The sequence below is a fragment of the Streptomyces sp. NPDC058678 genome, assembly GCF_042714835.1.
Lineage (GTDB): Bacteria > Actinomycetota > Actinomycetes > Streptomycetales > Streptomycetaceae > Streptomyces.
This window is the reverse complement of record NZ_JBHXSG010000004.1, coordinates 168,612-274,117: the sequence shown is the minus strand read 5'-3', so window position 1 is coordinate 274,117 and position 105,506 is coordinate 168,612. Positions and strand designations below refer to the sequence as shown.

88 protein-coding genes and 9 pseudogenes (1 of these 97 only partly in view) are annotated in these 105,506 nt (G+C 71.2%); 42 read left to right on the top strand and 55 right to left on the bottom strand.

Features of this window, described 5'->3' with window-relative positions:
- Positions 1–77 precede the first annotated feature (77 nt).
- From ACFWWR_RS06970 to ACFWWR_RS06960, 3 genes are read right to left on the bottom strand one after another with little or no spacing between them, the layout of a single operon-like run.
- Complete coding sequence (locus ACFWWR_RS06970) at positions 78–845, bottom strand: ThuA domain-containing protein (protein ID WP_383865531.1); 768 nt, start codon at positions 843–845, stop codon at positions 78–80.
- Between the two features lie 3 nt (positions 846–848).
- Positions 849–1,613, bottom strand: a complete 765-nt coding sequence (locus ACFWWR_RS06965; protein ID WP_384302310.1) for an SDR family NAD(P)-dependent oxidoreductase — start codon at positions 1,611–1,613, stop codon at positions 849–851.
- Between the two features lie 52 nt (positions 1,614–1,665).
- Positions 1,666–2,907, bottom strand: coding sequence for an acyl-CoA dehydrogenase family protein (locus tag ACFWWR_RS06960; protein ID WP_383865527.1), 1,242 nt, complete (start codon positions 2,905–2,907; stop codon positions 1,666–1,668).
- Between the two features lie 248 nt (positions 2,908–3,155).
- On the opposite strand from ACFWWR_RS06960, the gene ACFWWR_RS06955 reads away from it, so the two are divergent.
- From ACFWWR_RS06955 to ACFWWR_RS06935, 5 genes are all read left to right on the top strand, one after another.
- Positions 3,156–4,694, top strand: coding sequence for an AMP-binding protein (locus tag ACFWWR_RS06955; protein WP_383865525.1), 1,539 nt, complete (start codon positions 3,156–3,158; stop codon positions 4,692–4,694).
- Positions 4,695–4,771: 77 nt separating this feature from the next.
- Positions 4,772–5,377 carry a histidine phosphatase family protein gene (locus ACFWWR_RS06950; RefSeq protein ID WP_383865523.1) on the top strand — a complete coding sequence of 202 codons (606 nt, stop codon included), beginning with the start codon at positions 4,772–4,774 and terminating at the stop codon, positions 5,375–5,377.
- Between the two features lie 53 nt (positions 5,378–5,430).
- Positions 5,431–6,618 (top strand): acetyl-CoA C-acyltransferase, encoded by a 1,188-nt coding sequence (locus ACFWWR_RS06945; RefSeq protein ID WP_383865521.1) that lies wholly within the window; start codon positions 5,431–5,433, stop codon positions 6,616–6,618.
- Positions 6,619–6,672: 54 nt separating this feature from the next.
- On the top strand, positions 6,673–7,680 hold the full coding sequence (locus ACFWWR_RS06940) for a PDR/VanB family oxidoreductase (protein WP_383865519.1): 1,008 nt from the start codon (positions 6,673–6,675) through the stop codon (positions 7,678–7,680).
- Between the two features lie 138 nt (positions 7,681–7,818).
- Positions 7,819–8,070 (top strand): hypothetical protein, encoded by a 252-nt coding sequence (locus tag ACFWWR_RS06935; protein WP_383865517.1) that lies wholly within the window; start codon positions 7,819–7,821, stop codon positions 8,068–8,070.
- On the opposite strand, the gene ACFWWR_RS06930 is transcribed toward ACFWWR_RS06935, so the two are convergent.
- On the bottom strand, positions 8,027–8,875 hold the full coding sequence (locus ACFWWR_RS06930; protein WP_384302308.1) for an LLM class flavin-dependent oxidoreductase: 849 nt from the start codon (positions 8,873–8,875) through the stop codon (positions 8,027–8,029). The two genes, ACFWWR_RS06935 and ACFWWR_RS06930, sit on opposite strands and share 44 nt — an antisense overlap.
- On the opposite strand from ACFWWR_RS06930, the pseudogene ACFWWR_RS06925 reads away from it, so the two are divergent.
- Positions 8,819–9,109 (top strand): annotated as a pseudogene (locus ACFWWR_RS06925) (TetR family transcriptional regulator); the annotation flags it as partial. The gene ACFWWR_RS06930 and the pseudogene ACFWWR_RS06925 sit on opposite strands and share 57 nt — an antisense overlap.
- A 77-nt stretch (positions 9,110–9,186) precedes the next feature.
- Here the strand turns inward: ACFWWR_RS06925 and ACFWWR_RS06920 are convergent.
- Complete coding sequence (locus ACFWWR_RS06920; protein ID WP_384302306.1) at positions 9,187–9,627, bottom strand: GNAT family N-acetyltransferase; 441 nt, start codon at positions 9,625–9,627, stop codon at positions 9,187–9,189.
- Positions 9,628–9,737: 110 nt separating this feature from the next.
- The gene (locus ACFWWR_RS06915) at positions 9,738–9,905 is read right to left on the bottom strand and encodes a hypothetical protein (protein ID WP_383865511.1); all 168 of its coding nucleotides are present in this window, start codon (positions 9,903–9,905) and stop codon (positions 9,738–9,740) included.
- Between the two features lie 577 nt (positions 9,906–10,482).
- Here ACFWWR_RS06915 and ACFWWR_RS06910 point away from each other — a divergent pair.
- Positions 10,483–11,343, top strand: a complete 861-nt coding sequence (locus tag ACFWWR_RS06910) for a hypothetical protein (RefSeq protein ID WP_383865509.1) — start codon at positions 10,483–10,485, stop codon at positions 11,341–11,343.
- 534 nt (positions 11,344–11,877) lie between these two features.
- Here the strand turns inward: ACFWWR_RS06910 and gap are convergent.
- Both gap and ACFWWR_RS06900 read right to left on the bottom strand, forming a co-directional pair.
- Positions 11,878–12,876, bottom strand: a complete 999-nt coding sequence (gene gap / locus ACFWWR_RS06905; protein ID WP_383865507.1) for a type I glyceraldehyde-3-phosphate dehydrogenase — start codon at positions 12,874–12,876, stop codon at positions 11,878–11,880.
- Between the two features lie 101 nt (positions 12,877–12,977).
- Positions 12,978–13,934, bottom strand: a complete 957-nt coding sequence (locus tag ACFWWR_RS06900; protein ID WP_383865505.1) for a GlxA family transcriptional regulator — start codon at positions 13,932–13,934, stop codon at positions 12,978–12,980.
- A 294-nt stretch (positions 13,935–14,228) separates the two neighbouring features.
- On the opposite strand from ACFWWR_RS06900, the gene ACFWWR_RS06895 reads away from it, so the two are divergent.
- Together ACFWWR_RS06895 and ACFWWR_RS06890 are read left to right on the top strand one after the other, a co-directional pair.
- Positions 14,229–14,369 carry a hypothetical protein gene (locus ACFWWR_RS06895; RefSeq protein ID WP_157857388.1) on the top strand — a complete coding sequence of 47 codons (141 nt, stop codon included), beginning with the start codon at positions 14,229–14,231 and terminating at the stop codon, positions 14,367–14,369.
- Between the two features lie 123 nt (positions 14,370–14,492).
- Positions 14,493–15,566: a TauD/TfdA family dioxygenase gene (locus ACFWWR_RS06890; RefSeq protein ID WP_383865503.1), complete on the top strand. Its 1,074-nt coding sequence runs from the start codon at positions 14,493–14,495 to the stop codon at positions 15,564–15,566.
- 762 nt (positions 15,567–16,328) lie between these two features.
- On the opposite strand, the gene ACFWWR_RS06885 is transcribed toward ACFWWR_RS06890, so the two are convergent.
- The 6 genes from ACFWWR_RS06885 to ACFWWR_RS06860 all read right to left on the bottom strand — a co-directional run bounded on the left by ACFWWR_RS06885 (position 16,329) and on the right by ACFWWR_RS06860 (position 22,140).
- Positions 16,329–16,976, bottom strand: a complete 648-nt coding sequence (locus tag ACFWWR_RS06885) for a CoA transferase subunit B (protein ID WP_383865501.1) — start codon at positions 16,974–16,976, stop codon at positions 16,329–16,331.
- Positions 16,976–17,746, bottom strand: coding sequence for a CoA transferase subunit A (locus ACFWWR_RS06880; RefSeq protein WP_383865499.1), 771 nt, complete (start codon positions 17,744–17,746; stop codon positions 16,976–16,978). Before ACFWWR_RS06880 ends, ACFWWR_RS06885 begins: the two co-directional genes overlap by 1 nt.
- A gap of 160 nt (positions 17,747–17,906) precedes the next feature.
- Positions 17,907–19,031: a hypothetical protein gene (locus ACFWWR_RS06875; RefSeq protein WP_383865497.1), complete on the bottom strand. Its 1,125-nt coding sequence runs from the start codon at positions 19,029–19,031 to the stop codon at positions 17,907–17,909.
- 35 nt (positions 19,032–19,066) lie between these two features.
- On the bottom strand, positions 19,067–20,278 hold the full coding sequence (locus tag ACFWWR_RS06870; RefSeq protein ID WP_383865495.1) for a Dabb family protein: 1,212 nt from the start codon (positions 20,276–20,278) through the stop codon (positions 19,067–19,069).
- 21 nt (positions 20,279–20,299) lie between these two features.
- Complete coding sequence (locus ACFWWR_RS06865) at positions 20,300–20,824, bottom strand: aromatic-ring-hydroxylating dioxygenase subunit beta (protein WP_383865493.1); 525 nt, start codon at positions 20,822–20,824, stop codon at positions 20,300–20,302.
- Positions 20,821–22,140, bottom strand: coding sequence for an aromatic ring-hydroxylating dioxygenase subunit alpha (locus tag ACFWWR_RS06860; RefSeq protein ID WP_383865491.1), 1,320 nt, complete (start codon positions 22,138–22,140; stop codon positions 20,821–20,823). Before ACFWWR_RS06860 ends, ACFWWR_RS06865 begins: the two co-directional genes overlap by 4 nt.
- Before the next feature lie 193 nt (positions 22,141–22,333).
- On the opposite strand from ACFWWR_RS06860, the gene fdxA reads away from it, so the two are divergent.
- The 3 genes from fdxA (at position 22,334) to ACFWWR_RS06845 (ending at position 24,651) form a co-directional block, all read left to right on the top strand.
- Positions 22,334–22,702 carry a ferredoxin gene (gene fdxA / locus ACFWWR_RS06855; RefSeq protein WP_383865489.1) on the top strand — a complete coding sequence of 123 codons (369 nt, stop codon included), beginning with the start codon at positions 22,334–22,336 and terminating at the stop codon, positions 22,700–22,702.
- Positions 22,699–23,700 (top strand): NAD(P)/FAD-dependent oxidoreductase, encoded by a 1,002-nt coding sequence (locus tag ACFWWR_RS06850; protein ID WP_383865487.1) that lies wholly within the window; start codon positions 22,699–22,701, stop codon positions 23,698–23,700. Before fdxA ends, ACFWWR_RS06850 begins: the two co-directional genes overlap by 4 nt.
- Positions 23,701–23,853: 153 nt before the next feature.
- Positions 23,854–24,651 (top strand): IclR family transcriptional regulator, encoded by a 798-nt coding sequence (locus ACFWWR_RS06845; RefSeq protein ID WP_383865485.1) that lies wholly within the window; start codon positions 23,854–23,856, stop codon positions 24,649–24,651.
- Positions 24,652–24,715: 64 nt separating this feature from the next.
- Here the strand turns inward: ACFWWR_RS06845 and ACFWWR_RS06840 are convergent.
- From ACFWWR_RS06840 to ACFWWR_RS06805, 8 genes and pseudogenes are all read right to left on the bottom strand, one after another.
- Positions 24,716–25,011 (bottom strand): annotated as a pseudogene (locus ACFWWR_RS06840) (XdhC family protein); the annotation flags it as partial.
- Positions 25,004–26,140 (bottom strand): annotated as a pseudogene (locus ACFWWR_RS06835) (xanthine dehydrogenase family protein molybdopterin-binding subunit); the annotation flags it as partial. The pseudogenes ACFWWR_RS06840 and ACFWWR_RS06835, both read right to left, overlap by 8 nt.
- Positions 26,122–26,229: pseudogene (locus ACFWWR_RS06830) on the bottom strand (hypothetical protein); the annotation flags it as partial. The pseudogenes ACFWWR_RS06835 and ACFWWR_RS06830, both read right to left, overlap by 19 nt.
- Positions 26,230–26,366: 137 nt before the next feature.
- A complete protein-coding gene (locus ACFWWR_RS06825; protein WP_383865483.1) occupies positions 26,367–27,140 on the bottom strand; it encodes an HpcH/HpaI aldolase/citrate lyase family protein in 774 nt (257 codons plus the stop codon).
- A gap of 27 nt (positions 27,141–27,167) precedes the next feature.
- A complete protein-coding gene (locus ACFWWR_RS06820) occupies positions 27,168–28,331 on the bottom strand; it encodes an amidohydrolase family protein (protein WP_383865481.1) in 1,164 nt (387 codons plus the stop codon).
- A gap of 26 nt (positions 28,332–28,357) precedes the next feature.
- Positions 28,358–29,218: a fumarylacetoacetate hydrolase family protein gene (locus ACFWWR_RS06815; RefSeq protein WP_383865479.1), complete on the bottom strand. Its 861-nt coding sequence runs from the start codon at positions 29,216–29,218 to the stop codon at positions 28,358–28,360.
- A gap of 160 nt (positions 29,219–29,378) precedes the next feature.
- On the bottom strand, positions 29,379–29,774 hold the full coding sequence (locus ACFWWR_RS06810; protein WP_383865477.1) for a nuclear transport factor 2 family protein: 396 nt from the start codon (positions 29,772–29,774) through the stop codon (positions 29,379–29,381).
- Positions 29,759–30,211 (bottom strand): VOC family protein, encoded by a 453-nt coding sequence (locus ACFWWR_RS06805; RefSeq protein WP_383865475.1) that lies wholly within the window; start codon positions 30,209–30,211, stop codon positions 29,759–29,761. Before ACFWWR_RS06805 ends, ACFWWR_RS06810 begins: the two co-directional genes overlap by 16 nt.
- Positions 30,212–30,400: 189 nt before the next feature.
- On the opposite strand from ACFWWR_RS06805, the gene ACFWWR_RS06800 reads away from it, so the two are divergent.
- Positions 30,401–31,435, top strand: a complete 1,035-nt coding sequence (locus ACFWWR_RS06800; RefSeq protein WP_384302304.1) for an aldo/keto reductase — start codon at positions 30,401–30,403, stop codon at positions 31,433–31,435.
- An 80-nt stretch (positions 31,436–31,515) separates the two neighbouring features.
- Here the strand turns inward: ACFWWR_RS06800 and ACFWWR_RS06795 are convergent, their stop codons facing one another.
- From ACFWWR_RS06795 to ACFWWR_RS06755, 9 genes are all read right to left on the bottom strand, one after another.
- Positions 31,516–32,430, bottom strand: a complete 915-nt coding sequence (locus ACFWWR_RS06795) for an ABC transporter permease (RefSeq protein WP_383865471.1) — start codon at positions 32,428–32,430, stop codon at positions 31,516–31,518.
- The gene (locus ACFWWR_RS06790) at positions 32,427–33,608 is read right to left on the bottom strand and encodes an ABC transporter permease (protein WP_383865469.1); all 1,182 of its coding nucleotides are present in this window, start codon (positions 33,606–33,608) and stop codon (positions 32,427–32,429) included. Before ACFWWR_RS06790 ends, ACFWWR_RS06795 begins: the two co-directional genes overlap by 4 nt.
- Positions 33,605–35,161, bottom strand: a complete 1,557-nt coding sequence (locus ACFWWR_RS06785; RefSeq protein WP_384302302.1) for an ABC transporter ATP-binding protein — start codon at positions 35,159–35,161, stop codon at positions 33,605–33,607. The genes ACFWWR_RS06790 and ACFWWR_RS06785 overlap by 4 nt, the downstream gene beginning before the upstream one ends.
- 34 nt (positions 35,162–35,195) lie before the next feature.
- Positions 35,196–36,290, bottom strand: coding sequence for a BMP family ABC transporter substrate-binding protein (locus tag ACFWWR_RS06780; RefSeq protein ID WP_383865465.1), 1,095 nt, complete (start codon positions 36,288–36,290; stop codon positions 35,196–35,198).
- 62 nt (positions 36,291–36,352) lie between these two features.
- Positions 36,353–37,021, bottom strand: coding sequence for a flavin reductase family protein (locus ACFWWR_RS06775; RefSeq protein ID WP_383865463.1), 669 nt, complete (start codon positions 37,019–37,021; stop codon positions 36,353–36,355).
- Positions 37,018–38,412, bottom strand: a complete 1,395-nt coding sequence (locus ACFWWR_RS06770; RefSeq protein ID WP_384302300.1) for an amidohydrolase family protein — start codon at positions 38,410–38,412, stop codon at positions 37,018–37,020. Before ACFWWR_RS06770 ends, ACFWWR_RS06775 begins: the two co-directional genes overlap by 4 nt.
- On the bottom strand, positions 38,409–39,431 hold the full coding sequence (locus tag ACFWWR_RS06765; protein ID WP_383865459.1) for an alcohol dehydrogenase catalytic domain-containing protein: 1,023 nt from the start codon (positions 39,429–39,431) through the stop codon (positions 38,409–38,411). Before ACFWWR_RS06765 ends, ACFWWR_RS06770 begins: the two co-directional genes overlap by 4 nt.
- Positions 39,432–39,654: 223 nt before the next feature.
- Positions 39,655–40,857 carry a PucR family transcriptional regulator gene (locus ACFWWR_RS06760; protein ID WP_383865458.1) on the bottom strand — a complete coding sequence of 401 codons (1,203 nt, stop codon included), beginning with the start codon at positions 40,855–40,857 and terminating at the stop codon, positions 39,655–39,657.
- A gap of 11 nt (positions 40,858–40,868) precedes the next feature.
- Complete coding sequence (locus tag ACFWWR_RS06755) at positions 40,869–42,314, bottom strand: aldehyde dehydrogenase family protein (RefSeq protein ID WP_384302298.1); 1,446 nt, start codon at positions 42,312–42,314, stop codon at positions 40,869–40,871.
- Positions 42,315–42,386: 72 nt separating this feature from the next.
- Between ACFWWR_RS06755 and ACFWWR_RS06750 the strand changes: the two genes are divergently transcribed.
- Positions 42,387–43,469, top strand: a complete 1,083-nt coding sequence (locus ACFWWR_RS06750) for an NAD(P)-dependent alcohol dehydrogenase (RefSeq protein ID WP_383865454.1) — start codon at positions 42,387–42,389, stop codon at positions 43,467–43,469.
- Positions 43,470–43,601: 132 nt separating this feature from the next.
- The gene (locus ACFWWR_RS06745; RefSeq protein ID WP_384302296.1) at positions 43,602–45,803 is read left to right on the top strand and encodes a cytochrome P450; all 2,202 of its coding nucleotides are present in this window, start codon (positions 43,602–43,604) and stop codon (positions 45,801–45,803) included.
- A 306-nt stretch (positions 45,804–46,109) separates the two neighbouring features.
- On the opposite strand, the gene ACFWWR_RS06740 is transcribed toward ACFWWR_RS06745, so the two are convergent.
- A complete protein-coding gene (locus ACFWWR_RS06740; RefSeq protein ID WP_384302294.1) occupies positions 46,110–46,856 on the bottom strand; it encodes a sulfite exporter TauE/SafE family protein in 747 nt (248 codons plus the stop codon).
- A 143-nt stretch (positions 46,857–46,999) separates the two neighbouring features.
- Here ACFWWR_RS06740 and ACFWWR_RS06735 point away from each other — a divergent pair, with 143 nt between their 5' ends.
- Positions 47,000–48,142 carry an acetamidase/formamidase family protein gene (locus tag ACFWWR_RS06735; protein ID WP_384302292.1) on the top strand — a complete coding sequence of 381 codons (1,143 nt, stop codon included), beginning with the start codon at positions 47,000–47,002 and terminating at the stop codon, positions 48,140–48,142.
- Positions 48,143–48,197: 55 nt separating this feature from the next.
- Here ACFWWR_RS06735 and ACFWWR_RS06730 read toward each other — a convergent pair whose 3' ends face one another.
- Positions 48,198–48,908 (bottom strand): GPP34 family phosphoprotein, encoded by a 711-nt coding sequence (locus ACFWWR_RS06730; protein WP_384302290.1) that lies wholly within the window; start codon positions 48,906–48,908, stop codon positions 48,198–48,200.
- Positions 48,909–49,219: 311 nt separating this feature from the next.
- On the opposite strand from ACFWWR_RS06730, the gene ACFWWR_RS06725 reads away from it, so the two are divergent.
- From ACFWWR_RS06725 to ACFWWR_RS06715, 3 genes and pseudogenes are all read left to right on the top strand, one after another.
- Positions 49,220–49,879: an NADPH-dependent F420 reductase gene (locus ACFWWR_RS06725; protein WP_384302288.1), complete on the top strand. Its 660-nt coding sequence runs from the start codon at positions 49,220–49,222 to the stop codon at positions 49,877–49,879.
- Positions 49,880–50,046: 167 nt separating this feature from the next.
- Positions 50,047–50,259 (top strand): annotated as a pseudogene (locus tag ACFWWR_RS06720) (ATP-binding cassette domain-containing protein); the annotation flags it as partial.
- Positions 50,260–50,602: pseudogene (locus ACFWWR_RS06715) on the top strand (response regulator transcription factor); the annotation flags it as partial.
- Positions 50,603–50,666: 64 nt separating this feature from the next.
- Here the strand turns inward: ACFWWR_RS06715 and ACFWWR_RS06710 are convergent.
- The 4 genes from ACFWWR_RS06710 to ACFWWR_RS06695 form a co-directional block, all read right to left on the bottom strand.
- Positions 50,667–51,260 (bottom strand): ALF repeat-containing protein, encoded by a 594-nt coding sequence (locus ACFWWR_RS06710; protein WP_383865442.1) that lies wholly within the window; start codon positions 51,258–51,260, stop codon positions 50,667–50,669.
- Positions 51,261–51,639: 379 nt separating this feature from the next.
- On the bottom strand, positions 51,640–52,155 hold the full coding sequence (locus ACFWWR_RS06705; protein WP_384302286.1) for a class I SAM-dependent methyltransferase: 516 nt from the start codon (positions 52,153–52,155) through the stop codon (positions 51,640–51,642).
- A gap of 239 nt (positions 52,156–52,394) precedes the next feature.
- On the bottom strand, positions 52,395–54,377 hold the full coding sequence (locus ACFWWR_RS06700) for an amino acid transporter (RefSeq protein ID WP_384302316.1): 1,983 nt from the start codon (positions 54,375–54,377) through the stop codon (positions 52,395–52,397).
- A 304-nt stretch (positions 54,378–54,681) separates the two neighbouring features.
- Positions 54,682–55,107: a VOC family protein gene (locus ACFWWR_RS06695; protein WP_383865438.1), complete on the bottom strand. Its 426-nt coding sequence runs from the start codon at positions 55,105–55,107 to the stop codon at positions 54,682–54,684.
- A gap of 194 nt (positions 55,108–55,301) precedes the next feature.
- Between ACFWWR_RS06695 and ACFWWR_RS06690 the strand changes: the two genes are divergently transcribed.
- Positions 55,302–56,498 carry a glycoside hydrolase family 64 protein gene (locus ACFWWR_RS06690; RefSeq protein ID WP_383865436.1) on the top strand — a complete coding sequence of 399 codons (1,197 nt, stop codon included), beginning with the start codon at positions 55,302–55,304 and terminating at the stop codon, positions 56,496–56,498.
- A 53-nt stretch (positions 56,499–56,551) separates the two neighbouring features.
- Here the strand turns inward: ACFWWR_RS06690 and ACFWWR_RS06685 are convergent, their stop codons facing one another.
- Positions 56,552–57,757, bottom strand: a complete 1,206-nt coding sequence (locus ACFWWR_RS06685; protein WP_384302283.1) for an MFS transporter — start codon at positions 57,755–57,757, stop codon at positions 56,552–56,554.
- Positions 57,758–58,125: 368 nt separating this feature from the next.
- On the opposite strand from ACFWWR_RS06685, the gene ACFWWR_RS06680 reads away from it, so the two are divergent.
- The 4 genes from ACFWWR_RS06680 (at position 58,126) to ACFWWR_RS06665 (ending at position 63,296) form a co-directional block, all read left to right on the top strand.
- Entirely contained in the window at positions 58,126–59,334 is a 1,209-nt protein-coding gene (locus tag ACFWWR_RS06680; protein ID WP_383865432.1) for a T4 RnlA family RNA ligase, read from the top strand.
- Positions 59,335–59,336: 2 nt separating this feature from the next.
- Positions 59,337–60,251 carry an AAA family ATPase gene (locus tag ACFWWR_RS06675; protein ID WP_383865430.1) on the top strand — a complete coding sequence of 305 codons (915 nt, stop codon included), beginning with the start codon at positions 59,337–59,339 and terminating at the stop codon, positions 60,249–60,251.
- Between the two features lie 210 nt (positions 60,252–60,461).
- On the top strand, positions 60,462–61,871 hold the full coding sequence (locus ACFWWR_RS06670; protein WP_383865428.1) for a DEAD/DEAH box helicase: 1,410 nt from the start codon (positions 60,462–60,464) through the stop codon (positions 61,869–61,871).
- Positions 61,872–62,462: 591 nt separating this feature from the next.
- On the top strand, positions 62,463–63,296 hold the full coding sequence (locus ACFWWR_RS06665; protein ID WP_384302281.1) for a class II glutamine amidotransferase: 834 nt from the start codon (positions 62,463–62,465) through the stop codon (positions 63,294–63,296).
- 186 nt (positions 63,297–63,482) lie between these two features.
- Here ACFWWR_RS06665 and ACFWWR_RS06660 read toward each other — a convergent pair.
- A pseudogene (locus tag ACFWWR_RS06660) lies at positions 63,483–64,137 on the bottom strand (maleylpyruvate isomerase N-terminal domain-containing protein).
- A gap of 202 nt (positions 64,138–64,339) precedes the next feature.
- Between ACFWWR_RS06660 and ACFWWR_RS06655 the strand changes: the two are divergent.
- Positions 64,340–64,927, top strand: a complete 588-nt coding sequence (locus ACFWWR_RS06655) for a DUF4291 domain-containing protein (RefSeq protein WP_384302279.1) — start codon at positions 64,340–64,342, stop codon at positions 64,925–64,927.
- Between the two features lie 31 nt (positions 64,928–64,958).
- Here the strand turns inward: ACFWWR_RS06655 and ACFWWR_RS06650 are convergent, their stop codons facing one another.
- Positions 64,959–65,495, bottom strand: coding sequence for a DinB family protein (locus ACFWWR_RS06650; RefSeq protein ID WP_384302277.1), 537 nt, complete (start codon positions 65,493–65,495; stop codon positions 64,959–64,961).
- A 378-nt stretch (positions 65,496–65,873) separates the two neighbouring features.
- Here ACFWWR_RS06650 and ACFWWR_RS06645 point away from each other — a divergent pair, with 378 nt between their 5' ends.
- Complete coding sequence (locus tag ACFWWR_RS06645) at positions 65,874–67,574, top strand: NAD-dependent malic enzyme (protein ID WP_384302275.1); 1,701 nt, start codon at positions 65,874–65,876, stop codon at positions 67,572–67,574.
- 186 nt (positions 67,575–67,760) lie between these two features.
- On the opposite strand, the gene ACFWWR_RS06640 is transcribed toward ACFWWR_RS06645, so the two are convergent.
- The 3 genes from ACFWWR_RS06640 to ACFWWR_RS06630 form a co-directional block, all read right to left on the bottom strand.
- Positions 67,761–68,732, bottom strand: a complete 972-nt coding sequence (locus ACFWWR_RS06640) for an ABC transporter substrate-binding protein (RefSeq protein WP_383865416.1) — start codon at positions 68,730–68,732, stop codon at positions 67,761–67,763.
- Between the two features lie 305 nt (positions 68,733–69,037).
- Positions 69,038–70,246 carry a PP2C family protein-serine/threonine phosphatase gene (locus ACFWWR_RS06635; RefSeq protein WP_384302273.1) on the bottom strand — a complete coding sequence of 403 codons (1,209 nt, stop codon included), beginning with the start codon at positions 70,244–70,246 and terminating at the stop codon, positions 69,038–69,040.
- Positions 70,247–70,344: 98 nt separating this feature from the next.
- Positions 70,345–71,103 carry an IclR family transcriptional regulator gene (locus tag ACFWWR_RS06630; protein WP_383865412.1) on the bottom strand — a complete coding sequence of 253 codons (759 nt, stop codon included), beginning with the start codon at positions 71,101–71,103 and terminating at the stop codon, positions 70,345–70,347.
- 158 nt (positions 71,104–71,261) lie between these two features.
- Here ACFWWR_RS06630 and ACFWWR_RS06625 point away from each other — a divergent pair, with 158 nt between their 5' ends.
- The 3 genes from ACFWWR_RS06625 to ACFWWR_RS06615 all read left to right on the top strand — a co-directional run bounded on the left by ACFWWR_RS06625 (position 71,262) and on the right by ACFWWR_RS06615 (position 73,890).
- A complete protein-coding gene (locus ACFWWR_RS06625) occupies positions 71,262–72,035 on the top strand; it encodes an Nramp family divalent metal transporter (RefSeq protein ID WP_384302271.1) in 774 nt (257 codons plus the stop codon).
- Positions 72,036–72,221: 186 nt separating this feature from the next.
- Positions 72,222–73,232, top strand: coding sequence for a DMT family transporter (locus tag ACFWWR_RS06620; RefSeq protein ID WP_384302269.1), 1,011 nt, complete (start codon positions 72,222–72,224; stop codon positions 73,230–73,232).
- Between the two features lie 16 nt (positions 73,233–73,248).
- The gene (locus ACFWWR_RS06615) at positions 73,249–73,890 is read left to right on the top strand and encodes a hypothetical protein (RefSeq protein ID WP_384302267.1); all 642 of its coding nucleotides are present in this window, start codon (positions 73,249–73,251) and stop codon (positions 73,888–73,890) included.
- 221 nt (positions 73,891–74,111) lie between these two features.
- Here ACFWWR_RS06615 and ACFWWR_RS06610 read toward each other — a convergent pair whose 3' ends face one another.
- Positions 74,112–75,074, bottom strand: a complete 963-nt coding sequence (locus ACFWWR_RS06610; RefSeq protein ID WP_383865404.1) for a helix-turn-helix domain-containing protein — start codon at positions 75,072–75,074, stop codon at positions 74,112–74,114.
- A 103-nt stretch (positions 75,075–75,177) separates the two neighbouring features.
- Here ACFWWR_RS06610 and ACFWWR_RS06605 point away from each other — a divergent pair, with 103 nt between their 5' ends.
- A complete protein-coding gene (locus ACFWWR_RS06605; RefSeq protein ID WP_384302265.1) occupies positions 75,178–76,209 on the top strand; it encodes a saccharopine dehydrogenase family protein in 1,032 nt (343 codons plus the stop codon).
- Between the two features lie 98 nt (positions 76,210–76,307).
- Here the strand turns inward: ACFWWR_RS06605 and ACFWWR_RS06600 are convergent.
- The 4 genes and pseudogenes from ACFWWR_RS06600 to ACFWWR_RS06585 form a co-directional block, all read right to left on the bottom strand.
- Positions 76,308–76,776: pseudogene (locus tag ACFWWR_RS06600) on the bottom strand (GNAT family N-acetyltransferase).
- 297 nt (positions 76,777–77,073) lie between these two features.
- The gene (locus ACFWWR_RS06595) at positions 77,074–77,673 is read right to left on the bottom strand and encodes a TetR/AcrR family transcriptional regulator (protein ID WP_383865400.1); all 600 of its coding nucleotides are present in this window, start codon (positions 77,671–77,673) and stop codon (positions 77,074–77,076) included.
- 38 nt (positions 77,674–77,711) lie between these two features.
- The gene (locus tag ACFWWR_RS06590) at positions 77,712–79,769 is read right to left on the bottom strand and encodes a discoidin domain-containing protein (protein ID WP_384302263.1); all 2,058 of its coding nucleotides are present in this window, start codon (positions 79,767–79,769) and stop codon (positions 77,712–77,714) included.
- A 229-nt stretch (positions 79,770–79,998) separates the two neighbouring features.
- On the bottom strand, positions 79,999–80,766 hold the full coding sequence (locus ACFWWR_RS06585; protein ID WP_384302261.1) for a TioE family transcriptional regulator: 768 nt from the start codon (positions 80,764–80,766) through the stop codon (positions 79,999–80,001).
- 69 nt (positions 80,767–80,835) lie between these two features.
- Between ACFWWR_RS06585 and ACFWWR_RS06580 the strand changes: the two genes are divergently transcribed.
- The gene (locus tag ACFWWR_RS06580; protein ID WP_383865394.1) at positions 80,836–82,038 is read left to right on the top strand and encodes an erythromycin esterase family protein; all 1,203 of its coding nucleotides are present in this window, start codon (positions 80,836–80,838) and stop codon (positions 82,036–82,038) included.
- Between the two features lie 217 nt (positions 82,039–82,255).
- On the opposite strand, the gene ACFWWR_RS06575 is transcribed toward ACFWWR_RS06580, so the two are convergent.
- Positions 82,256–83,755: a HEAT repeat domain-containing protein gene (locus ACFWWR_RS06575; RefSeq protein WP_383865392.1), complete on the bottom strand. Its 1,500-nt coding sequence runs from the start codon at positions 83,753–83,755 to the stop codon at positions 82,256–82,258.
- Between the two features lie 136 nt (positions 83,756–83,891).
- On the opposite strand from ACFWWR_RS06575, the pseudogene ACFWWR_RS06570 reads away from it, so the two are divergent.
- Positions 83,892–84,053: pseudogene (locus tag ACFWWR_RS06570) on the top strand (biotin/lipoyl-containing protein); the annotation flags it as partial.
- 208 nt (positions 84,054–84,261) lie between these two features.
- Here the strand turns inward: ACFWWR_RS06570 and ACFWWR_RS06565 are convergent.
- Together ACFWWR_RS06565 and ACFWWR_RS06560 are read right to left on the bottom strand one after the other, a co-directional pair.
- Positions 84,262–84,837, bottom strand: a complete 576-nt coding sequence (locus tag ACFWWR_RS06565) for a phosphatase PAP2 family protein (protein WP_383865390.1) — start codon at positions 84,835–84,837, stop codon at positions 84,262–84,264.
- A complete protein-coding gene (locus ACFWWR_RS06560) occupies positions 84,830–86,209 on the bottom strand; it encodes a diacylglycerol/lipid kinase family protein (RefSeq protein WP_384302259.1) in 1,380 nt (459 codons plus the stop codon). Before ACFWWR_RS06560 ends, ACFWWR_RS06565 begins: the two co-directional genes overlap by 8 nt.
- A 350-nt stretch (positions 86,210–86,559) precedes the next feature.
- Here ACFWWR_RS06560 and ACFWWR_RS06555 point away from each other — a divergent pair, with 350 nt between their 5' ends.
- Positions 86,560–87,675 (top strand): SGNH/GDSL hydrolase family protein, encoded by a 1,116-nt coding sequence (locus ACFWWR_RS06555; RefSeq protein ID WP_383865386.1) that lies wholly within the window; start codon positions 86,560–86,562, stop codon positions 87,673–87,675.
- 13 nt (positions 87,676–87,688) lie between these two features.
- Here ACFWWR_RS06555 and ACFWWR_RS06550 read toward each other — a convergent pair whose 3' ends face one another.
- The 3 genes from ACFWWR_RS06550 to ACFWWR_RS06540 form a co-directional block, all read right to left on the bottom strand.
- The gene (locus ACFWWR_RS06550) at positions 87,689–88,348 is read right to left on the bottom strand and encodes a YceI family protein (RefSeq protein ID WP_383865384.1); all 660 of its coding nucleotides are present in this window, start codon (positions 88,346–88,348) and stop codon (positions 87,689–87,691) included.
- Between the two features lie 267 nt (positions 88,349–88,615).
- Positions 88,616–88,975, bottom strand: coding sequence for a DUF485 domain-containing protein (locus ACFWWR_RS06545; protein WP_384302257.1), 360 nt, complete (start codon positions 88,973–88,975; stop codon positions 88,616–88,618).
- 540 nt (positions 88,976–89,515) lie between these two features.
- Positions 89,516–91,054 carry an MFS transporter gene (locus ACFWWR_RS06540; RefSeq protein WP_384302255.1) on the bottom strand — a complete coding sequence of 513 codons (1,539 nt, stop codon included), beginning with the start codon at positions 91,052–91,054 and terminating at the stop codon, positions 89,516–89,518.
- A 245-nt stretch (positions 91,055–91,299) separates the two neighbouring features.
- On the opposite strand from ACFWWR_RS06540, the gene ACFWWR_RS06535 reads away from it, so the two are divergent.
- The 9 genes from ACFWWR_RS06535 (at position 91,300) to ACFWWR_RS06495 (ending at position 105,042) form a co-directional block, all read left to right on the top strand.
- Positions 91,300–92,079, top strand: coding sequence for a carbonic anhydrase (locus ACFWWR_RS06535; protein ID WP_383865379.1), 780 nt, complete (start codon positions 91,300–91,302; stop codon positions 92,077–92,079).
- 274 nt (positions 92,080–92,353) lie between these two features.
- Entirely contained in the window at positions 92,354–93,280 is a 927-nt protein-coding gene (locus ACFWWR_RS06530; RefSeq protein WP_383865377.1) for a GNAT family N-acetyltransferase, read from the top strand.
- A 152-nt stretch (positions 93,281–93,432) separates the two neighbouring features.
- Complete coding sequence (locus ACFWWR_RS06525; RefSeq protein WP_383865375.1) at positions 93,433–94,008, top strand: hypothetical protein; 576 nt, start codon at positions 93,433–93,435, stop codon at positions 94,006–94,008.
- A gap of 409 nt (positions 94,009–94,417) precedes the next feature.
- A complete protein-coding gene (locus tag ACFWWR_RS06520) occupies positions 94,418–95,989 on the top strand; it encodes an acyl-CoA carboxylase subunit beta (RefSeq protein ID WP_383865373.1) in 1,572 nt (523 codons plus the stop codon).
- Between the two features lie 74 nt (positions 95,990–96,063).
- Positions 96,064–97,821, top strand: a complete 1,758-nt coding sequence (locus tag ACFWWR_RS06515) for a fatty acyl-AMP ligase (RefSeq protein WP_384302253.1) — start codon at positions 96,064–96,066, stop codon at positions 97,819–97,821.
- Complete coding sequence (locus ACFWWR_RS06510) at positions 97,818–101,933, top strand: acyltransferase domain-containing protein (RefSeq protein WP_384302251.1); 4,116 nt, start codon at positions 97,818–97,820, stop codon at positions 101,931–101,933. Before ACFWWR_RS06515 ends, ACFWWR_RS06510 begins: the two co-directional genes overlap by 4 nt.
- A gap of 21 nt (positions 101,934–101,954) precedes the next feature.
- The gene (locus tag ACFWWR_RS06505; RefSeq protein ID WP_384302249.1) at positions 101,955–102,899 is read left to right on the top strand and encodes an alpha/beta hydrolase; all 945 of its coding nucleotides are present in this window, start codon (positions 101,955–101,957) and stop codon (positions 102,897–102,899) included.
- A gap of 122 nt (positions 102,900–103,021) precedes the next feature.
- Positions 103,022–104,251 (top strand): PucR family transcriptional regulator, encoded by a 1,230-nt coding sequence (locus ACFWWR_RS06500; protein WP_384302247.1) that lies wholly within the window; start codon positions 103,022–103,024, stop codon positions 104,249–104,251.
- Between the two features lie 149 nt (positions 104,252–104,400).
- Complete coding sequence (locus ACFWWR_RS06495) at positions 104,401–105,042, top strand: cutinase family protein (protein ID WP_383865363.1); 642 nt, start codon at positions 104,401–104,403, stop codon at positions 105,040–105,042.
- Positions 105,043–105,118: 76 nt separating this feature from the next.
- On the opposite strand, the gene ACFWWR_RS06490 is transcribed toward ACFWWR_RS06495, so the two are convergent.
- Positions 105,119–105,506: the end of a hypothetical protein gene (locus ACFWWR_RS06490; protein ID WP_383865361.1), read on the bottom strand. Its footprint extends 1,337 nt past the window's final position; 388 of the gene's 1,725 nt are visible here — the last part of the coding sequence; the start codon falls outside the window, past its right edge — the gene reads right to left on this strand; the stop codon is at positions 105,119–105,121.

Here is a 105,506-nt window from a genome sequence, read left to right as displayed (position 1 = left end):
ACCCCCCCTCCTCAAACGCCGGAGGGGCTGAAATAACAGCCCCCCCGGCGCATGACGACGAGCGAGAGGCGCGACACTCACGCGCCCACCGTCCGCTCCACGCACCGTCGCAGTACCGTCATGAACTCCGGCGTCCCCCAGGGCCCCCGGTCCACCCGCCCCGTGTCGTCCACACCGAGGTCCTGCATGTCATGGCGCCCCCGGCAGTGGCCGAGGGTGAAGTAACAGACCTCTCCGAGACCGTGCCGCTTCAGGTACAGGACGGGACGGGGCGCCTCGTCGAGCGCCGCCGTGTCGCCCTCGGCGAACCCGCGGCACGGACCCGTGTACTCGGCGTGCAGCAGCACCTCCAGCTCCCCGTGCAGCTCGCACACGTACAGCTCGTCAGTCACCGTGAACGGCTCGATCCCGGCGACGAGCGGATGATCCGGCCGGGTCACCCGGACCTCGTACGGCTCGATCGGCGGGTGGGCCAGAAACTGGCTGCCGAGCACCCCGGCCAGTTCCCCGAGGAGCCGCGGTGTCGTGAAGACCCTCGGCCCACCGTCGGCCGACGCCTCGATCACCGAGTTGGTGCCGTGCAGGGCGAGCCAGCGCCCGCCCCGCTGCACGAACCGTGCCAGCGCGGCCCGTTGGGACGGGCGGGGTCGCACATCGCAGGTGTAGGTGACCAGCAGGTCGGCCTGCTCCAGTGCCGGTACGCAGTCGTAGTCCTGATGGACGGTGGTGCGCACCTGGGGGTGATCACCCAGCATCTGGAGCAGCCTCAGCCGCGCGTAGTCGAAGTCGTGCCACCTCCCGCCGCAGACCAGTACGGCGTCCAGGCGGCCGGCCGGGCCCGCCACGGCTCAGTACTGGACGCGGGTGAGCAGCCCGCCGTCCACCACGAGGTTGACTCCGACGCAGAAGGAGCCGGTGCGGCCCAGCAGGAAGGCCACCGCCGCGGCCACGTCCTCCGCGGTGCCGTAACGGCCGATCGGCAGCTTGGCGAGGACCTCTTCGTAAACCTCCGGGCGGCTGGTGCGGATGGTCTCCCAGGCGCCGCCGGGGAAGTCGATGGGGCCGGGAGAGACGGTGTTGACCCGGATGCCCTTGGGGGCGAGGGCGTGGGCGAGGGCGGAGGCGTGCTGGACGACGGCTGCCTTCAGGGCGGAGTACGAGTTGGCTCCGGCCGGGCGGGCGGTGTCGGAGGCGTTGGTGGTGCCGATGGCCACGACGGCGGCCCGGTCGGAGGCCTCCAGATACGGCAGGGCCGCCTCGACGAGTCCCGCGAACGGGATCAGGTCGCCGCGAAGGCTGGCCTCCCAGGACTCGGGGCCCTTGACGTTGCCCGCCGAGACGTTGGACACCAGCAGGTCCAGGCCGCCGAGTTCACCGGCCGCGCGCTCCACGAAGTCCGCGAGCGCGGCCGGGTCGGTCACGTCGACCGGCTCGGCGAACACGGTCGCCCCCTCGCCGCGCAGTTCGGCGGCCGCCTTGGCCAGCGCCTCCTCGCCACGGGCGCACAGCGCCAGTGCGCAGCCCTCGGCGGCGAGGGTTCCCGCAATGGCCCGGCCGATACCCCGGCTCGCACCGGTCACCAGCGCGTTCGCACCTGTCAGTCCCAGATCCATCGATGTCACTCCTCAGTGCAGTGTTGTTGCGTCAGTGCCAGTGGTGGCGCGTTCAGTTGCCGGACAGTTCGGAGAACGGCACCCGGTCCACCCGCGGCTCGCCCGGCAGCTTCAGCACCCGTTCGCCGATCAGGTTGCGCTGGATCTGGTCGGTGCCGCCGGCCAGCCGGTAGCCGGGGGCGCCGAGCAGGTGTTCGGTCCAGGCGAAGGTGCCGGGCTCGCCGGTGTCGGCGCCGATGCGGGCGCCCATGAGTTCGGCGGCCACCTGTCCGGTGCGGGTGAGCAGGTCGGAGGCCATGAGCTTGGTCAGTGAGGCCTCGGGGCCCGGCCGCCCGCCGGCCGCGCTCGCCCTGGCGACGCGGTCCACGGTGGCGGCGCGCAGCGCGCTGCGCACGTACAGGTCGGCGAGCTGTTGGCGTACCAACGGGTCGCCGGTCCGGTGCAGCGAGCGGGCGAGGGCGAGTACGTCGTCGAAGGTGCCGCCCTTGCGCCGGTTTCCGGAGCCGGAGGCGGTGCGCTCGAAGGCGAGCGTGGCGTTGGCCACCTCCCAGCCCTGGCCGGGGCGGCCGATCCGCAGTCCGTCGGGGACGCGTACACCGCTGAGGAAGACCTCGTTGAAGGAGGCGCCACCGCTCATCTGACGGATCGGGCGGATCTCCACGCCCGGGCTGTCCATGGGAACCAGGAAGGCGGTGATGCCGGCCTGCTTGACGACGTCCGGGTCGGTACGGGCGAGCAGCAGTCCGTACTCGGCGAACTGGGCCCCCGAGGTCCACACCTTCTGCCCGTCGATCACCCACTCCTCGCCGTCCGGGCGGGCGCGGGTGCGCAGGGCGGCCAGGTCGGAGCCGGCGCCGGGTTCGCTGAAGAGCTGGCAGGCCAGCAGGTCCGTACGGAGGAAGGCGCGTGCGTATTTCTCGCGCTGCTCGGGCGTTCCGAACAGGGAGACGGACATGGCGACCAGCCGCACGGTGACGCTGATCAGCTCGGTGGAAGGCGGTACGTCGAACGCCGACTCCTCCTGTGCGAAGAGCGCCGCGTGGGCGGCGGTCAGGCCCTGGCCGCCGTTCTCCTTGGGGAGGGTGAGGGCCTGGTAGCCGGCCTCGTGCCGGGCGCGTTGATAGGCGCGGCAGCGGTCGAGCAGCTGTCGCTCCTCTTCGTCCGTGAGGTTGTGGAAGACAGCGAGATCGGCGGCGGTGTGACCGGTGGTCTCGGCGGTCCGCCGGGGTGGGAGCGTCGTGGCCAGCCACTGCCGGACCTCACCCCGCCACTCGTCCACGTTCGGTTGGGGCATGGTGACCTCCTCGGCACACGGGTCCAGACGGCACTTACCAGATGGCTGCTTCAGTAACGGCGACTCGGAGCGGAGCCGCACACCTGCCCAACGAGGGTGGGTGCCTCCGTCTCGGGTCAGAGTGTTCCGTACTTTCTTGATAAACGCTACAGTCTTGGCGTCGCCTCTCCCGCTGCCCGGCCGCTGGGCAGACGGGGTGCACCCGGTGGAGCGAGGGAGAGGACGAATCCAGGAGCGCCGGAGGATCCATGTCCCTACAGCCACTCGACCTGCGTGCCCGCGAACTGCCGAACGCGACCGCACTGGCCGACGACGCGGAGAGCCTGTCCTGGTCCCGGCTTGCCGACCAGGTGGCACGCCTGACCGGGCGCTTCCTGGAGGTCGCGCCCGAGCCGGACGACCGGGTCGCCGTCCTGGGCGACAACGCCGTGGCCACGCTGGTGGCCCATCTCGCCGGTCTGCGGGCCGGTGTCGGGACGGTGGCCGCCTCCCGGCAGCTGACCGCCCGGGAACTGGTCGACCTGCTCACCGACGCGGGTGCGAAGGCGGTGATCAGCGGCCCGGCGGGTGAGTCGGCCGCCCGGCAGGCGGGCGCGGAGCTCGGCCTCCCCGTCGTCGTGCACGGGACGCCCGCCAAGGACGACGCCCTCGACTGGACCCGGTGGCTGGCCGAGGCGGAACCGGTGCCGGCGCCCGTCGGCCGCCCCGCCCGCCCGCCGTTGGTCTACACGTCGGGCACCACGGGACGGGCCCGCGGCACCGAGGTGCGCTGGGTGCAGGGCCCGGTGCCGGACAGCGCCGCCTATCTGGAGGCGGTGGCCGCCCGCCCCGGCTTCCCCCCGGGACCGCACCTGGTGTGCGGCCCGCTCCAGCACAACGGGCCGCTCACCTCACTGCGCCATCTCGCGGCCGGCCGGCCCGTGGTGATCCTCGGCCGATTCGACGCGGAGTCGTTCCTGGACCGGGTGGAGCGCTTGCGGGTCACCTCCTCGGTGATGGTGCCGACCCACTTCACCCGCCTGCTCGCCCTGCCGGAGGCGGTGCGCGCACGCTACGACGTCTCCAGCCTGATACAGATCGCGCACACCGGCTCCGCATGCCCGCCGGAGGTGAAGCGGGCCATGATCGACTGGTTCGGTCCGGTGCTGACCGAGTCGTACGGAGCCAGCGAGGCCGGCACCGTCGCCCGCATCAACAGCACCGAGTGGCTGGAGCACCCCGGTTCGGTGGGGCGCGTCCAGTCGCCCTTCGACGTCCTGGTGACCGGCGACGACGGCCGCCCCCTGCCCGCCGGGGAGCTCGGGCTGCTCGCCTTCCGGGCGCCGGAGGGCCGCGGCGTGCGCTACCACGCGGACGAGGAGAAGACCAAGGCCGCCTACGTCGCCCCCGGCGTCTTCACCCTCGGCGACATCGGCTATGTCGACCCGGACGGCTACATCTTCATCACCGACCGGGCCTCGGACGTCGTGGTCTCCGGCGGGGTGAACCTTTATCCGGCGGAGAGCGAGGCGGTGCTGCGCGAGCATCCGAAGGTCGCCGAGGTCGCGGTCATCGGCGTACCCGACCCCGACTTCGGTGAGTCGCTGCGGGCTCTGGTCGTCGTGACCGACGCAGACGGGCCGGCGGACGGCGAACTGCACGCGTTCTGCCGCGAGCGGCTGGCCGCGTACAAGTGCCCGAAGTCCTACGAGGTCGTCCCGGAACTCCTCCGCAACGCCATGGGCAAGCTCGACAAGCGGGCGATGCGACGCCCCTACTGGGACTCCGACCGGACGATCGCCGGCTGAGCACCGCTGCCCCTGACACCGCACACGAACTCACCCCTCTCACAACCCCTCCATATAGGTATGACGAAGGACCCTTCATGACGGAACTCCTGCTCGTCCGGCACGGCCTCCCCCGCGCCGGCGTGTTCGACCCGGGCCTGTCGCCGGAAGGCATCGCCCAGGCCGAGCGGCTCGCCCCCTGGCTGGCGGACGAGGGCATCGACGCCCTCTACGTCAGCCCGTACCGGCGGGCCCGCGAGACGGCGGCGCCCCTCGAACGGCTGACGGGCATGACCGCCGCCGTACTGGATGACCTGCGCGAGTGGGACACCGACGTGTCGCACCCCTACACGCCGCCGGAGCAGATCAACGCGGACGACCCCCGTTCGGTGGCGCTGGCCGAGGGACGGTACGAGGACTTCGTACCGGACCTGGACTGGGACGCCTTCCGGGCCAGGGCGGTGGGGGCCATGAACACCATGCTGGACGCCCACCCCGGACAACGGATCGCGGCCGTGTGCCACGGCGGGATCACCAACACGTACCTGGCGACCGTGCTCGACATACCTCGGATGTTCTGGTTCCACCCCGGCTACACCTCGGTCAGCAGGGTGCGTCGCATGCCCGGTGGGCGGGTCGTGCTGCACTCCGTGAACGAGACGGCCCATCTGGTCGCGGCGCGCGCCGTCGATTCGGTCGGCTGACACCCCGGTCACGCCGTCCCCTCACCTTCGACCCCCTTCAGGAGGCACCGGACATGCCCGGATCCGTCATCGTCGCCGGAGCGAGAACGCCCATCGGCAAGCTCATGGGCGGGCTGAGCAGCCTGTCCGCCGCCGAACTCGGCGCCCATGCCATACGCGCCGCGCTGTCCGCGGCGCTGCTGGACCCGGCCGACGTGGAGGCCGTCGTGATGGGCCATGTCGTCCAGGCCGGGGCGGGCCCCAACACCGCCCGGCAGGCAGCGGTGGCCGCCGGCATCCCGTTCGCCGTCCCGGCGAGCACCGTCAACAAGCTGTGCCTGTCCGGGCTGCACGCCATAGCCCTGGCCGACCTGATGGTCGCCTCGGGGCGCCACGAGGTGGTCGTGGCGGGCGGCATGGAGTCCATGTCCGGCGCCCCGCATCTACTGCGCGGGTCCCGCACGGGGTGGAAGTACGGGGCGGCGACCGTCGAGGACGCGCTCGACCGCGACGCGCTGACCTGTGCCTTCGACGGGGTCTCCATGGGCGCGGCCACCGAGCGCTACCAGGAGCCCCTCGCGCTCACTCGCGAGGAGCAGGACGAGTACAGCGCGCTGTCGCACGAGCGGGCCCACCGCGCCCAGGAGTCGGGCGCGTTCGCCGCGGAGATCGCCCCGGTCACGGTGGCCGGGCGCCGCGGCGAGACGGTCGTGACGGCCGACGAGGGAATCCGGCCGCAGAGCACCGCGGAGAGCCTGGGGCGCCTGAGGCCGGCCTTCTCCCCCTCGGGCACGATCACCGCGGGCAACGCCTCACAGCTGTCCGACGGAGCCGCGGCCGTCGTCGTGATGAGCGCGGACCGTGCCCGCCGGGAGGGCCTGACACCACTCGCCGAGATCGGCGCCTACGGCACCGTGGCGGGCCCCGACCCCTCGCTGCTCGTGCAGCCGGCCGGGGCGGTCCGCGACGCCCTGGAACGCGACGGCCGGCTGAAGGCCGCAGACCTCGACCTCTTCGAGATCAACGAGGCGTTCGCCGGGGTCGCCCTGGCCTCCGTACGCGAACTCGGCGTCCCCCTCGAGAGGGTGAACGTCAACGGCGGAGCCATCGCCCTCGGTCATCCGGTCGGCATGACCGGCGCCCGGCTCGTCCTGACCCTCGCCCGGGAACTCCTGCGACGCGGCGGCGGCACCGGGGCCGCCGCACTGTGCGGAGGCGGCGGCCAGGGCGACGCACTGCTGCTGCACGTACCGGGCGTCTGAGCTTCCGGCCTCCCGCCCCCGTCCCCCACCCGCACGAGACTCAGGTTGACGCACATGACCAACCAACCGCTCCAGGTCCTCCGGGGCACCGAGGCACCGCAGTCCCAGGCGGACCACGGCGAGACAACCCTCGTCGTGGACGCCCGCATCGATGCCGCCGACGGTGTCGTCTCCCTCGTCCTGCGGGACCCGGACGGCGATCCGCTCCCCGCCTGGGCGCCGGGCGCCCACATCGACGTGCTCCTGGACAACGGCCTCGTCCGTCAGTACTCGCTGTGCGGCGACCCCGCCGACGAGGCGGCCTGGCAGATCGCGGTGCTGCGCGAACCGGACGGCCGCGGCGGTTCGTCCTACGTCCACGACCATCTCGGCGAGGGCTCGGCCGTGCGGGTGCGCGGGCCACGGAACAACTTCCCGCTGCGCGCGGCCGAGCACCACCTCTTCATCGCGGGAGGGGTCGGGATCACCGCCATCCTGCCGATGGTGGAGGCCGCCGAGGCGGCGGGGACCGACTGGCACCTGCTGTACGGCGGCCGTACCCGCGCGTCCATGGCGTTCGTGGACCGCCTGGCGCGCTACGGGGACCGGGTGCTGATCCGGCCTCAGGACACCTACGGCCTGCTGGACCTGGCCACCTTCATCGGCTCGCCCCGCGCGGGCACGCTGGTGCACGCCTGCGGTCCGGAGCCGCTGCTTCGGGCCGCGCAGGAGCAGTGCGCCGACTGGCCCTCCGGCACCCTGGGCATCGAGCGGTTCGCCCCGGTCCGCCCGTCGGCGGACGAGGTGGCTCCGGCCGACGCGTTCGAGGTGGTGCTCACCCGCTCGGGCCGCACGCTCACCGTCCCGCCGGACCGCTCGGTGCTCGAAGTGGTGGAGGAGGCGGGCGTCCCGGTGCTGTTCTCCTGCCGGGAAGGCACCTGCGGCACCTGTGAGACGGACGTGCTGGAGGGCACGCCGGACCACCGGGACTCCCTGCTCGACGAGGACGAGCGCGCCGCGGGTGAGACCATGCTGATCTGCGTCTCGCGTTCGTGCGGCCCCCGGCTCGTGCTCGACCTCTGATCACGGACCGGATCCTGGGAATCGGAGACTCTCGGTCCGGTACGGCGGTCGGATCCGGGAAGGCGGCGACCGCCTGACTGTCGCGCACCGCGCCGACGATGCCCGACTCCGGCCCCGGCCATCGTCCTAGATGCCCTGATGCAGCCACACTTCACCGGAACCTCCCTGCTCACCGACGATGTCCCGGGCCTCGCCGCCTTCTACGCCGCCCTCCTCGACTCGGAGGTCCGGGGCGGGGATCCGTTCGCTCGGGTGGCGGTACCCGGTGCCGTCCTGTCGTTCTTCTCCGTTCAGGGCATGGAGTCGATGGTGCCCGGGTCGACGGCATCCGCAGCGAGCGGGGGCTTCACCCTGGAGTTCCGGGCAGAGGTGTTCGGGCCGACGTGCTGATGAGCTCGTCGGTGACCCACCGTGCGACGTCGGCGGGGTAGGGCGCCGGGAGTCCGAGGACGATGTGTCGGAATCCGGCGTCGATGGCTTCGCCGATCGCGTCCTGCGTGGCGCCGGGCCGGTCGTAGGAGACGGGCAGGTGGATCGAGCGGGTGATCGAGGCCGGGTCACGGCCGATCTCGGTGCAGTAGCGGTCCAGCAGTGCGCTGCGACGGACGACGTCGTCGATGTCGCCGCCGGGGACGTTCCACAGGTCGGCGTGCTCGGCGACCACGCGCAGCGTCGCGGACGAGCGACCGCCGATCAGGATCGGCGGGTGCGGACGCTGGACGGGTCTGGGGTTGCCGAACGCACCGGTGAGCTGGTGGTAGGTGCCGTGGTGGTCGAACGGTGCCTCCTCGGTCCACAACCGCCTGATCACCGTGCAGGCTTCGGCGAGGCTCCCCACGGCGTGCGCGGAGTCGTGGAAGGGCAGGCCATGTGCAGCGTACTCACGCCGGGCCAGGGGATGGCCGGGGCGGGAACCGACGCCGATGCCGAAGTCGAGCCGTCCGCCGGAGACGACGTCGACGGTCGTGGCGATCTTGGCCAGCATCGCGGGCGGCCGGAACCGGTTACTGGTCACCAGCACGCCGAGCCGCAGTCGCCGGGTGTGGGCGGCGAGGGCGGAGAGCAGCGTCCAGCCTTCGTAGGCCGGTCCGTGCGGGTCGCCGGCGATCGGCATGAGGTGATCGAACAGCCAGGCGTGCTCGATCTTTTCGTCGACTTCCTGGTCACCAAACACGGACTCGCCGCCGTGCTGCACTCCGACGACGCCGGCTTCGACACCCTGCACGCCTACTTCCTCGACCGCCTCGTGCCCGTGTGCGCCCAACTGCTCGACGCCGCAGCCGAATCCGGCGAGATCCACTCCGACCTGCGGGCCTACGAACTCATGCGCGGCGTCGGGAACCTCTGCATCGGCGCGGACAGCGATCCCCGCTACGAACCACGCCGCCTGGTCGACCTGCTCATCGCGGGACTACGCCGACCGCAGTGACTTGGCCGGCGTGAGGCCGGTCAACTCCCACCGGGCGTGGGACAGTTCGCCGGGAAACCGGCGAGGAGAACGCTCCTTCATGCCGGCTTGCGCACCATGAACACGTCGACCCGATCCTCGGACTCGACGTCGAACCCGTACCGCTCGTACAACCTTCGGGCCGGACTGCCCTGCAGTACGTTCAGCCGAACAAGGACGCGGTCGCGGTCGCACGACTCCAGCAGCTCGCGCAGCACACCCGATCCGATACCGCTGCCCTGCAGATGTGGGGCCAGGTAGAAGTGCTCCAGCCAGTGAGCGTCCCCGGCCGGTCGCAGCGCCACGCAGCCGGCGAACACGCCGCCCACCTCGATCACCCAGGTGCACGAGGGGTCGAATCCGTCGCGCAGCCGTTGCCGCACGCGGTGTTCGTCGTACCGACCGAGCCGTTCCAGGTCCGCCCGTAACACCACGGCGCGCAACTCGGCCACCGCCTCGACGTCCGCCACCGACGCCGGCCGGATATCCCAGTCCACCATGATCGCCACGCTACTGGCCGAGGCCCCCGCCTGGCGTCCCGGTCTTCAGCGGCTGCGGGCGTACGTGAGTGCTTCCTCGGGTGAGGTTCGCCCGACCGGATCCGACTCGCTCAGAACGCGGACTCCGGCTGTACCGCGTCATGCCAGTTCAGTGCTTGCGACACCTGGTGCTGCGCTTCTTCGGCTACCTGACGCGCTTCGGCCACGGCATCCCCGCGTTCACGCACCAAGCTCTCGTAGACCGGCAGGTGATCGTTCTCGGCTGACTCGGGTGTCATAGGGCTGATCCTCGATTGCTCACGTTTTTTCCATCCGACGCATGATCGTGCAAGCCGGAGTAAAGCGATTTCTCTGTGCCCCCGGACGCGACTCGTCGCACGGGTCCGTTTACTTCTGCGTCAGACATCGGCTGCCGCGTTACACGATCCCGAGACATTCGGAATTTGGGCACATGTGCCGCGACTTTCCCACTGAATGTGCAAGCGGGGTGTTCTTCCGGTGTCGACGGTAAGTCGATCGCGTTGCCCGGAACACGCACCCTGCCGACCAGGCGCCCTGCGGAACCGATGTGACGGTGCGCCGGCCGGGGCCTGTCCGGTCGTCGTTCAACGCGTGTCCGCTCCCGGCGACTCAGGTGACCGGATCCGAGCGCCTCACGAACCGACCGCTTCGCCGGCCCAACCCCCACCGGACCCACGCGTACGACGCGAGAATCCCTGCACGAGCCTCACGCCGTCTGCACATTGCCTTTCGAAGGCGTCGTTAGTGTTACTGAGCGCTCGATTCCACGTACGAACGTGACCGGGCCGTGCCCCCTTGTCGGATCGACGGCATGTCAACTCAGGAAGACCGCAGATGGACTACTGCTCCACGTGCCGCAGGCATCTCAATGGCGCCCTGGTGTGCCCCGGGTGCGGCGCCTACGCACCGGACATCGCTCCGGCCACCGCCGACGGTCGCATCGGCGCGGCCCCGTTCGTGACGGGTACGGCGGGTGCATCGCAGTCCGCGGCCTGGGACACGTGGCAAGACGGCCGACTTCGTGGCGCGGTGGACGAGGTGGCGGTCGGCGGCATCGCCGAGAGCGTCCCGCAGACCGACGAGTCCGGTGATCTCGAAGGCGTACCGGCCGTGCCGCAGGGGCGGGCGGCACGACGTCGCCAGCGTGCCCGCTGGAAGAAGAACCAACGCCGGGCCGTGGTCGCGACCGCGGTCGCGCTCGTCGGTGGCGGCCTGACCGTGGCCTCGACACACCGGCAGTCCGGCGACCGGACGCAGACGGCCACAGCGGCGACGGACCAGGGAGCGGGCGCCGTCGAGAAGCAGGCGGCACAGGACGCGCGATCGACGTCGACACAGCCGGACGCACACCGCTCCTCGCCCACACCGCCCGCACAGTCGCCCGCGCCCGACCTTCCGCACCCGGCGTACGCCACCGACTCGCTGCACACCACGCCGTCCCACGTTCAGCCGGACGCCGCTGCCCCTCCTCGTACGGCGACGGTGGCGCTCCCGCAGCCACAGTCCGCCGCGACGTCCTCCGCCGCGACGGTGACCGACCGCACCGACACCGCGGACACGACGGCAACGACGCCCGCGCAGACGCCCGCACCCGCCGCGACCGACGGCACGGACCCAGGGTCGTCACCGGCGAGCCCCGAGCCGGCCGCGACCTCGCCGTCGCAGATCTGCCTGCTCGTACTGTGCCTGGGCTGACCACGCTCGGCCGCGGCATGCGGAACCGGACAGCTCGCGCCTGACATCCGGCGACGGTCACGGTCGGTTCTTCGCCCTGGACCACGCCGGCCGGGTGGGTGGCTGCCTCTCGAGCAGGGGGCTCGTCGCATCGTCCAACAGGTGACTGGACTTCGTATCCGGGACGGAGTGGATCAGACGCGTCAGCGTCACGGATGCGAGTTCGCGCCTCGGTGACGCCGAGGGTGTACCGCACCACCGTCGCCCGGCTGCAGGACGTATTCGTGGATCCGGCGCGATCGCCCTGCGCACAGTTACGGCAGCCCCATCGGCGGCGGGTCCGGCTCGCGTTCGAGCGCGTCGACGATCACCTGCCGGTCCCGGATCAGGAGTGGGGCGGGCTGACCGCAGTCGGCCCACGCAGCGCCCGGTGGCGCGGCCAGTCGCTTCCCGACTCCGCTACCGGGCCCGCCTACCCGGGCAGAGCCTGATGAAATCGCCGACGACAGACACGACTCGGTGCCGAACAGGCCGGGAGCAAGCCGGAGTTCTCGGTCAGCGGGCCGCGAGGAGTTCGAGCGTGTCGATCACGCGGTTCGAGAAGCCCCACTCGTTGTCGTACCAGGCGACCACCTTCACGTGGCGGCCCTCGACGCGGGTGAGGGCCGAGTCGAAGATCGCCGACGCCGGGTTGCCGGTGATGTCGGAGGAGACGAGCGGGAAGTCCGAGTACTCGAGGACGCCGGCGAGCGGCCCCTCCGCTGCGGAGCGGTATGCCTCCAGCACATCGTCACGCGTCACGTCGCGGGCGACGGTCGTGTTGAGCTCGACGATGGAGCCCACCGGAACCGGCACCCGGATCGAGTCGCCCGACAGCTTGCCGTCCAGGTTCGGCAGCACCAGGCCGATCGCCTTGGCGGCGCCCGTCGTGGTCGGCACGATGTTGACACCCGCGGCCCGGGCGCGGCGCGGATCCCGGTGCGGGCCGTCCTGCAGGTTCTGTTCCTGCGTGTAGGCGTGCACCGTCGTCATGAAGCCGTGCTCGATACCGGCGAGTTCGTCGAGCACCGCGGCCAGTGGTGCGAGTGCGTTGGTCGTGCACGAGGCGTTCGAGACGATCGTGTGCACGGCCGGGTCGTACGCGTCCGTGTTCACCCCGAAGGCCAGCGTGACGTCGGCGCCGTCCGACGGCGCGCTGACGAGCACCTTCTTGGCACCCGCGTCGAGGTGGGCACCGGCGGCCTTGGCCGACGTGAAGCGGCCGGTCGCCTCCAGGACGATGTCGACACCGAGTTCGGCCCACGGCAGCCGCGCCGGTTCGCGCTCGGCCAGCACCGTGATGCGCCGGCCGTCGACGACGAGGGCGTCCCCGTCGACGGTCACCGGACGGCCGAGCCGGCCGGCCGTCGTGTCGTAGGCGAGCAGCCGCGCGAGGGTGGCGGGCTCCGTGAGGTCGTTCACGGCGACGACCTCGAGGTCGCTGTCGCGTTCGAGCAGTGCGCGCAGCACGTTGCGTCCGATGCGGCCGAATCCGTTGACGGCGATGCGAGTCATCAGTGGTGTCCCTTCCGTTTGCCACCAGACTCGCTCGCGGCCGCCGCCGCTGACAGTGACGTGATCGCCACGGTTCAAAAGGATCGCGCCACGTGGTCGGACTACTCGCCCTGGGCGAAGGTGCGCCGGTACTCACTCGGTGTGGTGCCGAGGATGCGCTGGAAGTGCAGCCGCAGATTCGCACCGGTGCCGAGGCCGACGTCGGCGGCGATCTGCTCGACGCCGCGCTGCGAACGCTCGAGCAGTTCGCGGGCCATGTCGATACGGGCGCGCATGACCCACTGCATCGGCGTGTAGCCGGTCTCCTCCACGAAGCGCCGCGAGAACGTGCGCGGCGAGACCGCGGCCTGCCGCGCCAGGGCCTCGAGGGTGAGGGGCTCGCCGAGCCGGTGCAGTGCCCACTCGCGGGTGGCGGCGAAGCGCTCGCCGAGCGGCTCGGGCACGCTGCGCGGCACATACTGCGCCTGACCGCCGCTGCGGTAGGGGGCCGCGACCAGGCGCCGCGCCGCGTGGTTCGACGCGGCCACCCCGAGGTCGCCGCGCAGAATGTGCAGGCACAGGTCGATGCCCGAGGCGGCGCCGGCCGACGTGAGCACACTGCCCTCGTCGACGAACAGGACGTTCTCGTCGACCTGAACGAGCGGATGCCTCACCATCAATGGGCGCGTGTAGTGCCAGTGCGTCGTGGCGCGCCTGCCGTCCAGCAGGCCGGTCGCGGCGAGTGCGAAGGCGCCCGTCGAGATGGCGGCGAGCCGGGTGCCCCGCCCGTGGGCGGTGACCAGCGCATCGACGACGGCCCGCGGCGGATCGTCGCGGTCCGGGAACCGGTAGCCGGGGATGAACACGATGTCTGCCCACGCAAGCGCGTCGAGGCCATGGGCGACGTGGTACGAAAGGCCGTCGCCGCCGGTCACGAGACCGGGTGCCGCGCCGCACAACCGCACCTCGTACGGCATGCTCGCGCGCGTCGTGAACACCTGCGCGGGAATGCCGACATCGAGCGGCTTCGCGCCCTCGAGCACAAGAACGGCGACGCGGCGCAGGCGGGAGGCTGACACGGGGACAGGGTACGCAGGGGTGCGGGGCCGGTTCCTGTTCGGCTGGGAGCCGACGCGGCCCGGTCTCATCGACGACACCGGCCCCGACCGCTGCTTCGCCCCCACGGCGAGCTGGTGGTGACTCGCTGATCGAGCCCTGGGCCGAAGACGGGCGGGCATCGTTGCCGGCGCAAGCTCCACCGTGCCGTCTCACGGCCACCCTGACGTACTGCATCACGAGACAGCATCTCGCACATTGACGACGACCCGGAGGCGTCCTATGGTTGAGGAACTTCTCGAAAGGACGGGACCAGCATGAGGCCAGTCGCTCTGATCGGCGTCCTGCTCGTGTCGTGCGCCGGCCGTCGGACCTACGACGAGCCGCTCAGCTACTTCCCGCCCCGGGAGGGGCTGCGCCCCGGCACGGCTGTCGGCGAACCTCAGACTCCCTTCTGAGTGCGGTTCGTCGCAACGCGACGATCCCCCGCCACACCGAAACGTTCGTCGTCCGTCGACGCTCGTCGCCCGTTGTGTCTTCGCCGACGGGCTTTCCCTCACCTTTTCTAGGAGTGCATCATCGTGAGCACCACCGTCGGCCTTCAGCCGATCTCCGGTCCGTCCGCCTGGCGCGGCGACGAGCTGTCTAAGTCCACCGAATGGATCTACGAACTCAGCGACGCCGAGCGCACCGAGCTGGAAGACCTGGGACGGCGCTTCGTCGCCGAGGACCCCGACCTGCGCACCGTCACCGCCGCCGACTACCCGTTCGACGCCTGTCGCGCCCTCAACGACGAATGCGCCCACCAGATGGACGCCGGCCGGGGCTTCATCCTGGTGCGTGGCCTGCGCACCGAGGAGTACGGCGACTCCGTGGCCGCGGCCATCTTCTTCATCATGGGCCTGCACCTCGGCCTGCCGATCGGCCAGAGCCAGCGGGGCGACCTGCTCGACCACGTGATCGCCACGTCGAACAAGACGATGTCCGACGAGGGCGCGCTGCCCTCCCGCATTCGGGACCGGCTGCCGTTCCACTCCGACAGCTCCGACGTCGTCGCCCTCATGTGCCTGCGCGGTGCCAAGGAGGGCGGAGCCTCCAGCCTGGTCAGCGGCACCACGATCTACAACGAGATGCTGCGCCGCCGGCCGGACCTCGCCGCGCGGCTCTTCGACACCTACCACTGGGACTGGCGGCGCCAGGACCCCGACTCCCCGGAACTCACGTACACCTCGCCGATCATCAGCCACGTCGACGGCATCTTCAGTACCTACGCCGGCAACTCGATGATCTTCAGTGCCCAGGAGTACCCCGGGGTTCCCGCGCTGACGCCCGACCAGGCCGCGGCCATCACCCTCTTCGACGAGATCTCGCAGGAACCCGGTCTGCCGATCGACATGGATTTCCAGCCGGGGGACGTGCAGTGGCTGCTCAACTACGCCGCACTGCACTCGCGCACCAGCTACAACGACCACCCGGAACCGGAGCGCCGCCGGCACCTGCTGCGTCTGTGGCTCAAGCGCGACGTCGGCCGACCGCTGGCCCCCCGGTTCGGCAAGCACGTCGTCGTGATGGGTGAGCCCACCACGCCCCTGGTGCCCGGCGGCCGGTTCCGCATCACCGACGCCGTCACCGTCAACGACGACTGGGGCGTGTGACGCCGGGCCCCCTCGGTGACGGCACGTCCGTGAACGCCGACGCGACGGCGCCGCCCCTGGCGCCCCTCGGACACCGGTCGCTCGACGAGCGCCGCTGACCGTCGTGGAGCCGCCGGGGACAACCCTCGACCGCCGCAGCCAGAGTTCACTCTGGCTGCGGCGGTCGTCTGTCACAGCGAAGAAGTCCGCGAGCACCCGCGGGCAGCGGAGTAGCGCACGTCGAACGGCCCGTCGGCTCACAGTCCGACGGGCCGGTGATCTCCACGCGCCCAGACCGGGCGCGAGCGGGGCGATACGCACATCACCGACGGACACGAGCCGCGCGCCGGAAGAAGTACAGCGTCCTCCGGGCACCGAGCGGCCGCTGCGCGCGAGAGGTTTCCGGCCGGCACGATCAGGCCGTCCCGGTCGGAACACGGGCTTGAGCCCGGCCGACGACGCCAGCGGGGTGTTGTCGCTGATGATCTCGTACCAGGCATGCTCGACTCGTCGACTCGTCGACTCGTCGACACGGATGACCTCGGCGTCGTACAGGCCGCCCTCTCGTGGCCGGCCGGGGGGACGCGTCCTGCTGCTCGCCGGCGATGCTGCGCCATGAGACGACTTCTGGACTCGGCGCCGTCGGCGACCGAGACCGATGCCTCGCCGACGGCGCCGGCGCGTCCGACCAGGATCACAGTCTCCAGCCCTGACGCGCACCGCCGCATGACAGTCACGCCCCGGGAGGGTGAAGCTGCCATGCGGGCCACGCGGCACGGAGGGCTATACGCGGGTTCCTTCGGCGATGAGCACCTTCGCCGCCGTCTTCGCGGTGATCTCCTCGACGGTGACGCCGGGAGCGGTCTCGACGAGGAGAAGGCCGTCGTCGGTGACGTCGAGAACGCCGAGGTCGGTGATGATCCGCTCCACGCAGCCCTTGCCGGTGAGCGGCAGGTCGCACTCCCGCACGATCTTCGGGGCGCCGTCCTTGGCGGTGTGGGTCATGGTGACGATCACCCGGCGGGCACCGTGCACGAGGTCCATGGCTCCGCCGATACCGGTCACCATCCTGCCCGGGATCGCCCAGTTGGCGAGGTCGCCCCGTTCGGAGACCTGCATGGCGCCGAGCACGGCCGCGTCGATGTGGCCGCCGCGGATCATGCCGAACGACAGGGCGGAGTCGAAGAAGGCCGCGCCTGGCAGAACGGTGACGGTCTCCTTGCCCGCGTTGATCAGGTCCGGGTCGACCTCGTCCTCGTACGGGAAACGGCCGGTGCCGAGGATGCCGTTCTCCGACTCCAGCACGACGTGGACACCCTCGGGCAGGTGGTTGGGGATCAGCGTGGGCAGCCCGATGCCGAGGTTGACGTACTCGCCGTCGCGCAGTTCGCGGGCCGCGCGGGCGGCCATCTCGTCCCGTGTCCAGGCCATCAGACCCGCACCTCCCTACGCGTCACCGTGCGGTTCTCGATCTTCTTGTCGGCGGCCTGCTCGGAGCTGAGGGCCACCACGCGCTGGACGAAGATGCCCGGCAGGTGGACCTGGTCGGGGTCGATCGCGCCCGGTTCGACCAGTTCCTCCACCTCGGCGACCGTGATGCGGCCCGCCATCGCGGCGAGGGGGTTGAAGTTGCGGGCCGACTTGTTGAACACGAGGTTGCCGTGCCGGTCGCCCTTCGCCGCCCGCACCAGGGCGAAGTCCGTGGTGATCCCGTGTTCCAGGACGTACGCGACGCCGGCGAAGTCGCGTACCTCCTTGGCCGGTGAGGCGACGGCGATGCCGCCCCCGCCGTCGTAACGCCAGGGCAGTCCGCCGTCGGCGACCTGGGTGCCGACCCCGGCCGGGGTGTAGAAGGCCGGGATGCCGCAGCCCCCGGCCCGCAGTCGCTCCGCGAGGGTGCCCTGCGGGATCAGCTCCAGCTCGATCTCGCCGCCCAGGTACTGGCGGGCGAACTCCTTGTTGCCGCCGATGTAGCTGCCGGTGACCCGGGATATCCGGCCCGCGGCGAGCAGCACGGCGAGGCCGGATTCCATCGCCCCGCAGTTGTTGGAGACGACGTCGAGTCCCGTGACGCCGGTGTCGTACAGGGCCTGGATCAGAGCCCCCGGAATTCCGCTGAGACCGAAGCCGCCGACGGCGAGGGACGCCCCGTCGGGGATGTCCGCCACCGCCTCGGCCACGGAAGCGACCACTTTGTCCATCCGCCTGCCCACTTTTCTGCAGGGCGCTTGCGCCTTGCGCTGGTTGAACTCGAGTTCACAATGGTTCGTCAGGGGCTGCGTCGGCACCGGAGCCGGGACGGCTCGGAGTGCGCGCCCGCCGTCATCGGCGCGGGCGCGGGCAGCACCGGGATCTGCGGCGCTACGCCGTCAGCTCGGTCAACAGCCGGCGGTAGATGCGCGCGTACGCGGTCAACTGTCCCAACGACAGGGCGTCGCGCCGTGGATCGTCGAGGGCCGGTTTGGCCTGCGGGCCCAGGCGCACGGTGTCGACGCCGCGGGCGCGCAGCACGACACCGTCGGTCGATCCCGTCCAGCCGGTGATCGGCGGCGGCTGGACGCCGAACTCGTCGCGCCAGGCCGCCCGGGCCGCCGTCACCACCGGGGCGTCGGCGTCCGTCGCCGCGGCCGGCGCGACCGGCTCGGCCTCCACCTCGACCGTGCAGTTGCGCAGCACCGACTTCGCGCACCGTGCCCGCAGCCGGTCGGCCAGGTCGGCCGCCAGCACTGCCGGCTCCACCGGGTCACCGGCGACGACGTACAGATCGATGCGCAGTTGGGCCGGCAGCAGGTCCGGCTTGGCGGCCCACCCTCCGCTGATCGCGCCGATGCCGCACGCCCGGCCGGTCTGCCCGGCCCGCGGGTCGGCGGCCAGGTAGGCCGTGCGCCAGCGGGCCAGCTCCTCCAGGACGACGCCGGCCCGGGCTACGACTCCCCCGGGCGGTGTGGCCGACCGGGCCATCATCGCGGCCCCGGAGCGGCCGGTCACCCGGACGCTCAGGTAGAGCGCGCCCGGCTCGTGCCAGAGCAGCGTGGGCGGGCCGCACTTGGCGACGATCGCCGACCGCGGCAGTTGAAACGCGTCGGCATAGGCCTCCAGGCCGGTGGTCCCGCCGGAGCGGCGGTGCGTACCGGAGCCGGCGAGCAGCAGCCGCCCGGCGCCCGCCTCGGCGAACGCGACGAGCGCGGCGGCCGCCGGGCCTCGGGCGACCCCGAGACCGAAGCCGGCCACCACGTCGCCGTCCACGCCGAGCGGAGCGATGGGCGCGGAGTTGCCGGTGACGAGGTGGTTGTGCGCACCGCCGTCGTCCAGCGAGGTGTCGAGATGGGAATACAGGAGGGGTCCGGCCCCGTGCGCGGCGATCAGGCTGCCGCCCGCGGGACCGTGCTCCAGTACCTGCCACTCGACGTGCGGCCACCGGTCCGCGCACCAGGCACGCAACCGGTGGGCCGCCGTCCGCTCCTGCCCACGGGGAGCGGGAGTCACGTCGAGCAGGCTCAGGACGTCAAGCAACTGCTGTCTCAAAAACGTCCCCAGTCGTCGGACGCCGGACGCCACACGTCGATGTTGCGCGGGTCGGCCGGCATCCTGCGGGCCCGGTGCGTCTCGTGCTCCTCCGGCGTGAACACCCGGTGCCGGTCGCACAGTTCGAACCGCGGGCCGAAGCGCGTGTCGTGCAGGTAGAACGCGATCGACGTCGACGCCGAGTGGTTGACGATGTCGGAGGCGATCGGCGCGCCCTTGTAGAGCGCGCGGGCGCGCATCCGCATGACGTGGTCGAGGCTCTTCATCGCGAAGCACAGGTGCGCGACGTAGTGCTCCTTGTTGTTCTGGACCGCGAGGCTGTGGTGGTAGCGGTTCTCGCCGCGGTAGAACGTGGTCGAGCCGACGACGTAGTCCGAGGGGACGAACCGCAGGACGTTCTGGTAGAACTCCTGCGTCTCCTGGTACTTCGCGGTGGCGATGAACGGGTGCACCAGGTCGAGCGGCCGGATCTCGATATGCGGCGGCTCGGCGTACTCCTGGAACTCGGTGAACAGCTCGATGATCAGGCCGTTGGGGTCCTTGACCGCGAAGCCGTTCTCGCACAGCGCCTGCTGTCGCTCCTGCAGCTCGAGGACTTCGAGGCCGGCGTCGAGGACGCTCTTGTGCAGCTGCTCGAGGACCTCCTCGCTCGCCACGCTGTAGCCGACCGCGGTCGTCCACCCGTCGGTGCGCTCGGGCGCGTGGATCAGCTCGATCGCGTGGTGCTCGATGTCGGCGCGCAGATAGGCGTACTCGTCCGTACGCTGCTCCAGCTGGAGGCCGACGTGGTACTCGAGGAAGTCGATCGTGGCCTGCATGTCCGGAACCTCGATCCGGGCGTACTCCATGCCGTACGGGCCGTGCGGGCGGGTGCTCACGGGCGCTGTCCTTCCTGGGGTGAGCGACGGGCGCTCGGCGTACTCGAACGAGGTGATGGCCTGCCGGTCGATGACCGGTCGCCAGCGCGTGTGCACGAAGTTCTCGTGGGACTCGCTGCCGAGATAGGCGAGCAGGTCGTCCTGACTGTCGAAGTCGACGGCCATGGTGTGGGTGAAGGTCCGGTCGCGGGTGCTGACGTTCTCGCCGAGGACGAAGCCGCGCATGGCCGGGTACCGGTGCGGGAAGGTACGCAGCTCGGCCAGCACGGACTCGCGTGTGGCCTGGTCGACCGCGTCGCCGAAGCGGAAGGACAGGGTGTGTCGGATCATCGGGTCACCGTCCGTCGCCGTCTAGAGGATGAAGCTGAGTCGGGCGCCCGCCGTCAGCGACTCGTGGCCGAGGATCGAGCGCCGCAAGCGGAAACGGAGTCCGTCCTCGGTCGGCACCAGTACGTGCTCGTACCAGCCGACGTAGGCGTCGAAGTGGCCGTCGCGGGCGCGGTGCACCACGAAGGAGGCCGCCACCCGGAGGGAGTCCTCCGTGTGCTCGGACAGTCGCACGTTGGACACCAGCCGGTGCGTGCGCGAGTGCGGGTTCTCGGCGTGCGCCTTGCGGGACTTCAGGCGCTTGACCCGGGCGAGGATCAGGTCCCAGTCGTCGTCGACGAAGGATCCGGTCTCGTGCGGCGACCAGCCGGGGCGGTAGTCGGTGGTGGGGATCTCGTAGCGGGCGCCGGGCTCGAAGAGGGCCAGCCAGCCGTCGTAGTCCCAGTGATCGAGGATGTCCGCCTCGGCGTAGAGGAAGTCCTCCACCTCCGGCCGGGTGATGGTGCGTCCCTGGCACTGCACGGAGTGGGTGTTGGTGATCGCGGTCATCGTACGTCCCTCCCCGCGAGGAAGGACGCCGGGCGCTCGCCGTGGACCTCGAGGCCGTCATCGAGCCCTACGGCGTCGACCCAGTGCCGCCAGAAGCCCCGCATCGCACCCTCGTCGGTCGACCTGCCCTGCACGCCCTTGACCTCGTCGGCCATGCCGCGCGACATGTCGCTGTAGTCCAGCTCGGGCGAAGCGGTGTCCGCCGTGGCCTGGATGCCGCGCTGGACCGCCTCGTACGCCTCGATGTCGTCCGGCGTGGCGAGCCCGCCCGGGCCGACGAAGCTGACGACCGTCTTCATGCGCAGGGCGCGCGCGGCCGGGTCCTCGTTGCGCGGGACCAGTTGCCAGGCGCGTACGTCGGTCTGGTCGGGCGCCACCGGCTCCAGCTGCCGGATCGACAGCCCCTCGATGTCGAACAGGAGCAGGTTGGGGAACACGAACAGGATGTGGCTCTCGTCGGCCACGTGGTGTGCCCGCTTCTCCCCCAGCCGCTGCGTCATCTCGGCCCGGTGCTGCTCGGTGCGCACCCGCTCGTCCTCGCCGAAGCGCGGTTCCCAGATCATGCTGATCCGCCCGCCGTGCCCGGTCAGGACCAGGAGGCCGTGGCCGTTGCCGAGGTTGTACGCGAACTGGTTGTCGTCACTGACGGCGAAGCCGCTCTCGCGCAGGTAACCCACGAACGTGTTGTGGGTGGGCGCGAAGTGGTAGCCGTCCATCGCGTTCTCGACGGCGAGTTTCCAGTTGCCCCGTACGCTGTACTGCTGCGTGCCGGGCAGCGTGGTCATGCCGCCGACGTGCTGCTGCTCGATCATCGTCATGTAGTCGGCCGCGTCGCCGAGGTGCTCGAGCAGTGGGGGGACGTCGGGGTCGAAGGCGACGAAGACGTACCCCTCGTGGATCTCCAGGCGTGGCACGCTGCGCAGTCCCATGGACGCCTTGAACTCGTCGCCCGACTCGTACGCGTCGGCGTCGGGGATCGCGGCGAGCTCACCGTTGTTGCGGAATGTCCAGGCATGGTAGAAGCACTGGAAGAGCCTGGCCGAGCCCTCGTTCTCGCGGCACAGCACGGTGCCGCGGTGCGGACAGGAGTTCAGGAACGCGTGTACCTCGCCGGCACTGTCCCGGCAGAAGATCAGCGGTCGGCCGCCGAGGGTGCGGACCTTGAAGTCGTTGGGGTTGGGGATCTCGGTCTCGTGGCCGAGGTAGAGCCAGGTGTGTGTCCATACCCAGCCGCGTTCCCGGGTGAAGATCTCCGCGCTGCGGTAGGCCTCGCGGTTGACCCGGAAGGTGAGCTGGTCCCAGTTCTCGACGACCATCGGTGCTGGGACGGTCCGGGGGTTGCTTCCCATTACGGCGTATGCCTCTCACAAGTCCCGACCCGAGTGGCGCGCTGTGAGACGCCATCTCGTATGTCGCATCAGCTTCTCCTAGCACACGCGACAGTGTCAAGCAATCGACGAGGGTTGACACCCCGGGCCGACGCCGTCATCATCCATTCCGTAATAGAAGATGCCATCTCGCATTCTGTGCGATCGTGTGAAGGGCAAGAAGCCCGTGCCGTACGTCATCACCCAGGCATGTCTCGACGTCATGGACAAGTCGTGCATGGAGGAGTGCCCGGCCGACTGCATCTACGAGGGCGACCGGATGCTCTACATCCAGCCCGACGAATGCGTCGAGTGCGGGCGCTGCGAACCCGTCTGCCCGCAGATCTCGATCTTCCACCACGAGGACCTGCCGGCCGAGGCCCAGCAGTCCGAGCGCATCAACGCCGAATTCTTCACCCTCCAAATCGTCGGAGCCGAGCCGCTCGGGTCGCCCGGCGGCGCACGCAAGGTCGGCCGGGTCGGCCACGACCACCCCGAGGTGGGAGCGTGAGCGGCTTCCAGGCGACCACCGGCGCCGGCCCCGAGGTGTCCGTCGACCTGCTCGTCATCGGCGCCGGCCCGACCGGGCTGTACGGCGCGTACTACGCCGGCTTCCGCGGCATGAGCGTCGCTGTCGCCGACGCCCTGCCCGAGGTGGGCGGCCAGATCACCGCCCTGTACCCCGAGAAGCTCGTCTACGACGTGGCCGGCTTCCCCGCCGTCCGCGGTCAGGACCTGGTGGACCGGCTGGCCGAGCAGGCCGGGCGGTGGAACCCGACCTACCTGCTCGGGCACGGGGTCACCCGCCTCGACGACGCGGGCGAGGGCATCGTCGCCACCACCGACGCCGGCGCGCGGATCACCGCGGGCGCGGTGCTCGTCTGCGGCGGCATCGGCAACTTCGTCCCCCGCGAGCTCCCCGTGGGCTCCGACTACCTGGGCCGGGGCCTGCGGTACTTCGTGCCGCGGCTGGCCGAACTCGCCGGACAGGACGTCGTGGTGGTCGGTGGTGGGGACTCCGCGCTGGACTGGGCGCTGTCGCTGGAGCCGATCGCCTCGTCGGTGACGGTGGTGCACCGGCGTACGCGGTTCCGGGCCCACGAACGCACCGTCGAGCAGGTGCACGCATCCTCCGTGCGGGTCCTGACGCCCTACGAGGTCGAGAAGATCTCCGGCGACGGGTCGGTGTCGGAGGTCGTGGTCGCGGGCCCGGACGGCGACCGGATCAGCCTGTCCGCCCAGTCCGTCGTCGCCGCGCTCGGCTTCATCGCCGATCTCGGCCCGATCGAGCAGTGGGGACTGGAGCTGCGTCGCCGTCGCATCCTCGTCGACCGCACGATGCGCACCAGCAGACAGCGCGTCTTCGCGGCCGGCGACATCGCCGACCACGACGGCAAGGTCAGCCTCATCTCGATCGGCTTCGGCGAGGCGGCCCTCGCCGTCAACCACATCGCCTCCCTGCTCGACCCGGCACGCTCCCTCACGCCGGGGCACTCCTCCGATGCGTGAGTGCCTGACTCCCGTCCACCACCGCATCTCGCCGGGGAGAAGCGCCTCAGCACTTCCCGCACATTCACCCGGCCCTCACCGTTACGCTATCCAATACGACGTTCCATTCAACGTCTTACCACTTTACTAAGTACGGGACAGGAGCAAATCTTCATGGCCACGAAGGCGCAGCCCGGCACCGGCGAGCGAAACGGTCCCGACACGACCGCGCCGACCATCCAGACGGTGCAGCGTGCGGCGCTGATCCTCGGCTCGTTCACGGTCGGCAAGCCGCACATGAGTCTCAACGAGATCACCGCGCGTCTCGGGGCGAGCAAGGCGACCGCGCACCGCTACACGAAGGCACTGCGGGCGGCGAACCTGCTGCGGTACGACGAGCGCACCTCGCTCTACTCCCTCGGCCCCCAGGTGCTCACGCTCGCCACGGCCGCGCGGGCCGGCCTGCCGATCGTCGCCGCCGCGGAGCCGTACATGGAGGATCTGGTCCGGCGCATCGACGAGACGATCGTGCTGTCGGTCTGGGACGGCGAGTCGCCGACCGTGGTGCGCTCGGTGGACAACACCGACCACATGGTGCGCATCAGCGTCCGGGTCGGCTCGCGTCTCGACCTCACGTCCTCGGCACAGGGACGGATCTTCCTCACGTTCCTGCCCCCGGAACAGGTACCGGTGCTGCCGCGCTCGGTCCGCAAGTCGCCCGAGCTCACCGAGGAGCTCGAGGCCATCCGGCTGCACGGGCTGTCGGTCAACTCCCCCGCCGTCAACGGGGTCCGCACCATCGCGGCGCCGATCTTCGAGGGTGACGAGATCAGCGGAACGCTCGCTGTCGTCGGCACGACGGCGACCGTTCCCGATGACGTCACCTCGCCGATGGCCCAGGCACTGCTGGAGACCGCCCGCGCGCTGTCGCAGCGGCTGGGCACCTCGGACGGCGCACCCAACGGGGGCTGACCCACTTACCGGAACGACAGCCGGCCCGCCGCGGAGGGCGGCGGGCCGACTGTCGTGACCTGCACACCGGCATGATCAGGACGTCGATGACTCCGCCGCAGGTCAGGCCGATCGCGAAGACGTCCTCGTCGCTGTGGCCGAACCGCTGAAGCACGACCTGGCCGTCCTCCAGCGCCCGCCGCACAGCTCGCACACCATGCCCTCCGCGCAACCTCCAAAGACCGAACCGATGACCGTGCACTCCCCGTCGACGGCGAGTGCGGCGCCGGGCGGTGGCGGGGTGCTGCCGCCGGCGGTGGCGACGGCGACGCCCCGTCCCTCGTGCAGCCAGCGGCTCAGTTCCTCGGCGAGGTCAAGCATCAGGGGCTCCGGCGATAAGCACTCGGTCGGGCCGGATGGGCAGATGACGGTGGCGTACGCCGGTCACGTGCCAGACCGCGTTGGCGATCGCCGCCACCGCACCCACGATCCCGATCTCGCCGATGCCTTTTATTCCGACCGGGTCGTCCGGGTCGGGGTCGTCCACCCAGTCCACCTCGATGGGCGGGACGTCGGCGTTGGCCGCGAAGTGGTAGCCCGCCAGGTCGGCACCGACCAGGCCGCCCGTGGCCCGGTCCCGGACCGCCTCCTCGTGCAGGGCCATGGAGATGCCCCACGTCATCCCGCCGACGAGCTGATTGCGCGCCGTGAGCGGGTGGACGATCCGGCCCGCGGCGAAGACGCCGAGCATGCGCCGCACGCGCACCTCGCCGGTACCGACGTCGACCGCGACCTCGGCGAACTGCGCCCCGAAAGCGTGCCGTTCCGTCCGTGCGAGGGCCCGGACGGCCTCAGCGGTGTCCGACCGTACCGTGATCCCCTCCGGCGGGACGACAGCACCAGCAGTGAGCCGCTCCCGCAGCTCCCCCGCCGCAGCCGCGACCACCCATCCCCAGGAGCGGGTGCCCATGGACGCTCCGGCGGGCCCCGCCCGGCCGAAGTCACTGTCGCCCAGGCGCACGTGGACTCGGCCGGTGGATGCCCTCAGCGCGTCGGCGGCGATCAGGGTGAGCGCGGTCAGCGCCCCGGTCCCGATGTCGGCCGCGTTGACCCGCACGGTGAAGCCGCCGTCCGCCTCGGCCGTCACGGCCGCCGTCGCGGGCACGGCCATGGCCGGGAAGGAGGCCGCCGCCATGCCGGTGCCCAGCAGCCGGCGTCCGTCCCGGCGCAGGCCGGGGCGCGGATCCCGGTCCGCCCAGCCGAACCTGCGCTCGCCCTCCCGGAGGCAGGCGAGCAGCCTGCGGGGGCTGAAGGGCAGCCCGGACACCGGCCCCACCTGGGGCTCGTTGCGTACGGGCAGCTCGATCGGGTCGAGGCCGCACTTCAGGGAAGCAGGTCGGCCCGCGGCGGGACGAAGAAGTCGATGTTCACACAGGGGGCCTCCGTCGGCTCCACGTAGTGCTCGCTGCCTCGGGGGACCAGGAGGAACGAGCCCGCACGCATGTCGTGCGCGACACCGTCCACGTAGTAGTTCGCACGCCCCTGGGCGATATGGACCAGCTGGTCGAAGTCCTCGTGCCGGTGCGGGTTGAGCGTCATGCCGACTTCGAGCTCGTGGTGGCAGATCATCATCTCGTCCGTCGCGTAGACGCGACGGCGGACCCCCGGACGCACCTGCGTCACCGGCAGCTCGTCCCAGTTCAGGACGGTGTTGAACAGCGCTGCGTTGCGTGTGGTCACTGGTTTTCCTCTCCGGCGGCCACCCGCAGGGCACCCGCCAGCATCTGAAGGTCGGAGCCGACGACCAGGTAGTCGGCGTCACTCAGGCCCAGGTCGACTGCGGCACCCCGGGCCGGCACCCAGCCTCCGAACGCCACCGCCGCCGACCGGGCGGCCTCGCGCACCCGGTCCACCGCGGCGCGCAGCACCGCGGGGTCCGCCGGCAGGCCCAGGTCGACCGCGAGGTCGGTGCTGCCGACGAAGCACACGTCGAGAGGGGCGAGCAGATCCGGGAGAGGATCGGTCCGTGCCGTCTCGATCTGGCCGACCAGCACCGGCGGGTCGTCCTGCTCGGCACCCAGGAACCCGGCCAGCGGGACCGCACCGAAGCGGGCGGCCCTGTTGGCCAGGCTGACCGACCGGCGGCCGGCGGGCGCGAACCGGGTCGCCGCGAGCAGTTCCTCGGCCTGGGCGACGCGGGTGAGCATGGACAGCTGGATCCCCGCCGCCCCGGCCTCCAGCAGCCGGTTGACGGCGGGGGCGTCCACCTCGGGCACACGGACCAGGGCCGGCAGGCCGCACGCATGGGCATGGCGTACCAGGTCGACGGCGTTCTGCTCGGTGAGGGTGGAGTGTTCGAGGTCGACGACGACGAACGCGTATCCGGCCGCCTCGGCAAGTTCCACCACGTCGGGCGACGCCAGCTTGACGAACGTACCGACGGCGGGTTCTGCCGTCGCCAGGGCCGCGCGCAGCCGGCGCCGCAGCAGGTGGACGTCACCGACGCTCATCGCGTCCTCCCCGGAACGGGCGGCGTCTCACGCCGACGGCAGACCGCGCCACGGCACGATGTCGACCTCGGCGCCCTTGTGCAGCACGACGGTCGGCTCCAGGCGCGGCGCGAGGATGGTGTTGCCCGCGGCGTCGGGCAGGGTGACCTCGTCGGTCCAGTCGACGACGGTGACGTCGGCCCGTCCGCCGACCACCAGGCGCCCGTAACCCTCGGCGTCGAGGCCGAGCAGCTGTGCCGGAGCGACGGTGGCCCGGCGGATGCACTCCTCGAGCGGCGCGCCGAGCGCGACCAGCTTGGAGATGCTGGTGAGCAGGTCGAACACCGGGCCGCGCCAGTTGCGGGCGCTGGTGTCGGAGCTGAGGATGTCGGGCAGGAATCCGTCGGCGATCGCCCGGCGCGCCACCTCGAAGCTGAGGTTGCTCTTGCCGTGGGCGGAGTCGAACAGCACGCCGCGCTCCCGGGCCGCCATGACCGCGGGGTGCACCTGGTCGCCGTCGAGGATGCCGTTCGGCTTGCCGGTGTAGCAGTGCGCCACGATGTCGCCGGGGCGCAGGTAGTCCAGGACGACGGGCACGGGCTCCTCGGTCTCGCCGATGTGCACCATCAGCGGCAGACGGGCCTGTTCGGCCAGTGCCACGGACTTCTTCAGCAACGACTCCCAGTTCTCGCCGACGACGTCCTCGGACAGACGGATCTTGAAGCCGCGCACGATGTCGGGGTGGGCCTCGGCGGTCGCGAGCGCGTCCTCGGGGACCAGGGTGTCGGGGTTGAGCAGCTCGCCGAACCTGAAGTCGATCAGGCCGAGCACCGAGACGTTGAGGAAGTTGACGATGCGCAGCGGGTTCGCCTCGACCACCAGCTTGCGGAAGGCCGCGAAGGTCGATGCACCGGCGGTGCCGGCGTCCGCCGCGGCGACGACGCCACGGCGCAGGTGGGCCTCCTCGGCCGGGGCGCCCACGGCGGAGACGTACTGGAAGATGTGGGTGTGGCCCTCGACGAGGCCCGGCAGCACGGTGGAGCCGGTGACGTCGATCGTGCGGGCCGCGCCCGCCGCAAGCCCTTCCCCGATCGCGGCTATGCGGTCACCGGTGACCGCCACGTCGAGGCGGGCGTTGGTGCCCGACGCCGGATCGATGACGGTGCCGCCGGCCAGGACCAGGTCGTAGGACGACGCGGAGGAGATGGGCATCGGTGTGTGCTCCAGGGTGAGGGGGGTCAGCTGACCGGTTCGGTCAGCCGGTGGTCGCGCAGTGAGGCGTCCGTGGGACGTACGACGCGGGTGACAAGGGGCAGCACGCCGTCCACCTCGACCCGTACCTCGTCGCCGTCGGCGAGGAAGCACGCGCGGTCCTGGCCGGTGCCGGCCGGGGTTCCGGTGAGGACGACGTCGCCGGGTTCGAGCGCGGTGAACCACGACAGCCGGCTGAGCAGATCGGCGACCGGGAAGATCATCCCGGCGCTCGTGTCGTCCTGCATGAGTTCGCCGTTGACCCAGCTCCGTACGCGGATCGCGTCGCGGTCGGCGAGGTCGTCGGGAGTGCAGATCGACGTGCCGAGCGGCGTGAACCCCGGGTAGCTCTTGGCGAGGGCGGGCACCGCCGTGGCGCGCATGACGTCGCGTGCCGTCATGTCGTTGGCCGCGGTGACGCCGGCGATCGCGGGCCAGACCTGCGACTCGGTCGCCTGGTACAGCCGGCGTCCGACGACGACCGCGATCTCCCCCTCGTAGTCGGGTTCGGTCACGGTCTGCGGGATCACCACCTGCGCGCCGGGAGCCGGGACGGCGGACGACGCGGCCAGGTACAGGATCGGCTGCTCGGGCAGTCCCCGGCCGGCCCGGGCCGCCTTCGACACGTAGTTGAGTCCGACGCCCCACACGGCCCGGGGACGGCCCAACGGCGCCACGAGCGTGGTCTCGTCGAGCGGGATCCGCCGGCGCACCGCGCAGGATGCCAGGCACTGCAGCGTGCCCTCCTGCTCCAGGACCGCGCCGACGTGCGGAAAAGCCGTGTCCAGCAGGGCGATGGCCCCGTCCTCGATCCGGCCCAGGCCGGCCTGTGTCGTTACCACTCGCATGACGTCATCTTTCAATGCGAGACGACATCATGTCAAGCAATACGAGACGCCGTCATGCAAAGTGATACGGAGGTCAGGTTGCGGAGACGCCGACACCCCGTCCGCACGAGAGGCGGACGGGGTGTCGAAGGGCGTCGTTCCGGGCTGTCGGCCGCGGGCGTCAGGCGAGCTGCCGCTGCACCTCGCCGCTGTCCCAGTAGTCCGTGCGGCGCGTGATGAGGCCGCCGACGACGGTGAACACGAAGACTCCGCGCACGCGTACGGGGCGGTCCCCCGCCGAGCGCATCCGGAACGTCATGACGTACGGCACCGCGGCCGACTCGCCGTCGACGAGGAAACGCTCGGGCGCGTAGTGCAGGTCTGCGAAGTCGTCGAGGAACCCGGTCAGCGCCGCGCGGTACTCGGCGCGGCCCTTGCGGCTGTGTCCCAGCGATGACGTGTGCTCGTTGACGAAGTCCTCGGCCACGCAGGCGGCCACGGCGTCGGCGTCGTGCGCGTTCAGCGCCGCGAGGTACGCCTCGACGGCGGCGCGGGTGTCCTTCAGGACGAACCCCACTTCTTGCGGACCGAGTCGAAGACCCGCTGGTCGTGGGAGATCTCGACGACGTTGCCGTCGGGGTCCTTCAGAGCGCAGATGTAGCCGACGGGCTCGGGCATCTGTCGGGGCTCCCAGTGCAGGCAGCCCAGTTCGCGGGCCTGGTCCGCGAGCGCGTCGACGTCCTCCCGCGCCGGCACCTCGATGCCGATGTGCGCGAAGGGGTGCAACAAGCCCAGCTGGCCGCCCTTGTCCTTGTTGAACGACACCAGGACGAGCACGAACGGCGTCTCGGCCTGCTGGTCGTTGGAGAGCCAGACGCTCTCGCCGTCGGCGTCCTTGAACCGCTCGACCACGACCAGCGGAGTCAGGGTGGTGTAGAACGCGATCGCCTTGTCGAGATCGCCGGTCGGCAGCGCGAGGTGAGTCCAGCGGGCCGAGGTGAGACCGGTGGCCACGGTACCTCCATGGTGAGTGGGTGGGGTTTCTTCGAGACTAGGCGTGCGCGCACCCGCGGGTCGATGTGCTGCGGACACAACACGCAGGCCGGGGATGCTGGCCCCGCGCGACATCGGTTTCGTGCCTGCCGCCGTGCGAGCCTGCGAGATGACAGCGACAGGGCGTCGGCTGGGAAGACGAGGGCAAGCATGCACTACCGGATTCTGGGTGGGACCGGCATAGAGGTGAGTCAGCTCTGTCTCGGGTCGATGATGTTCGGCGCCTGGGGCAACACCGACGAGGCGGAGTGCCACCGCATGGTGGCGACGGCGCTGGACGCCGGGGTCAACGTCGTCGACACCGCTGACGTGTACGCCTTCGGCGAGTCGGAGGAGATCATCGGCCGGGCGCTCAAGGGACGCCGCGACGATGTCGTCCTGGTGTCGAAGGTCGCGAGCCGGATGCCCGCCGGCCCGCTCGACCGCAACCGGGGCGGCACCTCCCGGCTGTGGATCACACGTGCCGTGGAGGACAGCCTGCGCCGGCTCGGGACGGACCACCTGGACGTGTACCTCGTCCACCGTCCGGATCCCCACACCGACGTCGAGGAGACCCTCGGTGCGCTCGGCGACCTGGTGCGGGCGGGCAAGGTGCGGGCGATCGGCTCGTCGAGCTTCCCGGCCGAGGAGATCGTGGAGGCGCAGTGGGCCGCGCGGCGCGGTGGCCGCGAGCGGTTCACCGTGGAGCAGCTGTCGTACTCGATCCTGGCCCGGCACGCGGAGGCCTCGGCCCTGCCCACCGCACAACGGCACCGCATGGGCGTCATGGTCTGGAGCCCGCTGAACGGCGGCTGGCTGACAGGCAAGTACCGGGCCGGCGCCGAGCCGGCGGGAGACTCGCGCGCGCTGCGGAACAGCGACCACTTCGACTTCGCCGACGAGCAGATGCGCACGCGCAAGCTCGCGGTCGTCGAGGAACTCGTGCGCCTGTCCGCCGAGGAGGGTTGCACGCTCGTCGAGCTGGCGCTGCGGTTCGTGCTCGCCCATCCCGGCGTCAGCACGGCCGTGATGGGCGCGCGCACCCACGACCAGCTCCTGTCGCAGCTCACCGCGGTGGACCGGCCGCTGTCGGCCGAGGCACTGGACCGGATCGACGCACTCGTCGCGCCGGGCAGCGTCCTCAACCCGCTCGACGTCGGCTACACGCCGCCGGCGCTGGAGACCGCGGCGCTGCGCCGACGCTGACGGCGATGTCGCATACCCGCGGCGGATGCCGGCCCCGTGCCTTCGCGGGGTCGGTATCCGCCGTCGTCTGGTTCCGGCCATCAGGTCGACCCGCGCTCGAAGGGCCGGCCGAGCGCGCCGGGTTCCCGGTGCTGGGTGGTGAACAGCAGCATGGCGAGGAGCGCGAGCAGGTACGGGGCCGCGACGAGCAGTTGGGCGTTGAGGGTGACGCCGAGCGCCGGGAGCGCCAGGCGCATCGCGTCGGAGAGGCCGAAGACCAGGCAGCCGAGCATGGTCCGGCCGAGCCGCCACGCCCCGAAGATCACCGCGGCGATGACGATGTATCCGCGCCCGGCGGTCATGTTCTGGTTGAACGATCCGACCTCGCCGACCGCGAGGTACGCGCCACCGAGACCGGCCAGCGCGCCGCACCAGAGCAGTGCCTGCCGGCGCCGCATGTTCACCTTGATGCCCGTGACGTCGGCGGCCTGTGGGTTCTCCCCCACCGCCCGCAGTTCCAGGCCCCAGCGGCTGCGCTCCACCAGCCACCAGGTGAGCGGCACCAGCGCGAACAGCAGGAAGGCGGGCCAGCGTTCGGAGAACAGCGGCTTGCCGATGAGCGGTATGTCCTGCAGCAGTGGGATCGACAGAATGTGGACCTGGTGCGAGACGAACTGGTTCGTCGTGATCAGGTAGCTCGTCAGCCCGAGCACCAGAGCGTTCAGCACCAGACCGACGACGAAGGTGTTGATCTGCGCCCGGTGGGAGAGGTTGCCGTGCACGAAGCCGAGGACGAGGCCCGTCACGACGCCGGCCACGAGGCCGGCGGTGGCGCTGCCGGTCGCGCTCGCGGTGGCGATCGAGGTGAACGCTGCGCCGAGCATCATCGCCTCGACGGAGATGTTCATCGTGCCGGCGCGCTCGGCCACGTACTCACCGCAGGCGGCGAACGCCAGTGGCACGGTCAGCCGGACACCGCTGGCGAGAATGGTGGTGGTGCTGTCCAGAACGCTCACGCGGCTGCCTTCACCTTGGTCGGGACTACGGACAGGTCGGGCGCCGCCTGCGGTGTGACACCGCGACGCCGACGGAAGAGATCGACGAGCACGGGCGGCGCGACGAACGCGAGGACCAGCAGTGCTTTGACGACATCGACGAGGTAGTACGGCACACCCGTGGCCGAGAGGAAGTCGCCGCCCGCGCGCAGCACGGCGAACACCAGCGACACCGGGATCGCGACCAGGGGCCGGTTGCGTGCCACGAGCGCGACGAGCAGGCCGTCCCAGCCGAAGTTGTCCGAGAGCCCGGGCTGCAGCCGGCTGGTGCCGACCGGGCTGACCAGCAGCAGCCCGCCCGCCAGCCCGGCGAAGGCGCCGGACAGCGCAAGGGTCAAGCCGCCGAGCGCGGCCACCCGGACACCGGTGTGCTTGGCCGTCAGCGGATTCAGTCCGAGCATGCGCACCCTGAAGCCCCACCGGCTGCGGGTGAGGACCACGGCGACACCGGCCGCCGCGACCAGCGCGACGAACAGGCCGATGTTCCACTGCACCGACGGGTACTGCCCGAAGCCGCCGAGCTGGGCGTTGGCCGGCAGTTGGTTGGACGCCGCGTCGGCGATGCCCGAGGAGCCCTGCGCGCTCTCCTGGAGGAACCAGGGGGTGCTGACCGCGAAGGTGACGAGCTGGATGGCGAGGAAGGTCATCAGCAGGGTGCTCACCGGGACGTTGACGCCGCGCAGGCGGAGCATCACCGCGCTGAGCGCGGCCCAGGCGCCGCCGCCGACGGCCGCGGCGATCAGCACCACGACCACCAGCGTCGGGCCGGGCACGGCCAGCCGCAGTCCGACCCAGGCTCCGGCCAGGCCCCCGATGAGGACCTGCCCCTCCTGGCCGATGTTGAAGGTGCCGCCCGCCGCGCAGATGCACGCACCGACCGCGACCAGCAACAACGGCGCCGCGTTGAGCAGCGTCGTCGTCCATCCCGTGGCGTCGGCCAGACTCCCGGTCCATATCGCGTCCGCCGAAGCACTCGGCGAGCCACCGGTCAGCACGAGCAGCAGCGCGGAGGCGCCCGCGGCGACGGCGACCAGTACGGCGGTCAGGCCCGCCGTCATCCAGCCGTCACGCCCGGGCCGAAGCCGGGCGAGAAAGCGCCGGGCGAGGTCGTCCCCGTTCGTCAGCGAGGCGGCGCTCATGCGGCCTCACCGCCGACCAGCATGCCCAGTCGCTCGGGGGTCGCCTCCGAGACGGGGAGTGCTCCGGTGATCCGCCCGGACGAGATCACCGCGATCCAGGTTGCAAGGGCCATGACTTCCTCGAGTTCGGTGGAGATGAGCAGCACTCCGACGCCGTCCGCGGCCGCCTGGCGCAGCCGGGCGTACATGTCCTCGATGGCGCCGACGTCCAGCCCGTGAGTGGGCTGCGCGGCCACCAGGACGCTGGTCTGACCGGACAGTTCCCGGGCGAGCACGACTCGTTGCTGGTTGCCTCCGGACAGGCTGCGCACCGGCGCGTCGAGCGAGGGCGCGACGATGTTGAACTCGTCCGCGAGGCGTCGGGCTTCGGCGACCATCGCGCGACGGCGCAACAGGAACCTGCCGCTGAGCTTGTCGAGCGACTTCATGGTCAGGTTCTCGGTGACGCTCATGTCCAGGACGACGCCGCTTTGGTGCCGGTCCTCCGGCACGATGCCGAGACCTGCCTTCCCGAGCGCGCCGGGCCGGGCCACATCGACCCTGCGGCCGGCGACCTCGATGGTGCCGGCGGTCGGCTGGACCAGCCCGGCGAGGACTTCGCCGAGCGTCGCCTGGCCGCTGCCCTCGACACCGTAGAGGGCGCAGATCTCGCCCGCGCCCACGGTCAGGTCGATTCCCTGAAGAACCTGCACCCCGCCCTTTTCGACGGTGAGCCCGGCCAGGCTCAGGACGGGCTGGGGCCGGTCGTGTGCCCCGCCCCGGCCCGTGCGGGCCGTGTTGACCGGCAGCAGGCCGAGGGCGGCTCCCTCGTCGTGCAGGGAGACGTCGCGGCCCACCATCTGGCGGGCCAGTTCCGGCGCGGTGGTCTCGGCGGTGACCGCCCGGAAGGCGACACTGCCCTTGCGCAGGACCGTCACCCGGTCCGTGGCCTGCACGATCTCGGCGAGCTTGTGGCTGATGAGGATGACAGCGCGCCCCTCCTCCTGCACCACCCGGCCGAGCACGGCGAACAGTTCCTGCGACTCGGCCTGGGTCAGCACGGAGGTGGGCTCGTCGAGGATCAGGATCTGAGGGTTGCGCCGCAGGCACTTGACCACCTCGACGCGCTGCCGCTCGCCCGCCGCGAGCGCGTCGACGCGCGCCTCGGGGTCGACCGGCAGCCCGTACCTCGCGGCGACCTCGGCGATGTCGGCGCAGATGGCCTGCTTGTTCACCGGGCCGGTGTCGCCGAGGGCGACGTTCTCCCACACGGTGAGCCCGCTGATGAGGCTGAAATGCTGGTGCACCATGCCGATGCCCAGCTCGGCCGCTTCCTGCGGGCTGTCCAGCGCGACCCGTTCGCCGCGCACCAGCACGGTGCCGGCGTCGCGCCGGACCAGCCCGAGCAGGACCTTCATGAGACTGGACTTGCCCGCCCCGTTCTCGCCCAGGAGACCATGGATCTCGCCGGCGTCGACGGTGAGGTCCACGGCGTCGCAGGCCGTGACGGATCCGTAGGACTTGGTGATGCCACGCAGCTCGAGAATCCGGGCCGCTGAGGTCGTCGGTGTCATCGCGTGTGAATCTCCTGGGTCGGGGTCGGCACCGTCAGCCGAGGCGCTTGACCTCGGCCGCCGGGTCGATCTCCTTGCTACCGATCTTCTTCATGAAGTCCGCCAGCTGCTTGTCCTCGTCGCCCTGGCCCTTGCAGATCTTGATGGTCGGGTAGGGATCGACACCCAGCTGCCACACGCGCGGCGTGCCCATCTTCAGGTTGTCCTTGGCGAACTCCTCCAGCGCGGCGCGGAAGTAGTTGCCCGGGCTGAAGATCACCGAGATGTCGAACTTCGGGCTGGTCGAGTCACAACGGTCGGTGCCCGGGGTGAGGGTCAGCACACCGTTGGCGTTCGCCACCTGCGCCGCGGCGTCGGTCGCTCCCCCCAGGTAGGGGTAGATGACCTTGGCGCCCTGGCTGATCTGCGCCTGGATGGCCTCCTTGGCCTTCGCCGAGTCGTTGAAGTCACCCGTGTAGGTGCTCACCAGGGTGGCCTTGGGGACCACCTCCCGGATCCCGGCCAGGAAGGCCTTGGCGCCCAGGACACTGAAGTCGGCCTTGACGCCGGTGACGAACCCGGCCTTGGTGTAGCCGGCCGCCTTCATCTTCAGGCCCGCGGCGTAGCCGGCGGCGAGCATCGACTGGTTGGGGTTGTCGGAGGACACCACGATCCGCGGGGTCTGGTCGATGTTCGCGGACGACGGAACATACCAGGCCGTCTTGGCGCAGACCGGCTCCTCGGAGGCCGGGATGGCGGCCTTGAGCTCACTGGCGGCGAGCGCGACCATGTCGACGTGCTGCTGGCACAGCGCGCGTGCCGCGGTGAGCGCGTCGCTCGCGGGCACGCTGCCGCGCTTGATGACCTTCCAGCCCTTTTCCTTGGCGAAGGCGTCCGCGGAGTCGACGAAGCTCTCGTAGTAGCCGTGGTCGTTGATGTCACCGGGGCTGAGGACACCTATGACGACCTTGCCGTCGCCGTTGACGTCGGGCTCGTTGAGGCCCGAGCCGCCGGTGCCGCTCGCCGCGGGGGTCGCCTTGGCTGCCGTCGCCGCGTTGCTGGCGCAGCCGGAGAGCGCGAGGGCTCCGGTCAGGGCGAGAGCGAGGCCGAGCGGGGCCCGACAACGCCGAAGCGGGCTTCTTGCGTTCATGTGCGTTCCATTCACTGGGTGGCACCGCCCTGTCGAGGCGGTGGCGAACAAGGGGGGTGGGGTCAGTTGGCGGACGTGTCGGCCCGGCCGAGCTCGGCGTAGGCGACTCGCTCCTGGTGGAAGAGGGACTCCTCACCCGCGGCGACGAAGTACGGGAAACCCATCCGCCCGACCGCTCGGACCTGGGTGGGGTCGATACGGTCCGGGGCGGACATGATCGAGTCGTCGGTGGTGATGCAGACGACCTCGGCGAGCACGATGTGCACGCCCGAGAAGCAGGAGGTGTGGTCGCCGCGGTCGATCACCTCGTGCACCCGGCACTCCAGGTGCGCGGGGCTGTCGGCCAGCGACGGCGTGTCGACGACCTGCGAGGGCACCGGTCGCCAGTCGCCGACGCTCATCTCGCTGACGCCGCGGGGGTATTCGCGGGCCACCGCCTCGATGTGCTCGGCGATCGCGACGGTGGTGACGTTGACGACGAACTCGCCCGTGCGCTCGATGTTGAGCCAGGTGTCCTTCGGCTCAGGAGTGCCCTCCCGCTGAGCACCGATGGTGACCGCGATCAGCGGCGGTTCGCCACTGACCGGCATGTAGTAGCTGTACGGCGCGACGTTGATCCCTCCGTCCGGGTCCAGCGTGGTGATCATCGCGATCGGCCGCGGTACCACCAGTTGCGAGAGCAGGCCCTGCTTGTGGGCCGGGGAGCGTCCGGACATGTGGATGACGTTCAACGGGTGGTCTCCTTTGCGGTGCCCGCCGGCCGCGTCGGCCAGGTCGGACGGGGCGTGATGCCGGCGCGCCGCAGCAGGGCGGCGGATCGCTCGGCGGCTGCCTCGGCGACGGCGGCGAGGTCGATGCCGGTCGGCTGCCGGTCGCGGACGACCACGCGGCCGTCGACCAGCACGTCACGGACGGTGCGCGAGACGTGGCCCCAGACGAGCTGGCGGGCCAGGTCACCCCGGGGCGTCCAGGCGGGGTCGCCGGTGTCGAGTACGACGAGGTCGGCGGCCTTGCCGACCTCGAGGGAGCCGGTCCGCCCGCCGAGACCGACCGCCTCGGCCCCGTCGACCGTCGCTAGCGCGAACGCCTGCTCGGCGCGGATCGGGTCGGGCAGGTCACGGTCGCGTTCGAGGCCGGCGAACAGGTAGGCGGCCAGGAGGACGTCCGGGGCGTCGCCGGCATTGTGGGCGTCGCAGCCCAGTGCCACCCGGCCGCCCCGGCGCACCAGTTCGGCGTGGCGCGAGGCGCGGGTGTAGCCCTGGGCGAGGCGCAGGTAGGCCCCCGGGCAGGCGGCGACCGCGGTACGGGTCTCGAGGATCGCGTCGACCTCCGCGTCGTCGAGCCAGACGGCGTGCCCCAGCAGCAGGCGCGGGCCGAGTACGCCCAGTTCGGCGAAGTGGACCACCGGCCGGCGCCCGCAGCGCTTGGCGTAGGCCTCGACGTCGGCGGGGCCCGGCGAGACGTGCCAGGTCAGTCCGGTGTCGAGCCGCTCGGCCAGGCTCGCCGCTCCGGCGAAGAGCTCGTCGCTCGCGAGGTCGTGGCCGACGAGCGTCACCCAGCCGGTGACCGGCCCGGTGGTCGGCAGGGCCCGGATGATCTCCTCCTGCCGGGCGAGTACCTCGTCGGCGGGGGCGCCGAACGGCACGCCCTCGGCGTCCCAGCCCCAGCCGCCGACCCGCGCGCGGATCCCCGCGGCGGCCAGCCCCGCGGCGACCCGTTCCGGGTGGGCCACCGTGCCCGGCTCCAGCACGGTGGTGATGCCCCGGGACAGGCACTCGACGGCGGTGATGGTCGCGGCGAGTTCGTCGTCGTCACCGTCGGCGCGGGCGTGCAGCGGGACGATCCAGTCGAAGATCGACTCCTGCGAGCTGATGTGATCCGGGATGGTGCTGCGTACAAGGGGGTCGACGGTCGTGTGCTGGTGGGCGTCGACGAGGCCCGGGATGACGACACAGCCCGACGCGTCGATCTCCTCGGCGTCCGGGAAGCGGGCGCGTAGGTCCTCGGCCGTGCCGAGTGCGGCGATGCTGTCCCCGGACACGGCGATCGTCGCGCCGGTGAGGACCCGACGGGCGGAGTCCATGGTGACGATGTCGCCACCTACGACGAGCAGGTCGGTCATGGCGCGATCACGACCTTTCCGATGGTGTCGCGGGCGCCGAGCACGTCCCAGGCGTCGGCGAGGTCCTCGAGGGGGAACCGGGCGGCGGTGGGCAGGTGCAGGCGGTCGGCGAAGCAGGCTGACGTGGCGGCGACGAAGTCGGCCGAGGTGTAGCCGCCGGCGCCCAGCAGTTTGAGGCCGCGGTGGAAGACCTCTTGAAGCGAGAACGACACCTGGTCGCCGCTGGTGTTGCCCAGCATCAGCAGACGCCCGCCGATGCCGAGACAGTCCAGTGAGGTGCGCCAGGTGTCGGTGCCGACGTGGTCCAGGACGAGGTCCGCTCCGGTGCCGTCGGTGAAGGCGGTCACCGCTTTCGCCAGGTCCGCTTCGTCGTTGCGCACGGCCAGGTCCGCGCCGGCCGCGCGGGCCGCGGCCAGCTTCGCCTCGCCGCCCGCGAAGGCGACGACCGAGGCACCGGCCCGCTTGGCCAGAGCGATGGCCGCCAGGCTGACGGGACTCGCGGCCGCGTGCACGACGAGAGTCTCACCGGCATCCAACGCCCCGACGGTGTGCACCGCGTGCCACGCCGTCGCGAAGGCGGTGGGCAGCGTGACGGCCGCGGCGAGCGGCAGGGACTCCGGGACCCGGACGATCGATTCGGCGGACGCCAGGACGTATTCGGCGAGCGCGCCGGGGGTGTTGCCCCCGAGGATGCGCGGGCTGGCGCAGTAGGCACGATCGCCCACCGAGCAGCGCGGGCAGCTGCCGCAGCCCTGGGTCGGATCGGCGATGACCCGGTCACCGGGGACGATGGAGCTGACCGCGGATCCTGTCGCCACCACCGTTCCGGCGAAGTCCATGCCCGGCACGTGCGGAAGGCGGAAGCCCGGGATCAGGCCCGGCCCCCTGCGCTGCAGCAGGTCCAGGCGGTTCAGCCCGCAGTAGGCGACCTCGACGACGACGTCGCGTGCGCCGCACACCGGCTCCGGGACTTCCTGCAGGGACACGACTTCGGTTCCCCCGAAATCGGTCTGCACCATCGCTCGCACCTCGGCCCTCCTCACCTCAGCCGTCTCGCATTGCGAGGCGGTGGAACGTATTGTGACGCCACTCTGCCCATGCCGACCAGTGCTGTCAACGCTTGTGGGGAAAAACTGGGTTTCGTCGGCGTTGCGCCTGTTCGTAAGGCTCACGGCGCAGGCTGCGCCGGAGGAATCCGGTGCACACGCGCGCTCCGCGCCGCCCCGGCCGTGGCGGAGCGGCTCAGTGTCCGGCTGAAACCGGCTCGTCGTCGCCGCGCGGTTGCTGGGCGTCGGCGGCCAGCAGGTCGAGCGCCGCGAGCGCCAGGTGCAACTCCGCCGAGGCGGCGGGAAGCAGCGGGTCCGTGCCCAGGAGGTTCTTGATCTGGCGTACTCGATAGCCCACCGAGTTGCGGTGGAGGTGGAGCTGTTCGGAGACACTCTGCCGACTGCCCCGTTCGGCCAGCCAGGCACGGAGCGTCGCCATCAGCTCCGGACGCTGCCGGATCGGCCCGAGGTGCGCCTCGGCGTACGCCTCGAGCTCCGCGCGCGGGAGGGACAACAGCACCCGGACCACCCCGCAGCCACCGAAGGTGAGCAGCGGGACGCCCCGGGTCCTGGCCAGCCCGAGCAGCCGTTCGGCCTCGGTGAAGGACCGGGCCAGACCGATCGGTGAGTCGGGGTGCGAGCCACTCGCCGCGACGACATGGTCCCCGGCGGAATCGTCGCCGGTCATGAGGCGCAGCCGGCTCCGCAGCCGGGTGAGCACCACCTCGCCCGGCACCACCGTCCACGCCGTGCGCGCCTCCTGCTGCACAGGGTGCTCCAGCCAGGCGAGGGCGGTGGACCAGGCACGCAAGCGGGAGCCGCTGTAGTGCAGTACGGCCCCGGCCGGAGGTCGCTGCAGATCGATCCCCAGTCCCGCGGCCGCCGCCCACACCGAGGGGCTCACCGTCCCGGACCGCAGCGCGGCGACGATGTCGGCCGGTGTGTGCCGCGGCGAGACCTCGGCCGAGCCGTCCCCGGCGCGCACAGCGTCGATGAGCAACGCGGTGACGGCGGCACCGGTCAGTGCCTGCACGCGCGGGTCACCGGGACCGACGGTCAGCAGCACTCCGGCCACGGTCGTCCCGGCGCGCACGGCCAGCGCCGTGGCCCGCAACCCGTCGAGCGTGTCGACCACCGGTCCGGCCACGCCGGAGAGCACACCGTCCGCCACCGTGGTCGCCACTCCTGATCCGCCGTCGGTGGTCGCCAGCGGCGCACCCTCGGCGGACAGCAGCCGCACCTGCCGGCCGGTCGCCCGGACCAGCGCGTGGAGCACGTCCGAGCGCGCGGCGCCGGCGAGCACGGCGTCGGTCAGTTCCCGCTCCAGCACGGCCGATTCGGCGTCCGGACCGGCCCTGTCGCGGGCCGGTCCGGACCTCGCTTCGGCGATGGTTCCCATGGTGTCGAGTCTCAGCGGGCCAACAGCCGGATGGCCACGCCCTTCTCCTGGGTGTACTCGCGCAGCGCTCCGTAACCGCCGCCCCGGCTGAAGCCGCTGTCCTTCTGCATGTTGAACGGGAAGCCGATCACTCCCGCGTCATGGAACTGGTTGACCGCCACCTGTCCGGAGCGGACGTCCTTCGCGAGCCGCAGCGCCCGGGAGACGTCGTTGGTCCAGATGCAGGCCAGCAGGCCGAAGTCCGTCGCGTTCATCAGCTCGGTCGCCTCGGCAGTGTCGCGGAAGGACTGTACGGCGAGAACCGGGCCGAAGACCTCCTCGCGGGCGATGCGCATGCCCGCGTCCACGCGGTCGTACACGGTCGGCTGGACGAACCACCCGTCGCCGGTGGGTGCGCCACCGGTGACCAGCCGCGCCCCCTCGCGAGGCGCGTCCTCGAGAAAGCCGCTGACGCGGGCGTACTGCGCGGCGCTGACCAGCGGCCCCATGTCCAGGTCGGCTTCCCAGGGGCCGGTCTTGACCGCGGCCATGGCGGCGGCGACCCGCTCCACTACCTCGTCGTGCACCGAGGCCTGCACGAGCAGCCGGGAACCGGCGTAGCAGTTCTGCCCCGCGTTCTCGGTGATCGAGGCGACGACCGCCTCGATGGCCGTGTCGAGGTCGGCGTCGGCGAACAGCACGTTCGGCGACTTGCCGCCGAGCTCGAGCTTCACCGGGACGAGGTTCTGCGCGGCGGCCGTCATGATCGCCCGCCCGGTGGCGGTGGAACCGACGAAGCTGATGTGGTCGACGCCCGGGTGCGAGGTCAGGGCGGCGCCCGCCTGGGGGCCGCCCGCGACGACGTTGAGCACCCCCGGCGGGAAGCCGGCCCGGCGGGCGAGTTCGGCGAGTGCGAACGGCGCCAGCGGCGCGATCTCGGACGGCTTCAGGACGACCGCGTTGCCCGCGGCGAGTGCCGGCGCGACGTTCGCGGCCATGAGTACGGCAGGCACGTTCCACGGGATGACGACGGCGCACACGCCGTACGGCTCGGGGACCGTGTAGCCCAGGTAGTCCGGGCTGCGGGTCGGAAGTGTGACCCCGGTGAGCTTGTCTGCCGCGCCGGCGAAGTAGTTGATGATGTCGTGGGCGATGTAGATGTTCGTCCGGCCCCCGGACAGTGGCTTGCCCACGTCCTGAGCCTCGACGGCCGCCAGTGCCTCGACCTCGGCCATGATCAGGTCGGCCCAGCGCCGGATCAGCGCCCCGCGCTCGGTGGGGCTGGTCGCCGCCCAGGCCGGGAAAGCGCGGCGCGCCGCGGCGACCGCGTCGTCCACATCGGCTCCGCCCGACAGCGCCACCTTGGTGATGACCTGCCGGGTGGCCGGATCGACGATGTCCAGGGTGCCGCCGTCGCGGGCCGCAACCCACTCGCCGTCGATGAATTGCTGAGAAGAAGGGAAGTCAACAGCCGCCATAGGTGAACCTTGACCGACCTTGTCACGCATGTCAATATGCGATCTCGCAATGTGAGTCACTGAGGAGGTCCCGTGCGCGCCACCGCCGCTCTGCTGGAGCAGCCCGGCCAGCCATTCGTCCTGACCGAGGTGGACTTGGACGAGCCCCGCCCCGACGAGGTGCTCGTCCGCGTCTCCGGCGTGGGCATCTGCGGCACCGACCTCGAGTTCGCCACCTTCTTCCCCACGCCGGCGCTGCTCGGGCACGAGGGGTCGGGCATCGTCGAGAAGGTCGGCGCACACGTCACCTCCCTGCGCCCCGGCGACAGCGTCACCATGTCCTTCGCGTCGTGCGGCACGTGCGCGCTGTGCCGCACCGGCTCGCCCGCCTACTGCCGCAGCTTCGACGCGGTGAACTTCTCCGGCCGCCGGCCCGACGGCTCCACCGCGGTGACCCATGAGGGACGCGAGGTCAACGCCCACTTCCTGGGCCAGTCGTCATTCGCCAGCCACGTCGTCGCACCGGAGCGGGCGGTCGTGAAGATCGACCCCTCACTGGACCTGCGGCGGGCCGGACCCTTCGGCTGCGGCTTCCAGACCGGCGCCGGCGGCGTGCTCAATGTGCTGCAGCCGCGCCCCGGCTCCTCGATCGCGGTCTTCGGAGCCGGGGCTGTCGGCGTGGCCGCCATCATCGCGGCCTCGCTGAGCGGCTGCGCGATCGTCGCCGCCGTCGACGTGAACCCGACCAGGCTCGAGGCGGCCCGCGGCTACGGCGCCACGCACACCGTGGACTCCTCGGCCGGGTCGGCCGCCGAGCAGTTGGCCGCCCTCGTCCCCGAGGGATTCGAGTTCGTGATCGACACGACCGGACGCGAGGACGTCCTGCGCGTCGCGGTGGAGTCCCTCGGGCCGCTCGGCCGCGCCGGGGTCATCGGCGTCGGCCCGAGCGAGTCGATGAGCTTCCAGTGGCGCAGCATCCTCAACGGTCGCAGCGTCACCGGCATCATCGGCGGGTCCAGCCTGCCGCAGGTGTTCCTGCCCCAGCTGCTCGAACTCAACGCCAAGGGCCGGTTCCCGGTCGAGAAGATGATCACCTACTTCCCGTTCGAGCAGATCAACGAGGCCGTCGCGGCGGTCCGGTCCGGCTCGGTCGGCAAAGCTGTGCTGACCTTCTGAGACGTCGCCCACCCGGCGTTGTCGCACACCGCGGCAGCACCTTAGGGTGGCGACGCCGATGAGGCACCAGACATCCGGTGGCGCGGCCGGACAACACCGCGCAGAAGGCCGAGCACGTGGAGCGTGCCCACCATGTCCGCCGACATCGACTTCGATCACCACTCCGATGAGGCCAACGCCGATCCGGTCGCCTACTACGCGCGCTTTCGCGAGTCCTGCCCGGTAGGCCGGTCCGCCGCCTACGGCGGCTTCACCTACACGACGCGGTATGCCGACGTGGCCCGCATCGCCCGCGACGACGAGACGTTCTCCTCGGCCCGCAGCGACCACGGCGGCCAGGGCGTGGGCATCGTCATCCCCAAGGGACCGGGGCTCGACCAGTATCCGATCGAGCTCGACCCACCGCGGTCGACCGAGTACCGGCAACTGATCAACCCGCTGCTCACCCCGGAGGCGATCGAGCGGCTGGTGCCCATGATCGAGCGCCACGCCGCCCGCGTCGTGGACGACTTCGTCGAGCTCGGCTCCTGCGACTTCGTCCGCGACCTCACCAACCCGCTGCCGGCCGCGGTGACCTTGGACTGGCTCGGTTTCCCCGAGGAGGACTGGGCGAAGCTGGCCGGACCGATCCACGACATCTTCGCCGCACCGGCCGCCAGCGAGCGCGCCGTGCGCGGAGCCGCCGGACTGGCCTACATGGATCAGCGCATCCGCGAGCTGATCGCCGAGCGCCGGTCCGCGCCACGGGCCGACGCGGTCAGCGCGCTGGTGGCCGGCCGACGCGGCGACGGCAGCGAGTTCGGCGAGGACGAACTGGTGTCGGTGATCGGCCTGCTCATCGCCGGCGGCGTCGACACCACCACCTCCCTGACCGGATGGACGCTCGTCCACCTCGGCCGCAACCCCGAGCAGCGCCAGAGGCTGATCGACTCCCCCGACCTGCTGGACACCGCGACCGAGGAGTTCCTGCGCGCGTTCGCCCCCTCACAGTCGATGGCCCGCACGGTCACCCAGGACGTCGAGGTCGGCGGCTGCCCGATGCGGGCGGGCGACCGGGTGCTGATCCCGTGGGTCGCCGCCAACCACGACCCCGCCGTGTTCCCCGACCCCGAGCAGGTGCGGCTGGACCGCGACGCCAGCCGGCATCTCAGCTTCGGCATCGGCTCGCACCGGTGCGCCGGCGCGCACCTCGCCCGGGCCATGTTCCGCGCGATGATGACGCAGGTGCTCACCCGGCTGCCCGACTACCGGGTGATCGAGGACGGGCTCGTCGCCTACCCGACGCGCGGCAACCAGTCCGGCTGGGACGCGGTGCCGGCGGTCTTCACGCCCGGTCCCCGGGCAAGTGCGGCGGCAGGCTCGGTCCGTGCCCTGACCACGCCCACCCCGCTGCGGGTGACCGCCGTCCGCGCCGCGGCCCAGGATGTCGTCGCCGTCGATCTCGGCCTGCCGGACGGAGGCGAACTCCCCGCGTGGCAACCCGGCGCGCACGTCGAGCTGCGTCTGCCCTCGGGCAGGCTGCGTCAGTACTCGCTGTGCGGTGACCCCACCGACGCCACCACGTGGCGCATCGGTGTCCTGCGCGAGCCCCGGGGCCGGGGCGGGTCGGTCGAACTCCACGAACTGGCCCGCGCGGGAGCCACCTTCGCGGTACGGGGGCCGCGCAACCACTTCCCGCTGGTGCCGGCCGGGTCCTACCTGTTCATCGCCGGCGGCATCGGCGTCACACCGATCCTCGCCATGGTCCGCGCGGCCGCCGGCCGCGGCACGCCCTTCTCCGTCGTGTACGGCGGACGCACCCGCTCGACGATGGCGTTCGCCGACGAGCTCGCCGCCGTCGCCGGCGACGCGCTCACCCTGCTCCCGCAGGACGAGGCCGGGCTGCCGGACCTTCCCCGGCTGCTGGGCGACCTGGCCGCGGACACCGCCGTCTACGCGTGCGGGCCGGCGCCGATGCTGGCGGCCGTCGAGCGCGAGTGCGCCCGCCTGAATCTCACCGACCGGCTGCACCTGGAGCGCTTCACCGCCGGCGACGGCCTCGAGACGGCGTACGACGCCGCCGAGAACCGGGACTTCGACGTCCAGCTCGCACGCACGGGAGTCACCCTCACCGTGCCGGCCGGCCGCCGCCTCATCGAGGTCCTGCGCGATGCCGTGAGCGGCCTGTCCTACGACTGCGAGAAGGGATACTGCGGCGCCTGCGAGACCCGTGTGCTCGCCGGGACGCCCGAGCACAGGGACTCCGTGCTCACCGACGAGGAACGCCTTGCCGGGCGCACGATGATGATCTGTGTCGGCCGGTGCCAGGGCGACCGACTCGTGCTCGACCTCTGAGCCGTGGTCGGCCGGCGGACTGCGTTCGAAGACCGAGCGCCGTCCGCCGACCGACTGCCGCAGGGACCCGCCAACCGGACACGGCGTTCCCCCTGGGACCCCCACCGTGCCCAGGCCGGCCTGACGACCCACCGGCCCAGCCACGGTCGGCCGGCGGACTGCCTTCGAAGACCGAGCACCGTCCGCCGACCGACTGCCGCAGGGACCCGCCAACCGGACGCAACGTTCCCCCTGGGACCCCCACCGTGCCCAGCCTGGCATGGCCTGACGATCCACCGGCCCTCCCCCGGCCGGCGGCGTCAGCCGTCAGCCGAAGGCGCGGATACCCAGCCAGACGGCCGCCAGCACGCCGAAGCCGACCACGACGGCACGCAGTACCGGCTCGCTCAGCCTCGACGCCAGCCGACCGCCGAGCACTCCGCCGGCAAGGGACAACGGCGCGACCAGCAGCGCGATCATCCAGTGCACCGGGCCGAGCAACGCGAACACGACGAGCGACACGGTGGCCACGACCAGCTGCAACGTCCCCTTGAGTACGTTCACCTCTGCCAGCGGAGCGGACAGCGTCAGCCCGAGCAGGGCCATCAGGATGAGCCCCAGCCCACCTCCGAAGTAACCGCCGTAGACCGCGGCGGCGAACGTGCCGGCGTAGAGCTTCCCGCGGTGGTCACCGTGAGCGGCGCCGAGCAGTGCCCGCAAGCGGGGCTGGAAGGCGAGGAGGGCACTGGCGCCGAGGACGAGGAACGGCACCGCGACCGAGAAGATCCGTGACGAAGTGAGCAGCAGCAGCGCGCATCCGGTGGCGGCACCCCCCGCGGACACGACCGCCAGCGAGGTCACGGAAGGCGGGCGGGAAGAGCCCCGCAGGGCGGCGACATTGCCCAGGTAGCCCGGCCACAGCGCCACGGAGTTGGTGACGTTGGCGGCCACGGTGCCCAACCCGCCGGCGACCAGGGCGGGGAAGAGGAGGAGTGACCCGCCGCCTGCGATGGAGTTGACGAACCCGCCGACAAGGCCGGCACCGCCGATGAGAACCACGTCGCCGACATCCATCCGGGCACCCTTCACAGCAACTTATGCGAGATGCCATGTTGACATACGAGACAGCGTTACGCCATGGACCCCCACCGGTAACACCGGGGCAACGGGACGTTCCTAGCGTCGGGCCAGCCCTTCCCCTCCATGAAAGGTCGGCCATGACTGCGCTCGACTCGCCACTCCTCGACGTCGCCGCGACCGGCTTCCCGATCCTCCAGCCCGGCCACGGAGCGATCGCGTCGACGACGTACGTCCCGGCCACGCCCGGGAACGTCCTGTGGGGACGCCTTCCGTGCGAGGCGGACTCACCCTGCGCGGTCGTGCAACCGGGCTCTGTCGTCACGGTCGACACGCTCAGCCACGAGGGAGTACTCGAGGACCAGGGCCGCAACCCCGGCGAGTTCTTCGGCCGTTACGGCGTCGGCGGCGGCCATGTGCTCGACGACGCCCAGCAGGTGGCGGACTCCGGTATGCCGCACGACTTCGACGACGACGGGCCGCACCTCGTCACCGGACCGATCGCCGTGGCCGGCGCCCGGCCCGGCGATCTGCTCGCCGTGACCGTCCTCGGCCTCACCCCGCGGGTTCCGTACGGCATGGTCTCCGCACGCCACGGCTTCGGCGCGCTCCCCGGCGAGATGCCGTCGCTGCCCGGTCCCGCGTTCACCTTCGCCACGGCACACGCGGACGGCCACGGCGCCTGGGGCCGGATGGCGGTGGATCCGACGGACCCCTCCCGCGGCTCACTGCGCTTCCCACTGCGGCCGTTCCTCGGCGTGATGGGCGTGGCGGTGCCCGGGGACGAGCGGCCGCACTCGGTGCCGCCGGGGCGCCACGGGGGGAACATCGACATCTCCCTGCTCGGTGAGGGCGCCACGCTGTTCCTCCCGGTGCAGGTCGACGACGCGATGGTCTACTTCGGGGACCCCCACTTCGCCCAGGGCGACGGCGAGGTCGCACTCACCGCGTTCGAGGCGTCGTTGCGCGCCACCGTGAAACTCGAGGTGGTGCCGGGCGGTGCGGCTCTGCGGCCCGGTCACGGTCGCGTCGCCCCGTTCGCCGAGACGGACGACTACCTGGTGCCCATGGGCCTGGACAAGGATCTGAACGAGGCGATGCGCGACTGCGTGCGCTGCGCGCTGGACCTGCTCGTGACGGACTACGGCATCGAACGCCATCTGGCGATGGCGTACCTCAGCGCGGCCGGCGACTTCGCGGTCTCCCAGGTCGTCGACGACGTGAAGGGCGTCCACGCGAAAATCCGCAAGTCCGACTTCCTCGAAGTCCGCCGACCGCACTGACCGGCGACTGCACCGATTCCCGCCGCGGCAGGGCGACACCGACCGGGCGGCGGGTTCAGGTCCAGGAAGAGAGCGCTCCAAGCCACACACAGTCGGCGACCGCGGTCAAAATCTGCCCACAGGCCGGGCTCATGGACCGCAGCATCGCCTCGGACTCGCTCCCCTCCCGACCGCTGGACGCGGCCCCGCACGCACTCGCCAGCGCGGCCAGCGCGACCGAGCGCTCCGAGGAATCGGCCGCACCGCCGAGAGAACGGACCGCTGCATCCCGCCTCTCCCCGCGCAGGACCTCGTAGCGACGAGCCCACCCGGCAGGCAACGGCAACCGGGTCGGCGTGCGAACGAGGACGCCCTCAGCGGTCAAGCCGGCCGACGTTCTCCTGTGGGCGCCGACGCTCAAAACCCTGACCCACTCCGATGCCGTACGCGGCTTGCGAGACGACCGGATCCGCGCGAGAACCTCGCCGAGCGCACGGTCGTGCGGCTCTGCACCATGGACGGCGACGACGTGCCCGTCCACGGTGTCGATGAAGCCGTCCAGAGCGAGTTCCATCAGCATCGCGCCGCTCAGGCCGAAGCCGAGGCCGGTGCCATGGCCGGGAACACGGCCCCGACCGTCCAGGTACACCGCCAGCATGAAGTCAGCGCAGAGGCTGGAGGTGGCATCGGTCTTCATCCCGGTCTCCCCAATACGGCACTTGGCTTCAGCTTCGGGGTGCTCCGGACCGGGCAACCGCACCAGATCCCGAGGAAGTATGCGCAGCACTATGGCGGGCCCAGAGCTCCTACGTCAATGCAAGACATCGTCCCGAAATACGGAACACGGTCCTGGGTCGGGGCCCTTTCAGGCGCCCTGTGGACGGAGTCCCCGGAGTCGGCTGTCAGCCTGCGGTGCTGATCCCACGAGAACGGAGTTCTCGTTCGTGCGCGGCCTGCCAGTCGGAACGTGATCGTAGGGCTGGTACTCACCGGACGCGGGGCGAATTCGTGAGCGGCGACAGGACTAGGTCTTTGGTGCCGGTCGACCCCGGCCCGCGGTCGGATTCGCCGCGCCGCGACGACGGTTAGCGTCACGCCATGCGTATAGGACTACTTGGCACCGGCAACGTCGCCCGAGCATTGGCTCACGGTTGGAGCGCCGCAGGCCACGACGTGCTCCTCGGTTCACGGCGGCCCAAGGACCGGACGGACCTCGGTCTGCCCGTGGCGGGCCTGAGCGAGACAGTCGCCCACGCGGAGGTGGTGGTCAACGCCACCCCGGGGACTGTCTCCGTGGAACTGCTGCGCTCCATCGGGGCACCGGCCCTGGCCGGCACCTTACTGATCGACGTCGGGGTCGGCCTCTCCGACGACTTCACCGAACTCTCGCACCCCAACAGCAGCTTGGCCGAACAGATCCAGGAAGCCTTCCCCCTGACCCCCGTCGTCAAGACGCTGTGCACCATGGACTCCACCGTGATGACCGCCCCGGACGGTCTCGACGGCCCGAGCACCGTCTTCCTCTCCGGCGACGACGCCGAAGCCAAACGGACCACCGGCCGACTGCTCACCGACCTCGGCTGGCCCCCCGCGTCCCAGCTGGACATCGGCGGCATCACCACCGCACGAGGACAGGAGCACTTCGCCCTGCTCTTCATGGGCATCGCGGGCGCGCTGGGGACCCACACGTTCAACATCAACGTGGTCACCCGTCCTTCCGCCCAGGGCCGGGCCGACACCGGCGCACGCCTCTCCTAGGTCTCCCGACAGTCACGGCCCAAGGACGTGTGAGTGGTACCGCGGTACCACCGGGGCGCAGAAGTGTCCCCCGTGGTCCCAGGGTTCCAGCCGTACACCTCCCTACGGTGAAACGGAGTCCCGCGGTACGGGCGGGGCCGAGCCCAAGGCGAGGAAGACCCACACCCATGATCGAAGCGCGTGAGCTGACGAAGCGGTACGGGGACAAGACAGTGGTCGACCGGTTGAGCTTCACCGTCAAACCCGGTGAGGTGACCGGCTTCCTCGGCCCCAACGGTGCCGGCAAGTCCACGACCATGCGCATGATCATCGGCCTGGACTCCCCCACCGGTGGCTCGGTCACCGTCAACGGACGCCGCTACGCCGAACACGCCTCGCCCAAGGACGCCCGCCCCGAGGAACTCGTCGCGGGCATCCACGCGGTCGCGACCGGCGACGCGGTCGTGGCCCCGAGCCTGACCCGGCGGCTGCTGGACGCCTACGCCCACCAGGTACTCGCACCCACCGGTGCTCCCGCACCCCCGGCTGCACACGCTCAGCGACGAGGTACTGGTCGCCATCGGCCAGGGCTGGACGAACGCGGAGATCGCCGAACGTCTCGTGCTCACCGAGTCCACGGTGAAGAAACACGTCGGCCGCGTCCTCGCCAAGATCGGTGCGCGCGACCGCATCCAGGCGGTGATCGTGGCGTACGACGCCGGGCTGGTCAGGGCCAAGCCATAGCCAGAAGGCGGGGCCCGGTGCGTGCATCCACACGCACCCAGGCCCCGCTTCCGCCGGACAGGCCCTAGCCGTCGACCTCGTACTGGCCGACCTCAAGGAAGTAGCGCAGCGCTTCCGGGGTGTTGTCGTCCAGGGCCGCGTTCGCCGCCGCGCGCAGGGCGTCGCTGATATCGGGGTCGGCCAGTATCCGCGCGATGGCGACGCGGTCGTCCTCGGCCTGAGCGAGACGGAGGCCGGTTTCGAGGAATTCGCGCACGACCTCGGGACTGCCGTCGTCGAGGGCCTTGTTGGCCTCACGGATGACGGCCCTGCCGCTGTCGGGGTCGGCGAGGAGCCTGGCGATGGCGACGCGGTCGTCCTCGGCCTGCGCGAGCCGGTAACCGGTCTCGAGCCAGGCGCGCATCTCCTCCACGGTCCCGTCGTCGAGGAGCTCGTTGGCCTCACGGGTAACACGCTTGCCGCTGTCGGGGTCGGCCAGGATGCGGGCGATCGCGACGCGCAGGTCGTCCGCGTCCATCTCGTCGTAGGGAGAGCCCGTGACCGACGCCGCGGCGGCGATGGACGGCGGCGTGGCGGCGGCTAAGGACGGAGTGGAGAGCAGCAGGGCCGGGGCGAGGGCACCGGCGGCCACGGCGAGGGTCGCGCGGGTCAGTCTCACGGAGAGAACCACCTTGAGTCGTAGTCACGTGCTACAGCGGGGGCATCGTCCCAAGGGGAATCGGGCCGGGTCACTGCCCGGATCATGCAGTCTTCACAGGTCCCTCATTGCCGACGGCCTGCCAACTGGCGAGGCGTCTACAACGGGCTGCGGATCGTGGGCCCTCGACGGCGCCCGGGAACGGGTCGAAGGTCCACCTCGCGGTCGACGGTCGTCGCCGCCGTCCGGGCTTCGTCCTGACTACCGGACAAGCCGGTGCCGCACCGGCCTTCGACAGCGTCATGGCCCACCTGCGGGTGCCCCGACGGCGCGGACGTGGCCTCACCGCCGATCAGCAGTGCGCGGCATCGTCAGCCGCCTCGAGCAGACACGAACCCGCCTAGGGGGCCACGGCGGTGCCGAGGGAGTCGGCTCCCATGGGCTTCGGGGTGCCCTTCTCGTAGAAGACATCGATGTCCGTGATCGTGAAGCCCGCGTTCGTGACCATGGTGGCGGCGGGCCGGGTGAGGTGGCAGCCGCCGAAGAGCCTCTTGTTGAGCGGCTCGAGGCGTCGTTGCCATCCACGCACGTTCTCGTCCTGTTCCGGAGCCAGTCCGTGTTCGAGGAAGTGCAGGGCCCCTCCGGGTTTGAGGACGCGTCGAACTTCGCGGAGGGCGGCATCGGCGTCGGGGATGGTGCACAGCGTCCACGTGGACAACGCGGAGTCGAAACTGTCGTCCTCGAACGGCAGGGACTGACCATCCAGGCCTGCGCGCCGCACGGGGACGCTTGCCGCCTTCACGCGTTCGGCGGCGAGTTTCCATCCGAGAGCAGAAGGTTCGACCGCGGTCACGCCGGTGACGGACGCCGGGTAGAAGGGGACGTTGTGGCCCGTGCCGAATCCGATCTCGACCACTTCGCCCTTCAGGCCTTCACAGACACGGCCTCGCAACGGTTTCGATGTCTCTCCCCCGCAGGCGACATTGATGATCCGCGGCAGCATTTGCTCGGCATAGAACCCCATCGCGGCCTCCGTCTCATTTTCAGCATGGCACGGCAGCGGTCCGGACGCATGCTCCTCACCCGGTGGGAGTCGCGCCGGCCGCGGAGGGCCCGGTCGGCGCGGCCGGGGTGACTTGTGCGCGGGGTCCGCGGTCAACCCCCGACATGGATGCCGGGACGGCGATCAGGGTCGGGTTCATTGCTGCGGATGATTTCGCGGGTGACCGGAGCGGTGTCGCCGCGGCCGAGCAGGAAGTAGCGGAACATGTGCACCAAGGGGCTGCCTTCGGCCCACGAGAAGTAGCAGTGCGGCTGAACACCCGTGGCGTTGCGCAGGGCGAGCAGGATCGCGGCGATGGCGTTCGGTGCGGCCGGTGCCTCGGCGCGCAGGATCCGGTAGCCGTCGACCTCGACGCCGCGTACGGCGAGGGTCTCGCTGAAGTCGGACGGGTCGACCACGTCGATCTCCACGAACAGCACGTCGGCCGGGCCGGGCACCGGATTCGTGCCGCGCTGCTCACGCTCCTTGGCCGAGTACTCGTCGCCGTCTCCGGCCTGGCGGCGGTTGGCGATGATGTTGATGGCGTTGTCGTGGGCAAGGGTGTCGGTGATGAACCGGCGGGCGGCCGGGTCGAAGACGATGCGGTCGGCGCGCAGTTCGGTGGTGCGTGAGACCCGGGATATCAGCGACACGGCGATGATGCCGAGGATGAACATGCCGGAGATGGTGATCCCGTCGGGCTTGTCGACGATGTTGGCGACCAGGGCGTAGAACAGGACCGCGGTGAGCAACGCGAAGCCGGTGGCGGTCGCGCGTCGGCGGCGGCGTATCACGGAGACGGTGACGGCGAAGGCGCCGGAGACCATCATGGCCAGGATGCCGGTGGCGTAGGCGCCGGCCTGAGCGTCGACGTCGGCGTCGAACGCGATGGTGATGAGGACGCAGAGGGCGGTGTAGACCATCACCACCGGGCGTACCGCGCGTCCCCACTCCGGGGCCATGCCGTAGTCGGGCAGGTACCGCGGGACGATGTTGACCAGCCCCGCCATCGCGGATGCGCCCGCGAACCAGAGGATCAAGATGGTGCTGATGTCGTAGGCGGTGCCGAACACCTCACCGAGGTTCTCGTGGGCCAGCCAGGCCAGTGCCCGGCCGTTGGCCCCGCCACCGGGCTCGAACTCCTTGTGAGGGATGAGGACGGTGGTCACGAAACTCGCGGACAGCAGGTAGACGCTCATGATGAGGGCGGCGGTGGTCAGCAGCCTGCGGGTGTTGCGGATACGCGAGCGCAGCCGCTGCTCGGCATCCGCGCCGTCCGCGGCCACCAGCGGCATCATGCTCACCCCGGTCTCGAAACCGGACAACCCCAGCACCAGCAGCGGAAACGCCACAAGTGCCGGTTCCAACAGATCGCCAAAGCCGCCTCCGCCCGCGGTGAGTGCGTCCGTCCACGCCGACCACGCCCCCGGAGTGGTGAACACATCCGCCAGTCCCACGGCGACGACCACCGCGTTGAGCACGAGGAAGACCGCGACCAGCGGGATGGCCACACTGACCGCTTCGCTGAAGCCCAGCAGGAACACCCCGCCGAGCACCAGCAACAACGCCACAGTGATGGCGACCTCATGACCGTGCAGGGCATGGGGCAGGTAGGGGTTTTCCATCATGTGGACGGAGGCGTCCGCCGACGACAGGGTGATCGTGATGATCCACGAGGTGGCCACGAAACCGAGCAGGACCAGCACGAACAGCTTGCCCCACCAGAACGGCAGCAGATCTTCGAGCATCGCCACCGACCCGGCTCCGTGCGGGCTCTCCCGGGCCACCCGCCGATACATCGGCAGCATCCCCACCAGGGTCAGCGCCACGATCAGCAGGGTCGCCAACGGCGACACCGCTCCGGCCGCGAGTGCCGCGATCGCCGGCACGTAGGCCAGACTGGAGAAGTAGTCCACGCCGGTCAGGCACATCACCTTCCACCAGGCGTGCGGCTCGGTATGCCCCTCACCGGCCGCCGGTCCGACCGGCTGCACCCGGTGGCGCAGCAACCACTGAGCCAGGCTGCCGGTCGGCTGCGCCCGGACAGCGGGACTCTCCACCACTTCCGGCACGGCGAGTTCGTTCGCGTCCTTCATGTCCCCCATCAGCCTTCCCGCCAGCCCAGCGCGCGGTCACAGCAGTCACCGCACTCACGGCACCGCACCGGTCACCGAGTATGCGACCTGGCGGTAGTCGCGACCGCACCGGGGGGCGGCACTCCGCCGCCCGCGCGCGTCGGCATGCCGAGCGCAGGTCACGGCACACGCCCGGGGTCGGCAGAGCGGGAGGGACAGTGGTGAACGCCCTTGTCGTGACGCGCTTCTCCCACGGCGGACCCGACGCGAGCCTCGGCATCGGTCTGTCGTCCGTCAGGCCGAGGTCCCGTGCCCCTTGCCCGGCTCAGACGACCGGCTCGCCGATGCCCAGCAGGTTGCCCTCGCTGTCCCGGAACCAGGCGGCTCGTTCCCCCCGTGCTCCCTTGCTCGGGTAGTTCCCGTCGATCTCGGCGATCCCGTTGCTCGTTCTGAATCCAGGCAGGTCGACCTCTTCGAACACCACACCACGCTGCTTGAGTTCCGCGACGACCGTCTCGAGGTCGTCGACCTCCCACCCCATCTGGGTGAAGGTGCCGGGCGAGGCCCCCGTCGACTTGAACAGGGCGAAGTCAGTGCCTCCGCACCGGTAGAGCAGCCCGCCGGGCCGTTCGTCGACGGGTTCCAGACCGAGTCGCTCGGCGTAGAAACGCCGCGCCCGGTCAAGATCCTGGGCCGGGAGCCTGGTCGCCACGCGTCCCCGGGCCAGGATGTTCCTCTCGTCTGTGTTCATGCCTGCACTGTGCCGTGAGCCGCGGCCGAGCGGACGGACCTCGGGCGCGTGCCGCGGTGTGGGCGGAGTCAACACGCCTGTGTGCCGCACTCATTGACATGTTCTCGCCCCAGCGCGACATTGAGAGCGCTCTCACATAGGTACGGACCAAGCTCCGTTTCCCGCTCCATCCCCCACTCGCACGGAGGTCGAGAGTGCAACCCACGCCCAAGCACCCCTTCGCGGCCCTGGCCGCGGTAGCCGCCCTGTTGGGCGCGCTGCTCGCCTTCGCGGCTCCCTCACCCGCGCAGGCGGTGCCCGAAACGATCCCCCTGAAGATCACCAACAACTCCGGCCGCAGCGGGCCGGTCTACGTCTACAACCTCGGCACCCTGCTCACGACCGGCCGGCAGGGCTGGGCCGACGCGGCCGGGACATTCCATCCCTGGCCCGCCGGCGGTACCCCACCCACCCCGGCACCGGACGCATCCATCCCCGGGCCGGCCGCAGGACAGTCGGCGACCATCCGGATACCCAAGTTCTCCGGCCGGATCTACTTCTCCTACGGGCAGAAGCTGGTCTTCCAGCTGACCACCGGCGGCCTGGTGCAGCCCGCCGTGCAGAATCCGAGCGACCCGAACCGGAACATCCTGTTCAACTGGTCGGAGTACACGCTCAACGATGCCGGGCTGTGGCTCAACAGCACCCAGGTGGACATGTTCGCCGCGCCCTACGCCGTCGGCGTGCAACGCGCCGACGGCAGCACCACCAGCACCGGGCGCCTCAAGCCGGGCGGATACAACGCGGTCCTCAACGCCCTGCGCGGGCGGTCGGGTGGATGGGGGAACCTCGTCCAGACGCGGTCCGACGGCACGGTGCTGCGAGCGCTCTCCCCCGGCCACGGGCTGCAGAGCGGGGCCCTGCCCGCTTCTGTGATGGACGACTACGTCAACCGCGTCTGGCAGAAGTACACGACGACGACACTGACGGTCACCCCGTTCGCCGACCAGCCGAACACCACGTACTACGGCCGGGTCTCGGGCAACGTCATGAACTTCACGAACAGTTCCGGCGCGGTCGTCACCAGCTTCCAGAAGCCGGACGCGGACAGCATCTTCGGCTGCCACAAGCTCCTCGACGCGCCCAACGACGCCGTACGCGGGCCGATCTCGCGCACTCTGTGCGCAGGCTTCAACCGCTCCACACTGCTGGTCAACCCCCGTCAGCCGGACGCCTCGGCGGCCGACTTCTACCAGGACACGGTGACCAACCACTACGCCCGGAGCATCCACGCGCAGATGACCGACCAGAAGGCGTACGCCTTCGCCTTCGACGACGTCGGCCACCACGAGTCCCTCGTGCACGACGGCAATCCTCGCCAGGCCTACCTCACCCTGGATCCCTTCAGCTGACCCGGTGTCCCGCACGCGGTCACGGCCGCGTGCGGGCACATGGGCGGTGCGCCTCACATGCGGTGCTCAGTCCGCTGCGCGGGTGACCTGGCTTGGCGTGCGGCGACGACCATGACGACGACGGAGGTCAGGACGATACCGGCGCCGACGAAGAGCGGTGCCCTGTAACCGAGGCCCGCGGTGATGGCCAGGCCCCCGAGCCAGGCGCCGAGGGCGTTGCCGATGTTGGATGCGGACACATTGGCGCTGGCGGCCAGCGCCGCCCCGTGGGCGTAGTCGGTGACGCGGGTGATCATGCCGGGCACGCCGGCGAACCCGAACACCCCCATCAGGAACACCAGTACCACCGACGCGGTGGCGTTGCCGGCCAGCAGACCGAACACGGCCAGGGTGACGGTGAGTCCGATCAGGGCGAGGACCAGGGCGCGGTCGCGGTCACGGTCGGCGGCTCGTCCGCCGACCAGGTTCCCGACGACCAGTCCGACGCCGTAGACCATCAGCAACCAGGCGACGTCCCCCGGGGAGAAGCCGCCGACCTCGGTGAAGGTGTAGGCGATGTAGCTGAAGGCACCGAACATCCCGCCGTAGCTGAGCGCGGTGGCCGTCAGGGTCAGCCAGACCTGCCAGGAGCGGAACGCTCGAAGCTGGTCCCGCAGGCCGCTGAGCGGTGCCGGGTCCGAGTGACCCGGCGTCGTCGGCGACCGCACCTCTCCCGCCCGGCCGGGGAGGAAGGCGACGATTCCCGCCAGTGCGAGCACGCCGATCGTGGTGACCGCCCAGAAGGCCGCTCTCCACCCCCAGCGCTCACCGACCAGCGCACCGAACGGCACACCCAGCACGTTCGCGACCGTCAGCCCGGCGAACATGACCGCCACCGCGCGGGACTTCTTCTCCGGCACGACCAGACTGCGAGCGACGAGCGAACCGATGCCGAAGAACGAACCGTGACACAACGCGGCGACGATCCGCCCGAGCAGCATCACCGGATAGCTCGGCGCGAGGGCGGACAACAGGTTGCCGATGACGAACAAGGCCACCAGGCCGACCAGGACCGTCTTGCGGGGCAGCCGCGCCGTCGCAGCGGTCAGTGCGATCGCGCCGATCGCGACACTCAGGGCGTACCCGGAGATCAGCCAGCCGGCGGCCGCCTCGGACACCGCGAAACTCGACGCCACCTGCGGCAGCAGCCCGGCGATCAGGAACTCGGTCAGACCGATGCCGAAGCCGCCGAGTGCCAGCGCGACAAGTCCACTCGGCATCCGCCGCTCTCCGATCGACCGCCCGACGAGTCGCGGGGTACGGGACCCTCCCGCCGCGGCCTGTGGATCGTCCGGATCCCGAACCGCCCGCATGCGCCCCGACGTTGGACCGCGCGGCACCGAGGCACCGAGGCACCGAGGCACCGAGGCACCGAGGCACCACTATGCCATCACGGGTTCGGAGTCCGTACGGGTGTCCGTCGCCTTGTGCAACCGTTCTCGCCACCGGCGGCCGGGGCGCTTGCGGGCGCCTCGTCGCCCGCCGACGCACGCCGTGACCTGTGCCTTCCTCGGGCTCCCGCAGCTAAATCGGTGTTCACCGGCGCTCCCCGCACGTGACAATCAGGCATCAGCAAGGGGAGGAACACATGAGCCAGGCCCACCTGACTCTTCATGAGCTGCTGCCGCCGCAGGAGTTGGCTGCAGCGCTCGACGCGGGACACGTCACGCGCAAGGCGCACCCGGAACTGCCGCTGTCCATCTACACGTACACGAGGACATGCCAGTACGAGCGGGTGTGGAACCGGGTGACCACGCGCTGCCGCGGCCTCGTGGCCGACGACAGCACCGGTGAGATCGTCGCGCTTCCGCTGCCGAAGTTCTTCAACGTCGGTGAGCACGAGGCCGGCCAGCCCTACGCGCCCGCCCTCCCTGACGAACCGTTCGAGGTGTACGACAAGGTCGACGGCAGTCTGGCAGTGGTCTTCCACTACGCGGGCCGGTGGCGGGTCGCGTCCAAGGGTTCGTTCATCAGCACCCAGGCCACGTGGGCGCAGCGTCTGCTCGACGGGAAGGACACCTCCGACCTCGTTCCCGGGGTGACCTACCTTGCCGAGATCCTGTACCCGCAGAACCGGATCGTCGTGGACTACGGCGACCGTCGTGATCTGGTACTGCTGACCGCGTTCGCCAAGGACGGCACGGAAGTCACCCTGGCGGAGGCCGCGGCCGGCTGGCGGGGCATCGGCTCGGTGGTCACCGTGTGGCCCGCCATGCCGCTCGCCGAGCTGCTGGCCATGGCCGAGGCCAACCGGCTGCCCGGTGGCGGGGCGGCCACGGGCACCGACGCGGAGGGTTTCGTGCTGCGCTTCGCCTCGGGCGTGCGGGCCAAGGCCAAGCTCGCCGAGTACGTCCGGCTCCACAAGGTGCTCACCGGTGTGACCGAACGGGACATCTGGCGCGGTCACGGCATCCAGCGGTTCGCGGACCTGCCCGCCAAGCAGGTGGCCCAGGCGCTCGGCTGCTCGGCCGAGGACATCGACGCGTCCGGTGGCAGGCCCCTGGACGCGCTGCTGGAGCAGGTGCCCGACGAGTTCGACACCTGGGTGCGTGGTGTCATCGCGGGGATCGAGAAGCAGGTGGACGACCGCGAGCGTGCGATAGACGAGGCGTTCCGGTCCCTTGCCCCTCTCGTCGGTGACCGGGGAGCTTTCGCCCGCGCCGCGAGTGCGCTGCCCGACGCGGCCCTGCGCCCCGCCATGTTCCTGCGGCTGGACGGGCGCCCGACCGAGCTCGTCACCTACCGGTCCGCCCGGCCGGAGGCGTCCGACCCGTTCAAGACCGACGAGGAGAACTGACCGTGCCCGTTGTACACGTCATGACGGGGCTCCCCGCCTCGGGGAAGACGACCGCCGCGCGCAGGCTGCAGGCGGAGTCCGAGGGCCGGATGCGCCGCGTCAACCTCGACGATCTGCGGGCGATGCTCGACATCCCCGCACCCGAGCGCGGGCAGTCGTACGCGCACGAGCAGACGGTGCTGGCGATCCAGGACGCGGCGGTGCGGGCGGCCGTCGACGGCGGTTTCGATGTCGTGGTGGACAACACACACATGACCCCGCACATCCCGAAGCGGCTGAAGGCCGCGGTGGCGGGGCAGGCCACCTTCGTCGTGCACGACTTCACCGACGTGCCGGTGGAGGAGTGCGTACGGCGCGACGCCGAGCGGGACAGGTCAGTCGGCGAGGAGATCATCCGGATCCTCGCCGACAAGCACACGAAGGCCCGCAGGAGCGGCTGGCGGCTCACCGCGGAGTGGCTGAACGACGAGCCCTCCGTCGAGCCGTACACCGCCGACCCGGCGCTGCCCTCGGCGGTCATGTGCGACATCGACGGCACACTCGCCCTCAGGGGCGACCGGGGTGCCTACGACTTCACGCGCTGCGAGGAAGACCTGCTCAACGTGTCGGTGCGCGGGGCGCTGCACTCCTTCCGGAGCGCCGACGGCGATGTCGTCGTCCTGCTCTCCGGCCGCGGTGAGGAGCACCGCGAGCGAACGGAGGCGTGGCTGCGTGCGCACGAGGTCCCGTACGACGAGCTGTGGATGCGCGCCGCCGGCGACGGCCGCCGCGACGACGTGGTGAAGGCCGAACTCTTCGACCGGCATGTGCGTCACCGCTTCGCGGTGCGGGTCTCCCTGGACGACCGGGACCGCGTCGTCGCCGTGTGGCGCCGTATGGGCCTGCCGACCTGGCAGGTCAACTACGGCAGCTTCTAGCCGGCGGCGGCCTGCCGGTGCGCCCGGACGATCAGGCCCGTGTGCCGTCGTGAGGCGGCGATGGCCCGGCGTGCGGTGCACGGGCCGACCGGACCGGCGGGCAGAGAAGCGCCCGCTGGTAAAATGGGGGCACGCTTCGACATCGCCGGGGCCCGTACCAAGGGGTACGGGCCCCGGCGTGTTCCGGGCGCAGGATCAGAAAGGTTCCCCATGAACGCGAAGCCGTCGGCCTCTGGGCTCCCCCGTGTCGGCAAACCCCGGCAGGCGACAGCGCCGCAGGGCGAACTGTCGATGCCGCAGGCGGTGTCCCCGGGCCTGCCGCCGGCCGCGTCCTTCGACGCGCTCGGGCTGCCCCCGGAGCTGATGAAGACGATGACCGGCCTCGGGGTGACCGAGCCTTTCCCGATCCAGGCGGCGACCCTGCCCAACGCGCTGGCCGGCCGCGATGTCCTCGGCCGCGCACGGACCGGCTCCGGCAAGACACTGGCGTTCGGGCTCGCGCTGCTCGTCCGGACGGCAGGCCTGCGAGCGGAGTCGAAGCGGCCGCTCGCGCTGGTCCTGGTACCGACCCGGGAACTCGCACAGCAGGTGAGCGACGCGCTGGAGCCGTACGCGAAGGTGCTGAACGTACGACTGGCGACGGTGGTCGGCGGGCTGTCGATCAACCGGCAGTCGGCGCAGCTGAAGACCGGCGCCGAGGTGGTCATCGCGACGCCCGGGCGGCTGGCCGACCTGGTCTCGCGCCGGGACTGCCTCCTGAACCACGTGCGGATCACGGTGCTGGACGAGGCGGACCAGATGTGCGACCTGGGATTCCTGCCGCAGGTGTCGGACATCATGGACCAGCTCCCCTCCGGCGGGCAGCGGCTGCTGTTCTCGGCCACCCTCGACCGCAACGTCGACCAGCTGGTGCGCGACCACCTGAACGACCCGGTGCTCGCGTCGGTCGACCGGCTCGCGAGCTCGGTCACCACGATGGAACACCACGTGCTGAACATCCACGCCGCCGACAAGTACGCGACCGCGACGGAAATCGCCGCGCGGGACGGCCGGGTGCTGATGTTCCTGGACACCAAGGCCGGCGTGGACCAGTTCACCCGCCACCTGCGGGCCAGCGGCGTACGGGCGTCCGCCCTGCACAGCGGGAAGTCGCAGCCGCAGCGCATGCACACGCTCGGCCAGTTCAAGGACGGTGAGATCACCGTCCTGGTGGCCACCAACGTCGCGGCACGGGGCATTCACATCGACGCGCTCGACCTCGTCGTCAACGTCGACCCGCCGGCCGACGCCAAGGACTACCTGCACCGTGGCGGGCGCACGGCACGCGCCGGGGAGTCCGGGAGCGTGGTCACCCTGGTCACCCCCAACCAGCGGCGCGATGTGAACCGGATGATGTCCGAGGCCGGGATCCGGCCGACGGTCACACAAGTGCGCTCCGGCGAGGAGAAACTGACCGCCATCACCGGGGCGAAGCGCCCTCCGGCCGGCCCCAAGACCTCCGGCGGAAACGCCCCCTTCCGCGGCCTCGGCACCCGCCCCGCGAAGGAGTCCCGCAAAGCCTCCGAGGCCCGCAAGACCGCGGAGGCCCGCGCGGCGGCCCGGGTACGCAAGGGCCGCTGACGCCGGACGGACCCGCACCCGGCCGTCAGTGGACACCGTTTCGGGGGTGCTGCAGGGTGCCGTGAGTAGCCGTGTTCATGCGGCCCTCGCCCGTCTGCGGCACCGGAACGCGCCGTCGAAGGGACCGGAGAGCCGGACCGGGCAACCGGGTCGGGACCGGCTCACCCTCGGCCCTCGGCGCCGGATCCGAGGTCGCCGGGCCCGTGCGTTCAGGGACCTCACACCTCGGCGGCTGCCCGCTGACCTGACCCCTCCGCAGGTCCAGCCGGGGCAGTGCCGGAGGCCGTTCCCGACGCCGTTCCCGACGCCGTGCTCGTGCCGCCGGTGAGGCTGCGGACGAGCCGGGATGCCTGCTCCGCATCCGTGAACCAGTCGCTTCCAGGCTGCTTCCATATGCGATCAACGGCTTCACGAGCGACCGTGGGAGAGGAAGCCGCATGCGGACCTGCGCGCGGTGTGCGTGCGGTCCGCCCGCGTATTCTCCGGCCGCCCAGGCTCGGCCTCTTCCCGGGTCGGTGGTGACCATGGGCCCGTCCCGCCGCGACATCAGCCGGGAGGGCCTCGGTGTCGGGTGTGGAAAGGGTGATCGCCATGTGCCGATGGCTCGTCTACTCGGGGACTCCCCAACTCCTCGAAACCATCCTGTACAAACCCGAGCACTCACTCATCGACCAGAGCCTGCACTCCCGCATGGGCGTGGAGACGACCAACGGAGACGGCTTCGGCATCGGCTGGTACGCGCAGGACTCGGACCTCAGCAGCCCAGCCGTCGTCCGCGAGACCGGACCGGCGTGGAACAACCGCAATCTCCGGGAGATCGCCGGGCACGTCACGTCTCCCCTCTTCTTCGCCCACATCCGCGCGTCGACGGGCACGGCCGTCCAGCAGACCAACAGCCACCCCTTCCGGCACGGCCGCTGGATGTGGATGCACAACGGAGCCATTGCCGACTTCCACCTCGTGCGCAGGGAACTCAGCCTGGCCGTGGACCCTACGCTGTTCGCCGACATCGAGGGGTCCACGGATTCCGAGGTGATGTTCTTCCTGGCGCTCACCTTCGGACTCGAGGACGACCCTCCAGGCGCGGTCGCCCGGATGGCCGGGCTGGTCGAGCGCACGGGTCACGCCCACGGCATCGCCGCCCCGCTTCAGATGACCATCGCGACCACCGACGGCGAGAGTGTCTGGGCGTTCCGATACGCCAGCGAGGGCCACGCCCGTTCGCTGTACTACAGCAGCCGCGTCGACTCGCTGCGGGCACTGCACCCCGACATGTCGTTCCTCAAGAACCTGTCCGAGGAAACGCGCCTCGTCGTGTCCGAGCCCTTGGGCCATCTGCCAGGAGCGTGGAACGAAGTGCCGGAACACAGTTACGGCGTGGTGCGAGCAGGTGCCGACGAGCTGCGCGCCTTCGCGCCGGCCTAGGTGTTCTGTCCGGGCAGCTCGCCTTTGCGGTGATGGCGACTGCGCCGAGTACGAGAGGGTCACCGCCGGCCACCCCCGACCGAGCCGTGCCGACGGCATCGTCGGTTCCAGAGCTGTCCTCACCAAGCCCGCCGCGGCGACAACGCCGGACGTCGACGGTCCCGATGGACCGCCCGGTCGGACCGATCAGCCGAGGACGAGCGGGAGTTGCTTGGCCAACTCACCCAGTTCGGCCTTCTCCGCTTCGGCCGGGGCACGCCGTCCCGTGCCGATCAGCAGGGCGTCCGTGTCGGAGAACGACGAGGGAAACGCCGCACCGCCGATCTTCTCCAGCAACTCGCGCGAACGGGTGAGCCCTTCGGCGGGCGGTGCCGCCGCGTCCGGGAGGTGGGCGATTCAGGTCGAGGTGGTGCAGCGTCCATTCCAGGACGTACGCGCCGAGGTAGTCGCCCGCCGTGAGCACCTCGTCGCGGGTGCCCACCCGGATCGTGGGATCCGCGAGTTCGGCGGCGCGACCGGCTGCCGAACCGACGTCGTCCAAGTGGAACTTGAGCAGCCACGGCTCTTCGTACGCGGCGGCCAGACGGACGACCAGCGCGTCGAGCGGGTCGTCGCCGGTCGGGGCTTCGACGATGTCCCAGTAGGTCGCCGCGTCCCGGGTCGGTTCCGTTTCTACGGGGGTGACGAGGGTGATCAGGACGTCCTGGGCGTCGATGATCAGGTGGCACACCAGATCCCGCACGAGCCAACCGGTGCAGCCGGACGGCCGCGCGAAGTCCTGGTCGTGGAGTTCGGCGACCGCTGAGCGCAACGCCGTCCAGGAGCGCGAGAAGAGATCCACGGCCGCAAACCAGCAGCGCCCGCCCCTCGCTGCGACCGATTTCGCCCGCTCCCGACCGGCGCACCCTGACGGTCGTACCAGGTCAGAGCCGCAACAACTGCCGGAACCGCGGCCCCGTTGCGGATGCTCAGCACGTACCCGGCTGCCGAGCACTCGATCAATTCGATGGCACGCGTCGAACGGTGTCGGCCACTCTGACTCCGTGGAAGAACCCAGGCACCGGATCCGCGCCCTCTACACGGCCTCCACGGTCACCGTGTATCAGGCGTACGCACCGGAGATCGGCCTGCCCGCGGCCCGGGACGACCACTTTCCGGCAGCGTGGCAGCGGGACCGAATGACGTGGATCAAGCCGTCGTTCCTCTGGATGATGTATCGCTGCGGGTGGGGCACCAAGGAAGGTCAGGAGACCGTCCTTGCCGTCGAGATCACCCGTGAGGGCTTCGAGTGGGCGCTGGAGAACGCCTGCCTGACGCACTACGAGCACGGACTGCACCCCGACCGCGCCACCTGGAAGCGTCAGTTGAAGCGGGCACCGGCCCGAGTGCAGTGGGACCCCGAGCGTGACCTGCGCCTGCGGCCTCTTGGCCATCGTTCGCTGCAACTCGGGCTCACGGGCGAGGCGGCACACCGCTATGCGGACGAGTGGACGGTCTCCATCACCGACGTGACCTCACTCGCGCACACCATCCACGCCAGGGTTCGGGACGAGGACCTGGAGGCTGCCCGGCGGCTCCTCCCGCCGGAACGCCCCTATCCGGGGAACCGACGGGAGGTGATCACCCCTTGAGACGCGGTCCGACATACGGCAAGAGGGCGGGTTACTCGCCGACGGCACCGTCGACGGCTTCGCGGAGGAGGTCCGCGTGGCCGACGTGGCGGGCGTACTCCTCGATCACGTGCTCGAGGACGAACCGCACGTCGGTGTCACCGAACTCCGGGCTCGAGACCAGGCGTGCAGGGTCGCCGGTCACCCGTGCGAACACCTTCCGTGACTCCTCGCACGCCTTCAGGTAGTCCTCGTAGACGTCCCTGGCCGGCGTGGGGTCCGACTCGTCGTACCACTCGTCACCGGCAGCGGTGACGTAGGTCCGACAGGGGAAGAACCGAGGGGTCGTACCCGCAAGTGTCCGCTGGAACCAGGCACGCTCGACCCCCTGCAGGTGGCGCATGAGGCCCAGGAGGGTCAACTCGGACGATTCCAGAGGCCGTTGCCGCAGTTGTGCCTCCGAGAGGCCCTCGCACTTCCACAGGAAGGTCGCACGGTGGTGGTCGAGATTCGAGGCGATCACCTCCAGCCAGGGGCCGGATACCGCGCGCTCGGGCCGAACGATTTTCTGGACCACGATGTCGCCCACGCTGGAGTCTCCCCACTCGTCAACGGACTTGGTCCCGAGGAGACTCCCCTCCGCACCGAAACTCATCGCCCGGTGCAGGCAACCGGAACGGGCGCGACCGGCTCTTGCAGTCATCACGAGGTACTCACCATGCAGGCATGGTTCTGGATCAGCGCTCGGATCAGAAACCGACGTCGGCGGGACGGTACGTCGGCGGTCGGCGCACTCGGCCGGCCTGCTCGTAGGCGTAGGCCGGCCGGAGAAGGGGCGGCACAGGGCCACATCAAAAGAGCGGCAAAGGACGGGCGGGCGGAGTCCCTTGCCGCGCCTGACGGGGTACCCGGCGCCGCCTGACACAGAAGAGCCTTGCCGACAGGCGTCCGACGTAAGGGAGAGCCGATGACCCCGCCCCGGAATCGTGCACCAGAGGGCCACAACGGGAACGGGAGGCGGAAGGGTCACACCGGTGGCAGGGAACCGGGCGGACGCGCGCTGCTCGCCGACCCGCTGGGCAACAAGGGCAACGCCTTCACCCAGGAGGAGCGGGAGCGGCACGGCCTGGTCGGGATGCTGCCACCCGCGGTGCTGTCCCTGGAGCTCCAGGCGCGCCGTGCCTGGGAGCAACTACGGTCGCAGCCGGACGACCTGGCGAAGAACGTGTACCTGGAGCAGCTCCACGACCGCAACGAGGTCCTCTACTTCCGACTGCTCTCCGACCACCTCACCGAGCTCCTGCCGATCGTGTACGACCCGACCGTGGGCGAGGCGATCAAGCGGTACAGCCACGAATACCGGCGGCCGCGCGGGGTGTACCTGTCCGTCGACCGCCCCCAGGACGTACGCCCCGCGTTCGAGGCGCTCGGCCTGGACCCCGACGACGTCGACCTGGTGGTGGCGACCGATGCGGAGCAACTCCTCGGCATCGGCGACTGGGGCGTGGGCGGCATGCAGATCTCCGTCGGCAAACTGGCGGTCTACACCGCCGCCGCGGGCATCCACCCGGGGAGGGCCGTTCCCGTGATGCTCGACGTCGGCACCGGGAACCAGGCGCTGCTCAACGACCCGCTGTACATCGGCAACCGGCACAGCAGGGTGCGCGGCGAGGCGTACGACTCGTTCGTCGCCGCCTTCGTGGAGGCGGTGGGCGAGTTGTTCCCGCACGCGCTGCTGCACTGGGAGGACTTCGGCCCCGGCAACGGCCGCCGCATCCTCCAGCAGTACGGCGAGAAGACCTGCACGTTCAACGACGACATGCAGGGCACCGGCGCGATCACGCTGGCCTGCGTCATGAACGCGGTGCGGGTCACCGGCACGCCCATGCGGGACCAGCGGGTCGTGGTCTTCGGCGCCGGGACGGCGGGCGTGGGCATCGCCGACCAGTTGCGGGACGCGATGGTCCGCGACGGGCTGGACCGGAAGGAGGCCACCCGGCGAATCTGGTGCGTGGACCGCCAGGGCCTGCTGCGGCGGTCCACGGAAGGGCTGCGTGACTACCAGGAACCCTACGCGCGACCCGACGACGAGTGGCCCGACGACCGGCCGGCCGACCTGCCGAGCGTGGTGGACCAGGTGCGGCCGACCGTGCTGGTGGGAACCTCGACCCAGCACGGTGCCTTCACCGAGGAGGTCGTGCGTTCCATGGCCCGCCACGTGGACCGGCCGGTCGTCCTGCCGCTGTCCAACCCCACGGAGAAGATCGAGGCCATGCCGTCGGACGTGCTGCGGTGGACCGGCGGCAAGGCCCTGGTCGCCGTCGGCATCCCGGTGCCTCCGGTGGAGCTGGACGGCACCACCCACGTCATCGGCCAGGCCAACAACGCCCTGCTCTATCCGGGGTTGGGGCTGGGAGCGGTGGTGGCCCGCGCCGAGCGGATCACCGACGGCATGCTCCAGGCAGCGGCGGAGGCCGTCGCGGACCTCGCCGACCTGTCGGATCCCGGCGCCGCCCTGCTGCCGGAGGTCGAGAACCTGCGCACCTCGTCGGCCGTGGTCGCTGCGGCCGTCGTCCGCCGCGCCGAAGCGGACGGCGTCGCCCGGGCCCGCCTCGACGACGTGATCCAGCAGATCCAGGACGCCATGTGGCAGCCGGAGTACGACTGACAGCACGAGGGCCATCACCAGGACAGTGTCGAACGGCGTTCGGGCCGGCCCCTGCTCTTCTCCGGACGTGCCGTCCCTCGGCCGAGTCGCTCAGGCAGGGCTCAGAGTGCCCGTGGTGAATCGGGTCCACGGCCAAGCGACCTCACAGACGGCCGGGGCCGTCGCGTGTCGGCGCTTGACCGCCGATCACGAGAACAACGTGTTCAGGTCGGGCTTCTTGTCGCCGAAGAGGCCGTCCTTCTCCCCCAGTGAGGCCAGCTTCTCCAGGGAGGGCATGTCGACCTCCGCCGGCCAACTGGGCAGCGTGAGGTTCTTCAGGACGTCGCCGCTGATCTTGGTGTAGGTGGTGAGGACCTGGCGTGCCTCGTCCGGGTGGTCGGTGGCGTACTGCAGTGACTCGGCCATGGCCGCGGTGAACTTCTTGACGAGGTCGGGATTCTGCTGCGTGAGCTTGGTCGAGGTGAAGTACGTCGCCACGGTGAGCTTCGGGTCCGTCTCGGCGAACGGCGAGGCCACGACGCGCGCACCCTGCGACTTGGCGATCGTCGACGCGGGCTCACCCATCCAGGCGGCGTCCACCCGTCCGTCGTCCAGTGCGGCCGGCATCTGGTCGAACGGTATCTCCACGAACTTGACCTTCGACGGGTCACCGCCCGCTTCCCGGACCGAGTGGCGGACCGTGGTGTCCCCGATGTTCTGCAGGGTGTTCACCGCCACCGTGTGCCCGGCAAGGTCCTTGGCCGACTTGATCGAGCTGTCCTTCCGGACCGCCACACCGGTGACATCGGCGCCGACCTTGCCGTTCGAGGCCGCGCCGTTGGCCACTGACTTGACCGGCACCCCCTTGACCTGGGCGATCATCAGTGACGTCGTGTTGCTGAAGCCGAACTGGAACTGACCGCTCACCACACCGGGGATGATCGCCGCGCCACCCTGGGCACTCACCATCTCCAGCTTGATGCCCCGGCTGCTGAAGAACCCCTTCTGCTCGCCGAGATAGAGCGGAGCCACGTCGACGATCGGGATGATGCCGACCTTGACCTTGGTCGTCCCGCCCGAGGACGACGAACCGCTCGCCCCCGAGTCCGACGACCCGCATCCGGCCGTGCCGACGGCCGTGATCATCACTACGGCAAGCCCGAGAATGCGCCTTTGCATGGGCCCCTCCTGACAGAAGCAACTGGGAACCGGTGTCGTAGACACCTGAGGTTGTGCAGCTTCTTGACTGCCGCAATGTACATATCCATCTTCGCGCTGTCAGCACTCCGGACAGAAGAGGCGCCGACAGTCTCGACTCCCGCAACACGGCGCCCGGGAAAGGGAGTTCCTCCACGGACCCGCGGGGGGGACCGGTGGGCTTCATCAACGCCCTGGCCGCGCCGAGGTCGGTGAACACGCCGTTCGGTCCACACTGTCCCCGCCGCGAAGCGCACCCCCGCACACCAGCCCCACGGGGCTGAGGATCACAGGACCTCGGCAGCCGGCGCTGCGCATCCGAGACCGGACTCGGACGCCGGCTCGGGAATCGTCGCTTCGGACAGGGTCGGTTTGCGGATCAGGAGCAGCGCCGCGTCGTCGTGCAGTCGTCCGCCCACGTGCGCCAGCAGTTCGTCATGGAGCGCGCCGAGGGTGCGTGCCGGTTCGTTGGACACGTGGCGCGCCAGCCCTTCGGCGAGGGGATAGAACGCGCGGCCGTGGTCGCGGGCCTCGGTGACGCCGTCGGTGTAGAGCAGCAGCTGGTCCCCGTCGTCGAAGGGCAGCACCTGGAGGTTTGGGGTGTGGTCCATGAGGGTGCGCAGCCCTAGGGGCGGCGCCGGATGCGTGGGCTCCACCGCCGCGATGGCACCGGACGCGCGGACCAGCAGCGGAGGCGCGTGTCCGCAGTTCACCAACTCCAGTTGCCCGGTCTGCGGGTATCCGGCGACCACGGCGGTGACGAAGTCGTCGTGGCCGAGATTGCGCGCCAGACTCCGCTCGATCCGGTCGACGACGGCGATCAGGTCGGGCTCGTCGTAGGCGGCCTCGCGGAAGACACCGAGTACCAGCGCGGCGGTCCCCACGGCCGGCAGCCCCTTGCCGCGCACGTCGCCGACGATCAGCCGCACTCCGTACGGCGTGGGAATCAGTGCGTACAGATCCCCGCCGATACGGGCCTCGGCCGCCGCGGCGCTGTAGCGGACGGCCGCCTGGAACGGGCCGACGGTCGCCGGCACGGGCTTGAGCAGCGCGTGCTGGGCGGTCTCCGCGACCGAGCGGACGGCGGCGAGCACCCGTTCACGGCGCCCGCGCAGCGCGCTGGCCAGGCCGCTCGCGAGGGTGACGGCCACCAGGGCGGACAGTACGGCCGCCAGTTCCCGGCCCGGAGCACTCTCCCAGGTGCCGAGCGTCGCGCCGAGCGCGACAGCGAGGAGGCCGACGCAGAGGACCCCGCGCGGCCCGTTGGTGGTGGCGGCCAGGGCGGGCCCGGCCGCTAGCAGCGGCAGCCAGATCATGCCCGCCCCGTCGGCGAGGTCGGCGAGCACGACGAGAGAGACGATCAGCACGGGCAGGACGGGTACGCCGGCGGCCAGCTGCGCGACGGCGCGCCTACAGAGAGCCGCGGGACCGGCCACTCGGTTCCTCAACCGCCGCGTCGGGCCGTGGTCGTCACCATGGTCTCGGAGCTGACTCATTTTTGTCCGCAATCCTCACTTGTGAGCGGGGCGCAATCCCGAAATGACCGTTTCATCCAGGAAACGTGTTCGACCCGTACCCCACAAGACGCGGATTTTCAGATAGTGAGCGACAGGCCCCTGGTGACGCGACTCGCGGTCGGGAGCAGCCGTGCCCGGATCTCGGGGAGCCGGGAGAGCCGGTCCACCGGCAGTGAGACACCGAGCGAGCCGAGCGTGTCCCCGCTGTAGACGGGGACGGCGACGCAGACCGTGCCGAGGGTGTACTCCTCCAGGTCCGTGACGGCCGGGGCCCCGGGGGAGGCGTCCAGTCGTCGCAGCAGTTCCGGCCGACTGGTGATCGTCCGTGGTGTGAGGTCGGCGAGGTGGTGACGGGAGAGGTAGTCCTTGCGGGCGGCGTCGTCCAGTTCGCGCAGCACGGACTTGCCCAGCGCGGTGGCGTGGCCCGCGTCCTCGAATCCCACCCAGAGGTCGACGCGGGGCGCCCGGGGGCCGTCGACGATCTCGGCCACCCGGATCTCGCCTTCCTCGTAGAAGGTGAGGTAGGCGGCGGTCGCGAGTTCGTCCCGCAGCGCGGCGAGCGTGGGCCGGATCCGGCTGAGCAGTGCCTGTCCGCGGCCCGTGGTGTGCAGCGCCTGCAACTTCTCACCCAGGATGAACCCGCCGTCGTCCAGCTTCCGCACGTATCCGTCGTGGACCAGGGTCCGCAGCAGGTGATAGGCGGTGGCCAGGGGCAGGCCCGTCTCGCGCGCCAGCTGCTTCGCCGGTGCGCCGTTCTCGTGCGCGCTCACGACCTCCAGCAGGCGGAAGGCCCGCTGGACGGAGGTGATCAGCGTAGGGCCGTCATGCCCAGGCATATGACCAGCCTGCGCCAGACACACGGCGCGGGCAAGGCGGGTACGGTCCCCGGGGCGGCCGACCAGGCGGCCAGGAGGCCCGCCGAGGAGAAAAAGGGGGCGGGGCGAAGTGAGTCGGTCGATTCCTGGCCGTTCCCCGACTCACAGGAGCCACACTGATGAGCACCGGTACCTCCACGGCGGCCCCCGCCCTCGCACAAGAAGCTGTGCTCCGCCGGACGGTCCGACGTCGTCGGCTCGCCTTCTACGGCCCGGCCTTCGTCGCCGCCGTCGCCTACGTCGACCCCGGCAACTTCGCGACCAACTTCCAGGCCGGAGCCCGGCACGGCTACCTGCTCGTCTGGGTGCTCGTCTCGGCCTGTGCGGTAGCGATGTTCATCCAGTACCTCTCCGCCAAGACCGGCCTGGCCACCGGCCGCGACCTGCCGACCCTGTGCCGGGACAACTTCCGCCGGCCGGTCGTCGTAGGGCTGTGGGCACAGGCCGAGGTCGTGGCCATGGCCACCGACCTGGCGGAGTTCGTGGGTGCCGCGATCGGCCTCTATCTGCTCTTCGGCATCCCCATGCTGCCCGCCGCGCTGATCACCGCGGTGGTGAGCTTCGCGATCCTGGCCCTCCAGCGGCGCGGGTACCGCCCGTTCGAGCTGGAGATCGTGTTCCTGCTCGGCGTCATCGCCCTGGGCTTCGCGTACACCCTCGTCGCCGCCGGCCGTCAGTCCCCCTCGGAGCTCGCGTCGGGGATGCTGCCCGTCTTCCACGGCACCGACTCGGCCGTACTGGCCATCGGCATCATCGGAGCGACGGTGATGCCGCACGTCATCTACCTGCACTCGGCGCTGACCGCGCAGCGGCAGGCGCCGGAGGGACCGGCCGAGCGCAAGCGTGTACTGCGCACGCTGCGCGTCGACATCACGGCGGCAGCGACCTGCTGAGGCGTACGTCCGGCCATCGGCCCGGACAGGCCGTCGGCGTCCAGAACTCCAGCTAGAGAAACGCTTGCGTTTCGATCAGGCCCCCCGTAGCGTACCCGTACGAAACCGTTTCGTATCGATGGGAGCTCGGGCCGTGTCCAGCCACCGCAGCAGCAAGCCGGCACCGACCGCCGTCCGGGCCTCGTGATGACGGCCTCCCCGGTGTCGCTGGCCGTCGCGCTCTCGCTGGTGTCCGCGATCTGCTACGCGACGGCCGCCGTCGTGCAGGAACGGACCGCCGCGAACACGGCGAGCGTGCGCGGCGCGCTGCTCCGCAGCTCGTGGTGGTGGGCCGTGGCCCTCAACGCCACCGGCGCGTTGCTGCACGTGGTCGCCCTGCGGTACGGGCCGCTGACCCTGGTGCAACCGCTCGGGGCACTGAGTCTCGTGGTGGCGGTACCGCTGAGCTCGCTGGTCACCGGCCGCCGGACCTCGGTCACCCAATGGCAGGGCATGGCCCTCACCCTCGTCGGGCTGACCGCGCTGCTGACGGTCACCGCCTCGGGCAACGCGCCGGAAGACAGCCTGCGTGCCGGCGAGATTCTCGTGCTCTCGCTCGCCGCCGCCGCTGTCCTCGCGGCACTCATCCGCTTCGCCTCGGACCGCTCCGCCTCGGGCGGCCTCGCGCTCGCGGCGGCCTCCGGCATCTCCTCCGGGGTCGGCTCCACGCTGGCGCAGAAACTCGCGGTCGAGCCGACGCTCTCCTGGAGCGTGGCGCTGGTCGCGGCCCTGACCGTCGCGTTCGCCGTGGCGGGGCTGCTGCTCTCCCAGAAGGCCTACCGCAGCGGGCTCGGCGGTCCCCTCGCCCTGCTCACCCTCGTCAACCCCGTGACCGCGTCCGCCATCGGCATCACCCTGCTCGGTGAGGGCTTCCTGTACGGCGAAACGGGCACCCTGCTCGCGCTCGCCGGTGCCGCGGCGGCCGTGCGCGGCGTGACCCTGCTCAGCCGCCCCCAGCCCCTCCATGGCCATCCGGACCGCTCTGGCGATCGCGATCTTCAGCACGCCGACCACGACCAGCCGCGCGCACCGCACCAGCCGGCACCCGAGCCCGCGCCGGGCCTGCGACCCGTCCGACTCCTGCGCTCCGGGGCGCCACGCACCGGGCTGCTACGCCCGGTCGGCGTCGACATGTCCGGCACGAGCCGGGCAATCTGACAGAGAGAACACGAACATGACGACTCTTCAGCTGCGCCCTCGTACAACCGTCCGCGCGGCGGGACTGGTGGACGTACCCGCCGTGGTGCGCCTGTTCGCCCCGCCTCCGGCCCTGTCCCGGCAGTCGGTCCCGGGCTCGGGCGGCCTCGCCACGGACTGGGAGCAGGCACAGCGCGCCATGCGGTTGATGCTGGCCCATCACGCTCTCGAAGAGGGCCAGGTGTGGGTGGCCGAGCGGGCGGACGGCGCACTCCTCGCGGCCGCTGTCTGGCTGCCGCCCGGCACCGGGACCGAACCTCCCGACATGCGCTACAGCAGCCTCATCTCCCGTGAACTCGACATCTGCCTGCCGGAGAACCCGGTCCTGTCGACGGCGCTGAAGGCGGCCGGTCCCGGCGAGCCGCACTGGACGGTGGTGACCGTCTGCGCGCCGGACGACACGGAAGCCTGGGACCGTACCGTGGTCGCCGAGTTGCTGGCCCCGGGACTGCGCGCCGTCGACGACGAGACCGCCGCCGCCGTCGCGGTCACGATCTCCGCCCGCCACGTGGAGCAGTTGCGGCCCCTCGGGTTCCGCCCGCCGCGCGAAGTCGACGTCGCACCGGGCGCGAGCGTATGGCTGACGACCCGTCAGCCTCGGAGTCGTCGGGGTGGCTGACGCGGCCCTGAGTCGTGCCTGGGCGTCCGTCGCGCCGCCTTGAGGGCATGGGGCTCCGGTCATCACCGGCCAACCGGACCGTTCGTCGGAGGAGTCCCACGATCCGCGGTGCGAGGACCCACCATGGGATGCCGCAGAACGGTTCACCGCGCCCACGCGTCGACGCGGACACGGACGGTCGTCGCCGAACCGGGTGACAGGCTGCCTACGAGAAGGACATCTCAGGCGTACGCCGGCTCAGGGCCTTCGGTGTCGCGGAAGGTGCGACGGTAGGTGTCGGGGGGCACGCCGACGGTGCGGTGGAAATGGCGGCGCAGCGTCGTGGCGGTGCCCATGCCGGTCGCTGTCGCGACGGCGTCGACGCTGTCGTCGGTGGTCTCCAGCAACTCCTGGGCGCGGCGGATTCGTTGGGTCAGCATCCACTGCAGCGGTGTGGTGCCGGTCGCCGCCCTGAAGTGGCGGCCCAGGTTGCGTGAGCTCATCCGTGCCTGGCATGCCAGGTCCGCCACGGTCAGCGGTTGGTCAAGGCGTTCGATCACCCAGGGGAACAGTGCGGCGAGCGGATGGTCGTCCCGGGTGGGCACCGGGGCGGCCACGAACTGGGCCTGGCCGCCGGCCCGGTGCGGCGGCACGACCAGGCGGCGGGCGACGGCGTTGGCGATCGACGAGCCGTGGTCGAGACGGACGAGGTGCAGGCACAGGTCCAGCGCGGCGGCCTTTCCGGCGGAGGTGAGCACGGTGCCGTTGTCCACGTAGAGCACGTCCGGGTCGACCGCCACCCGGGGGTAGCGGGCGGCCAGGACCTCGGTGTGCGCCCAGTGCGTGGTCGCCCGCTTGCCGTCCAGCAGGCCGGCTGCGGCGAGCACGAACGCGCCCGTGCAGAGGGAGGCCACCCTCGCGCCTGCCTCGTGGGCCGCACGCACCGCGCCGACCAGGTCGGCGGGCGGGTCCTCGTCGACGTCCGCCCAGGCGGGGACGATCACGGTGTCGGCGCGCTGGAGCCGGTCGAGACCATGGTCGGGCTCGAGCCGGAACCGGCCGACCCGCACAGCGCCCGATCCGCAGACGGCCACGTCGTACCAGGGGCCGGTCACGCCGACCGGAGCGGCGCCGAACACCTCGGACGCCACGGCCAGTTCGAAGTGCAGCATCCCGTCGGTGACGGCCAGCGCGACAGTACTCATGTCCGTAATTGTACGCAGCATGGCGTTCCGGACACTCACGGTGCGGCGGCAGCCCTCGGCAGGATGTCCGTAGCTGATCATTCGAACGCAGGGGGAAGAAATCATGGAGTCGGGACGCAAGGTAGTGGTGTTCGGCGCGTACGGGCACACCGGGCGGTTCGTGGTGGCGGAGTTGCGGGCTCGCGATTGCGTCCCGGTTCTCTCCGGCCGCGACGCCGACAAGCTGCGGGCACTCGCGGCGTCCGGACCCGGACTCGAGGTCCGGCCGGCGTCGGTCGACGACGCGGCCTCGCTCGACCGCGCGCTGGACGGTGCGGCGGCCGTGATCAACGCCGCCGGGCCCTTCGCCACGACCGCCGCCCCCGTGATCGAGGCGGCACTGCGCGCCGGGATCCCGTATGTGGACGTGGCGGCCGAGATCGAGGCCAACGTCGACACGTTCGCGCACTTCACTGACCGTGCCCGCGCCGCGGGGGCGGTGATCGTCCCTGCGATGGCCTTCTTCGGCGGCCTCGGCGACCTCCTGGCCACCGCGGCGATGGGCGACTGGACGACGGCGGACGAGGCGCACATCGCCTACGGACTGAACAGTTGGCTCCCCACCGCCGGGACCCGCACCGCGGGCAAGGTCTCCAGACAACGGCGGAACGGCCGACGTGTCGTCTACACGAACGGGCGGCTGGAGTATCGCGATGACGCCCCACCGCTGCTCACCTGGTCGTTTCCCGAGCCGATGGGCACCCGGGCCGTCATCGGGGAGTTCACGATGGCCGACGTCGTCACCATTCCCCGCCACCTGTCCATCCCCGAGGTACGCACGTACATGACGAGTGAGGCTGCCAGGGACCTGTCGGCCCCGGACACACCGACGCCGGCCGCGGTCGACGAGCGGGGGCGCTCCTCGCAGACCTTCCTCGTCGACGTCGTCGTACGCTCCGGCGGTGCCGAGCGGCGGGCCGTGGCGAGAGGCCAGGACATCTACGCGGTCAGCGCGCCGCTCGCGGTGGAAGCCGTCCACCGCATCCTCACGGGGCAGACCAGGGCGGTCGGCGTGGCCTCCGCCGGCGAGATCTTCGACGCGCCCGCCCTCCTGCGCTCGCTGTCCGAGCATCTTTCGCTCGAACTGCGTCAGTAGTGGACCGAGCATGCGCTCCAGGTGTCAATGTCAGGCGTCGAAGCGGTGGCGGGAGGCCTCGATGTGGGCCAGGTACGGGTGGTCCGGTCGTCGGCGACTCACGCGTCGAACTCGGTGAGATCGATGCTGTGGACGCGCAGCAGAAAGCCGAACACCGGGTGCTCGATCTCGCGCTCCCGGACCATGCCGAGCTTGCGGATGACGTTCTCGGAGTCGTCGTCACCCACGCGGTTGATGCTGATGACCCGGTCGAGGCCGCGGTCCTGGAGCGCGAACTCCAGGGTGGCGTGGGCGGCCTCGGAGGCGTACCCCTGACCCCAGAACTGTGAGCCGAGCCGCCAGCTGATCGCCACGGCGGATCCTGCCTCCGGCAGGAAATCGGGCACGGACAGACCCGAAGCCGGCCAGTTCACCCGAGGCCGACAACTCCACGGCGAAGAGACCGAAACCCTCCTCGTCCCACTCCTCCTCCCACCGCTCGATGTCCTCCGCGGTCTGCTCCAGGTCACGCACGGAGCCGTCGTCGATCCAGTGCATGACGCGCGGGTCCGCGTTGATGTCCGCCATGGGCACGAGGTCGTCGTCATGCCAGCGACGGAGGAGGCGGGGCGACGGAGGAGGAGGCGGGGGGGGTGCGGATCTCGGTCATGCTTCCATCCTGCCGAAGCCAAGCACCCATCGGTAATCACTGACGGCAAGAGGGTCACGGGCTGATCGAGCGATCTCTGGTGCCCGCAACGCCCGCCGCGAGGCGCTGACCCTGTAGCCCCGTTTCCGACGGCTTCGAGGTCTGCCAGGTGACGCTCGCTTGTCAGGCCGCGAAGCCCCGCCGACAGGTGCCGAGCCACCGACCTCGACACGCTTCTACGGATCGTCCTGGACCAGGCCGGCGATGTGGGCGGTGACGGTGTCGAGGATGTCCGTCCACATGGTCGCGTCGCCGAGCACGAGGTAGTTGAGGGTCAGGCCGTCGGTCATGGCGGCCAGGTAGCGGGCCAGTACGGGAACGGGCACGCGGAGTCGCAGGTCCATGTCCCGGCGCAACTGGTCGATGAGCTCGGTGTACGCGTCGGCGTACAGCTCGTACTGGCGTCGCGCCAGATGCTCGAACTCCGGCTGACGCAGGGCGTACTGCGTGAGTTCGTAGGTGAGCATGTGCTCGTCGGGGTGGGCGCGGACGTGGTCCCAGTACGCCTGGAAGCCCGCCCGGACGGTCTCCTCCAGCGTGGCCCTGGGCCGCAGGGCCTCTTTCACCAGGGTCACGTAGTGGTCGGTGATGGTGGTGACGACCGACTCGATCAGGGTCTGCTTGGAGTCGAAGCAGTAGTGGAAGACGCTCAGGGACACGCCCGCCTCGGCGGCGATGGACCGGGTCGTCGTTTTCGCGACGCCGTCCCGGGCCATCGCCTTGATCGCCGCCTCCGTCAGCTGTCGGCGCCGTTCGGCCAACGGCATCCGAGCCATATGCGCGTCCTGTCCTGGTGCTCGTGACCGGTGGGGCGTCAGCTGCTGTGGACGCCCACCTCCTGGAGTGAGTATCCCCAGTCGGTGCCGCGGTCGAGGCCCAGGACGCGCACGTAGCGGGCCGGGGTGCCGGTGAAGCGGGCCGTGTCCAGACCACCGTCGCCGGAGGCCGTGGACCAGGCGGTCTGCCACCTCACGCCGTCGGTGGACAGCTCGATGCGGTACGACTTCCCGTAGGCGCGCTCCCAGTCGAGGGTGACCCGTCCGACCCGGTTCGTGGCGCCCAGGTCGATCTGCAGCCACTGGTCGTCGCTCCAGTCACTCGCCCAACGGGTGTCCCCGTCGCCGTCCACCGCCTGGCCGGACGCGTAACTCGTGAACGGGTTGGACTCCGATGAACTGGCCGTGGTGCGGGCGCCCTTGGCGAGGTTGACCCCCGCCTGGTGCTGCTCGGACGCGCCCCAGGTGCCGAGGTAGGACTCGGCGCCCCGGAAGAGGTCGTCCACCACGTCCTGGCCGGCGACGAGCCGGATGTCCTCGATCCAGTCGGGGACCAGGCCGACGTCGGCGGCGCCGTCGGTGTTGTAGTCGAAGGTGCGCGTGCCGACGGTCTGCTTGTCGATCAGCGAGCCGCCGTCGACGCTCTTGAAGGGGTACGTGACCTTGTTGGCGGCGTCGGCTCCGCGCGGGGCGGGGTGGTCGCCGATGCCGTTGAAGTCGGTGCCGTAGCCGTAGCCGACGCCGTACTTGTCACGCAGCGCGTCGGTGCGCTCGGCCTCCTCGCCGAACTCCTCGGAGCCGTGCATGTACTGGGCGACGAAGCCACCGAGGGAGTAGACCCGCTCGGTCCAGTTGAGATCCATCCAGCTGTGCGAGGACAGCACGCCGGGGTAGTTCGCGGCCTCGAAGATGTCGAGCGCCTGGCCGGTGGCCTTGACGCTCATGTGGTCGATCTCGAGCATCATCTTGCGTTTCATCATGCCGCGTACCGCGTGCTCACCGAGTTCGGTGAGCCCGCGGACGTTGCATTGCGCGTCCGCCTCGTACGAGGGGACCTCCACGCCCGCCGGGAGGTCCGCCTCGGCCTCGGGCGCCGCGGCTCCCCCGATGGGGTTGTCGTGCTGGGGGCCGGTGCACTTCTCCGTCTTCCAGAAGGTGCCGGTCGACAGGAACTGGCCGACGTTGATGGCCGTTCCGAGGCCGTGCTCGTCGAAGCGGACCCCGCACAGCGCGTTGTCGAACTTGTGGCACAGGAACATGCTGCGCACGCCGAGCCCGTACAGCTCGTCCAGCCCCGCGTCGATGTCGGCCTTGCTGCACTGCCCGATGTCCAGGACCTGCTTGCAGCCGAACGGCTCGGACGTCTCGACGCCCAGGACGACCGCCAGCTTGCCCTGCTTGATGACCTCACGCGCCTGCGCACTGTCGAGCACGATCCGGAACCAGCCCTTGCCGGTGCCGCCGTACATCTTGTCGATGTAGGCTTGGAGGTCGTACGTCAGCTTCGCCTGGAGGCGGATCGACGTCATCTCGTCACAACTGCGGTCCTTGAACGGGTAGATGGAGCAGATCATGCCGTTGGTGACGAGGTCGTTGACGAGTACCCGCTGCCCGCCGCGCCAGGCGCGCTCCACCCAGGCGTAGTAGTTCGCCTGATGGGTCATCGAGTCGTAGGCCGGCCAGTCCTTGAAGGTCGGCCAGCCGACCGGGTCGTGCTTGCCGTCACCGCCGTGGGTGATGTAGTCGAAGAGCGCGAGCGAGCCGTCGGGGTAGTGCTCGGGACAGTCCTTGAGCGCGTCGGCGACGCCCGCCGCGGAGAACGTCTTGCCGCAGATGAGCCGGCCGCCGAAGGCCTCGTTCGACATCAGGTGGTTGTGCGCGTCGATGAATCCTCGCACCTCGCCCTGGGCGTTGGTGCCCGTGAACGGCTCACCGGTGACGTTGATCTGGGAGTCCGGCGCGGGTCGTGCGGTCGGGAGCCACCAGTCGGTTCCGGCCGCCGAACTCGGCGTGGGGCCGAGGGTCATGGCCAGCACGAGGAGGAGCAGCGACACGACGGTGACGTCTTTGCGTCGGTGGTACGGGCGTCCGGCCATGGTCACTACCCACGTCCCTCGGTCTGCGGGATGGCGCGGTCGAGGTGCCAGACCGTCCGGGGACCCGAAGGGCTGGATTGTCATGACCGGCGCAAGATATGCGACGAGGATCGCGACTCCCGGTTTCCGAGTCAAGGGTCCGGGACAGTTGACCTGGAAGGCGGTGGCGCCTCACGTACGAATCGGACCCGTTGATGCCCCTTGGTCTCCTCGGCCGGCCGACGAAGTGTCATCCGCGCTCGCGGAGGTACGCCTCCAACTCGGCGGCCCCGGCCAGCATCGCCCGCCCGCGGATGGACAACCGGCCGCGCCAGTCGCACAGAGCGGCCTCCAGCGGCGCCGGCCCGCCGGCCCCACGCACCTGGGCGATCAGCGGGGCGATCTGCTCCAACAGGTAACCGCCCCGCCGGAGTTGGTGGGCAAGCCGGGCGTCCCGCACGTCGGCCTCGTCGTAGACGCGGTACCCGGTCAGCGGGTCACGGCGCGGGTGCACCAGCCCGGCCCGCTCCCACTTGCGCAGCGTCGCGGGCCGGACTCCGAGGCGCCCCGCCAGCGGCCCGATGAACATGCCGCCGGCCCCGGACACCGCGGTCGGCTCGGACACGAGGTCGGGGCCGGACACGGTGTCGGGGCCGGACGCCTCGGTGGGCACCAGGTCGCGGAGGGCGCTCTCCACGGCCTGGAGTGTCCGCCGGTCGTCGAGCAGCTGGGCGTGGCTCTCGTCGATGAGGCGGAACGCCTCATCGACCGCGCCCCGGTTCACGGCCCGCATGATCGAGGTCGCCGTCTGATGGCTGTGGCCGGGCACCAGGGCGAGGAACGCACTCAGGGCCCGCACGTGCAGCCGCGTATAAGTGCGGTAGCCGTGGGGCGTGCGATCGGCGGCCGGAAGGATGCCCGCCTCCTCGTAGTTCCTGATCGCCTGCGTGGACAGACCGTGCCCGCGCGCCAGATCGATCGGCCTCAGCTGCATACTGCTTTGAAGGTTTCGTCCCACGGTTCCCACGATATCGCGGCGATACCGCGGCCAGGTTTCCACCGAGGGTTCAACGATACCGTTCAAGGCATGCCTACTGACATCAGGGACACCGCCCATGCCGTCGAGGCCGCCGCCGTCATGAAGCTGCTTCCGGCCCGGCCGCGGCTCCTCGCACTGGGAGAGCCCACCCACGGCGAGGACACTCTGCTCGACCTGCGCAACGACCTGTTCCGGCAGCTCGTCGAGCAGGAGGGATACCGGACGATCGCGATCGAGAGCGACTGCCTGATGGGCCTGGTCGTGGACGACCACGTCACCTCGGGCACGGGCACCCTCGACGAGGCCATGGAGCGCGGATTCAGCCACGGGTGGGGAGCGTCCGCGGCCAACCGCGAACTCGTGCGGTGGATACGGGCGTTCAACGACGGCCGGCCCGCCTCCGAGCGGCTCCGCTTCGCCGGTGTCGACGGCCCGCTGGAGATCACCGGCGCCGCGAGCCCCCGGCAGGCCCTCACCGCACTCCACGGCTACCTCGTGGCCCACGTGGACGCGGACCTGCTCCCCTGCGCCGGGGAAAGGCTCGACCGCCTGCTCGGCGCCGACGACCGGTGGACGAATCCCGCCGCCATGACGGACCCGGCCGAGTCCGTGGGGCAGTCGGGCGAGGCCGAGGAACTGCGGCTGCTCGCCGACCACTTGGTGGCGCTGCTCGACGCGCAGTCGCCGCACCTGATCACGGCGACCTCACGGGACGACTGGGACCGGGCGCGCCTGTACGGACGTACCGCCACCGGCCTGCTGCGCTACCACCACTGGATGGCCGACACCTCACCGGTCCGCATGACCCGGCTGGTGAGTGTGCGGGACCAGATGATGGCCGACAACCTCCTGGCCCTCGCCGAGCGGGGCCCTGCGCTGGTCCACGCCCACAACAGCCACCTCCAGCGGGAGAAGAGCACGATGCGGATGGGCGGGATGCCGCTGGAGTGGTGGAGCGCCGGTGCGCTCGTGAGCGCCCGGCTCGGCGAGGGGTACGCCTTCGTGGCCACGGCCCTCGGCACCATCGGGCACCGGGGAGTGGACACGCCACCGCCGGACACCGTCGAGGGACTCCTGTACGCGCTCCCGGAGGACCGCTACGTCATCGACGCCCCACGGTTGGCCACCGCCCTCGGCGACACGCCGCCCGCGCCCCGCGTATCCCCCTGGTTCGGCTACGCCCCGCTCGACCCGGCCCACCTGGCGGGCAGCGACGGCATCGTGTTCCTCAAGGACGTCACGCAGGGCTAGTGCCGCCGGCAGCGGTCCGGCCTGTCTGCGCGGTTCACCTCAGAACAGGCTGTCGTCCCGCAGCGATCGCCCCAGGCGACCGCGGGGCCGGCCGGGCCCTGGCTGTCACTGCGCCTCCGGCTTCCACCTGGGTCCCCACTCCCCCGGTTCTCCCGATGGCCATGACCGCCCGCGACGAGTCCGGCCCCCGGCCCGCCGCGTCGGCGGTCGCTGCGGGTCATCCGCCGGTGCCGGGGGCCAGGGCCGCGAGCGCGTCGGTGGCGGCCCGGCGGAGCCGAGGGGAGTCGTCCACGGTGAGGGCGTGCAGGCGCTCGCGGAGCCCCGCGCTGTCCGGTGGCGGCTCCCGCGTGGCTGTCGTCCAGCGCGTGAGGCCGAGCGCGGCCTGGTAGCGGACGGCCTCGTGCGGGTCGTCGAGTCCCCGCACGAAGCGGCGTACGTCCTTGCGGGAGTTGGTGTCGGTGGCGTCGTCCGCGTCCAGGAGCGACAGCGCGGCGGCCCTGACCTCCCCGGAGGGGGCGCCGTCGGCCAGGCGCCGTATCGAGGGCAGGGCTTGGGCCAGGCCGTCGAGCGCGTTGCGGGTCCGCCAGACGTCGGCTCCGTCGGACGTCAGGTGATCGGCGAGCGCCCAGGCCACCGGGTGGCGCTCCCACAGCCGCAGCCCGCCGTCGATCGACGCACCCAGGGCGTCGACGACACCGGCGCGAGTGGTGGCGTCGGGATCGTCGAGGAGGGGGAGCAGCTGCCATACGGCGTCCCACGCCCCCGATTCCCCGACGGCCACGGCGGCGGCCGCTCGGGTGGCGCCGGGCAAGGTCGGGTCGTCGAGTGCCGTGCGCAGGTGCTCGGCGGCGTCCGGGGTGTCGAGGCCGCCCAGGGCGCGCGCGGCCGCCGGGCCGGCGAGCGGATCGCGCAGCCATCGCACCGCCGGGCCGGTCGCCCGCTCGTCTCCCCTCCGGGCGAGGCCACTGAGCAGCAGCGCCGCGACCTCCGGCTCCCGCTCGTCCTCGACGGCGGCGGCCAGCGCGTCGCCCACCGTGCCGGAATCGGCGTGGAACAGCCGCCTCGCCACCGCGGTCCGTACCTGCGGGGACGGGTCTCGCAGTCCCGCGAGGAGGGAGTCGAGAAGCGGTTCGGTGCAGCGCGCCGGCAGCATGTCCAGGGCCCGGGCCCGGGCGGCGCCCACGCCGTCCCTCGCCGTCCGGATCACCTGCGCCCTGACAGCGGGATCACCGGCCCAGCGGTACACCAGCGTGCCGGCGCGTCCCCACACCGCCTCGTCCGGATCACCGAGCAGGTCGACCAGAGCGGGAACGTCGTACGGGATGTCCAACGCCTCCAGCCCTACCAGTGCGTTGATCCGCACATGGCGGTCCGGGTCACGCAGCAGCCGTGTGAACGCCTCGGTCACGGTGCGGCCGCGCAGCCCCAGCCGGATCGCCGCGAGGGACGCCCTGCGCCGTACGTCCGGGTCCTCATCGCCCATCAGCCCCGGCAGCACGTCGGCGCCGGTCTCCGCCGCGCCGAGCCGGCCGAGCCCCTGGGCCGCGGCGGCCCGCACCGCGGGCTCCCGATCGCCCGCGGCCCGCGCGAGGTGGACGGCATGCTCGATCCGGCCCATCCTGCCCAGCCCCTTGGCCGCCGCCGCGCGCCGCTGTGGGTCCGCTTCCGTTGCGCCCAACTCCCGAAGGAAGTATGCGATCTGGTGCTCCGCCGCCATGGCAACCCCCGGAAAGGAAGACTCCCGAACCGCCCGGAGGTTGCGCTCCGCACACTCGCCATCCTTGCCGCCATGCGAAGGGCGCGCTCACTCCTCGGCATCGGGCCGTCGAGCAGTCCGGTCATCGGCACGGTGGCGCGTCGAGGCCGACGAGCCGGTGCTCGAGGTGTCGACCGACAAGGTCGACACCGAGCTCCCCTTCCCCGCCGCCGGTGTTCCGGCGTACATCAAGGTCGCCGAGGACGAGACCGTTGAGGTCGGCGCCGAATTGGCCGTCATCGACGACGGCACGGGCGCATGACCCGGTCATCAAGAACGCCGGTGACATCGACATCGCCGGTATCGCCAAGGCCACTGCGGAGCTCGCGGACAAGGTCCGTGCCACGCGGGTGGTGTCGAAGGCGGCCGGCGCCTGTCGAAGGCGGCCGGCGCCCCGCCCCAGTCCGCCCGACAACCCCGGCCGCATGGCCGGGGTGTCCGCGTTGCGCACGCGCAACGCGTGCTGCTCAGTCGTCCCAGCGGGCGGCGGCGAGGACCGCGGCCGCCGCCCCGGTTCCCAGTACGGCCCCGGCGACGACGTCTCCCGGGTAGTGCACGCCGGTGTGGATCCGTGAGTAGCCCACCGCGCAGGCCAGCAGGCCGAGGGGAACCGTGGCGGCCGGGAACGCGGGCCCGACGGCCGCGGCGAAGGCGACGGCCGAGGCCGTGTGGCCCGAGGGGAAGGACGCGGACTCCGGCATGGGCACGTGCCTGCCCGGAAACGGTGAGTCCTCGGCGCGGTGGGGTCGTGGCCGACGAACCAGGCGCTTGCCGAGCAGGTTGGCGGTCGTCGAGGCGACGCCGACGGCCGCGAGGCCGAGGGCGGCGGCGCGACGGGACCGACCGGGACGCAGGGCGAGGAACCCGGCGACCACGAAGGAGATCTTGGAGTGGTCCGCCGCCGCGGACAGCCGCCGCAGGGCGGAGTCGAGCGTGGGCGTCTGGGTGACCGTCACGGCCTCGTAGAGCGCCTGGTCGAGGGCGGCGAGATCACGCATCAGGCCTCGCTGGGCCCGAGGTTCCGGCAGCGGGCGGTCAAGCATCGCTCTGCTCCTGGTTCTTGCGGGACGGAAGGAGGGTGTGGCCGAGCGCGAGGCGGACCACGCGCCGCCAGTCGACGGACGGGGCGACGTACGCGGCGCCGGGACGGTGTCTGGGTACGCGCACGCGCAGTGCGCCGGGCCGCACCGTGCACACCACGGGAGGGCGCAGGGTGAGCGCTTCGCCGTCGACGGCCACCGGGATCAGCTCCTCGTCGGCCTCGACGACCACGCGACGCGACGTCAGCGCTGTGATGCTGCTGGCCCGCTCGCCGCGCAGCGCCAGTTCGGCGGCCTGCGCGGCGCTGTCCACCCGGATCGCGATCACGCCCAGCGTTCCCCCGTCGAGCCGCGGTCTTCGTCCACCGCCGAGGGGATCGGCCCGTCCGTAGGGGTTGTTGCTCACCAGCAGGGTCTGCGGGGCGTGCACACGGGCGTCGTCGGCCTGGACTTCCAGGGCCGTGCCGGCGTCGCCCACCAGCAGGTCCGGCAGCTGGTCGAGCGCGGTGGCCGCCTTGGCGTCCCGGTAGTCCGGGCTCTGCACTATCTCCGCGTACGCACCGAACGAGACCGTGTTGACGAACGGCCGCCCGGCCACGTCACCGAGGTCGACACTGAGTTCCACGCCGTCCGAGAGGGCGTACAGGCCGCTCGCCGGGTCCTCGCGGTCCAGGCCCAGGTCCATGGCGAAGTGGTTGCGTGTTCCGGCGGCCAGGACCACGAACGGCAGACCGTGCTCGGCCGCCACTCCCGCCACCAGGGCCTGCGTACCGTCACCGCCGGCCACGCCGAGCAGATCCGCGCCCTCGGCCACGGCCCGTCGGGCCAGAGCCACCGGATCCGGGTCGGCGTCGAGGTCGAGCAGTATCACCCGGGCGCCCAGCGCCTCGGCCCGCTCGACCAGCCCGTGTTGTCCGACCTTCCCGCCCCCGGAGCGCGGGTTCATGATCAGTACGGGTCGTCGGGGCGGCCGGGCCGAACGGGAGCGTGTGCCGTGCGGCGTGCGCAGGCGGCGCAGCGCGCTCCTGGCACAGGCAAGTGCCGCCACCCACGAGCCGAGCGCGGCCACCGCCACCACCCACAGGCCCGATACGGCGTACAGGACCAGGACGCCCAGGGGCGCGGCCAGGGCCAGCAGGGCACCGAGCAGGCGCGCCACGCCCCGGTGCGCGAGGGCCCACCACACGCCGGCACCGGCCAGGGCGAGTCCGGCCAGGCCGACCAGCAGGATCAGCCACTGGCCCGCGCCGGCCACCACCGCCGCGACGGCACCGGCAACGCACAGCAGGGCGAGCCGGGCCAGGGCGCGTGCCGACCCCTCGTGTCTGTCGGAGCCGTCCGGCTCCGACTCGCTCGTCGTTCGGGTCGCGTTCATGATGCGTCGGGCGGGCCCTCGGGTTCCCGTGTCCCGCGTGCACGGTGTCACCGGTCTCCCTGCCTGCTTCGGGCCCTGCCCTGGCTCTCCCTCCATCGTCGTCACGGCCGACCGGCTCGGCATCCGGACATCGGTGCCGCATGACCCGGGCGAGCCGGTGTCTCCCCGGTCGGCGCCAACGATCTCATGGGGGTCGCCGTCCGCGGGGCTCCGGGCTGCTCGCCTGAGACGGCGAAGATGTGTTCCCGAGGGGTTGACGGGGGCGTGTGTGACGGTCACCTTCGATAGCACCCCTGCCGTGGGAGCGCTCCCACAACAGGGGATCCTCTCCACCTGACCGAGGAGGCCCCATGCACACGCCTGGTCGCTTGTCCAGGAGAACGTTGGTCACGGCCGCCGCCGCGGGCGTCGTCACCGCCGTCGCCGCTCCCGCGCGGGCGTCCGGCGCGCGGACCCGGTACCACACGGCGGGCCGGGTCAAGAGCGCCGCCGACGGGTTGGTGCAATACACGTGGCCCGGCGTCTACTTCGAGGGTCGGTTCCGAGGGACCGGGGTCGGCATCGTCCTCGACGACTCCGACAACGACTACGACGTCCAGATCGACGGAACGACGCACGGCACCCTGGTGACCCCGGGCCGCACCGTCTCCCGGGTCGACGGCCTCTCCGACACAGAGCACACCGTGCGGCTCGTCAAGCGCACCGAAAGCCCGTGGGCCGCGGGCCGGTTCGGCGGGTTCGTCGCCGCGTCCGGAGGCGCGATCCTCCCGAGACCTCGGGCGCGGAGCAGACAGATCGAGTTCATCGGCGACTCCTTCACCGCCGGCTACGGCAACGTCTCCGGCACGCGCGACTGTTCGGGCAACGGAGGAGTGAACCGGAACAGCAACGCCGACCTCGCCTTCGGCGCCCTCACCGCCCGGGGCCTCGACGCCGACTACCAGATCAACGCCTTCTCCGGCCGCGGCATGGTCCGCAACTACAACGGCAGCAGCCCCGAGGCCGACTTCCGCACGTACTACGACCGGGCCCTGCTGAACGTCGCCGGCGACGTGTGGTCGAATCCGGGCACCTGGCGGCCACAGGTCGTCGTGGTCGGTCTGGGCATCAACGACTTCTCCACGCCCCTCAATCCCGGCGAGCGCTGGACCACGGAGGACGATCTGGTCGCCGCCTACGAAACCGCCTACCAGGGCTTCCTCGACAAGCTGCGCGCCCGGTACGGCCCCAGGACCTTCCTCGTGGTCAGCGCCACCCACCTCTACAACACCACCGCGTTCGCCGAGGCCACCCGGCGCATCGTCCAGGAGCGCAACCGGCGGGGCGACAACCGGGTCCGCCACTGGTACTACGACGATCCCGGCCTGGACTTCCTCGGCTGTGACTGGCACCCCTCGCTCAACGACCACCGGATCGTCTCCGGTCTGCTCGACGACCACCTCGCCGGACTGCCGCTGCGCTGGTGACCGGACGGGTCCGTCAGCCGACAGGCGGCGTACGGATAGCGGCGATGTCGAACTGGAGACGCACCTTCTCGCTCACCATCGCGCCGCCTTCGGCCAGTTTGGTGCTGTACGTCAGACCCCATTCGGAGCGGTTGATGGTGGTGGTGCCGTCGAAGCCGACGCGCTCGTATCCGAAGGGGTCGGTGACGTGGCCTATGTAGGTCAGTTCCAGGACGACGGGGCGGGTGCTGTTCTTGATGGTGAGGTCGCCGGTCATGCGGTAGACGTCGGTGCCCGCGAGTTGCACGGCGGTGCTGGTGAACCGCATGCGTGGGTGGTTCCTGGCGTCCAGGAAGTCGCGACCGGCCAGGTGGGCGTCCCGTTGTTCGACACCTGTGTCGACGCTGGCGGTGTTCAGGATGATTTCGGCCTGCGAGCGGGCCGGGTCACGGCCGTCGAAGTACAGGCGGCTCTGGTATTCCGTGAAGGCTCCGCGCACCGTGGTCACCATGGCGTGCCGGACGGAGAAGCCGATCCTGCTGTGCGCGGGGTCGATGACCCATTCCCCGGTGAGAGACGCCAGAGCGGGATCCGGAAGAACTGCGGAGGCGGCAGCCCGTGACGCGGTGGGCGCCATGGGAGCGGCAGCGGACTCCGGGCGGCGGAACGAGGTGCCACGGCTGAACAAATTCATGATTCACCTGAGTACTGCACCAGAGAAGTTGTGGCAAGTCCGCATCGAGCGCCGAAGCTTTTCGGAGCCGTACCGCACAACCTGCGCACCACCTCGGCATGGCCAGGGAACGAAAACTCCACACATTCACCATCCGGCTTCAAAGGAACGGACGGGAACGGGCCGATTGCAAGTCGGCCCACTCCTGTACGACTTCTCGGTCCAAAGGGCTCGAAACCTCTGGTCCACACCGCAGGCTGAAGCGGTCCGCGACCGCGGCGCCGGTCGTCACCACGGGCGGTACTCCCCCGCGCGGGGGGCCACGGGCGGCCGGGCCGCCGCTCGTCCTCGGGCCGCTGCCTCCTCCTGGTGACGGGCGAGACCGCGCAGGCCGCGGACGGCCGGTGCCACGCGGGTCCGCATATGGACGAGACGACGCCATACGATCACGGCCATCAGCGCGAACTGCCCGAGACCCAGAGCCAGTCCGAGGGTGAGGTGGCCACTCGGGGAACTGTTCATCAGGCCGGGCACGAAACCGGACAGCAGGACGTACAGCAGAAACCCGCCGCCCGCGGCGGCCGTGGCTCTCGCTCCGGATCGACGGTGGGCGCGGCGCAGCGACTGACAGGCGGGACCATGGGACACCGATCGTCGTTCCGGGTGATCGGGGGTTCGTTTCCGGAGAGGACCACGGCCCGCCGAGCCATGGGGAATGCCGTGGCACTGTGCACCTTCTTCGCTGTCCTCGCCGCGCACCTGATTCTTTCGAGCGGCCGACCATCCAGATCGCGGGCGTGGGCGGGCACACCGGAGTCATGCTCGGTGCGGCCTGTGTGGGGGCACGAATTCGAATTTCGCGTGATTCGAATTCCGCAGCTGACTCATTTCACGCGCTCAGGTGCCCGCACTCCAGGCCGCTCGGCCTGCGAAAGGACACCATCAGGAAGAGGACCGCACCTTTTCTCCGGTCAGGTTGGTTGAAATGCAGTGCCCGACTTGGCCTTCGACGTCAGGCCATGACCGAGCAGCCCCGGTGGATCCGCCCGGCCGCGTTGAACAGCGCCGGGCCGCGCCGGCGCCGTGGGGCGACGGCGGGGCTCGGTCAGGTCGTCGACGGGGAGCAGGGGCGGGGACGGCGCCGTGAAGCAGGGGCCCGCACTGACCGGCCCTGCACCCACCGCGTCGTCAGCGGACCCCGGTGTGTCGGCGTTCGACGCGGTACAGGTCCGTGGAGGTACTGATCAGTTCCCGCTGCTCCTCCCGCGATCCGACCATCGGCTGCGAGCCGTTGAGCGGGACCTGGGCAGTCTCCGGCAGGAACTTCACCGTCACGAGGCCGATGACACCGGCCAGCATCAGGTAGTAGGCCGGCACGAGGTCATTGCCGGTGACGCTGACCAGCGCCTCGGTCACCAGCGGTGTGGTCCCGCCGAAGGCGGCGACGGCGAAGTTGAAGCCGATGCCCATGGCCGCGTAGCGGACGGCGGTCGGGAACAGGGCGGGCAGGGTGGCGGCGCTCGGAGCGGCGAAGCAGGCCAGCAGGGTGGAGAGGATCAGTACGCCGAGGATCGGCGCCCAGGTTCCGTCCGCCTTGATGAGGAGGAACGACGGGACGGCGAGGACGATCATCGCGGCGGCCGCGACCGCGTAGACGGGCCGTCGGCCGACACGGTCGCTGAACCGCCCGATGAAGGTGATCAGCAGCACGATCCACACCATGCCGATCAGCACCAGGACGTCGGCGGAGCCGCTGGAGCGGTGCAGCGTCTCCGTCTGATAGGTGGGCAGGAACCCGGTGACCATGTAGTTGGTCACGTTGTAGAGCAGCACGAGGCCCATGCAGATCAGCAGCGGCCGCCAGTGGTCCTTGACGATGGTGCGCAGCTCGCCGCCCGCCGACTCCTGGGCGAGGTTCTTCTCGTGTTCGTCCAACTGCTGCTGGAACGCCGGGGACTCCTCCAGCTTGAGCCGCATGTAGAGGCCGATGACACCGAGCGGCCCGGCGATCAGGAACGGCAGGCGCCAGCCCCAGGAAACCATCTCGGCATCGCTGAGCAGCAGGTTCAGCACCGTGACCAGGGCGGAGCCGAGGGCGTAGCCGGTGAAGGTGCCGAAGTCGAGCCAACTGGAGAGGAAGCCGCGGCGGCGGTCCGGGGAGTACTCGGCGACGAAGGTGGTGGCGCCGCCGTACTCGCCGCCGGTGGAGAAGCCCTGGACCATGCGGGCGAGCAGCAGGAGCACCGGGGCCGCGATGCCGATGGTGTCGTAACTGGGGATCAGGCCGATGGCGAAGGTGCCGGCCGCCATCATGATCATGGTGGTGGCGAGCACCTTCTGCCTGCCGATCCGGTCGCCCAGCGGGCCGAACACGAGGCCGCCGAGGGGCCGGACGACGAACGCCGCGGCGAAGGTCGCGAAGGACGAGACCACCTGGGCGGCCGGTGAGGCGCCCGGGAAGAAGACCTTTCCGATGGTGGCGGCGAGGTAGCTGTAGACGCCGAAGTCGAACCACTCCATGCAGTTGCCGAGCGCGGAGGCGCCGACCGCGCGCTTCAGCAGCGGCAGTTCGACGACCTGGACGTCCTCTTCACGAAAGGCACCCCGGTTCCGGCGGAGCCGTCGGCCCAGCTCCTCCCGGACCTGCTGCGGCAGGTTCGCGACTGATTTCGGGATGCTTCCCCTGCTCGGCGGATTGGACTGCCCCTCGGGCCTCGCCTCGACCACGCTGCCGCCTTTCTCCCGACATGACCTGTACCGCGCCGATCGTCCGGCGCACGTCACAGCTGCTGCCCGAGTTCGCGCGCGGCACACGGGAAACGCCCGTCCTCGATCAGCGGCCGCCCGGCAGGTCAAGGCAAGCGCTGGGTAACCCCAAGAGCAGGCCAAGATCCGCTGATGACTTTCCCCCGTCCGGCCATGGTTGGGTAACGCGAAGGATCAATCTGCGACTCGGACATACGTTCCTCTCCGTGAAGACCGAAGACACCCCCCTCAGACCCTCCGGCCTGCAGCCGGCCACCTCCGCCCGGGCACGGTTCGCCGCGGCCCGTCCCGCTCGCCGCGGTTTCCTGCGCGCCGGGCTGACCGGGGCCGCGGCCCTCGGGACCGGCGTCACCCTGGGCGCCGCCCCCGCCTCCGCCGCGAGCCGCGGCACGAGCCGTCGTCCCGGCACTCCCGAAGAAGCCCTGCGGGAACTGGCGGCGGGCAACCTGCGCTGGCGCACCTACCGGGAGAGGCACCCGGACGAAGCCCCCTCCGTCCGGCAGAGTCTGACGTCGGGGCAGCAGCCGTTCGCCGTCGTCCTCGGGTGTGTCGACTCCCGGGTACCGCCGGAGCTCGTCTTCGACCAGGGCCTCGGTGATCTGCTCACCGTGCGCACCGCCGGGGAGGTCCTGGACGAGGCCGTGCTCGGCAGCGTCGCGTTCGGTGTCCTCGAACTCGGGATCCCGCTGGTCGTGGTGCTGGGCCATCAGTCGTGCGGTGCCGTGAAGGCCGCCGTCCAGGCGGACATCTCCGGCGAGGAACTGCCCGCCCACATCCAGTATCTGGCCGACCGGATAGCGCCGAACATCGACCGCGCCAAGAGCGGCGACGCCCGCGTCGACTCCACCATCGACGCCAACATCCGGGCCGTCCGCACCCAGCTCGCCGCCGAACCGGATCTCGCGGCGAAGGTGAGCGCCGGTCAGCTGGCCGTCGTCGGCGCCCGCTACGAACTGACCAACCAGCTCGTCCACCACATCGCCTGACCACCACCGCGGGCGCGCGGGCTGACGGTCCGCGCGCCCCGGACGCCGGGTGCGACGAACGGCCCGACGACGCCGGCAGCCATCGCACCTCGCCGAGGACCTGCCGGCCTGTCTGCTGCAGGGGATGGCCCTGGCAGCGCCCGTGCCGGACGGGCCGCCCGGCGGGCGTCCGGCCCGGGCCCGCCCATCACCCTTTCCACAGCACAGGGCGCAGTGGCACGCCGCGCCCCGAAAATCCGTTGCGGCGGCCCCTCCTCCGCCGGACCCTGACCCCATGTCCTCGCTGCTGCGCCCTGCCTCACTCGCCGACGCCCCGGTCATCACCGATCTGCTCAACGCCGTCGACGTGATGGAGATCGGCCGGGGCGAGACCGATCTGCACACGGTCGAAGCCGATCTCAGGCATCCGGAGACCGATCTGGAGCACGACTCCTGGCTGGCCTTCGACGGAAACCGGCTGGTGGCGTACGGGCTGCTGTGGGACGAGTCGAAGGGTGAACGCATCGACGCCGACCACTACGTGCTGCCCGATCACCAGCCGGCCGGGGCACGGATCCTGGAGGCGATGGAGGCCAGGGCGCTGCACAAGGCGCGTGGCAACGGTGCCGAGCGGGCCGTGGTGCATCTGCATCTCAACGTGGCGCCCACGCTGGACACCGGGCTGCTCCGCGCGCGGGGGTGGACGGTCGTACGGCGGTATCACGTGCTGCGGCGGGCCCTCGGTCCCGGCGAGGTGCCGCCGCCGACGGCGCCCGCCGGGGTGCGGGTGCGGTCCTGCGAGGCCGAGGCGGACCGGACGCGCGTGCACGAGCTCTACCAGGCCGCGTTCGCCGAGCACTTCGACTTCCAGCCGCGCGCGTACGGCCAGTGGCTGCACGACGTCGACGGCGAGCGGCTCGACTGGTCACTGGTGTGGATCATCAGCACCGACGACCTCGGGGACGTGGGGTTCCTGATCGCCCGTGACGACCGCGAGGCCATGGGGTGGATCCGCAGTATCGGCGTGGTGCGCGAAACCCGGGGGCGAGGGCTGGGCGGGTTCCTGCTCCGGCACGCGTTCGCCGCCTTCACCGGGCGGGGACGGGACGCCGTGGGACTCGGCGTGGACACCGCCAACGCCACCGGGGCGCCCGAGTTGTACGCGCGGGGCGGGATGGGAGTCCACTACGCCGTCGACACCTGGGAGGTGACCCTCAAGTGAGGCCGACACCGGTCCGGGCGACCGCGCCGTTCGCCCGAGTGAGCCTCTGGAGTGGTGAGATCACCGGAACTGACTGACGGTGGATCACGTCGAGGTCGGGTCACGTCGGCTGACGAAGTGGCAGCTGTCCCGACCAGGCGGAAGGAATGCAGATGCGCTCTACACGCATGCTTCTGGCCACGGCGGCGGCCGCGGCGGTCGTCGGGATCGCCGCTCCCGGCGCTCACGCGGCCGATGGCGACTGGGGCCGCGAGAAGTCGTCGGACAGTCATGAAAGCTCTTCATACGGCAAGGAGCACGGCAAGGACGGAAAGCACGACGCGCCGCGCGGTGGCATGCACACCGGTGGCGGCGCGCTGACCGTGGCGGACGACGAGGAGTGGGCCACGGCCCGGGACCCCAAGCACGACCCGGAGACGTACCGGAACGACAAGGACGGCACGGAGGCGTACAAGGACACCAAGCACGACCCGGAGACCTACAAGGACTCGTACAACGGCGGCCACTCCAAGGACGGCTACGACAAGCACGACTCGGAGACCTACAAGGACTCGTACAGCGGTGGCCACTCCAAGGGCGGCTACGACAAGCCCCATGGTGGGGTGCACACCGGAGGCGGCGCACTTGCCTCGCCGGGTGTGACCGCCGGTGGGCTGGCCGTCCTGGCGGTCGCGGGCGGCGGTCTGTACATGGCGCGCCGCAACAGGGCCGCCGGAAACCTGGCCTGACCGTGCCGGACGCGATAGCGGCCGGGGTCGCCACTCGTGCGCCGGGTGGCGGCCTCGCCGGCTTTACCGGCGCCCCGGGCCGGCTCCGGCTCGTCACCCTGACATCTGTCAGGTACCGGCCCGCACCGACGACGCCTCCCAGGTTGCGAGCGGTCGCGGACGGGGGAAGCCGGTCGGCGACCGCTCGTCACGACGTCGCCGGCACAGGGAAGAGGGCCTCCCGAGCCGTCGATCGTTCACCGCTGTGCTCGCCACCCGGACGGGCTGGTGCCGACGCCTCACGAGGGGCCGCTTGTCACTCCGGGACTAAGCGGCGCCGCGCCGCACTCACCTAAGGCAAACACGACGCCGATCCGCCCGGCCCTCCCTCCGGTCGCTGCCATATTCGAAGGCGACTTCGGAGGTGGCTGTGACGACTGAGGTGACGACACCCGAGGCAGCGGAGACGGCGAGCTCGACCGACCGAACCGTCGACCGTGTCGCCGACCTGCAACGCCGCCGAGCGGCGGCGGTGGCACCGGGCGGCCCGAGAAGACGCGGGGAGTTCGGGGCGCGGGAGCGGATCGAAAGACTGCTCGACCCGGGGTCCTTCACCGAGACGGGACAGTTCGTCCGCGCCCGCTTCGCCGAGGGAGGGGGGCGTCGGCCGTACGGTGACGGGGTCGTCACCGGTCACGGTACGGTCGACGGCCGTCCGGTGTGTGTGTTCGCCCAGGACTCCACCGTCTTCGGCGGCAGCATGGGCGAGGCCTTCGGGGAGAAGACCGTCGCCCTGATGGACCTGGCCCTGAAGACCGGCTGTCCGGTCGTCGGGCTCAACGACTCCGGCGGCGCCCGCATCCAGGAGGGCGTCGCCTCGCTCGCCCTCTACGCCGAGCTGGTGCGCCGCAACGTGCAGGCGTCCGGGGTGATCCCGCAGCTCTCGGTCGTGCTGGGGCCGTGCGCGGGCGGGGCCGCGTACTCGCCGGCCATCACCGACTTCACGGTGATGGTGGACGGCGCCTCGCACATGTTCGTCACCGGGCCCGACGTCATCGAGGCCGTGACCGGCGAGCGCACCACCGCCGAGGACCTGGGCGGCGCCCGTGCCAGCAACGCCGTCAACGGCAACGCGCACTTCCTCGCCGCCGACGAGGGCGACGCCCTGGAGACCGTACGGGAACTGCTGTCGTACCTGCCCGCCAACAATCTCGAACGGCCCCCGGAGTACGCACCCGGAGCCGCGCCCGCCGCCGACCTGCTCGACGAGATCGTCCCCGACCGGCTCGGGCAGGTCTACGACATGCGGGACATCCTGCGGGCGGTCGTGGACGACGGTGAACTCCTCCATGTGCAGGAGTTGTTCGCGCCGAACATCATCTGTGCGCTGGCACGGGTCGAGGGCCGTTCGGTCGGGGTCGTCGCCAACCAGCCGCTGCATTCGGCCGGGGTGCTCGACATCGACGCCTCCGAGAAGGCCGCGCGCTTCGTGCGGTTCTGCGACGCGTTCGGCATCCCGCTGCTGACCTTCGCCGACGTGCCGGGCTATCTGTCCGGCGTGCGCCAGGAGCGGGGCGGGATCATCCGGCGGGGCGCCAAGCTGTTGTACGCCTACGCCGAGGCGACCGTTCCCAAGGTGACCGTGGTCGTCCGCAAGGCGTACGGGGGCGGCTACGCCGTGATGGGATCCAAGCATCTGGGCGCCGACGTCAACCTCGCCTGGCCCACCGCGCGGATCGCCGTCATGGGCGCGGAGGGAGCGGTGGGGGTGCTGCACCGGCGTGAACTCGCCGCCTCGGACGATCCCGAGGCGCTGCGCGCCCGACTCGTCGCCGCGTACGAGAGCACGTACGGCACCCCTTATCTCGCGGCCGAACGCGGATACGTCGACGCCGTCATCGCGCCGCGCGAGACCCGCGCCCACATCTGCCGCGCCCTGCGCACCCTGCGGGGCAAGCGGGCACCGATGCCGCAGCGACGGCACGGCAACATCCCGCTCTGAGCCTCCGGCCCGTTCCACCGCGCAACGCCTCCGCCCCGCAAGACGCTTCCGCGACGTGAGGAGCCACTCCCCTGATGGACAGCCGCCCCCCGCTCACGCCCGCGTGCCGGACCCTGCCGGAGTACGTGCGGCACTGGGCCGAAGCCGCCCCCGACCGACGGGCCTTCACCTTCGTCGACCATCCCGCCCCGCACTCGCGCGGCGTGCACCGCACCCTGACCTGGCGGCGCCTGGACCTGCGGGTGCAGGCGCTCGCCGCCCGGCTCGCCGAGGAGGCCGAACCAGGGGCGCGGGTGGCACTGCTGTGCCCGCAGGGCGTCGAGTACGTCACCGGGTTCCTGGCGGCACTGGCCGCCGGGATGGTCGCCGTACCGCTGTACCCGCCCGGTCTGCCGGGCCATGCCGACCGGCTCGCCGGGGTGCTGGCCGACGCGTCCCCCTCGGTCGTGGTGACCACCCGCCGCGAAGTGGAGACCGTACGGGAGTTCTGCGCGGACGAGTCCGTGCGCGTCGTCGGCGCGGACCAGGTCGCCGATGCCGCCGCCGAGCACTTTCGGCCGGTCGCCGTCGACCCGGAGGCGGTCGCCTATCTGCAGTACACCTCCGGGTCGACGCGGGCGCCGGCGGGCGTGGAGATCACGCACGGCAATGTCGTCGCCAACGCACGGCAGGCGCTGTCCGCCTACGGCGCCGACGCGCACCCGGTGACCTGTGTCGGCTGGCTGCCGCTGTACCACGACATGGGGCTGGTGCTGAGTGTGGCCGCCCCGGTCGTGCGGGGGCTGCTGTCGGTGCTCATGGATCCCGCGGCGTTCCTGCACCAGCCGGTGCGTTGGCTGCGGCTGCTGGCCGCGCATCCGCGGACGCTCACCGCCGCGCCCAACTTCGCCTACGACTACTGTGCCGCCGCCGTCACCGCCGAACAGAAGGCGGATCTGCGGCTGAACGACGTCGTCGCGCTGATCAACGGGAGCGAGCCGGTGCGGCCCGGCACCGTCGACCGCTTCCACGCCGCGTTCGCCGAGCGGGGGCTGCCGCCGGAAAGTCACTGTCCCTCGTACGGGCTTGCCGAGGCGACGGTGTTCGTCAGTGCCGCCCGGCCCGATGAGCCGTTGCGGCGGTTCGCCCTGGACCGGGACGCCCTCGCCGCCGGCAAGGCCCTGCCCGCGCGGCCGGACGATCCCAGGGCCGTGCTGCTGGCCGGCTGCGGAACGCCGGCGGGTCAGCGGGTGCGGATCACCGACCCCGCGACGGGTGTCGTCCTGCCGGAGGGGGAGGTCGGTGAGATCCGGGTGCAGGGACCCAACGTCGGCCGCGGCTACCGCAACCGGGTTTCGGAGACCCGGGACGTCTTCGGCGGGGAGTTGGCCGATCCCGGAGCCGGCGGCCGCTGGTTGCGCACCGGTGATCTGGGGACGGTGCTGGACGGGCAGCTGGTGGTCACCGGGCGGCTGAAGGACCTCATCGTCGTCGACGGGCGCAACCACTACCCGCAGGACGTGGAGGCCACGGCCCAGGAGGCGCATCCGGCGGTGCGCCGCGACCGGCTCGCCGCGTTCCCCGTGCCCAGTCCGGAGGGCGAGCGGGTCGTGGTCGTGGCCGAGCACGCGCGCACGGCGCACCTCGACGCGATCGACGTACCGGCTCTGGTGCGGACGGTGCGCGCCGCGGTCTCGGTACGGCACGGGCTGCGGCCCGCGGACGTGGTGCTCGTGGCTCCGGGGACGGTGCCGCGTACGTCGAGCGGCAAGGTGTCGCGGGCGCTCACGCGGGCGCGCTATCTGGAGGGCGCCTACGGGCAGCCCGTCGGGGCGGCGGGGGGCGCGGCATGACGGCCGCCGACGAGGCCGCGCTGCGCCGGATGATCGCCGAGCGGGTGGCCGCCTGGAACGACATGGCTCCCGAGAACGTCCCCATGGACCGGCCGCTCGCCGACCTCGGCATGTCCTCACGGGACGCGGTCGCCCTGGCCGGGCAGCTCTCGCACGCGCTCGGTCGCGAACTGCCCTCCACACTGCTGTGGGAGACGCCGACCGGCGAAGCGCTGGTGGCCCGTCTGTGCGGCTGGGCGGAGGAGATCGCCCCACTCCCGGTGGCTCCCACGGTGTCGCCCGGTGAGCCCGTCGCGGTCATCGGGGTCGGTTGCCGGCTGCCCGGCGGGGTGCACGGGCCGGCCGACTACTGGCGGCTGCTGAGCGAGGGCGTCGACGCGATCCGGCGGGTGCCGGAGGACCGGTGGCGTGACTTCACCGCGTTTCCGCCCGCCGACGCGTCCCCGTACGGCGGCTATCTCGACGACGTCGCCGGGTTCGACGCGGACTTCTTCCACGTCACCCCGCGCGAGGCGGCGGTGATGGACCCTCAGCAGCGGATCCTGCTGGAGGTCGTCCACGAGGCGCTCGACCACGCCGCAATCCCGGCCGCGTCCCTGGCGGGCACCGCCACCGGTGTCTTCGTCGGCATCTCCGCCCCGGAGTACGGGCAGCTCACCGGTGCCGACCCGGCCGCCGTCGATCCGTGGGCGCCGGCCGGTGCGGCCCTGAGTGTCGCCGCGGGACGCCTGGCGTACGTCCTGGACACCCACGGGCCGAGCGTGGCCGTCGACACGGCTTGTTCCTCCTCGCTGGTCGCCCTGCACCAGGCCTGTGTCAGCCTGCGGACCGGTGAGAGCGACACGGCGATCGCCGCCGGGGTCAACCTGCTGCTCTCCCCCACCGTCGGTGTCGCGTTCAGGCGGGCCGGGGCGCTGGCGCCGGACGGCCGGTGCAAGCCGTTCTCGGCGGCGGCCGACGGGATCGGCCGTGGTGAGGGGTGCGCGGCCGTGCTGTTGAAGCGGCTCTCCGACGCGGAACGGGACGGGGACCGGGTACTGGCCGTCGTCCGTGCCACCGCCGTGAACTCCGACGGCCGCTCGGGCGGCCTGATGGCGCCCAACCCGGCCGCCCAGCAGGCCGTGCTGAGAAGCGCGTACGCCCGGGCCGGGCTCGATCCGGCGTATGTCGACTACGTCGAGGCGCACGGGACCGGCACTCCCCTCGGCGACCCGATCGAGGCGGGCGCGCTGGATGCCGTGCTCGGCGCCGGCCGCGACCCCGACCAGCCCCTGCTGCTCGGTTCCGTCAAGGGCAATGTCGGCCACCTGGAGTCCGCCGCGGGCATCGCCGGACTGGTGAAGACGGTCCTCGCCCTCCACCACGACCGCATCCCGTCCTCCCTGCACTGCGCCGACGGCGCCCTGGGCGACACACGCCTGCGGGTGGTGACCGAGCCCGAGCCGTGGCCCCGCTACGGCGGCACGGCCGTCGCCGGCGTCTCCGGCTTCGGGTTCAGCGGCACCAACGCCCACGCCGTACTGGAGGAATGGCGGCCCGGAACCCTGCTGCCCGGCGCCGGCCAGGAGCCCGCCGCCCGTCTGTACCCGCTCTCCGACATCGACACCGAGCGCCTCCACGACACCGCCTCCCGGCTCGCCGACTGGCTCCGCACGGGCGAGGGGCGCACCGCCCGCCTAGCCGACGTGGCACGCACACTCGCCGGGCGCACCGGCCGCGGGCCCGTACGGGCCGCCGTCGCCGCCCGCGACCGGGACGAACTCACCGACGCCCTGGAGGCGTTGACGGCAGGACGGACCGATGCGCGGCTCGTCACGAGCGGGAGTGGTCTCGTCGGGCGCGGGCCGGTGTGGGTCTTCTCCGGGTACGGCAGCCAGTGGGCCGGCATGGGCCGGCGGCTGCTGGAGGAGGAGCCGGCGTTCGCGGCCGCCGTGGAGAAGCTCGATCCCCAGCTGGCCCCGGAGTGCGGACTGTCCCTGTACGACCGGCTGGCGTCCGGCGACGGCCTCAACCGCCTGGAGGTCGCGCAGCCCGTCCTGTTCGGACTTCAGGTGGCACTCGCCGAGTTGTGGCGTTCCTACGGTGTCGAACCCGCCGCGGTGATCGGCCACTCCATGGGCGAGGTGGCCGCCGCCGTGTGCGCGGGCGCCCTGGACGTGCCGGACGCGGCCCGGGTGATCGCCGTACGGGCCCGGCTGCTCGGCCGGTTGAGCGGGGGCGCGATGGCGGTCGTGGACCTGGAAGACGGTGAACTGGACGCGTTGGCACGGGAGTTGCCCGGAGTTCAGGTGGCCGTGCACTCCTCGCCGCGTCACAAGGTCGTCACCGGGGACGAGGCGGAGGTGGCTCTGCTCGTACGCCGGCTGGAGCGGGAAGGGCGGGCGGCGCGGGCCATGCGGGTGGTGGGCGCCGGACACTCGCCCCAGGTGGACGCGTTGCTGCCGGAGCTGACCGAGGCGCTGGCCGGGCTGCAGGGGCGGCGGCCGCGGGTGCCGGTGTACTCCACCGTCCTGGACGACCCGCGCGGCGACAGCGAGTTCGGCGCCGCGCACTGGGCGGCCAACCTACGGCGGCCCGTGCGTCTGGACCGGGCGCTGGCGGCGGCCGCCGCCGACGGCCACACCACCTTCGTGGAGATCTCGCCGCACCCGGTCCTGACGGGGGCCGTCGTCGACACCGTGCCCGACGCCCTCACCGTCGGCACGCTGCGCCGCGACGCGGACGGCTCGGCGGGGTTCGTACGACAACTCGGTGCCCTGTACGCCGCGGGGGTGCCTCTGCCCCTGCCGCCCGGCCGTGTCGTCGACCTGCCCGCACCTCGCTGGCGGCATGTGCGGCACTGGTGGACGGACGGCGCTCGCAGCCGCGACGGGTCGGCGCCCGTCGGCACCAGGGACTGGTCGGCCAAGGCACCCGTCGCCGCCGGGAACACGTCGGCGAACGCCCCCGACGTCGCCACCGGGAACAGCTCGGCGCATGCGCCCGTCGCCGTCGGCCACGGGTCGGCGGACGCCCCGGTCGCCGCCGGGCACACCGAGTCCACCTCCGTGCTCGCCCGGCTCAGCCACCACGTCGCCGCCGTCACCGGGCACCCCGCGGCCCGGATCACACCGGACGCCGCGTGGGCGGACCTCGGACTGGACTCGCTGATGGCCGTCCGCATCCGTACGGCTTTGGAGCGGGAGTTCGGGATCGAGCTGCCGCTGCGCGACCTGCTCGGCACCGCCACCGTCGAGGAGGCGGCCGGGCGGGTCCGGCGGGCGGTGGGCGAGGGCTCGCCGTTGCGGGTGCTGCGGGACGCCGGTTCCGGACCTCCGCTCTTCCTCGTGCATGCCGCCGGCGGTCCGACGGACGTCTACCGGGCGCTGGCCGAACGGCTCGGTGACGACCGGCCGGTGTACGGGCTGGAGCGGGTGGAAGCGGCGCGCACGGTGACCGAGAAGGCCCGCCGCTACGCGGAGGCCATCGCCACCGCCCATCCCGACGGGCCCTGCCTGCTGGGCGGTTGGTCCTTCGGCGGGTTCGTCGCCCAGGAGACTGCCCGGCACCTGACCGCCGCCGGGCGCGACGTCGATCTGGTGGTGCTCATCGACTCCGTGCGGCCCCTCCCTCAGCCGGGGCGCACCCGGGCCGACCGGATCCGCGACCACTTCGCGGGCTTCGCCCGGCACGTCGCCGAGACCTACGGTGCCCGGCTGGAGCTGCCGTACGACGAACTCGTGGCGACGGACGACGACGGGGAGCGTATCGACGCCGTGCTGCGGGCGCTGCGCGAGGCCGTCGACGTGCCGCCGGCGGCGCTGCAGCATCAGCGGTCCTCCTACCTGGACCTGACGATCGGCGAGGCGCACCGGCCGGGCGCCTACGACGGGCGGGCGGTCCTGTACCGGGCCACCGAGCCCGCGCCGCACACCGTGCGCGACCCCGCGTACGAACGGGACGACGAGGCACTGGGCTGGGACGAGGTGTGCTCGCGCCTGGAAGTCGTCCCCGTGGGGGGACACCATCTGTCGCTGCTCGATCCGCCGCACGTCGACGAGATCGCCGTCCATCTTCGGCGTCTGCTCGGCGCATCGGCGCACGCCGCCGGAGGGGCCGAGCACACCAACTGAACCGAGATCCGAGGAGCCGCCATGCCCCACCGCACCACCGAAGTGCCCCGGCGCGCCGTCACCAAGGCGGCCGCCGCCGTCGGTCTGGCCATCCTGTTCGGAGCCGGGGCGGGCACCGGGCGTGCCCGGGCCGCGACCCGGCTCGGGCCGCGCACCCTGGACGTGTCCGTGAACTCCGCCGCGCTGGGCCGCACCGCGCCGGTGCGGCTGATCCTTCCGTCGGGATTCGACACACAGCCGACCCGGACGTACCCCGTGCTGTACCTGCTGCACGGCGCCCACGACGACTACACCTCCTGGACCCGGGAGACCGACATCGAGGCCTTCACGGAGGGCCGGAACCTGATCGTGGCGATGCCGGACGCGGGTCCCACCGGAATCCCCACCGCCTGGCGCGACGGACCCGACTACGAGACCTTCCAGGTGCGGGAGGTGCCGGCCCTGCTCCGCAGCGCCTACCGGGCCTCCGGCGTACGGGCCGTGGCCGGGGTGTCCACCGGCGGGTACGGGGCGATGGCGCACGCGGCCCGGCACCCGGGCGCGTTCACCGCCGCGGCCTCCTACAGCGGCATCCTCGACACCACGGCACCCGGCGTGCCCAACATCATGGACGCCATCGTGGCCCGCGAGAACCTGGCGGCCCACTCCCTGTGGGGCAACCCGATCCTGAACCTGCTGACCTGGCGCGACTTCAACCCGCGCGCCCGCGCGGAAGGGCTGCGCGGCACCGCCCTGTACGTCTCCAACGGCAGCGGACTGGCCGGCGGGGGCGGTGATCCGCTGCCCGGGGCGCTGGAGAGCGCGCTGTGGCCCTCCGCGCACAGTTTCACGGACACGCTCGCGCGCCGCGGCGTCCCGGTGACCACACACTTCTATGCGGGAGGGGGACACAACTGGGCCTACTGGAAAGGGGAGTTCGCCGCGTCGTGGCCGATGCTCGCCCGTGCCCTGGGTCTGCCCGAGTGATGTCGGAGCCGGCGGGGCACGGAACGGAGCGCAGGGATCGTCCGTCCAACACGGGACGTCCCACTCGCCCCATGGGAAACACCCCGTGGGTGAGCCGCTTCCGGGTGAAAGGAGTGTCCGCGATGGCGGTCCCCGTCCCGCACGGCGTGCCGACCGGTCCCACGGCCCGGCCGGTGCCGCCCGATCTGGCCCAACTGCTGCGTGCCCAGCTCGAGTCCGTCGCCGACGAGGTGGAGGAGGAGGTGCGCAGACAGGTTCCCGAGTACCTCCGCCTGGCAGACAGGGATGACCGACGCAATCTCAGAGCCGGGGTGGTGCAGGCGCTGACGCTGTTCGTCGACCACATCGCCGACCCACGCGGCCGGAGCGACGCGATCGCCGCGACGTACTACGAACTCGGGCGCGGTGAGGCCCTGGAGGGCCGCAGCCTGGACGCGCTGCAGTCGGCCCTGCGGGTCGGGGGGCTGCACGCCTGGCGGCTGATGGGCCGTACGGCGGAACAGCTCGGGCTGGACTCGGCGGTCGTGTCCGCGCTCGGCGAGCTCGCGTTCCGGACCGTGCACGAGGTCGCGGAGGCGGCCGCGGCCGGCTACGCGGAGGCCCGGTCGCACCACACGGACGAGCTGGAACGGCGACGCAAACGACTGCTCGACCTGCTGCTGGGCGACGGGCCGGTGTCCCTGGAGACCGTGCAGGACCTCGCACACGGCGCGCGGTGGCCGGTGCCGCGGCAGGTCGCGGTCGTGGCGCTCGCGGCCGGGCCCGACCAGCGCGAGGAGGAGCGTCCGCTGGTCGCCGCCGGCGCGCTGGTGGACATGGAGTCGCGCCCGCCGCGCATGCTGGTGCCCGACCCGGACGGGTCCGGCCGCTTCGGCGGCCGGGCGTTCGCCCTCGCGCTGCGCGGACGACCGGCCGCGATCGGCCCCACGGTCGACGTCACCGAGGCGGCGCGGTCGCTGCGCTGGGCCGGCCGGGCCCTGGGCCTGATGGGCCGCGGGATCCTTCCCCGGCAGGGCGTGGTGCGCTGCGCCGACCATCTGTCGACGCTGCTGCTGCACGGCGACGAGCCGCTGCTCGCCCACCTGCAGGCACGGGTCCTGGCTCCGCTCGACACCGTCTCGGCCGGGCAGCGCCCCCGGCTCGCCGAGACCCTGCTCGCCTGGCTGCTCAGCGGCAGCAACGTCCCCGACGTCGCCGCCCGGCTCCACATCCACCCGCAGACGGTCCGCTACCGCCTCAGGCAGCTGGAGAAGCTCTTCGGGGACGCCCTGCACGATCCCGAGACCCGGCTGGACCTGATTCTCACGCTGCGGGCCGAGGCATTGCGGGAGTCGGGAGCCGCCCATCAATGATTCCTTTCCTGATCCCCGTACTCATGCGGGCACAAAAATCCGCGGCCATTCCATAATTCGCTGCATAACACTCCGACAGGAATGCGAATACCTTCGGGACCGTCCTTTTCGCAGGCGCACCGCGCGCCCCGAAAACCGGAGGATCCCCCATGCGTATCCGCTTGTGTCTCGCCGTGCTCTCCCTGGCCGGCGGGGCCGGACTGGCCACCGTCACGGCGCCGACGGCGTCGGCCGCGGCCTGCTCGGACATCGACGTCGTCGCAGCCCGCGGCACTTTCGAGCCCGGCACGCTCGGCCTGATCGTCGGCGACCCGGTGTATTCCGCCCTGCAGAAGAAACTGACGGGCAAAAGCCTGTCCAGTTACGCCGTCAACTATCCCGCCAACCTTTCTCTCACCTCGGCCGCACAGGGAAACAGGGACGTGGTGAATCACGTCAGGAACCAGGCGGCTTCCTGCCCGAACCAGCGGTTCATTCTGGTGGGCTATTCGCAGGGCGCGAACGTCGTCGACAATTCCATCGGCATCAGCAGCGCCGGTGCGGTGGTCGGCAGTCCCATCGTGGCGACCATTCCCGCCGCACTCGAACCGAAGGTCGCCGCCGTTCTGCTGTTCGGCAACCCGATCCGGGCCATCGGCAAGAGCGTCACCGGCACCTACCAGAGCCGCACCATCGACTTCTGCGCCAAGGGCGACCCGGTCTGCGAGAACGGCGGGGGCGACACGCTGGCCCACCTCGGCTACGGCGCCGACGCCGACGCGGCGGCCACGTTCGCGGCGGGCAAGGTCTGAGCCGCGAAGAACTGAGCCGCACAAGCCCGTGGGCCCGGGAGGATCACCTCCCGGGCCCACGTTCGTGCGCAACCCGCTATCGGGGGGACCGGGCGAACCGCGCGAGGTTGGTGGAGACGGCCTCGGGGCGGCCGTCGTTCTGCTCCGGCGCCGCGGTCAGCACGTCGAGGTGCTGGTAGCCGTCGGCGACGACGGGATCCAGATCGGCGGGGACGCGGCCCGCCAGCAGCCCGTCGCCCGCGAGGACGGTGAGCGTCGGGTTGGCCGTGAGCCCGTCGGGGTGCACGACGAGCCGCTTCACCTGGGGTGAGGTGGCCAGCTGGATGTCGGTGACCAGCTTGGTCGGGAAGTACTGCTCCGTGAAGTCCAGCGGCTGCTCGGCCAGGCTGCGGGCGAGCTCCTGAACGTCGGTGACCTCCTTGCCGGCATCGGTGAAGGGCGTCCCGTCGGCCGACCGGTACCCG

Excerpts from the sequence above, each read along its gene's own strand:
- ACFWWR_RS06885 (WP_383865501.1), bottom strand. The coding sequence starts at position 16,976 with ATGGCCTGGACACGGGACGAGATGGCCGCCCGCGCGGCCCGCGAACTG.
- ACFWWR_RS06945 (WP_383865521.1), top strand. The coding sequence starts at position 5,431 with ATGCCCGGATCCGTCATCGTCGCCGGAGCGAGAACGCCCATCGGCAAG.
- ACFWWR_RS06630 (WP_383865412.1), bottom strand. The coding sequence starts at position 71,103 with ATGCCTGGGCATGACGGCCCTACGCTGATCACCTCCGTCCAGCGGGCC.
- ACFWWR_RS06555 (WP_383865386.1), top strand. The coding sequence starts at position 86,560 with ATGCACACGCCTGGTCGCTTGTCCAGGAGAACGTTGGTCACGGCCGCC.
- ACFWWR_RS06845 (WP_383865485.1), top strand. The coding sequence starts at position 23,854 with ATGGCCACGAAGGCGCAGCCCGGCACCGGCGAGCGAAACGGTCCCGAC.
- ACFWWR_RS06515 (WP_384302253.1), top strand. The coding sequence starts at position 96,064 with ATGGACAGCCGCCCCCCGCTCACGCCCGCGTGCCGGACCCTGCCGGAG.
- ACFWWR_RS06565 (WP_383865390.1), bottom strand. The coding sequence starts at position 84,837 with ATGCTTGACCGCCCGCTGCCGGAACCTCGGGCCCAGCGAGGCCTGATG.
- ACFWWR_RS06895 (WP_157857388.1), top strand. The coding sequence starts at position 14,229 with ATGAGGCCAGTCGCTCTGATCGGCGTCCTGCTCGTGTCGTGCGCCGGC.
- ACFWWR_RS06640 (WP_383865416.1), bottom strand. The coding sequence starts at position 68,732 with ATGCAAAGGCGCATTCTCGGGCTTGCCGTAGTGATGATCACGGCCGTC.
- ACFWWR_RS06785 (WP_384302302.1), bottom strand. The coding sequence starts at position 35,161 with ATGACACCGACGACCTCAGCGGCCCGGATTCTCGAGCTGCGTGGCATC.
- ACFWWR_RS06590 (WP_384302263.1), bottom strand. The coding sequence starts at position 79,769 with ATGGCCGGACGCCCGTACCACCGACGCAAAGACGTCACCGTCGTGTCG.
- ACFWWR_RS06915 (WP_383865511.1), bottom strand. The coding sequence starts at position 9,905 with ATGACACCCGAGTCAGCCGAGAACGATCACCTGCCGGTCTACGAGAGC.
- ACFWWR_RS06670 (WP_383865428.1), top strand. The coding sequence starts at position 60,462 with ATGAACGCGAAGCCGTCGGCCTCTGGGCTCCCCCGTGTCGGCAAACCC.
- ACFWWR_RS06920 (WP_384302306.1), bottom strand. The coding sequence starts at position 9,627 with ATGGTGGACTGGGATATCCGGCCGGCGTCGGTGGCGGACGTCGAGGCG.
- ACFWWR_RS06615 (WP_384302267.1), top strand. The coding sequence starts at position 73,249 with ATGACGACTCTTCAGCTGCGCCCTCGTACAACCGTCCGCGCGGCGGGA.
- ACFWWR_RS06960 (WP_383865527.1), bottom strand. The coding sequence starts at position 2,907 with ATGCCCCAACCGAACGTGGACGAGTGGCGGGGTGAGGTCCGGCAGTGG.
- ACFWWR_RS06820 (WP_383865481.1), bottom strand. The coding sequence starts at position 28,331 with ATGCCCATCTCCTCCGCGTCGTCCTACGACCTGGTCCTGGCCGGCGGC.
- ACFWWR_RS06580 (WP_383865394.1), top strand. The coding sequence starts at position 80,836 with ATGCCTACTGACATCAGGGACACCGCCCATGCCGTCGAGGCCGCCGCC.
- ACFWWR_RS06625 (WP_384302271.1), top strand. The coding sequence starts at position 71,262 with ATGAGCACCGGTACCTCCACGGCGGCCCCCGCCCTCGCACAAGAAGCT.
- ACFWWR_RS06635 (WP_384302273.1), bottom strand. The coding sequence starts at position 70,246 with ATGAGTCAGCTCCGAGACCATGGTGACGACCACGGCCCGACGCGGCGG.
- ACFWWR_RS06955 (WP_383865525.1), top strand. The coding sequence starts at position 3,156 with ATGTCCCTACAGCCACTCGACCTGCGTGCCCGCGAACTGCCGAACGCG.
- ACFWWR_RS06700 (WP_384302316.1), bottom strand. The coding sequence starts at position 54,377 with ATGAAGGACGCGAACGAACTCGCCGTGCCGGAAGTGGTGGAGAGTCCC.
- ACFWWR_RS06780 (WP_383865465.1), bottom strand. The coding sequence starts at position 36,290 with ATGAACGCAAGAAGCCCGCTTCGGCGTTGTCGGGCCCCGCTCGGCCTC.
- ACFWWR_RS06575 (WP_383865392.1), bottom strand. The coding sequence starts at position 83,755 with ATGGCGGCGGAGCACCAGATCGCATACTTCCTTCGGGAGTTGGGCGCA.
- ACFWWR_RS06940 (WP_383865519.1), top strand. The coding sequence starts at position 6,673 with ATGACCAACCAACCGCTCCAGGTCCTCCGGGGCACCGAGGCACCGCAG.
- ACFWWR_RS06680 (WP_383865432.1), top strand. The coding sequence starts at position 58,126 with ATGAGCCAGGCCCACCTGACTCTTCATGAGCTGCTGCCGCCGCAGGAG.
- fdxA (WP_383865489.1), top strand. The coding sequence starts at position 22,334 with ATGCCATCTCGCATTCTGTGCGATCGTGTGAAGGGCAAGAAGCCCGTG.
- ACFWWR_RS06495 (WP_383865363.1), top strand. The coding sequence starts at position 104,401 with ATGCGTATCCGCTTGTGTCTCGCCGTGCTCTCCCTGGCCGGCGGGGCC.
- ACFWWR_RS06770 (WP_384302300.1), bottom strand. The coding sequence starts at position 38,412 with ATGACCGACCTGCTCGTCGTAGGTGGCGACATCGTCACCATGGACTCC.
- ACFWWR_RS06965 (WP_384302310.1), bottom strand. The coding sequence starts at position 1,613 with ATGGATCTGGGACTGACAGGTGCGAACGCGCTGGTGACCGGTGCGAGC.
- ACFWWR_RS06500 (WP_384302247.1), top strand. The coding sequence starts at position 103,022 with ATGGCGGTCCCCGTCCCGCACGGCGTGCCGACCGGTCCCACGGCCCGG.
- ACFWWR_RS06815 (WP_383865479.1), bottom strand. The coding sequence starts at position 29,218 with ATGCGAGTGGTAACGACACAGGCCGGCCTGGGCCGGATCGAGGACGGG.
- ACFWWR_RS06595 (WP_383865400.1), bottom strand. The coding sequence starts at position 77,673 with ATGGCTCGGATGCCGTTGGCCGAACGGCGCCGACAGCTGACGGAGGCG.
- ACFWWR_RS06695 (WP_383865438.1), bottom strand. The coding sequence starts at position 55,107 with ATGAACACAGACGAGAGGAACATCCTGGCCCGGGGACGCGTGGCGACC.
- ACFWWR_RS06665 (WP_384302281.1), top strand. The coding sequence starts at position 62,463 with ATGTGCCGATGGCTCGTCTACTCGGGGACTCCCCAACTCCTCGAAACC.
- ACFWWR_RS06760 (WP_383865458.1), bottom strand. The coding sequence starts at position 40,857 with ATGGGAACCATCGCCGAAGCGAGGTCCGGACCGGCCCGCGACAGGGCC.
- ACFWWR_RS06880 (WP_383865499.1), bottom strand. The coding sequence starts at position 17,746 with ATGGACAAAGTGGTCGCTTCCGTGGCCGAGGCGGTGGCGGACATCCCC.
- ACFWWR_RS06790 (WP_383865469.1), bottom strand. The coding sequence starts at position 33,608 with ATGAGCGCCGCCTCGCTGACGAACGGGGACGACCTCGCCCGGCGCTTT.
- ACFWWR_RS06755 (WP_384302298.1), bottom strand. The coding sequence starts at position 42,314 with ATGGCGGCTGTTGACTTCCCTTCTTCTCAGCAATTCATCGACGGCGAG.
- ACFWWR_RS06860 (WP_383865491.1), bottom strand. The coding sequence starts at position 22,140 with ATGGTCGTCGAGAACTGGGACCAGCTCACCTTCCGGGTCAACCGCGAG.
- ACFWWR_RS06620 (WP_384302269.1), top strand. The coding sequence starts at position 72,222 with ATGACGGCCTCCCCGGTGTCGCTGGCCGTCGCGCTCTCGCTGGTGTCC.
- ACFWWR_RS06605 (WP_384302265.1), top strand. The coding sequence starts at position 75,178 with ATGGAGTCGGGACGCAAGGTAGTGGTGTTCGGCGCGTACGGGCACACC.
- ACFWWR_RS06550 (WP_383865384.1), bottom strand. The coding sequence starts at position 88,348 with ATGAATTTGTTCAGCCGTGGCACCTCGTTCCGCCGCCCGGAGTCCGCT.
- ACFWWR_RS06935 (WP_383865517.1), top strand. The coding sequence starts at position 7,819 with ATGCAGCCACACTTCACCGGAACCTCCCTGCTCACCGACGATGTCCCG.
- ACFWWR_RS06645 (WP_384302275.1), top strand. The coding sequence starts at position 65,874 with ATGACCCCGCCCCGGAATCGTGCACCAGAGGGCCACAACGGGAACGGG.
- ACFWWR_RS06910 (WP_383865509.1), top strand. The coding sequence starts at position 10,483 with ATGGACTACTGCTCCACGTGCCGCAGGCATCTCAATGGCGCCCTGGTG.
- ACFWWR_RS06740 (WP_384302294.1), bottom strand. The coding sequence starts at position 46,856 with ATGGATGTCGGCGACGTGGTTCTCATCGGCGGTGCCGGCCTTGTCGGC.
- ACFWWR_RS06525 (WP_383865375.1), top strand. The coding sequence starts at position 93,433 with ATGCGCTCTACACGCATGCTTCTGGCCACGGCGGCGGCCGCGGCGGTC.
- ACFWWR_RS06530 (WP_383865377.1), top strand. The coding sequence starts at position 92,354 with ATGTCCTCGCTGCTGCGCCCTGCCTCACTCGCCGACGCCCCGGTCATC.
- ACFWWR_RS06735 (WP_384302292.1), top strand. The coding sequence starts at position 47,000 with ATGACTGCGCTCGACTCGCCACTCCTCGACGTCGCCGCGACCGGCTTC.
- ACFWWR_RS06510 (WP_384302251.1), top strand. The coding sequence starts at position 97,818 with ATGACGGCCGCCGACGAGGCCGCGCTGCGCCGGATGATCGCCGAGCGG.
- ACFWWR_RS06560 (WP_384302259.1), bottom strand. The coding sequence starts at position 86,209 with ATGAACGCGACCCGAACGACGAGCGAGTCGGAGCCGGACGGCTCCGAC.
- ACFWWR_RS06870 (WP_383865495.1), bottom strand. The coding sequence starts at position 20,278 with ATGATCCGACACACCCTGTCCTTCCGCTTCGGCGACGCGGTCGACCAG.
- ACFWWR_RS06950 (WP_383865523.1), top strand. The coding sequence starts at position 4,772 with ATGACGGAACTCCTGCTCGTCCGGCACGGCCTCCCCCGCGCCGGCGTG.
- ACFWWR_RS06505 (WP_384302249.1), top strand. The coding sequence starts at position 101,955 with ATGCCCCACCGCACCACCGAAGTGCCCCGGCGCGCCGTCACCAAGGCG.
- ACFWWR_RS06745 (WP_384302296.1), top strand. The coding sequence starts at position 43,602 with ATGTCCGCCGACATCGACTTCGATCACCACTCCGATGAGGCCAACGCC.
- ACFWWR_RS06800 (WP_384302304.1), top strand. The coding sequence starts at position 30,401 with ATGCACTACCGGATTCTGGGTGGGACCGGCATAGAGGTGAGTCAGCTC.
- ACFWWR_RS06685 (WP_384302283.1), bottom strand. The coding sequence starts at position 57,757 with ATGCCGAGTGGACTTGTCGCGCTGGCACTCGGCGGCTTCGGCATCGGT.
- ACFWWR_RS06610 (WP_383865404.1), bottom strand. The coding sequence starts at position 75,074 with ATGAGTACTGTCGCGCTGGCCGTCACCGACGGGATGCTGCACTTCGAA.
- ACFWWR_RS06865 (WP_383865493.1), bottom strand. The coding sequence starts at position 20,824 with ATGACCGCGATCACCAACACCCACTCCGTGCAGTGCCAGGGACGCACC.
- ACFWWR_RS06725 (WP_384302288.1), top strand. The coding sequence starts at position 49,220 with ATGCGTATAGGACTACTTGGCACCGGCAACGTCGCCCGAGCATTGGCT.
- ACFWWR_RS06825 (WP_383865483.1), bottom strand. The coding sequence starts at position 27,140 with ATGAGCGTCGGTGACGTCCACCTGCTGCGGCGCCGGCTGCGCGCGGCC.
- gap (WP_383865507.1), bottom strand. The coding sequence starts at position 12,876 with ATGACTCGCATCGCCGTCAACGGATTCGGCCGCATCGGACGCAACGTG.
- ACFWWR_RS06765 (WP_383865459.1), bottom strand. The coding sequence starts at position 39,431 with ATGGTGCAGACCGATTTCGGGGGAACCGAAGTCGTGTCCCTGCAGGAA.